Source organism: Pseudomonas sp. GW821-FHT04D07 (genome assembly GCF_059420225.1).
The window spans coordinates 4,587-97,057 of the sequence record NZ_JBWKTH010000016.1; the positions used below are offsets into that span (position 1 = coordinate 4,587).

The 92,471-nt window shown below is 62.2% G+C and carries 81 protein-coding genes and 3 tRNA genes; 44 read left to right on the top strand and 40 right to left on the bottom strand.

The window, feature by feature from the left end:
* Nucleotides 1–231: 231 nt before the first annotated feature.
* Both AC07T0_RS18735 and AC07T0_RS18740 read right to left on the bottom strand, forming a co-directional pair.
* Nucleotides 232–690 (bottom strand): REP-associated tyrosine transposase, encoded by a 459-nt coding sequence (locus AC07T0_RS18735; RefSeq protein ID WP_495002622.1) that lies wholly within the window; start codon nucleotides 688–690, stop codon nucleotides 232–234.
* A gap of 454 nt (nucleotides 691–1,144) precedes the next feature.
* On the bottom strand, nucleotides 1,145–2,044 hold the full coding sequence (locus AC07T0_RS18740; RefSeq protein WP_495002623.1) for a LysR family transcriptional regulator: 900 nt from the start codon (nucleotides 2,042–2,044) through the stop codon (nucleotides 1,145–1,147).
* Between the two features lie 103 nt (nucleotides 2,045–2,147).
* Here AC07T0_RS18740 and AC07T0_RS18745 point away from each other — a divergent pair, with 103 nt between their 5' ends.
* Nucleotides 2,148–3,578, top strand: coding sequence for an aldehyde dehydrogenase family protein (locus AC07T0_RS18745; protein WP_495002624.1), 1,431 nt, complete (start codon nucleotides 2,148–2,150; stop codon nucleotides 3,576–3,578).
* 61 nt (nucleotides 3,579–3,639) lie between these two features.
* Here AC07T0_RS18745 and AC07T0_RS18750 read toward each other — a convergent pair whose 3' ends face one another.
* Nucleotides 3,640–4,188, bottom strand: coding sequence for a cysteine hydrolase family protein (locus tag AC07T0_RS18750; protein WP_495002625.1), 549 nt, complete (start codon nucleotides 4,186–4,188; stop codon nucleotides 3,640–3,642).
* 120 nt (nucleotides 4,189–4,308) lie between these two features.
* Here AC07T0_RS18750 and AC07T0_RS18755 point away from each other — a divergent pair, with 120 nt between their 5' ends.
* From AC07T0_RS18755 to AC07T0_RS18775, 5 genes are all read left to right on the top strand, one after another.
* On the top strand, nucleotides 4,309–5,331 hold the full coding sequence (locus tag AC07T0_RS18755) for a GlxA family transcriptional regulator (protein ID WP_495002626.1): 1,023 nt from the start codon (nucleotides 4,309–4,311) through the stop codon (nucleotides 5,329–5,331).
* A gap of 63 nt (nucleotides 5,332–5,394) precedes the next feature.
* Nucleotides 5,395–6,339 (top strand): 2-hydroxyacid dehydrogenase, encoded by a 945-nt coding sequence (locus AC07T0_RS18760; RefSeq protein ID WP_495002627.1) that lies wholly within the window; start codon nucleotides 5,395–5,397, stop codon nucleotides 6,337–6,339.
* A 62-nt stretch (nucleotides 6,340–6,401) separates the two neighbouring features.
* On the top strand, nucleotides 6,402–6,797 hold the full coding sequence (locus AC07T0_RS18765; protein ID WP_495002628.1) for a hypothetical protein: 396 nt from the start codon (nucleotides 6,402–6,404) through the stop codon (nucleotides 6,795–6,797).
* Between the two features lie 129 nt (nucleotides 6,798–6,926).
* Nucleotides 6,927–8,252: an Nramp family divalent metal transporter gene (locus AC07T0_RS18770; protein WP_495002629.1), complete on the top strand. Its 1,326-nt coding sequence runs from the start codon at nucleotides 6,927–6,929 to the stop codon at nucleotides 8,250–8,252.
* A gap of 94 nt (nucleotides 8,253–8,346) precedes the next feature.
* Nucleotides 8,347–9,108, top strand: coding sequence for a class II aldolase and adducin N-terminal domain-containing protein (locus tag AC07T0_RS18775; protein WP_495002630.1), 762 nt, complete (start codon nucleotides 8,347–8,349; stop codon nucleotides 9,106–9,108).
* A 119-nt stretch (nucleotides 9,109–9,227) separates the two neighbouring features.
* On the opposite strand, the gene AC07T0_RS18780 is transcribed toward AC07T0_RS18775, so the two are convergent.
* The 3 genes from AC07T0_RS18780 to AC07T0_RS18790 all read right to left on the bottom strand — a co-directional run bounded on the left by AC07T0_RS18780 (nucleotide 9,228) and on the right by AC07T0_RS18790 (nucleotide 13,347).
* Nucleotides 9,228–10,274, bottom strand: a complete 1,047-nt coding sequence (locus AC07T0_RS18780; RefSeq protein ID WP_495002631.1) for a GlxA family transcriptional regulator — start codon at nucleotides 10,272–10,274, stop codon at nucleotides 9,228–9,230.
* Between the two features lie 180 nt (nucleotides 10,275–10,454).
* Nucleotides 10,455–12,116 (bottom strand): choline dehydrogenase, encoded by a 1,662-nt coding sequence (locus AC07T0_RS18785; RefSeq protein ID WP_495002632.1) that lies wholly within the window; start codon nucleotides 12,114–12,116, stop codon nucleotides 10,455–10,457.
* Between the two features lie 61 nt (nucleotides 12,117–12,177).
* Nucleotides 12,178–13,347: an aromatic ring-hydroxylating oxygenase subunit alpha gene (locus tag AC07T0_RS18790; RefSeq protein ID WP_495002633.1), complete on the bottom strand. Its 1,170-nt coding sequence runs from the start codon at nucleotides 13,345–13,347 to the stop codon at nucleotides 12,178–12,180.
* A 272-nt stretch (nucleotides 13,348–13,619) separates the two neighbouring features.
* Between AC07T0_RS18790 and AC07T0_RS18795 the strand changes: the two genes are divergently transcribed.
* The 3 genes from AC07T0_RS18795 to AC07T0_RS18805 all read left to right on the top strand — a co-directional run bounded on the left by AC07T0_RS18795 (nucleotide 13,620) and on the right by AC07T0_RS18805 (nucleotide 15,368).
* Nucleotides 13,620–13,970 (top strand): toxin, encoded by a 351-nt coding sequence (locus AC07T0_RS18795; RefSeq protein WP_495002634.1) that lies wholly within the window; start codon nucleotides 13,620–13,622, stop codon nucleotides 13,968–13,970.
* Nucleotides 13,960–14,274 (top strand): helix-turn-helix domain-containing protein, encoded by a 315-nt coding sequence (locus AC07T0_RS18800; protein WP_495002635.1) that lies wholly within the window; start codon nucleotides 13,960–13,962, stop codon nucleotides 14,272–14,274. Before AC07T0_RS18795 ends, AC07T0_RS18800 begins: the two co-directional genes overlap by 11 nt.
* Nucleotides 14,275–14,426: 152 nt before the next feature.
* Nucleotides 14,427–15,368, top strand: a complete 942-nt coding sequence (locus AC07T0_RS18805) for a cupin (RefSeq protein ID WP_495002636.1) — start codon at nucleotides 14,427–14,429, stop codon at nucleotides 15,366–15,368.
* 6 nt (nucleotides 15,369–15,374) lie between these two features.
* Here the strand turns inward: AC07T0_RS18805 and AC07T0_RS18810 are convergent, their stop codons facing one another.
* From AC07T0_RS18810 to ptrR, 7 genes are all read right to left on the bottom strand, one after another.
* The gene (locus tag AC07T0_RS18810) at nucleotides 15,375–16,295 is read right to left on the bottom strand and encodes a LysR family transcriptional regulator (RefSeq protein ID WP_495002637.1); all 921 of its coding nucleotides are present in this window, start codon (nucleotides 16,293–16,295) and stop codon (nucleotides 15,375–15,377) included.
* Nucleotides 16,296–16,486: 191 nt separating this feature from the next.
* Nucleotides 16,487–19,606, bottom strand: coding sequence for an efflux RND transporter permease subunit (locus tag AC07T0_RS18815; RefSeq protein WP_495002638.1), 3,120 nt, complete (start codon nucleotides 19,604–19,606; stop codon nucleotides 16,487–16,489).
* Complete coding sequence (locus AC07T0_RS18820) at nucleotides 19,603–20,835, bottom strand: efflux RND transporter periplasmic adaptor subunit (protein WP_495002639.1); 1,233 nt, start codon at nucleotides 20,833–20,835, stop codon at nucleotides 19,603–19,605. Before AC07T0_RS18820 ends, AC07T0_RS18815 begins: the two co-directional genes overlap by 4 nt.
* Nucleotides 20,832–22,097, bottom strand: coding sequence for a TolC family protein (locus tag AC07T0_RS18825; RefSeq protein ID WP_495002640.1), 1,266 nt, complete (start codon nucleotides 22,095–22,097; stop codon nucleotides 20,832–20,834). Before AC07T0_RS18825 ends, AC07T0_RS18820 begins: the two co-directional genes overlap by 4 nt.
* A 101-nt stretch (nucleotides 22,098–22,198) precedes the next feature.
* Nucleotides 22,199–22,540 (bottom strand): hypothetical protein, encoded by a 342-nt coding sequence (locus tag AC07T0_RS18830; protein ID WP_495002641.1) that lies wholly within the window; start codon nucleotides 22,538–22,540, stop codon nucleotides 22,199–22,201.
* 100 nt (nucleotides 22,541–22,640) lie between these two features.
* The gene (locus AC07T0_RS18835; protein WP_495002642.1) at nucleotides 22,641–23,063 is read right to left on the bottom strand and encodes a hypothetical protein; all 423 of its coding nucleotides are present in this window, start codon (nucleotides 23,061–23,063) and stop codon (nucleotides 22,641–22,643) included.
* A 118-nt stretch (nucleotides 23,064–23,181) separates the two neighbouring features.
* On the bottom strand, nucleotides 23,182–24,060 hold the full coding sequence (ptrR, locus tag AC07T0_RS18840; protein ID WP_495002643.1) for a putrescine utilization regulator PtrR: 879 nt from the start codon (nucleotides 24,058–24,060) through the stop codon (nucleotides 23,182–23,184).
* Between the two features lie 100 nt (nucleotides 24,061–24,160).
* Here ptrR and AC07T0_RS18845 point away from each other — a divergent pair, with 100 nt between their 5' ends.
* On the top strand, nucleotides 24,161–25,552 hold the full coding sequence (locus AC07T0_RS18845; protein WP_495002644.1) for an aldehyde dehydrogenase family protein: 1,392 nt from the start codon (nucleotides 24,161–24,163) through the stop codon (nucleotides 25,550–25,552).
* A gap of 104 nt (nucleotides 25,553–25,656) precedes the next feature.
* Here AC07T0_RS18845 and AC07T0_RS18850 read toward each other — a convergent pair.
* Nucleotides 25,657–25,732 (bottom strand) — tRNA-Asn (locus tag AC07T0_RS18850).
* A 248-nt stretch (nucleotides 25,733–25,980) separates the two neighbouring features.
* On the opposite strand from AC07T0_RS18850, the gene AC07T0_RS18855 reads away from it, so the two are divergent.
* From AC07T0_RS18855 to AC07T0_RS18870, 4 genes are read left to right on the top strand one after another with little or no spacing between them, the layout of a single operon-like run.
* Nucleotides 25,981–27,204 carry a SpoIIE family protein phosphatase gene (locus AC07T0_RS18855; RefSeq protein WP_495002733.1) on the top strand — a complete coding sequence of 408 codons (1,224 nt, stop codon included), beginning with the start codon at nucleotides 25,981–25,983 and terminating at the stop codon, nucleotides 27,202–27,204.
* A complete protein-coding gene (locus tag AC07T0_RS18860; protein ID WP_495002645.1) occupies nucleotides 27,197–27,766 on the top strand; it encodes a SiaB family protein kinase in 570 nt (189 codons plus the stop codon). Before AC07T0_RS18855 ends, AC07T0_RS18860 begins: the two co-directional genes overlap by 8 nt.
* A gap of 19 nt (nucleotides 27,767–27,785) precedes the next feature.
* On the top strand, nucleotides 27,786–28,175 hold the full coding sequence (locus tag AC07T0_RS18865; protein ID WP_495002646.1) for a DUF1987 domain-containing protein: 390 nt from the start codon (nucleotides 27,786–27,788) through the stop codon (nucleotides 28,173–28,175).
* A 22-nt stretch (nucleotides 28,176–28,197) separates the two neighbouring features.
* Nucleotides 28,198–29,013 (top strand): GGDEF domain-containing protein, encoded by an 816-nt coding sequence (locus tag AC07T0_RS18870; protein WP_495002647.1) that lies wholly within the window; start codon nucleotides 28,198–28,200, stop codon nucleotides 29,011–29,013.
* Here AC07T0_RS18870 and AC07T0_RS18875 read toward each other — a convergent pair whose 3' ends face one another.
* Complete coding sequence (locus tag AC07T0_RS18875) at nucleotides 29,014–30,342, bottom strand: OprD family porin (protein WP_495002648.1); 1,329 nt, start codon at nucleotides 30,340–30,342, stop codon at nucleotides 29,014–29,016.
* A gap of 468 nt (nucleotides 30,343–30,810) precedes the next feature.
* Entirely contained in the window at nucleotides 30,811–32,007 is a 1,197-nt protein-coding gene (locus tag AC07T0_RS18880) for an amino acid aminotransferase (protein ID WP_495002649.1), read from the bottom strand.
* Nucleotides 32,008–32,332: 325 nt separating this feature from the next.
* Between AC07T0_RS18880 and uvrB the strand changes: the two genes are divergently transcribed.
* Complete coding sequence (uvrB, locus tag AC07T0_RS18885; RefSeq protein ID WP_495002650.1) at nucleotides 32,333–34,348, top strand: excinuclease ABC subunit UvrB; 2,016 nt, start codon at nucleotides 32,333–32,335, stop codon at nucleotides 34,346–34,348.
* 122 nt (nucleotides 34,349–34,470) lie between these two features.
* Here the strand turns inward: uvrB and AC07T0_RS18890 are convergent, their stop codons facing one another.
* Complete coding sequence (locus AC07T0_RS18890; protein ID WP_495002651.1) at nucleotides 34,471–35,280, bottom strand: sulfite exporter TauE/SafE family protein; 810 nt, start codon at nucleotides 35,278–35,280, stop codon at nucleotides 34,471–34,473.
* Nucleotides 35,281–35,390: 110 nt separating this feature from the next.
* On the opposite strand from AC07T0_RS18890, the gene AC07T0_RS18895 reads away from it, so the two are divergent.
* The 3 genes from AC07T0_RS18895 to AC07T0_RS18905 are packed head-to-tail and all read left to right on the top strand — an operon-like array spanning nucleotide 35,391 to nucleotide 38,412.
* Nucleotides 35,391–36,167, top strand: coding sequence for an AraC family transcriptional regulator (locus AC07T0_RS18895; RefSeq protein ID WP_495002652.1), 777 nt, complete (start codon nucleotides 35,391–35,393; stop codon nucleotides 36,165–36,167).
* 26 nt (nucleotides 36,168–36,193) lie between these two features.
* Nucleotides 36,194–37,438 carry a cytosine deaminase gene (codA, locus tag AC07T0_RS18900; protein WP_495002653.1) on the top strand — a complete coding sequence of 415 codons (1,245 nt, stop codon included), beginning with the start codon at nucleotides 36,194–36,196 and terminating at the stop codon, nucleotides 37,436–37,438.
* Nucleotides 37,435–38,412 (top strand): hypothetical protein, encoded by a 978-nt coding sequence (locus tag AC07T0_RS18905; protein ID WP_495002654.1) that lies wholly within the window; start codon nucleotides 37,435–37,437, stop codon nucleotides 38,410–38,412. The genes codA and AC07T0_RS18905 overlap by 4 nt, the downstream gene beginning before the upstream one ends.
* Before the next feature lie 6 nt (nucleotides 38,413–38,418).
* Here AC07T0_RS18905 and AC07T0_RS18910 read toward each other — a convergent pair whose 3' ends face one another.
* The 4 genes from AC07T0_RS18910 to AC07T0_RS18925 form a co-directional block, all read right to left on the bottom strand.
* A complete protein-coding gene (locus AC07T0_RS18910; RefSeq protein WP_495002655.1) occupies nucleotides 38,419–39,009 on the bottom strand; it encodes a hypothetical protein in 591 nt (196 codons plus the stop codon).
* Between the two features lie 186 nt (nucleotides 39,010–39,195).
* Nucleotides 39,196–40,188 carry a diaminopimelate epimerase gene (locus AC07T0_RS18915; protein WP_495002656.1) on the bottom strand — a complete coding sequence of 331 codons (993 nt, stop codon included), beginning with the start codon at nucleotides 40,186–40,188 and terminating at the stop codon, nucleotides 39,196–39,198.
* A gap of 127 nt (nucleotides 40,189–40,315) precedes the next feature.
* Nucleotides 40,316–41,668 (bottom strand): glucarate dehydratase, encoded by a 1,353-nt coding sequence (gudD, locus tag AC07T0_RS18920; RefSeq protein ID WP_495002657.1) that lies wholly within the window; start codon nucleotides 41,666–41,668, stop codon nucleotides 40,316–40,318.
* Between the two features lie 28 nt (nucleotides 41,669–41,696).
* Nucleotides 41,697–43,052 (bottom strand): MFS transporter, encoded by a 1,356-nt coding sequence (locus AC07T0_RS18925; protein ID WP_495002658.1) that lies wholly within the window; start codon nucleotides 43,050–43,052, stop codon nucleotides 41,697–41,699.
* A gap of 352 nt (nucleotides 43,053–43,404) precedes the next feature.
* Here AC07T0_RS18925 and AC07T0_RS18930 point away from each other — a divergent pair, with 352 nt between their 5' ends.
* Nucleotides 43,405–44,121 carry a FadR/GntR family transcriptional regulator gene (locus AC07T0_RS18930; RefSeq protein ID WP_495002659.1) on the top strand — a complete coding sequence of 239 codons (717 nt, stop codon included), beginning with the start codon at nucleotides 43,405–43,407 and terminating at the stop codon, nucleotides 44,119–44,121.
* A gap of 126 nt (nucleotides 44,122–44,247) precedes the next feature.
* Here the strand turns inward: AC07T0_RS18930 and AC07T0_RS18935 are convergent, their stop codons facing one another.
* Nucleotides 44,248–44,787, bottom strand: a complete 540-nt coding sequence (locus AC07T0_RS18935; protein ID WP_495002660.1) for a cytochrome b — start codon at nucleotides 44,785–44,787, stop codon at nucleotides 44,248–44,250.
* Nucleotides 44,784–45,863, bottom strand: coding sequence for a catalase family peroxidase (locus tag AC07T0_RS18940; RefSeq protein ID WP_495002661.1), 1,080 nt, complete (start codon nucleotides 45,861–45,863; stop codon nucleotides 44,784–44,786). Before AC07T0_RS18940 ends, AC07T0_RS18935 begins: the two co-directional genes overlap by 4 nt.
* Nucleotides 45,864–46,049: 186 nt before the next feature.
* Between AC07T0_RS18940 and AC07T0_RS18945 the strand changes: the two genes are divergently transcribed.
* Both AC07T0_RS18945 and AC07T0_RS18950 read left to right on the top strand, forming a co-directional pair.
* A complete protein-coding gene (locus AC07T0_RS18945; RefSeq protein ID WP_495002662.1) occupies nucleotides 46,050–46,556 on the top strand; it encodes a sigma-70 family RNA polymerase sigma factor in 507 nt (168 codons plus the stop codon).
* Nucleotides 46,553–47,302 (top strand): anti-sigma factor family protein, encoded by a 750-nt coding sequence (locus AC07T0_RS18950; RefSeq protein ID WP_495002663.1) that lies wholly within the window; start codon nucleotides 46,553–46,555, stop codon nucleotides 47,300–47,302. The genes AC07T0_RS18945 and AC07T0_RS18950 overlap by 4 nt, the downstream gene beginning before the upstream one ends.
* Before the next feature lie 164 nt (nucleotides 47,303–47,466).
* Here AC07T0_RS18950 and AC07T0_RS18955 read toward each other — a convergent pair whose 3' ends face one another.
* Nucleotides 47,467–48,303, bottom strand: a complete 837-nt coding sequence (locus AC07T0_RS18955; protein ID WP_495002664.1) for an IclR family transcriptional regulator — start codon at nucleotides 48,301–48,303, stop codon at nucleotides 47,467–47,469.
* A 246-nt stretch (nucleotides 48,304–48,549) separates the two neighbouring features.
* Here AC07T0_RS18955 and AC07T0_RS18960 point away from each other — a divergent pair, with 246 nt between their 5' ends.
* The 9 genes from AC07T0_RS18960 (at nucleotide 48,550) to AC07T0_RS19000 (ending at nucleotide 58,242) form a co-directional block, all read left to right on the top strand.
* Nucleotides 48,550–49,578 (top strand): ABC transporter ATP-binding protein, encoded by a 1,029-nt coding sequence (locus tag AC07T0_RS18960; protein WP_495002665.1) that lies wholly within the window; start codon nucleotides 48,550–48,552, stop codon nucleotides 49,576–49,578.
* On the top strand, nucleotides 49,575–50,450 hold the full coding sequence (locus tag AC07T0_RS18965) for an ABC transporter permease (RefSeq protein ID WP_495002666.1): 876 nt from the start codon (nucleotides 49,575–49,577) through the stop codon (nucleotides 50,448–50,450). The genes AC07T0_RS18960 and AC07T0_RS18965 overlap by 4 nt, the downstream gene beginning before the upstream one ends.
* Nucleotides 50,451–51,245: an ABC transporter permease gene (locus AC07T0_RS18970; protein WP_248797520.1), complete on the top strand. Its 795-nt coding sequence runs from the start codon at nucleotides 50,451–50,453 to the stop codon at nucleotides 51,243–51,245.
* Between the two features lie 7 nt (nucleotides 51,246–51,252).
* Nucleotides 51,253–51,543, top strand: a complete 291-nt coding sequence (locus tag AC07T0_RS18975) for a (2Fe-2S)-binding protein (protein WP_495002667.1) — start codon at nucleotides 51,253–51,255, stop codon at nucleotides 51,541–51,543.
* Nucleotides 51,544–51,687: 144 nt separating this feature from the next.
* The gene (locus AC07T0_RS18980) at nucleotides 51,688–53,043 is read left to right on the top strand and encodes an FAD/NAD(P)-dependent oxidoreductase (RefSeq protein WP_495002668.1); all 1,356 of its coding nucleotides are present in this window, start codon (nucleotides 51,688–51,690) and stop codon (nucleotides 53,041–53,043) included.
* On the top strand, nucleotides 53,040–54,155 hold the full coding sequence (locus AC07T0_RS18985; protein ID WP_495002669.1) for an NAD(P)/FAD-dependent oxidoreductase: 1,116 nt from the start codon (nucleotides 53,040–53,042) through the stop codon (nucleotides 54,153–54,155). Before AC07T0_RS18980 ends, AC07T0_RS18985 begins: the two co-directional genes overlap by 4 nt.
* Nucleotides 54,156–54,188: 33 nt before the next feature.
* The gene (locus tag AC07T0_RS18990) at nucleotides 54,189–55,241 is read left to right on the top strand and encodes an ABC transporter substrate-binding protein (RefSeq protein WP_495002670.1); all 1,053 of its coding nucleotides are present in this window, start codon (nucleotides 54,189–54,191) and stop codon (nucleotides 55,239–55,241) included.
* A 445-nt stretch (nucleotides 55,242–55,686) separates the two neighbouring features.
* Nucleotides 55,687–56,832, top strand: coding sequence for a cell division protein ZapE (gene zapE / locus AC07T0_RS18995; protein ID WP_495002671.1), 1,146 nt, complete (start codon nucleotides 55,687–55,689; stop codon nucleotides 56,830–56,832).
* Between the two features lie 99 nt (nucleotides 56,833–56,931).
* The gene (locus AC07T0_RS19000) at nucleotides 56,932–58,242 is read left to right on the top strand and encodes a leucine-rich repeat-containing protein kinase family protein (protein WP_495002672.1); all 1,311 of its coding nucleotides are present in this window, start codon (nucleotides 56,932–56,934) and stop codon (nucleotides 58,240–58,242) included.
* Between the two features lie 132 nt (nucleotides 58,243–58,374).
* On the opposite strand, the gene AC07T0_RS19005 is transcribed toward AC07T0_RS19000, so the two are convergent.
* Nucleotides 58,375–59,079: a YebC/PmpR family DNA-binding transcriptional regulator gene (locus tag AC07T0_RS19005; RefSeq protein WP_495002673.1), complete on the bottom strand. Its 705-nt coding sequence runs from the start codon at nucleotides 59,077–59,079 to the stop codon at nucleotides 58,375–58,377.
* Between the two features lie 215 nt (nucleotides 59,080–59,294).
* Here AC07T0_RS19005 and AC07T0_RS19010 point away from each other — a divergent pair, with 215 nt between their 5' ends.
* On the top strand, nucleotides 59,295–61,130 hold the full coding sequence (locus AC07T0_RS19010) for a type VI secretion system Vgr family protein (RefSeq protein ID WP_495002674.1): 1,836 nt from the start codon (nucleotides 59,295–59,297) through the stop codon (nucleotides 61,128–61,130).
* Here AC07T0_RS19010 and AC07T0_RS19015 read toward each other — a convergent pair.
* Nucleotides 61,076–61,960, bottom strand: coding sequence for a LysR substrate-binding domain-containing protein (locus AC07T0_RS19015; protein WP_495002675.1), 885 nt, complete (start codon nucleotides 61,958–61,960; stop codon nucleotides 61,076–61,078). The genes AC07T0_RS19010 and AC07T0_RS19015 overlap by 55 nt on opposite strands.
* Before the next feature lie 113 nt (nucleotides 61,961–62,073).
* Here AC07T0_RS19015 and AC07T0_RS19020 point away from each other — a divergent pair, with 113 nt between their 5' ends.
* Both AC07T0_RS19020 and phnX read left to right on the top strand, forming a co-directional pair.
* Nucleotides 62,074–63,183, top strand: a complete 1,110-nt coding sequence (locus AC07T0_RS19020; protein WP_495002676.1) for a 2-aminoethylphosphonate--pyruvate transaminase — start codon at nucleotides 62,074–62,076, stop codon at nucleotides 63,181–63,183.
* A gap of 157 nt (nucleotides 63,184–63,340) precedes the next feature.
* Nucleotides 63,341–64,168 carry a phosphonoacetaldehyde hydrolase gene (phnX, locus tag AC07T0_RS19025; protein ID WP_495002677.1) on the top strand — a complete coding sequence of 276 codons (828 nt, stop codon included), beginning with the start codon at nucleotides 63,341–63,343 and terminating at the stop codon, nucleotides 64,166–64,168.
* 128 nt (nucleotides 64,169–64,296) lie between these two features.
* Here phnX and AC07T0_RS19030 read toward each other — a convergent pair whose 3' ends face one another.
* Complete coding sequence (locus AC07T0_RS19030) at nucleotides 64,297–65,400, bottom strand: DUF2855 family protein (protein ID WP_495002678.1); 1,104 nt, start codon at nucleotides 65,398–65,400, stop codon at nucleotides 64,297–64,299.
* Between the two features lie 53 nt (nucleotides 65,401–65,453).
* Between AC07T0_RS19030 and AC07T0_RS19035 the strand changes: the two genes are divergently transcribed.
* Entirely contained in the window at nucleotides 65,454–66,116 is a 663-nt protein-coding gene (locus tag AC07T0_RS19035) for a TetR/AcrR family transcriptional regulator (RefSeq protein ID WP_495002679.1), read from the top strand.
* On the opposite strand, the gene AC07T0_RS19040 is transcribed toward AC07T0_RS19035, so the two are convergent.
* Nucleotides 66,113–66,673 carry an NADPH-dependent FMN reductase gene (locus tag AC07T0_RS19040; protein ID WP_495002680.1) on the bottom strand — a complete coding sequence of 187 codons (561 nt, stop codon included), beginning with the start codon at nucleotides 66,671–66,673 and terminating at the stop codon, nucleotides 66,113–66,115. The two genes, AC07T0_RS19035 and AC07T0_RS19040, sit on opposite strands and share 4 nt — an antisense overlap.
* 217 nt (nucleotides 66,674–66,890) lie before the next feature.
* On the opposite strand from AC07T0_RS19040, the gene AC07T0_RS19045 reads away from it, so the two are divergent.
* Nucleotides 66,891–67,130 (top strand): hypothetical protein, encoded by a 240-nt coding sequence (locus AC07T0_RS19045; protein ID WP_495002681.1) that lies wholly within the window; start codon nucleotides 66,891–66,893, stop codon nucleotides 67,128–67,130.
* A gap of 100 nt (nucleotides 67,131–67,230) precedes the next feature.
* Complete coding sequence (locus AC07T0_RS19050) at nucleotides 67,231–68,121, top strand: LysR family transcriptional regulator (RefSeq protein WP_495002682.1); 891 nt, start codon at nucleotides 67,231–67,233, stop codon at nucleotides 68,119–68,121.
* Between the two features lie 13 nt (nucleotides 68,122–68,134).
* Here the strand turns inward: AC07T0_RS19050 and AC07T0_RS19055 are convergent, their stop codons facing one another.
* The 4 genes from AC07T0_RS19055 to AC07T0_RS19070 all read right to left on the bottom strand — a co-directional run bounded on the left by AC07T0_RS19055 (nucleotide 68,135) and on the right by AC07T0_RS19070 (nucleotide 70,924).
* Nucleotides 68,135–68,707: a GNAT family N-acetyltransferase gene (locus AC07T0_RS19055; protein ID WP_495002683.1), complete on the bottom strand. Its 573-nt coding sequence runs from the start codon at nucleotides 68,705–68,707 to the stop codon at nucleotides 68,135–68,137.
* Between the two features lie 163 nt (nucleotides 68,708–68,870).
* The gene (gene dnaQ, locus AC07T0_RS19060; RefSeq protein ID WP_495002684.1) at nucleotides 68,871–69,626 is read right to left on the bottom strand and encodes a DNA polymerase III subunit epsilon; all 756 of its coding nucleotides are present in this window, start codon (nucleotides 69,624–69,626) and stop codon (nucleotides 68,871–68,873) included.
* Nucleotides 69,619–70,071 (bottom strand): ribonuclease HI, encoded by a 453-nt coding sequence (gene rnhA / locus AC07T0_RS19065; RefSeq protein ID WP_495002685.1) that lies wholly within the window; start codon nucleotides 70,069–70,071, stop codon nucleotides 69,619–69,621. The genes dnaQ and rnhA overlap by 8 nt, the downstream gene beginning before the upstream one ends.
* 94 nt (nucleotides 70,072–70,165) lie before the next feature.
* Nucleotides 70,166–70,924 carry a class I SAM-dependent methyltransferase gene (locus AC07T0_RS19070; RefSeq protein ID WP_495002686.1) on the bottom strand — a complete coding sequence of 253 codons (759 nt, stop codon included), beginning with the start codon at nucleotides 70,922–70,924 and terminating at the stop codon, nucleotides 70,166–70,168.
* A gap of 74 nt (nucleotides 70,925–70,998) precedes the next feature.
* Here AC07T0_RS19070 and gloB point away from each other — a divergent pair, with 74 nt between their 5' ends.
* From gloB to AC07T0_RS19105, 7 genes are all read left to right on the top strand, one after another.
* The gene (gloB, locus tag AC07T0_RS19075) at nucleotides 70,999–71,778 is read left to right on the top strand and encodes a hydroxyacylglutathione hydrolase (RefSeq protein WP_495002687.1); all 780 of its coding nucleotides are present in this window, start codon (nucleotides 70,999–71,001) and stop codon (nucleotides 71,776–71,778) included.
* Between the two features lie 98 nt (nucleotides 71,779–71,876).
* On the top strand, nucleotides 71,877–73,283 hold the full coding sequence (locus tag AC07T0_RS19080; protein WP_495002688.1) for a transglycosylase SLT domain-containing protein: 1,407 nt from the start codon (nucleotides 71,877–71,879) through the stop codon (nucleotides 73,281–73,283).
* 211 nt (nucleotides 73,284–73,494) lie between these two features.
* Nucleotides 73,495–75,327 (top strand): extracellular solute-binding protein, encoded by a 1,833-nt coding sequence (locus AC07T0_RS19085; protein ID WP_495002689.1) that lies wholly within the window; start codon nucleotides 73,495–73,497, stop codon nucleotides 75,325–75,327.
* The gene (locus AC07T0_RS19090) at nucleotides 75,327–77,165 is read left to right on the top strand and encodes an extracellular solute-binding protein (protein ID WP_495002734.1); all 1,839 of its coding nucleotides are present in this window, start codon (nucleotides 75,327–75,329) and stop codon (nucleotides 77,163–77,165) included. Before AC07T0_RS19085 ends, AC07T0_RS19090 begins: the two co-directional genes overlap by 1 nt.
* 1 nt (nucleotide 77,166) lies before the next feature.
* A complete protein-coding gene (locus AC07T0_RS19095; RefSeq protein WP_495002690.1) occupies nucleotides 77,167–78,240 on the top strand; it encodes a microcin C ABC transporter permease YejB in 1,074 nt (357 codons plus the stop codon).
* 1 nt (nucleotide 78,241) lies between these two features.
* Nucleotides 78,242–79,261: an ABC transporter permease gene (locus AC07T0_RS19100; protein WP_495002691.1), complete on the top strand. Its 1,020-nt coding sequence runs from the start codon at nucleotides 78,242–78,244 to the stop codon at nucleotides 79,259–79,261.
* A gap of 1 nt (nucleotide 79,262) precedes the next feature.
* On the top strand, nucleotides 79,263–80,876 hold the full coding sequence (locus tag AC07T0_RS19105; RefSeq protein ID WP_495002692.1) for an ABC transporter ATP-binding protein: 1,614 nt from the start codon (nucleotides 79,263–79,265) through the stop codon (nucleotides 80,874–80,876).
* Nucleotides 80,877–80,961: 85 nt separating this feature from the next.
* Here the strand turns inward: AC07T0_RS19105 and AC07T0_RS19110 are convergent, their stop codons facing one another.
* The 6 genes from AC07T0_RS19110 to tig form a co-directional block, all read right to left on the bottom strand.
* Nucleotides 80,962–82,821 (bottom strand): SurA N-terminal domain-containing protein, encoded by a 1,860-nt coding sequence (locus AC07T0_RS19110; RefSeq protein ID WP_495002693.1) that lies wholly within the window; start codon nucleotides 82,819–82,821, stop codon nucleotides 80,962–80,964.
* A gap of 241 nt (nucleotides 82,822–83,062) precedes the next feature.
* Nucleotides 83,063–83,335: an HU family DNA-binding protein gene (locus AC07T0_RS19115; RefSeq protein WP_002552737.1), complete on the bottom strand. Its 273-nt coding sequence runs from the start codon at nucleotides 83,333–83,335 to the stop codon at nucleotides 83,063–83,065.
* A gap of 148 nt (nucleotides 83,336–83,483) precedes the next feature.
* Entirely contained in the window at nucleotides 83,484–85,880 is a 2,397-nt protein-coding gene (gene lon / locus AC07T0_RS19120) for an endopeptidase La (RefSeq protein ID WP_495002694.1), read from the bottom strand.
* Nucleotides 85,881–86,018: 138 nt separating this feature from the next.
* On the bottom strand, nucleotides 86,019–87,302 hold the full coding sequence (clpX, locus tag AC07T0_RS19125) for an ATP-dependent Clp protease ATP-binding subunit ClpX (RefSeq protein WP_121138383.1): 1,284 nt from the start codon (nucleotides 87,300–87,302) through the stop codon (nucleotides 86,019–86,021).
* 113 nt (nucleotides 87,303–87,415) lie between these two features.
* On the bottom strand, nucleotides 87,416–88,051 hold the full coding sequence (clpP, locus tag AC07T0_RS19130; protein WP_495002695.1) for an ATP-dependent Clp endopeptidase proteolytic subunit ClpP: 636 nt from the start codon (nucleotides 88,049–88,051) through the stop codon (nucleotides 87,416–87,418).
* A gap of 93 nt (nucleotides 88,052–88,144) precedes the next feature.
* A complete protein-coding gene (gene tig, locus AC07T0_RS19135; protein WP_495002696.1) occupies nucleotides 88,145–89,455 on the bottom strand; it encodes a trigger factor in 1,311 nt (436 codons plus the stop codon).
* A gap of 420 nt (nucleotides 89,456–89,875) precedes the next feature.
* Between tig and AC07T0_RS19140 the strand changes: the two genes are divergently transcribed.
* Complete coding sequence (locus tag AC07T0_RS19140) at nucleotides 89,876–91,810, top strand: acyltransferase family protein (RefSeq protein WP_495002697.1); 1,935 nt, start codon at nucleotides 89,876–89,878, stop codon at nucleotides 91,808–91,810.
* A gap of 285 nt (nucleotides 91,811–92,095) precedes the next feature.
* Here AC07T0_RS19140 and AC07T0_RS19145 read toward each other — a convergent pair.
* Nucleotides 92,096–92,171: transfer RNA gene (locus AC07T0_RS19145), tRNA-His, on the bottom strand.
* An 84-nt stretch (nucleotides 92,172–92,255) separates the two neighbouring features.
* A tRNA-Leu gene (locus tag AC07T0_RS19150) sits at nucleotides 92,256–92,340 on the bottom strand.
* Nucleotides 92,341–92,471 lie beyond the last annotated feature (131 nt).

The following is a 92,471-nucleotide window of genomic DNA, read 5'->3' on the forward strand; positions in this document are numbered from 1 at the left end:
GTGTGCACAACACAGAACCTGTGGAATTCAGCTCCCACATTGTCCCGAGCAACGCTGGAGTGATATGTACAACACAGAGTCCGCGGGAGCGAAACCGGATTTTGTGCACAACACAGAACCTGTGGAATTCAGCTCCCACATTGTCCCGAGCAACGCTGGAGTGATATGTACAACACAGAACCTGTGGGAGCGGAGCTTGCCCGCGAAGAGGCCAGAGCGGTCAACACATGTCTAAAGCCAGATGGCATCCCACAACGGGTAGTCACCCACCCGCGTCACCAGGCCGGCTCGCAGTGGATTGGCCACTATGTAACGCGCCACAGACTGCAAATCTTCTTCCCGACGTATCGCCCGATCATGGAAACTGCTTTGCCAGAGTGCGCCCGTGCGTTGCAACCTTCGATTGATAGCATTGGTTGCCCGGGACTTGGTCCTACGCACCAAATCGCCAAGGCAGGTCCCTTGAAGCTCGATGAGCCAATGGAAATGATCGGGCATCACCACCCAAGCCAGGGAGCGTGCCAACTGTTCTTCCTCTGCATATCTGAAACTACGGACCAGTAGGCGTCCAAGATTGAAGTCTCTGAAAATGGGTTCACGTTTTCGGACCACCGCAGTCAGTAAATAAATACCACCAGACTCCGAATAGCGGCCCTTACGTAAACGGCAGGAGTTGAAACGAGTAGTCATCCTTGACCCTCTTGAAGCTGGAAAAGCTTGAAAATACAGGAGCCGGGTCAGGGAGCGGGTGGATCAATGACACTGAATATTTCGCGTGAGTCCGTTAACTCGTGGGTGCCTGTCCTGGCCCCTTCGCGGGCAAGCTCCGCTCCCACAGGTCCTGCGCTGTCCACAAAAACTTGCCCTGCCCACACAGCCCCTGTGCTCTCCACAAAAACTTGCCCTGCCCACACAGCCCCTGTGTTCTCCACAAAAACTTGCCCTGCCCACACAGCCCCTGTGCTCTCCACAAAAACTTGCCCTGCCCACAGCCCCTGGCTCTCCACAAAAACTTGCCCTGCCCACACAGCCCCTGTGTTCTCCATAAAAACTCGCCCTGCACGGTGCTCACTTCTCCAGCCTTACTCGGTGCAAAGTGGGAGCGGAGCTTGCCCGCGAAGGGGCCGGAACAGGCACCCCATAACTACACAGGCTGACCACTGCGCTCCCTGATCAACTCGATCAAAGCCCGCAACCCCGCCGGCACATGCCGGCGCCCGGGGTAATACAGTGACAAGCCACCGTAAGGCGGTGTCCACTCCTCCAGCACCGGCACCAGGGTACCCGCCGCCAGGTCGGCGGCGGCACTCCACTGCGAGCCATACGCCAAGCCCAGCCCGGCCCGCGCCGCCTCCAGTACCAGGGTCGACTCGTCCAGGGTCAGCACACCCTGTACATCAACCTCGCAGGACTCGCCACGGCGCTCGAACTCCCAGTGATAGATCCGCCCGCTGGGCAAACGCAGGCGGATGCAACGATGGTTCAACAGATCAGCCGGCGTCCGCGGCACCGGATGCCGGGAAAAATACTCCGGGCTGCCCAGCACCAACAGGCGCAACGGCAAGCCCAGGGGAATCGCGATCATGTCCTGGGGCACGCTTTCGGTCAGGCGAATCCCCGCATCGAAACCCTCGACGACAATATCGATCAACTTGCCCTCAGTGACGATATCCACCTTCATGTCCGGATAACGCCGCATGTACTCCAGGAACAAAGGCATCGCCTGCTTCACCGCACCCACCGCGCTGTTGATGCGCAAAGTACCCGTCGGCACATCGCCATGGTTACCGGCCTGCTCCATCGCCTCGCGAATGCTCGACAGCGCTGGCGCAATGCTCTCGACAAACTGCGCTCCAGCCTCGGACAGCGCCACGCTGCGGGTGGTGCGATTGAACAGACGCGCACCAATACGCGCCTCCAGCGCCGACACCGCATGGCTCAGCGCGGAGGTCGAAACATCCAGTTCGGTCGCCGCCGCACGAAAACTGCGATGCCGGGCCACGGCCAGCACCGCTTCCAACTCTGTCAGACCTGATGTGCGCATTATCCCGGATCACTCATTAACCCATGCCGTTTCATCCGGCTTATCAGGCCAATCCTAGCCGCTTATCCTGACTCACACCACAGACACCCACCTCGGAGCAGCCATGCAACGCATCGACCATATCTATATCAATGGCGCCTTTGTCACCCCCCACGGCGAGGAGCTGTTCGACCTGTTCAACCCGGCAACCGGCCAGGTCATCGGCCAGGTGCGCCTGGCCGACGAACAGGATGCCCACGCCGCGATTGCCGCCGCCAAGGCCGCGTTCCCGGCGTTCTCCCGCACCACCAAGGCCGAACGTCTGGCCATGTTGCAGCGCATGCACGCGGCCATTGTCGCCCGGGAAGACCAGCTCAACGACGCCCTGATCGAGGAATACGGCGCCCCCGCCTCGCGCTCGCGCTGGATGGCCCAGCATGCCGCCAGCGTGCTACTGGAAGCAGCGAAGATCCTCGACAACTACGACTTCAAGCGCCGCGCCGGGACCGCCGAGGTGATCATGCAGCCGCTCGGCGTGGCCGGCCTGATCACTCCCTGGAACAACGACGCCGGATTTATCTGCGGCAAGCTCGCCGCCGCCCTGGCCGCCGGTTGTACCGCGGTGATCAAGCCCAGTGAAATGAGCGCGATCCAGACCCGTATCGTCACCGAGGCCCTGCACGCAGCCGACCTGCCGCCAGGACTGTTCAATATCGTCACCGGGCGCGGTGAAACCGTCGGCGCCACCCTCAGCAGTCATCCGGATATCGCGAAGATCTCCTTCACCGGCTCCACCCTGGTGGGCAAAAACATCCTGCGCAGCGCCGCCGAGACCCTCAAGCGCGTCACCCTGGAGCTGGGCGGTAAATCGCCAGTGGTGATCCTCGACGATGCCGATCTAAGCCAGGCCATTCCCCTGGCCTTGCAGGCCGGCTTTATGAACAGCGGCCAGGCGTGCATCGCCGGAACCCGGATACTGGTACCGGAGGAACGCCTGCATGAAGTCGAAGCCGCCGTGCTCCAGGCCATTGACGCGGTCAAGGCCGGTGATCCCCTTGATCCACAAACTACCGTCGGGCCGATGGTCAGCGAAAAACAATGGCAACGGGTGCAACGCTATATCCGTATCGGCATCGACGACGGCGCCCGCCTGCTGGTCGGTGGCGAAGGCCTGCCCCAAGGCGTGGACAAGGGCTGGTTCGTGCGTCCCACCGTATTCAGTGGCGTGACCAATGAAATGACCATCGCTCGCGAGGAAATCTTTGGGCCGGTGCTGTCGATCATCACCTACCGAGATCAGGAAGAAGCCATCCGTATCGCCAATGACACGCCCTACGGCCTGCAGGCCTATGTGATGTCCACCGATGTCGAACGGGCCCGCCAGGTCGCCGACCGCCTCGAGGCCGGACGCGTGCTGATCAACACCCTGGCCCACGAGCCGGCGGCGCCTTTCGGCGGTTTCAAGCAGTCGGGCATCGGCCGCGAATACGGAACCTTCGGGCTCGAGGCGTTCCTCGAGCCGAAATCAATTCTGGGAGGAACTCATACTCAATAACCGGCTCACCCTCCCCCAGCAGAACCATGCCTGCCGGGGGCTAGCGTCCGTCCGTGACGGCTTAGCGCGCCAGCCACTGCTCGGCGGAAACCACCGTGGCATAGCCGAACGCCAGGGCAGCCATGAACGCCCCGTGCACATGGGCCGCCGGCACCGTCAGGCCATTGAACTCCAGGTCCCGCGAAGCACAGGCATCATGAATCAGCGTGACCTGGTAGCCCTGGTCAGCCGCCGCGCGGGTGATGGCGTCGATGCACAGGTGACTCATGCTGCCAACCACCACCAATTCCTTGATCTCATTGCGCTCCAGCACCGCGCTCAGTTCGGTGTCGCGAAATGAATTGACGAAATGCTTGAGTATCACCGGCTCGTCGGCGCGGTTGAGGACTTTGGCGTGCAGCCGTGCCCCCTCGGAACCCGGGACAAAGAACGGCGCATCGGCGCTGGCAAACTCATGGCGGACATGCACCACCAGGTCGCCCGCCTCACGCGCGGCGGCCAGAATCGCGGCGGCCTTGTCAGCGGCGGCGTCGGCGCCGTTCAGGGTCCATTTTCCACCTGGAAAATAATCATTCTGGATATCCACCAGGATCAGCGCTTGTACGGACATATCATCTTCCTCGATTGAGTGGTGCAGCGTTCGGTTGCTTTGCTTTACCGGATCAAGTATCCAGTTCCCACGGGGTTCCGGGGATTGGCCGGACCGACACTTTCGAGGGGAAAACTGACAATGGACGCGCCCACGGCCGCCATCGACCACACCACCACAGCCGCAGGGCGCAACGACAGCGCCGTGGCGGAGATCGGCCTGCTGCTCTATCCCGGTGCGCAGACCGCCGCCATCCACGGCCTGACCGACCTGTTCAGCGTGGCCAATCGCATGGTCGCCGAACACGGTGATGCTTCTCGGCTACTGCGCGTCAGCCATTGGACCACCAGCGCCACGGGCGATTCGATCGAACGCAGCTACGACAGCCAGCCGGGCACGGACGGCCACCCGGTCGCCGTGGTCATCCCCCCGTCGCTGGGCGATACCCCCTCGCCCGCGTCCTTGCAGCTCAGTGCCCACTGGGTTCGCGAACAACATCGCCACGGAGCGATCATCGGCTCCGTGTGCATGGGCGCCTTCGTGCTGGCGCAGACCGGCCTGCTCGACCAGCGTCCCGCCACCACCCATTGGAGTTCGGCCAAGGCCTTTTCCGCGCGCTACCCGCAGATACGGCTCGACACCGACAAACCGATCATCGACGACGGCGACCTGATCACCACCGCCGGGCTGATGGCCTGGGCCGAGCTGGGCATGCGCCTGGTCGAACGGCAGCTGGGACCGGGCATCGCCACCCGTACCGCGCGCTACCTGCTGATCGAACACCGTGACAACAGCGAATGCGCCGGCAACTTTGCGCCGATCCTGGGACACGGCGATGCCGCGATCCTCAAGGTCCAGCACTGGCTGCAAAGCAGCGGCGCGCTGGAGGCGAGCGTGAATGCCATGGCCGACAAGGCCGGCCTGGAAGAACGAACCTTCCTGCGCCGCTTTCGCGCCGCCACCGGCCTGCGCCCGACGGAGTACTGCCAGCACCTGCGAGTCGGCAAGGCACGGGAAATGCTTGAATTCACCAACGGCACCGTCGACCATATCGCCTGGACCGTGGGTTACCAGGATCCCGGTGCGTTCCGTTCGACCTTCAAGAAAATCACCGGTTTTTCTCCCAGTGATTACCGCGGTCGCTACGGTGTCAGGGCGACCTGAGCTCAACCACCGGCAGGGCGATGTCTTGTCGGTCACTCTTATTGATACGGCCCGGAGAAACACATGAGCAACGTGCTGCTGGTACTCGTGGAAACCGTCGACGACTACCTGCCGATCATCCAGAAGCACGGCTTCGAACTGATCCTGGCGCCGACCCAAGCCCTGCGCGCGCAAGCCATTGCCATCCATGGCGAGCGCATCAACGCCGTGCTGACCCGCGGCCCGCTGGGGTTGTTCGCCGATGAAATGGCCGCCCTGCCCAGGCTCGAGATCATCTGCGTGATCGGTGCCGGCTATGAACAGGTCGACCTGCACGCCGCCGCGCAACGCGGCATTGTCGTGACCAATGGCGCTGGCGCCAATGCCTCGTCCGTGGCCGACCACGCCATGGCCCTGCTGCTGTCGCTGGTGCGCGATATTCCCCGCGCCGATGCCTCGGTGCGGCGCGGCGAGTGGCGCAAGCTGATGCGCCCGTCCCTGGGCGGTAAACGCCTGGGCATCCTCGGCATGGGCGCGGTGGGCCTGGCGATTGCCCAGCGCGCGGCCCTGGGCTTTGGCATGACCGTGAGTTATCACAACCGGCGCCAGCGCACAGATGTCGATTACCACTATTGCGCCACGACCACCGAACTGGCGCTGGTCTCGGACTATCTGATCGTCGCCACGCCGGGCGGTGCCGGCACCCATGCCCTGATCGACCGGCAGACCCTTGAAGCCCTCGGCCCGCAAGGCTTCCTGGTCAACATTGCGCGCGCCAGCGTGGTGGTGACCAACGACCTGGTGGACGCGCTCCAGCAAGGCCGCCTCGCCGGCGCGGCGCTGGACGTGTTCGATGACGAGCCGAATGTGCCGGATGTCCTCAAGGGCCTGGACAATGTGGTGCTGACACCCCACGTGGCCGGCCTGTCGCCGGAAGCCTCCGAAGCCACGGTGACGCTGGTGGCCGAAAACCTGCTGGCGTATTTTTCCGGTAAGCCGGTGCTCACGCCGGTGGCTCTTCCCCGCTGATAAGCCACGAACCCATCAGTTATGATCGCCCCCCTCTCCAATCCTTGATGGACACCTCCCGCATGGAACGCACCGCTCGCCTGCTGCCTTTTGCCTGCTTGCTGTTGAGCCTCTCGCCCTTGACCTTTGCCGCCGAGGCCGCGGTGGATTGCGCCGCCCTGGATGAAAAGGCCAATGCCGAAGCCGGCAGCTACCGTCCGCCCGTCGAAGGCAAGGTCATCGGCCAGGGGCGGGCCTATTTTCACAGCGCCCCCAACAGCGCCTGTATCACCAGGAAAGTCTTCGTCGTTCCCGGCGACGGCCTCACGGTGTATGCCAGCACCGAGGACGGCTGGGCCCAGGTCATGTACATCGCCAAGAGCGGTGATGACTTCAGCGGCTGGGTCGAGGAAAACCGCGTCGAACTGGGCCAGCACTACGGCGGTGACTCGGCGCCCGAAGGCACCCCGGAGCAATAAGTCCCTCCGTTCCCACAGGTTCTCTGGTGCATTTCAGATTGAATGTCCTTTTCAATCGCCTCGATAGCTTGGGCCCCGTGCGCCAAACGTCTAAGCTGGCACTTCCCGCCCGTTGTCCTGGAACGCCGTGTGAAATTCAGCCTGCCGAAAGTTGCCACCGCCCCCTTTTGCCCCTCTGAAGTAAACGGCACGATTGCCGTCGATCGCGGCGCGCCATTCTTCAAGCGGGCCCTGCGCTTTGCCGGTCCCGGCCTGCTGATTTCCATCGGCTATATGGACCCGGGCAACTGGGCCACGGCGATCGAGGCCGGCTCGCGTTACGGCTACAGCCTGTTATTCGTGGTGCTGTTGGCGAGCCTCGCCGGCATGGCGGTGCAGTGCCTTTGCTCGCGCCTGGGAATTGCCACCGGCCGCGACCTGGCGCAGCTCTGTCGCGAGCGCTACAGCCCGCGCTCGGCCATGCTCCAGTGGCTGCTGGCGGAAATCTCGATCATCGCCACCGACCTGGCCGAAGTCCTCGGTTGTGCCCTGGCCTTTCATCTGCTGCTGGGCTGCTCGCTGACCTTCGGCATTGTCCTGACGGCGTTCGACACCTTGCTGATCCTGGCCCTGCAGAATCGCGGTTTCCGGCGCCTGGAAGCCATCATGCTGGTGCTGGTGGCGACCATCGGCGTGTGTTTTTTCATTGAACTGGTGTTGATCAAACCTTACTGGCCAGACGTGTTCCAGGGCTTCAAGCCGTCTCTCTCGGCCATCGGCGAGGCCGCGCCGCTGTACCTGGCCATCGGCATTCTCGGGGCCACGGTGATGCCCCATAACCTCTATCTGCACACCTCGGTGGTACAGACCCGGCTGATCGGAACGGACCTGGCCAGCCGCCGGGACGCCGTGCAACTGGCGCGAATCGACACCCTCGGCTCGCTGGCCCTGGCCTTGCTGGTCAATGCGGCGATCCTGATCCTGGCCGCGGCGGCCTTTCATCAGAGTGGGCATACCGCGGTGGTGGAGATCCAGGACGCCTACCACCTGCTCGATCCGCTGGTGGGCGGCGCTTTCGCCAGTACTCTGTTCGGCATCGCGCTGCTGGCGTCCGGACAGAGTTCGACGTTTACCGGCACCATCGCCGGCCAGGTGATCATGGAAGGCTACCTGAACCTGAAGATTCCCTGCTGGCAGCGCCGACTGATCACTCGTGGCCTGGCGCTGATCCCAGCCTTTATCGGGGTTTGGATGATGGGCGAAGGCGCGGTGGGTAAATTGCTGGTGCTGAGCCAGGTGGTGCTGAGCCTGCAATTGCCCTTTGCGCTGTACCCGTTGATCCGCATGACCAGCGATGAGCGCTTGATGGGGCCTTTCGTCAATCGCTGGTACACCAAGGCATTGGCCTGGGGTTTGTTCGTGGTGATCAGCGGCGCCAATGCCTGGCTGATCGTGCAACTGTTCGGTGCTGGATGAAGCAATGACGTCAACCCGTGTCGCTTCCCGTCAAGCGGCCACGGCTGACCGCCCTAGACTCTTGAACATCATCCGTCGGGATCAGGAGTCCAGCATGAATAGCGCCACCGAACGCCGCGCCGCCGAGGCGTCATCCGCACCGGCGCGGTTGCGCCGGGAGCTGGCTTGCGCCTTTCGCTGGGCCGCACGGTTGGGGCTGCACGAGTCGATTGCCAACCACTTCAGCGTGGCGGTGTCGGCGGATGGCCGGGAGTTCCTGATCAACCCCTATGGCCGGCATTTCTCGCGGATCAAGGCCAGCGAACTGTTGCTGGTCAACGCCGACGATCCGTCGAGCCTGATGGGCCCGAACGCCCCGGATATCACCGCCTCGGCCTTGCACGGCGCGCTACACCGCAACCAGCCCCATGCCCGTTGCATCCTGCACACCCATTCGAAATATGCGACCGCGCTGGCGTGCCTGGCGGATTCAAGCCTGCCGCCTATCGAGCAGAATTCCATGCGCTTTTTCGAGCGCGTGGCAATCGATGAAGGGTTCGATGGCATGGGCCTGGGTGACGAGGCCGAGCGCGTCAGCAGACTGCTGGCGGACAAGCCGATCCTGTTGATGGGTAATCACGGCCTGTTGGTGGCCGCCCCCAGCGTGGCTCAGGCTTTCGATGATTTGTATTACTTCGAGCGGGCGTGCGAGGTGTATATCACCGCCTTGTCGACGGGACGGCCATTGCGTATCGCCAACGACGAAGTGGCGCGCAAGACCGCGCGGCAATGGCTGGACTATCCGGGGTTTGCCGAGAAGCATTTTGCGGCATTGCTGGAGATTCTCGAGGAGGAGGAGCCGGAGTTCGCCCACTAAACCGTGGGAGCCAGCTTGCTGGCGATGCGCACGCCGCGGTGTTGCAGGCAGACCGCGTTATCGTTCATCGTCAGCAAGCCGGCTCCTACACGGATCGGGGGCAACCGGGTGGATAGGTATTATTCCTCAAGCGGTTCTCGGCTCAGCGGCTGGCGCATCACCGGTGCACTGAATACCTGGCTGCGGTCCTCGCTTGGTGGACAACCGAAACGTGCCCGGTAGGTACGGGAGAAATGCTCCAGCGAACCGAACCCGGAACAGGCCGCGACCTGGGCCACGCTCAGGCGGGTCTGCTGCAACAGGTTATGGGCCCGCGCCAGACGCAGGCTCATATAGTACTTGAGCGGTGACAAGCCGGTGTGCTGCTTGAACTGGCGCTCCAGTTGGCGCTGGGACAAGCCGACCTTGGCCGCAATCGCCTCGCAGTCCAGCGGCTCCTCCAGCGCCTGCTCCATCAACTGCACCGCACGGCGCATCTTGGCGCTGGACAGCCGGGTACTCGCCAGGCCGTCCTCGAGCTGATTGTCCAGCGGTTGGCGCACGCGCCCCATCAGCAAGTGCATGGCAATCTCGCGGGCCAGGTCGCTGTCCACGCTCTGCCCCAACCAACTGATCATCATGTCCAGGGTCGAAGTGGCACCGGCACAGGTCAGGCGCTGACGCTCCAGGGTATAGAGCTGGGTCCGCGCCTTCACCCGCGGGTAACTTTCCTGGAAGCCCTGCCAGTTGTCCCAGTGCACCGCCGCCTCATAGCCGTCCAGCACGCCGGCGGCGGCCAGCAGTTCGGTGCCGGTTTCCACCCCTATCAACACCGCGCCGAACAGCGCCTGCTTGCGCAGCCAGCTCTTCAGCGACTGATTGCGGCTGTGCTTGTGCACATCGAAACTGGCGATCACCAGGCAAGCGTCAAAGCCCTGTTCGACGTCGGGACTACCGGCGACCATCGTGCTCAAACCGTTACTGGCGGGCACCGGCTGAGCGTCGAGGGACAGCAGGGTCCATTCGAACAGCGGACGCTGGGTCAGCCAGTTGGCAATCGCCAGCGGTTCGATGACCGCCGCCAGACCCAGGTGGGAGAACGACGGCAACAGCAATACGGCAACACGCAAGGGCACGGCATCGGCACGGCGCCAGTCGGCTGGCTGAGTACTGGTTTGCGGGTTCATCGCTAGCCTCTTTGGTGGGCTCTACGGTTGATTTTCAGTGCAGGGATCTCCCACGCCCCCTTGTGGGAGCTGGCTTGCCGGCGATGAGGCCCTTGAGTTGCGGTGCCCTCAATGACGCTATGGCCAGCAAGCCGGCTCCTACAAGGTTGCGTGGTGGTTTCACTATATCGGACCGCAGCCTCAACGCTGTTCAGTTTGCCAGTGCGGATGTATCCACACCGGCACCCGCGCAGTCGGCAAAGGCACCCGCCCACGAATCAAGTCGCTGGCCTTCTCCGCGATCATCACCGTCGGCGCATTGGTGTTGCCGCTGACGATCACCGGCATGATCGAGGCATCCACTACCCGCAAGCCTTCCACGCCATGGACCCGCAACTGTGGATCGACCACCGCCTCGGGATCGTCGCCCGGGCCCATTTTGCAGGTACCGCTGGCATGGTAGCCGGTTTCCGTGACGCCCCGGGCCCAGGCGTCAAGTTCCGCATCGCTTTGCGCCTGGGCACCGGGCACCAGCTCTTCCCCCGCGAACGCCGCCATCGCCGGTTGCCCGATGATTTCCCGCACCAACCGCGCCCCCGCACGCATATCGGCACGGTCCTGTTCGGTACTGAGGTAATTGAACAGGATCCGCGGCGGCCGGCGCGGATCACGGCTGGCAAGGGTGACCCGGCCCAGGCTGCTGGGGCGCATCAGGTCGATATGCACCTGGAACGCATGGGCCGGCACCAGGTCGACGCTGCCGGGCTTGACCGCCAGGGGCATGAAGGTCAGTTGCAGGTCCGGATGCTCGACCCCGGCCCGCGAGCGGATAAACGCCCCGGCCTCGAAGTGATTGCTGGCCGCCAGGCCATCGTGGCTGACAAACCAACGGGCACCGATCCACCATTTGCCCGGCGCGGTGGTCCAGGGGTAAAGCGACACCGGCTTCTTGCACAGGTACTGCACCACGGCGTCGGGATGATCGTTGAGACGCCTGCCGACACCCGGCAGATCATGCCGAACTGTCAGCCCGAGGTCGCGCAGCTCCGAAGCCGGGCCGATGCCGGACAACAGCAACAACTGCGGCGAGTTGATCGCCCCCGCTGTGAGCAGCACCTCACGTCGGGCCCGAGCCTGCCAGACATGGCCGTTCTGCTCGTACTCCAGGCCACAGGCGCGGTTGCCCTTGAACAGGATCCGCAGCGCCAGGGCACCGGTGGCCACCTGAACATTGCCGCGCAGCAGGGCCTCGCGCAGATAGCCTTTGGCGGTACTCCAGCGCTTGCCGCCACGGGTGGTACGGTCCACCGGGCCGAAGCCTTCCTGGCGATAGCCATTGAGGTCGTTGCTCGGCGCATAACCAGCCTCGACCCCAGCCTCGACGAACGCGGCACACAGCGGCGTGCCGATATCCCCCGGGGTGACGTGCAAATGCCCCTGGGCGCCGCGATAGGTATCCGGCCCCTCGGCATGGGCCTGGGCGCGGATAAAGTACGGCAGCACCTCCTGGTAACTCCAGCCGCCGCAGCCCTGCGCGGCCCACTGGTCGTAATCGCGGGCGTGACCACGGATATAGACCATGCCATTGATCGACGACGAGCCGCCCAGGGTGCGCCCGCGTGGTGTGCCGATCCGCCGCCCGTCGAGCCCGGGTTCGGGCTCGGACAGGTAGCTCCAGTTATAGCGGTTGCCACCGACGACAATGCCCACCGCCGACGGCATGTCGATGGTCCAGCTGTTGTCGGCGGGCCCGGCCTCCAGCAGCAGGATGCGCACCTGCGGGTCTTCACCGAGGCGATGGGCCAGGACACAACCGGCCGAGCCGGCACCGACAATCAGGTAATCGAATTCGTCTTCGGACATGACCGGGCGTACTCCGTCGCAAGGTTCAGGCGAGCAGCGGCGCTGCCCGCCCCGGGGCGTTTCAGCGTTCGTTGCGGCCGTGAATACCCTGGAACACCAGCCGATGAAAGTGATGCACCAGGTGCTCGCTTTCGTTGCTGCGCTGGGCGTCGATCATGTAGCGCCCCTGGTCGTAGCCCAGGGAGCGCAGGCCCTTCTGCACCGAGATATTCAGCGCGATGTCCTCGGGGCCCAGGTCCTCGTTCATCCACTTCATGCAGGCGCTGCTGACCTCGGCCGTGCTGGCGTTGGCGGAGTAGTAACCGAAACGCAGCAGCGAGCGCTCGGCATCCAGCGGAATCATCATGAACGAGCCGAGGAACTCGGAAAACGGGAAGGTGTAGAAGGTGTTGTTCGGCCACAGGCCGATATTGAAAAAGCACTCCTCGGGGTTCGGGTCGCTGCGCAGTTTCACCCCATAGGCCTCGGTGGCGGCAAGATTGGCCGGCGCGGCGTAGGTCCACCAGTTGTCGCGCCGGGTCAACTGGTAGCCCTTGAAGTCGATCAGTTTGGCCAGGTCGATATGGCACGGACCGGACAGCTTGAAGTGATAGCCCTCGATGGAGTTGTCCATGATCACTTTCCAGTTGGCCGGCACGATCACGTCCTGTTCCTCGATCAGTTGCATGCGCTCCAGGTCGGGGAAGACCCGACGCATCTCCTCGTCGACCCCGGGAAACAACTCGCGCAACGACGCTGCCTCGGGATCCAGGTTGAAGTAGATGAAACCACCCAGCGCCTCGGTCCGCACCTTGGGAATATTGAACTGCCGCACCTCGAAGTTCTTCATGCGCTCGCAACGCGGTGCGCTGCGCAGGCTGCCGTCCATCTCGTAGCACCAGGAGTGATAGGCACAACGCATCACCCCGCCGGTGGTGCCACGACGCTGTTCGAGCAAACGGTTGCCGCGGTGCTGGCAGACATTATGGAAAGCATGGATCTGCCCTTCCCGATTGCAGGCCACCACGATGCTCTGGTCGAACAGGTCGCAGACCACGTACTGCCCGGGCTGGGCGAACTCGTTCTGGTGCCCGGCAACGTGCCAGGCGCGCATGAAAATATTGTCGCGTTCGGCCTGGAACAGCCCCGCGTCGAAAAAATACCGCGACGGCAAGGTGAAGGCTTCTTCGGGATCCTGCTGATCCCAGCCTTCGACCCGGGATTGTTGTTTCTGGATATGAATAGGTTGCATGGAGGTACTCCTCGACCAGGTTTGCGCGCTAGGTTCGGCTGCCGGCGTTGGAACCTAATCTAGAGCAGCCTCCCAGGCCGGGATTGATGGAAAACGACTCGTTGCACAGGAAAAACATCAATGGCTATCGACAGCCACCTTCCGGCAAACCTCATCACAAAAAGCGGTGAACTTGCGGGAAAAGTCCCACAAAGCAGCTGTCAGGACTCAACTAGGGTGAAGAGCAGACACATATTCCCTCTTTAAATTTATACGTGAGTAGCGTACAAATAATGAATGCTTTGTTTATCGAACTACCGCCCTTCGAGCGTCATCGCAGAGCCTACCTGGGCGACGAGGCGTTTCACTGTTTTCAACTCGCCTTGTTGCGCAACCCTGAAGCCGGTGAGGTCATCCAGGGTACCGGTGGGCTACGCAAGGTCCGCTGCATGGACATGAAGCGGCAAAAAGGTAAACGGGGCGGCATCCGGGTGATCTATTACAAGTGGCCGCAAGGTTCCCAGTTCTGGCTGTTCACCCTGTACGACAAAGACCAGCAGGACGACTTGAGCTCGCCGCAGAAGGGAATCCTGAAGCGGCTCCTGAGCACAGAGATAGAGGCGAGAAACCATCATGAAGCGTGACATTTTTGCAGAACTGGTCGAGGGCTTCGACGCCCTGGCCGATGACCGCCGGGGCAAGGTCACCCTGCGCACCCACAAGGTTCAGTTGAACAAGCTGCAACCGATCAGCGCCGAGGAGCTGGTGGCGATCCGGACCCAGCTGAAGCTGTCACGGGCGGTGTTCGCCCTGTACCTGCGCACCAACACCCGGACCCTGGAAAACTGGGAACAGGGCCGGGCCCGGCCCAATGCCCAGGCCACCACGCTGATCCGGCTGGTGGAGAAGTACCCTGAAACCGTGGAGCGCCTGGCGTCCCTGGCCTGAGGCGACGGGTGAGCTTGCCGTGCGGCACCGTCCCGTCGCTCCACTGCCCTTTTGCGCATAACTGCTGTTCCCATTGAGGCCTTAATCCCCATCGACGGGCTTCGTATAGTGAGCGCTCTGCGCCCATAACCACAACGTCGAGAGGCCCGAGCATGAACCGTCAACAGCCAATGATCGCCAGCACCGAACTGTCCGCCTGTGAACAGGACGCCGAGTACTTCGAATACAGCAAGGCCGCCAACCCGATCAGCGCCGGATTGATCTCGCGCATCCCCTATCAGAGCTTTCCCGCCTCGCTCTACAACAGCGGACCCTCGCGGCTCGTACCGCTGGACCTGAGCCAGGCCCTGGGCTGCGAAGGTCCGGCCACCGGCCCTGGACTGTGCGCGAACTTCATCCGGCTGAATGCCGGTGACTCGCTGGCCCTGCACCCCAACGCCACCTCCCAAGTGCTTTATGTGATTGCAGGGCATGGCCGCCTGGTTCAGGGCGAGGCCCGGTTCGAGTGGGACAAAGGCTGCTTTATCGCCCTGCCCGGCCGCCAGGCGGTCGAACTGGCCGCCAGCGCGGACAGCCGCTTCTACTACGTGCATGACGAGCCGCTGCTGCGCTACCTTGGTGTCCGCAGCCAGGAAGACCGCTTCAGTGCCACCCTGTACCCGGCGCAAACCGCCAATGCCAAACTGCGCGAAGCCGCCGACGACCCACGCGCCCAGGACCGCAGTCGGATCAGCATCCTGCTGGGCAATCGGCACTTCCCCCAGACCCGTACCGTGACCCATGTGCTCTGGGCAATGTACGGCATTCTGCCGCCGGGCTCGGTACAGAAACCCCATCGTCACCAGTCGATCGCCCTGGACTTCATCATCGACTGTCCGCCCGGTTGCTACAGCCTGGTGGGCACCGAGGTCGACGAGCACGGCCAGATCCGCAACCCGACCCGGGTCGACTGGGCGCCCGGGCTGGCGTTCGTCACACCGCCGGGCTACTGGCACGCACACTACAACGAATCGGACCGCGAAGCCTTCCTGATTCCGATCCAGGATGCCGGCCTGCAGACCTACCTGCGTGCCCTCGACATTCGCTTCAGTTGAGCAGACTCAACGCTGCCAATAAGGCGGTGTGCCGATACGTTCAAGCATGAAGTCGATAAAACTGCGTACCTTCGAGGAGACGGTGCGTTTGGGTGGATAGACAAACCAGAGTGACGCGGCGATCTGCGTGGCCTGGGCCTGCCAGTCAGGCAGCCAGTGCAGCAGCTCGCCCTGCCTGAGCAGATCGGCCACCAGCCAGTCCGGCAACAACGCCATGCCCAATCCCTGCCGCACCGCCAGCAACTGCGCATCCAGGTCGTTGATCCGCAGCTGGCCCTTGATTGCAACGCGCTCGGCCTGGGCGCCGGGGGCCCGCAGCGCAATGAAAAATACCTCGTCAGGCAGGTTGCCATTGAGTATCGCGGAACACTCCGCCAGCTCCTGTGGCGAACGGGGTGGCGGATGTTGCCGGGCGTACTCGGGGCTGACACACAGCAGCGTGCGTTCGGCTGCCAGCTGGCGCGCCTTGAGCGACGAGTCCGGCAACACCCCGACCCGCAGCGCCAGGTCGACACCGGCACTGATCAGATTGACGTGACTGTCCTCCAGGGTCAGTTCCAGACGGATTTGCGGAAAACGTTCGGCAAAGTCGCCGAGCAGCGGCAATACATGGTGCCGGGCAAAGGCCGGTGGCAGGTTGAGCTTGAGCAGCCCGCGGGGTTGCTGGTTGAGAGCCGAGGTCGCGGCCCGGGCCTGATCCAGCTCGGCGAGCACCCGCAAGGCATGGTGCAGGAAGGTTTCGCCGCCCTCGGTCAGGCGCAGGGTGCGGGTGGAGCGATTGAACAGGGCGATGCCCAGGTCCTGCTCCAGGTCCTTGATATAACGCGAGACAGTCGAGGCCTTGATCGAGAGTTTCTCGGCCGCCCGGGAAAAATTATTGGCCTGGGCGGCCTCGACAAAGGCCGTGAGGGCGGCGAAATAATCCATGCGGGTATCCACTCGGGGGCGTGTAGGAGCAGAGCTTGCTCGCGAAGGCGCCCTTGAGCCAGCGAAAAGCTTCGCGGGCAAGCTCCGCTCCCACATTGTCCGAGTCAAGCACAGACCCTGCGTACGACCGCAGACCTGTGGGAGCGGAGCTTGTCGGATCGCCGCAAAGAACGATGACACGGTCTATCGTCCTAACGCCGACGTTTCATCAACCAATACGCCGCCGGCAACACCAGCATCGACAACAACGGCGCGGTGATCATGCCGCCGACCATCGGTGCGGCAATCCGCTTCATCACCTCCGACCCGGTGCCGCTGCCCCAGAGAATCGGCAGCAGGCCGGCAATGATCACCGCCACCGTCATCACCTTGGGCCGCACTCGCAACACCGCGCCCTCGCCGATCGCCTCGAGTAAATCGCCGTCCTCCTCTCGCCCGGCATCCTGGCGCGCCGTCCAGGCGTTCTTCAGATAGAGCAGCATGATCACGCCGAACTCCGCCGAGACCCCGGCCAGGGCGATAAAGCCCACCCCCGTGGCCACCGACAGGTTGAAGCCCAGCAGGTAGAGCAACCAGACACCTCCGGACAGCGCGAACGGCAAGGTCAGCATGATCAGGCCCGCTTCGCTGAAACGCCCGAAGGTCAGGTAGAGCAGCACGAAAATGATCAGCAAGGTGGCCGGTACCACCCACTTCAGGCGGGCATTGGCCCGCTCCAGGAACTCGTACTGCCCGGAATAGGAGACGGTCATCCCGGCCTTGAGCTTCACCTGTTGCGCCACTTGTTGCTGCAGGTCGCGGGCGGTCGAGGCCAGGTCACGGCCACGGACATCCACATAGACCCAACCGGACAGCCGACCGTTCTCGCTACGCAGCATCGGCGGCCCCGCGCTCACGCCGATATCCGCCACCGCCCCGAGGGTGATCTGCTGCCCGCTGGCGGTGAGCATCGGCAATTGCTGCAAGGCCTGCGGACTGTCGCGCCACTCCCGTGGATAACGCAGATTGATCGGGTAACGGGCCACACCCTCGACTGTCTCCCCCACCGTGCTGCCGCCCACGGCACCGGACACCACCGCTTGCACATCGGCAATGCTCAGCCCATAGCGAGCCGCCGCCAATCGATTGATCCGGATATCGAGGTAGCTGCCCCCGGTCAAGCGTTCCGCCAGGGCCGAGCTAACGCCTGGGACCTGCTTGGCAACGACTTCGACCTGATGGGCGACCTCATCGATATCCGCCAGAGACGTGCCGGCTACCTTGACCCCGATCGGGCTCTTGATACCCGTGGCAAGCATATCGATGCGGTTGCGGATTGGCGGCACCCAGAGGTTCGACAAGCCCGGCACCTTGACCGCCTGGTCCAGCGCCTCGATCAGTTTCTCCGGGGTCATACCGGCGCGCCATTGCTCACGGGGCTTGAACTTTATAGTGGTTTCGAACATCTCCAGGGGCGCCGGATCGGTGGCGCTTTCCGCCCGCCCGGACTTACCGAAAACATGCTCGACTTCCGGCACTGTACGGATCATCCGGTTGGTCTGCTGCAACAGCTCGCTGGCCTTGCTCGCCGGCAACCCCGGCAGCGCCGAAGGCATATACAGCAGATCGCCCTCATCCAGCGCCGGCATGAATTCCCCGCCCAGTTGGCTCAAGGGCCAGAGGCTGGAAAGGAAGATCAGCAGTGCCAGGGTCAGGGTCAGTTTCGGCCATTTCAGCACCGCCTCCAGCAGCGGACGATAGGCCGCGATCAGCCAGCGATTGAGCGGGTTCTCCTGCTCGCCGGGAATATGACCGCGAATCCAGTAGCCCATCAGCACCGGCACCAGGGTCACCGACAACCCCGCCGCCGCCGCCATCGAATAGGACTTGGTAAACGCCAGCGGACCGAACAGCCGCCCCTCCTGGGCCTCCAGGGTAAACACCGGGAGGAACGACAAAGTGATGATCAACAGACTGAAGAACAGCGCCGGCCCGACCTCCGCCGCCGCCTCGCCGATCACCCGCCAATGGGCTTCGCCTTGCAGCTTCTGGCCAGGATGACGCAGTTGCCAGGCCTCGATATGTTTATGCGCGTTCTCGATCATCACCACCGCCGCATCGACCATCGCGCCGATGGCAATGGCGATACCGCCCAGGGACATGATGTTGGCGTTGACCCCCTCGATGCGCATCACGATAAAAGCCATCAACACCCCCAGCGGCAGGGTGATGATCGCCACCAGCGAAGAGCGCCAGTGCCAGAGGAACAACAGGCACACCAGCGCCACCACGCCGAACTCTTCCAGCAGTTTGAAGCTCAGGTTGTGCACCGCCCGGTCGATCAGTTGCGAACGGTCGTAGGTGGTGACCAGCTCGACCCCGGGCGGCAGGCTGCCGCGCAAGCTGTCGAGGCGCGCTTTTACCGCCTGCAGGGTTTCGTCGGCGTTCTTGCCCGAGCGCAGGATCACCACGCCGCCGACGGCTTCACCTTCACCGTCCAACTCGGCAATGCCACGACGCATCTCGGGGCCGATCTGGATCGTCGCCACCTGCCCGAGCAACACCGGCACGCCTTGCGCCGAGGTTTTCAACGGGATATTGCGAAAGTCCTCCAGGCTCTTCAGATAGCCCGAAGCCCGCACCATGTATTCGCGCTCGGCCAGTTCCAGCACCGAACCGCCGGCCTCCTGGTTGGCGCTCTTCAGTGCCTCGTTCACCTGCCGCTGGGTGATGCCGTAGGCCACCATCTTCTGCGGATCGAGCAGGACCTGATACTCCTTGACCATGCCGCCGATGGTGGCGACTTCGGCGACATTGGGCACGGTCTTGAGCTCGTACTTGAGGAACCAGTCCTGGATTCCGCGCAACTGCGCCAGGTCATGCTGACCGCTGCGATCCACCAGGGCGTACTGATAGATCCAGCCCACGCCGGTGGCATCCGGACCCAGAGTGCTGGTGACGCCCTGGGGCAAGCGGCCCTGGGCCTGGTTGAGGTATTCCAAGACCCGCGAACGGGCCCAGTACAGGTCGGTGCCGTCCTCGAAAATCACATAGACAAAAGAGTCGCCGAAGAACGAGTAGCCGCGCACGGTCTTCGCCCCGGGGACCGACAGCAAGGTACTGGCCAGCGGATAGGTGATCTGGTTTTCAACGATCTGCGGCGCCTGCCCGGGAAAGCTGGTGCGCACGATCACCTGGGTGTCGGACAGGTCCGGCAGTGCATCGAGCGGTGTATTGCGTACCGACCAGATGCCCCAGGCAACGATAAACAGGGTCGCCAGCAGGATCAGGAACCGATTGCCGATGGACCAGTGGATCAGACGCTTGATCATTTCATCCCCTCCATCGAGTCCATCGGCTCATCGGTGGGGGCGATGCCTTGCAGGCTGGCTTCCGAGTCGAGCAGGAACTGCCCGGAGGTCACCACCTTCTGGCCTTCGCTCAAGCCATCAAGCACTTCGATACGCCCGTCCGACTCGCGCCCGATACGAATCTCTTTCGGTTGATAACGGCCCTCGACCTGCGCCAGCATCACCAGGGTGCGTTTGCCGGTACGGATCACCGCTTCGCTGGGCACCAGTAGGCTCGGGGTCGAATCGGGCTCGGCGAGGCGCACGCTGGCGAACATGCCCGGCCGCAGCTTGCCGTCCGGGTTGGGCAACTGGCTGCGCACCGTCAGGGTACGGTTCTGCGGATCGACACTGGGTAATACCGCCACCACCCTCCCCGCCAGCGTTTGTCCGGGATAAGCGGACAAGGCCACGGACACCGCGGCGCCCACCGCGACCGAGATGGCCTGCGCCTCGGGGATCGCGGTGTCGAGCCAGACGCTACCCAGGCCGTTGATCCGCGCCAGGCTCATCCCCGCGGACACACTCATTCCCGCGCGCACCTCCAGGCTTTGCAGTTCACCGGCCATCGGCGTGGACAGGGTCAATACCGGGCGAACCTTGCGGGTCTTAGCCACCTCGGCGATCACCGACTCGGGCATGCCGAGCAATTGCAGGCGCTGGCGCGAGGCCTGAATCAAGCGGCCGTCGCCGCTGGCAAGGACCGCGACAAATTCCAGTTGCGCGGCCGACCACTCGGGTATCAACAGATCCACCAGCGGCGCGCCGGCCGGCAGCACATCGCCGGGAGCACGGTCGTAGACGCGCTCTACAAAGCCCGCCGCACGGGCTTGCAGGTTGGCGATATCGCGCTGGTTGTAACCCAGCGAACCGACGGCATCGAGCCCACCGGGCAGGCGTTCACGCACCACCACGGCGGTGCGCATACCAAGGTTTTGGGCCAGTTGCGACGAGACGCTGACGGACGAGGTGTCCTCGGCGCCATCGACATACTTGGGCACCAGTTGCATGTCCATGAACGGCGACTTGCCCGGTGCATTGAAGTGCTGGGTCGGATACATTGGGTCGAACCAGTACAGGGCCGGGCGCTCTTGCTTCGCGCCATCGGCCGCAGCGGACATCGCGCTCCCACCGTGGCCAAGCCAGTAGCCCCCGGCAACACCGAGCCCCGCCAGCGCGAGGGTCAACAGGGAGTAAGTGCGCGTCTTCATTTGAGGCCCTCGACATAGGCGTAATACAGGCTGGCGGACAGTTGGCTGAATTGACTCTGTTGATTGACGCGGCGCAGCTGTGCCTCGATCAGATCACGACGGGCGCCGATCACTTCATTCAACGGGCTCTTACCAGCCCTGTACGACGCCAGCGAAAGCTCGGCGCGGCGCTCGGCCAGGGGAATTGCTGACTGTTGCGAACGTTCCAGAGCCTTATTCAAGCGCTCGAGTTCGGCCAGCCCGCTTTCCAGCTCGGCCTTGTGCTCACGCAACATGACTTCCTGTTCGGCCTCCCGCTGTTCGACCTCATGCTGCCGCGCATTGATCCGCGGCCCTTGGCGGGAACCGCTGAACAGCGGCAGATCGAAGGTGAATTGCAGCGACGCCATATCGCCGCCGAACTGCCGGTCACGGTGCCCGTAGACCAGCTCGACGCCCCAGTCGGGCTTCTTCTGCGCGATGGCATCGGCCAGCTCGGCATTGGCTTCGCTGACCCGGGCCGTGGCCGCTTGCAGATCCGGATGGCGCCCCAGGGTGTGCTGGGTATGCGGCAGGATCGGGCCCCAGCTCGGTGGTCCGTCGGCCAGCGGTTGATCGGCATCGGCGCCGATCCAGCGCCGCAGCTTGGCCCGGGCCATGGCGATGTTCTGTAGCAGTTCGTCACGTCGGTCGGCCAGCGCCAGCGCCTCCTGATCAGCCTGGAGCAGATCGCCCGCCTGCGCGGTGCCGGCGGCGATACGCGAGGGTGTGGTGCTGCGCAACAGCGCGACCTGATGATCCAGTTGATCGAAGCTTTTCACGCTGAGTTCGGCGTAATAGACGTTCAGCCAGGCCAACGCGGTTTGCCGCTTGACCTCCAGCAGCGAAGCCCGGCGCTCGGCTTCGGCGACGTCCACGCTCGCCAGCGCCAGTTGCTTGCGGGCCAGGCGCTTGTCGCGGTTGGGCACCTCCTGGCGCAGGCCGATCTGGCGCTCGGTCATCGAGTCGCCGTTGAACGAATAGCGCCCGGAACCCTGGATCGGCAGATCCTGGATCCCCAACATCAGCTTGGGATCGGGCAACGCATCGGCGGGACCGACCGAGGACTGCGCCGACTCGACCTGCGCCAGGCGCGCGAGGTTTTCGGGGGCGGTGTTTTCAGCCAGGTGCTGGGCCCGCTCGAAGCTCAGCGGCTCGGCCCTGACGGCCACCAGCGGGCTGGCGCCCAGGACAACAGCGATCACACCGGCCAAGACGCGGTGTGAAGGAAGGAAAGCGAACATGCTTTCGTCTCCAATGCAGGATCGACGCGCCCGCTGCAAATAGCGGTCGCGATGGCCCCTACGCCGTTTTGTGGGGGCGTGTGGGGATTCGGATCAAGGCATCAGACGTAACGCGGAGGGCGCCACAAATCGGCAGGCTCGGACTGGAGCACGGCGGGCGGTTGCAGGGTAAGCGGGAGCGGTGGAACCGGGCTGAAGGTTCCAATCGTCAGGACCTGGAGCAGTCCACCGATCTTGCACTCCTCACCGGACTTGCAGGGCGACTTGGAGGCGGCACCATGTTCCCTATCATTGCAGCAGGGCGCGCCGGTCATTTTCGATCCGGCGTGGTTCATCGACGGCATCGGACAAGGTTCAGCAAAAGACGCGGCCACGGCCACGCTGCCGAAGATCGGCAGCATCAGGCTGAGCACCAGGGTCAAGATCAGCTGAAACCTGAACATTGAGGACGCCAATGAAGGGGTTGCGGTAAAGGATAGGCTACTTAAACCGCGACAGGTTAAGTAGACATTAACGTTCGTGGCCGTGGTGCCTGCCCACGGGTTATTCCGAAACCGGCTGCAACACCCAACCACCCTCCTGTTCCACGATCAGGCCGCAGGCCAGCAGCAGCGGACGCAACCGAACGTGCAGCTCAGGCTTGACGAACTCATGCACGCGAGACTTGTCCAGCGCACCGGGCGTCTCCAGTTCACTCTTGAAGAACGACAACCAGGCTTTCTTCAGTGCCAGGAGTACCTCGCTGGGGGTGGTCCTGGCGAACTGGCGGTTGACCACCTTGCCCAGCTCGAAGCTGTGTTGGAAGGCATAACCGGTTTCGACGCCCGCCGCTTCCACGCAGCGCACGCATTGGCACGGTCCATCGGCAAATGCCTGGAGCAGGAAAGCATTGAAGTCCGTCACGGGCTTGAGGGAGAGTCGCTTGTCGACCTGAAACAAATCGTCCTGCTGTGCCATTTCCATCATCGTGCCCTTCCTTAACCATAACTGCCCGTGCCCCTTTGGAGCGACGGGTAAAAAGTCGCGAAGTTAATCCCTTGACTGCCTGATGTCAAAGCCGCGTCGGACCGGTTCCTCAGGCGCCTCAGCGCTCTTCGCGGACCACGCCCTGTTCCTCGAGCAGGCGCACGAACATGCTCAGGCTTTGCGACACTGTACCCCGGCGCCACACCAGCCAGGTTCGCAGATAGCGCATGGACTCGGCCAACGGCCAGACGCTCACGGTGCTGCAGCCGGGCATGCTCTCGAGCATGCTGCGGGGCATCAGCGCCAGGCCGGCCCCGGCACTCACACAGGCGAGCATGCCATGGTAGGACTCCATCTCATGGATCTTGCCGGGTACCGCGCCGTCCTTGCCAAACCAGCTCTCGAAGTGATGCCGATAGGAACAGTTGGCACGAAAAGCATAAATGCTCTCGCCATTGACCTCTTGCGCGCGCCGGATAGGCGCGTGCTGCAGCGGCGCGATCAGCACCATCTCTTCCTCGAACGCCGGTACCCCTTCCAGCGCCGGATGCAGCAGCGGCCCGTCGACAAAGGCAGCGGCCAGGCGCCCGGACAAGACCCCATCGATCATGGTCCCGGACGGGCCGGTGGAGAGATCCAGATCGACCTTGGCATAGCGCTGGTTATAGGCCGCCAGCAGTTGCGGAATACGCACCGCCGCCGTGCTCTCCAGCGAGCCCAAGGCAAAGGCGCCTTGCGGTTCTTCACCGGCCACGGTGGCCCGCGCCTCACCGACCAGGTCGAGAATACGCCGGGCATAGTCGAGAAAACTCCAGCCCGCCGGTGACAGCCGCAGACGACTCTTCTCGCGAATAAACAGATCCACCCCCAGATCCTGCTCCAACTGCTTGATCCGCGTGGTCAGGTTCGACGGCACCCGATGGATCTGCTGGGCGGCCGCACTGATGCTGCCGTGCTCGGCAACGGCTTTGAAAATCTCCAACTGGACCAGATCCATGTCATTCTCCAATCGTGAACGATATGCTCATTATTATTCAGTTTCCAGAAAACTAGCGCCACCGTAATCTGAGGCCATACCCACCCAGCAGGACGGTGTCATGTCTTCGATCTCCAGCCGCACCCATGCTCTTTCGATCAACCCCGCCAACGGCGAACAGATCGGCCACTACCCTTTCGAATCCGATTCGGCCCTGGATGCCGCCCTGTCCCGTGCCGCGACCGGGTTCTCGCTCTGGCGGCGTACCGCGCTGGAACAACGCTCGCAGTCGCTGGTCGCCCTGGCTCAGGCCCTGCGCGACAACGCCAGCGCAATGGCCGAGATGATCACCCGGGAGATGGGCAAGCCCGTGACCCAGGCCCGCGGCGAAATTGAGAAGTGTGCGCAACTCTGCCTGTGGTACGCCGAACACGGCCCCGCCATGCTCAGCGCCGAGCCGACCCAGGTGGAAGGCGGCAAGGCGCGCATCGAGTATCGCCCACTGGGTCCGATTCTCGCCGTGATGCCGTGGAACTTTCCGATCTGGCAAGTGCTGCGCGGCGCGGTGCCGACGCTGCTGGCCGGTAACACCTTCGTGCTCAAGCACGCGCCCAACGTCATGGGCAGCGCCTACCTGCTGCGGGACGCCTTCAAGCGCGCCGGCTTTGCCGAAGGTATCTTCGAAGTCATCAATGTCACCCCGGACGGCGTCTCCCGGGCCATTGCCGACCCGCGCATCGCCGCGGTCACCCTCACCGGCAGCGTACGCGCCGGCATGGCCATCGGCGCGCAGGCCGGCGCGGCCTTGAAGAAGTGCGTGTTGGAGCTGGGCGGTTCAGACCCCTTTATCGTGCTCAATGACGCCGACCTCGAGGAAGCGGTCAAGGCCGCCGTGATCGGCCGCTACCAGAACACCGGGCAAGTCTGCGCGGCCGCCAAGCGCCTGATTGTCGAGCAAGGTGTCGTAGAAGCCTTCACCGACAAGTTTGTCGAGGCCACCCGCCGCCTGGTCATCGGCGACCCGCTGGCCACCGGCACCTATATCGGTCCCATGGCCCGCTTCGATCTGCGTGACGAGCTGGATCAGCAGGTTCGGGACACCCTGGAGCAAGGCGCGACATTGTTGCTCGGCGGCAAAAAAGCCGAGGGGCCTGGCAACTTCTACGAACCCACGGTATTGGCGAATGTCACCGACCAGATGACCTCGTTCAAACAGGAACTGTTCGGCCCGGTGGCGTCCATCATCACCGCGCGGGATGCCGCCCATGCCCTGGCGCTGGCCAATGACAGCGAGTTCGGGCTCACGGCAACCGTTTACACGGCGGATCTGGAGCTGGCCGGCAAGTTCGCCGACGAACTGGAAACCGGCGGTGTGTTTATCAACGGCTATAGCGCCAGCGACCCACGGGTCAGCTTCGGTGGCGTGAAGAAAAGCGGTTTTGGTCGCGAACTGTCGCACTTCGGCGTACGCGAATTCTGCAATGCCCAGACCGTGTGGCTGGATCGCCGCTGAGGGATCGCCCGGCCCGGGAGCCTATAGCCCCCGGGGCCTGCCGGCGGCAGGACTGAAAAAAGCGCAAAAAAAAAGCCTGCATCGCTGCAGGCTTTTCTTCTATCTGGCTCCACAACCTGGACTCGAACCAGGGACCCAGTGATTAACAGTCACTTGCTCTACCAACTGAGCTATTGCGGAATGCCGCGTATGTTACTGATATAAAAAGAGAAGTCAACCCCTACCCTGGCGATGAGCGGCCAGCTGGATCTGCCGCGAGTTCATCCACCCGGTGATCTATGACCTGCCGTGCACGGCTGGCCAGCGCGCCATGGGCCCGGGCCGACGACCCGCAGGGAGACCGTCATATAAGCTTCATATTGCAGGGATAGCATTGTGCCTTCACCTCGCTCGGCGACCTCAGCATGCGCGCAGAAAACTTCCCCTTTATGCGTCCACAGCGGCCTAGAGATCATCGCTGCGCCGGTGACTTGTGCATTGAAGTGCCGGTGATTGATTCCGACAGCACCAATGCCCTGGTGATGGAAACCTTCACCTCGCACAAGGAGGTCGTGTGCCTGGCGGTGCTGGAAGACGAGCGCCCCATCGGCCTGATCAACCGCAATATCTTCCTGTCAATGATGAGCAAACCGTTTCACCGCGAACTGTACGACAAGAAAAGCTGCATTGCCTTCATGGACAAGGAACCGTTGATCGTCGATGCCGGGATGAGCATTGAAGAGTTGACGTTCAAGACGGTGGAGTTTGGCGAAAAGACCCTGGCGGACGGTTTTATCATCACCCGCAACGGCCAATTCGCCGGCCTGGGCAGTGGCCTGCAACTGATGGAAGTGGTCGCGGCCATGCAGGCCGAGAAAAATCGCCAGATCATGCAGAGCATCGAGTACGCGAGCGTTATCCAGCGCGCCATGCTGCGCGCCTCGCGGGACGCCCTGAAGTCGACCCTGGACGATGCCGTCCTGTTGTGGGAACCACGGGATGTGGTCGGGGGCGACTTCTACCATTTCTGCGCCTACCCCGATGGCTGGTTCGGAGCAATTGCCGACTGTACCGGTCACGGCGTTCCCGGCGCCTTCATGACCCTGATCGCCTCCTCCTCACTGACCCAGGCGCTGGTCCAGCTCGGGCCACGGGATCCCGGCGCGCTGTTATCGGCGGTGAATAAAAGCGTCAAGGAACTGCTGGGACAGGTCCAGGGCGTCGATGAAACCCCCGAGTCCGACGATGGCCTGGATGCGGCGTTTTTCTGGTTCGACAGCGCCAGCCAGACCCTGAGTTTTGCCGGCGCGCGCATGTCGCTCTACCTCTTGCCGCCGGATGCCCAACAGCTGGAAACCCTCGCCGGCCAGCGGGTCGGCGTTGGCTACGTGGACAGCGACATTGACTACCAATGGCCGATGAGCCACGTGACGATAGTACCGGCCAGCCTGGTGTTCATTGCCACCGACGGCTTGACCGACCAGATTGGCGGCCCGCGCAACATTGCCTTCGGCAAGAGCAAGGCCTTCGACACGATACTGGAACACCGCAATCAGCCAGCGACCGTCATCTGCGAAGCCTTGCAACGCACGCTGGCCAATTGGCAAGGAGAGCAAACCCGGCGTGACGACCTCACCCTCTTCTGCGCGCGTCTTGGAAACACTCATGATTAACTCGAATACCGCTCACCCCGATTGCCACTTCTTCGACCTGGCCCAGCAGCGCAATGTGATTTTCTATCACATGGGTTATTTCTCGCACACCATCATTACCGCCATGGCCGAGGTCGTCAGGCTGCAATTGGAAATCTCCGGGGTGAACGGGCCGACGCGACGCAAGCTGTTTTCCTCCTTCGTCGAACTGTCGCAAAACATCATCCACTATTCCTCCGACTCGTTGCCCACCGAGCCGTGCGAAGAGTCGTCGTTGCGCCAGGGCGCGGTGTGTATCAGCGCCGAGGGTGATCGTCACCTGATGCTCTGTGCCAACCCGATCGCCACCAGCGACGTCGACCGCCTGCGGGAAAAGCTCGAACCCCTGCGCAACATGTCGCTTGAAGAGATCAAGCAAGCTTACAAAGTGACCTTGCGCGCGGAAACCCCGGTGGACAGCAAGGGGGCCGGCCTGGGTTTCCTGACAATGGCGCGCGATGCCTGCGCCCCGTTGGAATTCGATTTCTACCCAAGAGCGGACGAGCCGGGAACCACGCTGTTCTGCCTTAAAGCCACTATCTAAGTAGAGTGACGCAATCGCCATGGATAATTTCTACATCGAAGCAACCGCCACATCACCGGAAGTCGACTTTCGTTTCGATCAGAATCTGCTGACGATAAAAGGCGAGTCCTACCCGGAAAATGCCGCCGCCTTCTATGCGCCTGTCCTCCAGCAACTGCGCACCTACCTCGCCACCCGCGAGGACACCATCATCACCACCCACATTGCGCTGGCTTACTTCAACAGCTCCAGCACCAAGATGCTGTTCAGCATTTTCGATGCGCTGGACAAGGCCGTTCAATCGGGTAACGAGATGCAGGTGAACTGGTACCACGACGAAGAAGATGAAACGATCTTCGAATTCGGTGAAGAGCTGAAGGCCGACTTTACCGCCATCATCTTCAACGACCACGCAACGACTCTCCAATGATTCTTGGAGAAGGATGATGAGCATGACCGCTTCAGTCACTTCCGCCGGTGCACAGGATGATGCAGCACACGACCTGTTCAGAAGCGAAACCGACGCCCTTGAACACGCCCGTTCGATTCTGGCCCTGACTGAAGCTGACGCCCCGGTGTACCAGCAAGCCCTCGGCGAGCTGACCGTGCACTTCGAGCGGCTCATGCGCGAGACGCGCCGGCTGATACGCCGCAGCGACCGTGCCGAGCGCGAAATGAATACGCTCAATTCCCAGTTGCAAACGTTGGCCCGCCAGCTCGAATACCGGGCCACCCACGATGCGCTGACCGATGTGCTGAACCGTGGCGCGGTGATTGACCTGACCGTGCAAGCGCTGCGCAAAACCGGGGCGGTGATGGTGGTGCTGGACATCGACCACTTCAAGCAGATCAACGACGAATTCGGCCATCCCGCGGGCGACGCGGTGATTCAAGGCATCGTCAACTGCTTGCGCCGGGCCGTGGGCAATGCGGGATTTATCGGCCGCGTGGGTGGGGAAGAATTTACCGTGCTGATTCCCGCCGGCACGCTGGAGGAAGGCCTCAGTCTTGCCGAGACCCTGCGTGATTGCATTGCCGCGCATGTCTTCGGGCAGCCGGTAAACCGGCAGATCACCGCGAGTTTCGGGGTCAGTGCCAGCCCCATGGGCACCAGTTTCGACACCGCCTATGGCTTGGCGGATGCCGCCTTGTACCAGGCCAAACGTTCGGGCAGGAATCGGGTGGAGGCCGCGCGGACAGAAGCTGACGTCTGTCCGCTGGAGTCAGCGGAAGAAGAGCGCCTGGGCCCTCCTCTTCCCACCCTGTGATCAGAAGATCGAGATAGGGTAATCGGCGATCAGGCGCAGCTCATTGTTGTCGCCTTCAGGCTGATCGGCATTGGCACGGTGGAACGACTGGCGCAGGCGCAGCGACAGATCCTTGGCCGGGCCGCCTTGTACCACGTACTTGGCTTCGAAATCGGTCTCGTGGTGGGTGCCATTGGCACCGTAGTGCAGCTGATTGTAGGCACTGTCCGCGGCCATCTTGGTGCCATTGATATCGTCACCGTAGATATAGCGGGTCATGAAGCTCAGGCCCGGCACCCCATAGGTCAACATGTTCAGATCATAACGCGCCTGCCAGGATTTCTCGCCCGGACCGTTGAAGTCCGAGTACTGCACGGAGTTGGCCAGCATGATCGAGTCGCCACCGTCGCCCGGGCCGTTGGTGCCGAAGCCGACATAGTCGAACGGCGTGTCGCCGTGGATCTTCTGGAACGCCAGGGTCACGGTGTGCGCGGTCAGGAAGGTGTAGGCCGTGGCGAAGGAGAACGCGGTGTTGTTGATTGGGCCAGCCTTGGCGGCGCCTTCGTCATTGGTCTTGTACAGGTTGAAGTCGAAGTTCAGCGACTGACCTGGCGAGATACCCAGCGTGTAGTTGCCATTGGTGTAGTACTGGCGCCAGACGTCTTCGAACTCGGAACCGTAGAGGGTGAAATTCAGGTTGTCGTTGACCTTGTACTTGCCGCCGAGGTAGTTGACGGCGCTGGCGGTCACGTTGGCGTAGGTGGCATACAGCGAATGATCGTTGCTGGTGGAGACTACCCCGGTACCGCTGGTGAAATGCCCGGCTTCCAGGTCCAGGTCCTTGATCTCGCTGCTCAACAGGTTGAAGCCGGTGGCGGTTTGCGGAATCAGGCGGGTACCGCCAGCGGCGAAGACCGGTGCAGTGGGCTGCATATCGCCATAGAGCAATTCGGTCTTGGAAATCCGCATCTTCACCGCGCCGCCGGCCTTGGCGTAATCGTCCTCGGGCTCGCCGTTGCGGCCCACCGGCAGGTTACCGGTACCGGCCGTGCCAGCGCCGCCATCGAGCTTGATCCCCCAGTAACCGAAGGCATCCACGCCGAAACCGACGGTGCCCTGGGTGAAACCGGAGCTGTAGTTGCCGAAGATGCCCTGGGTCCAGTCCTTCTTGTCTGCCGGGCCGTTTTTCACGTCACGGTCGAAATACTGGTTCTTCAGATGCAGGTTGAGGCTGCTGTCCTCGACGAAACCCTTGGTCTCGTCTTGATCCGTCACGGTGGTCGCCATGGCCGCCTGGGCCATGCCCAGCGAGACCGCCAGCGTCAGAAAGTTGAGTTTGGTCGACATCATTGTAATTCCCCTGGTTAATAATGTTTCAGCCTCTTGTTAGTGCGAACGACCGGTACACGCCGTCCTCCGCGCGAAGGGCTGGAAACGTAAAGCGGTAAAGGGCAGAAAGTGCCCGAAGGCAAGGACAATCTTCGTATCAGCGAAGGAGGTGGCGGGTGCAACATTGACGATTCCCGGGTGTGCCGATGGCACCCCACAGCCCTTTAAACAAGGCTTTCCAGGTTGTTCCTCATGGTTTTGCCCATCAGATCCAACGCGTTTTGAACCCTCAACCCATGGCCTCTTTTGTTATTGTGATTGCCACCTTCTGTATATAATTTTTTCCCCGCCGCCTTCATGAACACTGATTTAAGTAGCGGTGAAGATTTCTTCACCGAGTTTTAAGTTGCAGTTCATGTTTCTCCGGACGAAAAAAAGACCTGCATCGCTGCAGGCCTTTTTCAGGGGGCCAAGGCACTACCGGCGGAATCAGATCACCTGAACAATCGCCTTCACCACCGCTTCGATATTGCCCTGGTTCAACGACGCCACGCAGATACGACCGGTATCCAGGGCATAGATACCGAACTCGTTTTTCAGGCGGGCCACTTGCTCGACGGTCAGGCCGGAGTAGGAAAACATCCCACGCTGGCGACCGACGAAGCTGAAGTCACGCTTGGCACCGTGCTGGGCCAGCAGGTCGACCATCTGCATGCGCATGCCGCGAATGCGCAGGCGCATTTCGGCCAGTTCCGCTTCCCACTGAGCGCGCAGCTCAGGGCTGTTCAATACGCTCGCAACGATGGTTGCACCATGGGTCGGCGGGTTGGAGTAGTTGGTGCGGATCACCCGCTTGACCTGGGACAGGACGCGGGCGCTCTCTTCTTTCGATTCGCTGACGATCGACAGTGCACCGACACGCTCGCCATACAGCGAGAACGATTTGGAGAACGAGCTGGAGACGAAGAAGGTCAGGCCCGATTCGGCGAACAGACGCACGGCGGCGGCGTCTTCATCGATGCCATCGCCAAAGCCCTGGTACGCCATATCGAGGAACGGTACCAGGTCCTTGGACTTGACCAGGTTCAGCACGTCCTGCCAGTCGGCCGGGGTCAGGTCGACACCGGTCGGGTTGTGGCAGCAGGCGTGCAGCACGACAATGGACTTGGCTGGCAGCGCGTTGAGGTCTTCCAGCAGGCCGGCACGGTTCACACCGTTGCTTGCGGCATCGTAGTAGCGATAGTTCTGCACCGGGAAACCGGCGGCTTCGAACAGCGCGCGGTGATTTTCCCAGCTCGGGTCGCTGATGGCCACGGTGGCGTTCGGCAGCAGTTGCTTGAGGAAGTCGGCACCGATTTTCAGCGCACCGGTACCGCCCACTGCTTGGGTGGTGAGCACACGACCGGCGGCGATCAGCGGCGAATCCTGACCGAACAACAGGGTTTGCACGGCCTTGTCGTAGGCGGCAATACCGTCGATCGGCAAGTAGCCACGGGAGGCATGCTGAGCCGCGCGCTGGGTTTCGGCTTCGACAACGGCCCGCAACAGTGGAATTTTCCCACTTTCGTCACAGTAAACGCCGACCCCCAGATTGACCTTGTCGGTACGGGTATCGGCATTGAATGCTTCGTTGAGGCCCAGGATAGGATCGCGTGGTGCCATTTCGACAGCGGAGAACAGGCTCATTATTGCGGCGGCTCTGAATGGGGGGTGGAGGGGGTGACAACGCTCCGGCCGATTGCACTAGAGCGGTGCACAAACGGGGAGCTAGTATAGAGGCCATCACCGGTCAGGGCGACCAACTATTGTCGGAATGTGACAAGTTTTTTGATTTATTTACGGGACGCCCGTCCAATTGCAACAAGCCGTCCGCGTGACGTTTGCCTTGAAAGCTGTCATCCCGGGCACCATATCCAGCATTATCATGTTTTTTCCCTACGACATCGGTCGTAAGAGGTCTTTTCTCGTTTTCGCCGTGCCTGTCAGGCGGGAATGAACCCAGAGGTAGGTTATGTCCGAATTCCAGCTCGTCACCCGCTTCCAGCCCGCCGGCGACCAGCCCGAAGCCATCCGTCAGATGGTTGAGGGCATCGAAGCCGGCCTGGCGCACCAGACCCTGCTCGGGGTGACTGGCTCGGGCAAGACCTTCAGCATCGCCAACGTGATCGCCCAAGTGCAGCGCCCGACCCTGGTGCTGGCGCCGAACAAGACCCTGGCCGCGCAGTTGTACGGCGAGTTCAAGGCGTTTTTCCCGAACAACGCCGTGGAGTATTTCGTTTCCTACTACGACTACTACCAACCGGAAGCCTACGTGCCCTCCTCCGATACCTTTATCGAGAAGGATGCGTCGATCAACGACCATATCGAACAGATGCGCCTGTCGGCGACCAAAGCGCTGCTGGAGCGCAAGGACGCCATCATCGTCACCACGGTGTCCTGCATCTATGGCCTGGGCAGCCCGGAAACCTACTTGAAGATGGTCCTGCACGTGGACCGTGGCGACAAACTCGACCAGCGCGCCCTGCTGCGCCGCCTGGCCGACCTGCAGTACACCCGCAACGACATGGACTTCGCCCGCGCCACCTTCCGTGTGCGCGGCGACGTGATCGACGTCTACCCGGCCGAATCCGACCTGGAGGCGATCCGCATCGAGCTGTTCGACGACGAAGTGGAAAGCCTTTCGGCCTTCGACCCGCTGACCGGCGAAGTGATCCGCAAGCTGCCGCGCTTCACCTTCTACCCGAAAAGCCACTACGTGACGCCGCGGGAAACCCTGCTCGGCGCCATCGACGGGATCAAGGAGGAACTCAAGGAGCGCCTGGACTACCTGCGCGACAACAACAAGCTGGTGGAAGCCCAGCGCCTGGAGCAGCGTACCCGCTTCGACCTGGAAATGATCCTCGAACTGGGCTACTGCAACGGCATCGAAAACTACTCGCGCTACCTCTCCGGCCGCGCCTCCGGAGAGGCGCCGCCGACCCTCTACGACTACCTGCCGGCGGACTCACTGCTGGTGATCGACGAGTCCCACGTCAGCGTTCCGCAAGTCGGCGCCATGTACAAGGGCGACCGTTCGCGCAAGGAAACCCTGGTGGAATATGGCTTCCGCCTGCCCTCGGCGCTGGACAACCGGCCAATGCGCTTCGACGAATGGGAAGCGGTGAGCCCGCAGACCATTTTCGTCTCCGCCACCCCCGGCAACTACGAAGCCGAACACGCCGGCCGGGTCATCGAGCAGGTGGTTCGCCCCACCGGCCTGGTGGACCCGCAGGTGGAGATCCGTCCGGCGCTGACCCAGGTCGACGACCTGCTCTCGGAAATCAGCAAGCGCGTGGCCGTGGAAGAGCGCGTGCTGGTCACCACCCTGACCAAGCGCATGGCCGAAGACCTCACCGACTACCTTGCCGACCACGGCGTGCGGGTGCGTTACCTGCACTCGGACATCGACACCGTGGAGCGTGTGGAAATCATTCGTGACCTGCGTCTGGGCACCTTCGATGTGCTGGTGGGGATCAACCTGCTGCGCGAGGGCCTGGACATGCCCGAGGTGTCGCTGGTGGCGATCCTCGATGCGGACAAGGAAGGTTTCCTGCGCTCCGAGCGCTCGCTGATCCAGACCATCGGGCGGGCGGCGCGTAACCTCAACGGCCGGGCGATCCTCTATGCGGACCGCATCACCGGCTCCATGGAGCGGGCGATCGGCGAGACTGAGCGGCGGCGCGACAAGCAGATCGCCCACAACCTGGCCAACGGCATCACGCCCAAGGGCGTGTTCAAGGATGTCGCCGATATCATGGAAGGCGCCACCGTGCCCGGTTCGCGCAGCAAGAAACGCAAGGGCATGGCCAAGGCCGCCGAGGAAAACGCCCGCTACGAAAACGAACTGCGTTCGCCGAGCGAGATCAGCAAGCGTATCCGCCAGTTGGAAGAGAAGATGTACCAGTTGGCCCGCGACCTGGAGTTCGAGGCGGCGGCGCAGATGCGCGACGAGGTCACCAAGCTGCGCGAGCGTTTGTTGACCGTGTAGGAGCGAGCTTGCTCGCGATGATCTTCAACGATAATGCGGGGTACCTGATACCCCGTGGTGCCTGGGCTACCATCGCGGGCAAGCTCGCTCCTACAAGGGGGAGCGGTGCAATTGCGACGGGGTCAGTTCAGTAGCATCGCCAACAGCACCAGCGCCAGCAACCCGATGTAGATCCTGGCGTGCAGACGATCCGGCAGGCGCCCGATCAACGGTGTCGCCAGGCGCATCCCCACCAGCGATCCAAGGATCAATACCGCGAACGCCAGCAGATCTACATACCCGGCAAACCAGGGTCCAAGCCCCAGGGGCCGGAACCCGGCCAGTGCGACATAAGTCAGGGTCCCCACTACCGCCACCGGCACGCTCAATGGATTGGCCATGGCCGTCGCCAGGCTCATGCTCAGGCCGCTGCGCCGCAACAGCGGCACCGTCATGACGCTGCCACCGACACCGAGAAAGGTCGCCACGGCACCGATCAGCAGGCCACCGCCCACCGTGACGGAGGGCTTGAGCGGTTGCGCCGACAGCGTCGTGCCTGGCTGCATGAAACCGCGCCGCACCCAGCAATCGACAACAGTCACCGCCAGATAAGCAATAAACGCCCAACGCACCACCTCACTGCTGACCAGACTCGCCAGCACCGCCCCGAGCACCGAGCCAATCCCGATAAACCCCGCCAGCGGCCAGATATAGGCGCGCCGCAGATTGCCGGCACGCCGGTGCTTGCCCGTGGCGGTCAGGGCATTGACGATCATCACGCAGGTCGAGGTCGCCACGGCGATCTGCATCGCCACAGCGCTGATCGCCGGGTCCGGGCTGCCACTCAAGGTCCAGTACAACAACGGCACCACCATGAAACCACCACCAAAACCGAACAGCACGCTGGTCACCCCAGCCAGCCCGCCAAACACTGCCAACAGCCCATAAAGCATCACGTCGGGTCCTTTCAGGAAGAGAGAAGCCCAACCTTAAGCAGCTGACACTTGGCGTGCTTGCGCAAGTCCGTCAATACTGTTTGCGTTTCGGCCAGATCAGCACTGCCATGCGCAATACCTCCCTAGCGCTGTTCGATCACCTGCCCCAGGCCGTGATCGCCATCGGCACCGATTACCCCCACGGGTGCCTGCTGGCTCGCCACCAGCATCGCCGAGCGCAATTGCTCTATGGCGCCACGGGCGTGATGCATGTGCTCACCGATGGCGGCAACTGGATCGTCCCACCGCAGCGTGCGGTGTGGATTCCACCGGGTGTGCCCCATCAGGTGCTGATGCTCGGCGTCAGCACCCGCAGCCTGTACATCGAGCCCAGCGCCGTCAGCAACATGAGCCAGGCCTGCCAGGTGCTGGAAGTCTCGGCCCTGCTGCGGCAATTGCTGATCGCGGCGGTCGACATGCCGGTCGACTACGACGAGCAGGGCCACGATGGCGCGCTGATCACCCTGTTGCTGTATGAACTGGCCAGCGCCAATACCTTGCCGCTGCATATCCCGCTGCCCCAGGACCCGCGCCTGCTGCCGCTGTGCCAGGCCTTCGTCGAACAGCCGGATATCCGCCAGTCGCCCCAGGCCTGGGCGGATCGCCTGTACCTGAGCCTGCGCAGTTTCGGGCGCCTGTTCCAGGACCAGACCGCCCTGAGTTTCTCCCAATGGCGACAACGGGTCTGCGTGGTCCTGGCCCTGGCCCGGTTGAGCCAAGGCGAGTCGGTCACGCGGATTGCCCTGGACTTCGGCTACCAGAGCCCGGCAGCGTTTTCGACCATGTTCCGTCGCGTTCTCGGGCGATCTCCGAGCAGTTTCCTACAGACTTCGGATACCTTATGACGACACGTACGACAAGGACCCCGCCCATGCATATCCTCAACGCCAAGCTGCGTCACCGCGAAGGCCTGTATGACCTGCACCTGGAACATGCACGGATCGCGAGCATCACCCCGCAAACCGGCCCATTGACCGGCGGCCCGAACGACCTCGACGCCCAGGGCAACCTGATCGTCCCGCCTTTTGTCGAGCCGCATATCCACCTCGACGCCACCCTTACCGCCGGCGAGCCGCGCTGGAACATGAGTGGCACCCTGTTCGAAGGCATCGAGTGCTGGGGGGAGCGCAAGGCGACCATCACCCATGAAGACACCAAGACCCGCGCGAAAAAAACCATCCGCAGTCTCGCTGCCCATGGCATCCAGCATGTACGAACCCATGTCGACGTTACCGATCCAGAGCTGACCGCGCTCAAGGCCATGCTCGAGGTCCGCGAAGAAACCCGGCAGCTGATCGACCTGCAGATCGTCGCGTTTCCCCAGGAAGGCATCGAGTCCTATCGCAATGGCCGGGAACTGATGGTCGAGGCGATCAATCTCGGTGCCGATGTGGTGGGGGGTATTCCGCATTTCGAATACACCCGCGACCAGGGCGTGTCCTCGGTGAAATTCCTGATGGACCTGGCGGAAAAAACCGGCTGCCTGGTGGATGTGCATTGCGACGAAACCGACGATCCGCACTCGCGTTTCCTTGAAGTCCTGGCCGAAGAGGCCCGCAGTCGTGACATGGGTTCGCGGGTGACCGCCAGCCACACCACGGCCATGGGCTCCTACGACAACGCCTATTGCGCCAAGCTGTTCCGCTTGCTGAAGGCCTCGGGGATCAGCTTCGTATCCTGCCCCACCGAGAGCATTCACTTGCAGGGACGCTTCGATAACTTTCCGAAACGCCGGGGCGTGACCCGGGTGAACGAGTTGCTGGAAGCCGGGATGAATGTCTGTTTCGGCCAGGACTCGATCGTCGACCCGTGGTATCCGCTGGGCAACGGCAATATCCTGCGGGTGCTGGAAGCCGGGCTGCATATCTGCCATATGCTCGGTTATCGCACCTTGCAGAGCGCGCTGGACCTGGTCACCGACAACAGCGCCAAGGCCATGGCCCTGGGCGAACGCTACGGACTGGAAGTCGGGCGCCCGGCCAATCTGCTGATCCTCTCGGCGGACAGCGACTACGAGATGATCCGCAGCCAGGGCTTGCCGCTGTATTCGATCCGTGACGGCAAGGTCCTGGTGAAACGCGAGCCGGCGCAGTTGCAGTGGCAGGACCCGCGATGAAATTCGACAAGGCCTATTGCCTCAGCCTCGACGAAAAACTGACGATCTACGACGTCCGCGATCTGAATTTCGACGAGACGGTGGAGTTCGATTCAAGCCGGGAAAGCTTCCAGTGCCCGAACGATGCCTGCCGCGCCGCCTTCGACAGCAAAAACCGGCTGACCACCTACAACGCCAGCAACCCGCGCTTCAAACGGACCCCGCACTTCAAGAACATGCCCAGTACCCGGCACCTGGCGGACTGCCCTTACCTGAGTCCGGAAACCGCGGCGAGCGGGCTCGATGGGGAGCAGCCGTTGGACGAGATCGAAGGCGAACAGAACTTCCCCGTCGAACTGCTGCTGACCCGCCGGACTTACGCGCGCAAGGCGCCGACCGCCAGCGACAGCCGTGCGCCGCAGCCGACAGCGGACCCGGCGCCAGCGCCAGCGCCCAGCAGCATCCACGCCGCCGAGGAAGCCAAGGCGCCACCGAACCGCACCAGCGTGTTCGCTCATCCGGTGGAATGCTTCGTCTCCAACCACGCCAACAAGGACCTGCTCAAACGCATGCCCTTGACCATTGGCGAACTGAGCCTGAACTACAACGCCTTCTTCAAGAAAGTCGAATACTGCCAGGACCGCCCGGGCCTGATCTACTGGGGCCGGATCAAGGCAATCAAGGACTACAAGACCAGCTTCAGCGTGGTTTTCGACAAGCCGGTGTGGGCCGACAAGAAGCGCTATTCGATCAATGTCTACCTGAGCAAAAGCCTGATCGAGAACTACCGCCAGCGTACGGTGTTCCTGGAGGAGATCAACAGTGTCATCGATCAGGCTGAAGACCTGTATTGCTTCTTCTACGGCGTCACGCCGCAATTGAAGCAAGTGCCGAGCAAGAAACACCCCGACCAGACCTTCAGTGTGTTCAGTTGTGAAATCGACAATCTGGACCACTTCCTGATTCGCCAAGCACCAGGACTCGATGCCCCTTGAGCCGGCTCAGTCGGCCGCGCTGGAACGCGCGGTCGAGGCACCCGCCCACTGGTAGGTCTTATGCGCGGCACACCGGGTATCCCCGGCCACGGAGCGATCGAACACGAACTCGAACGTCACCGCCCCCTGATAATCCGTACGCACGATCCGGTTGACGTCGAGCAGATGCCAACTGCCATCCTGGCGCATGGCGTCCGGCGAGCGGTATTGGTCACTGGCCCGGACCACGCCCTGTTTATTCAAGGTATCCAGGTGAAAGTTCACATTGGCCTTGTTGCCGCCGCTCTGGCCGCTGCTGCGAACAATCCGGTAGCGCACCGCACTGACATCGAAATAAGCCGTGCTGCCGGCGGAGGCGAACACCACCCTGGCCTCAAGTTCACCTCGGAAGCGGCCCACCGAGCATGAAAAATAATCGGTGCGACTGCCCTCCAGCAGTTCCGCCGGACTCGACTCGACCGCGTCGGTACTGCTGGAGGGCGCCAATTTCTTATCGCTGATGGCCGGCTCAGGCACCACTTGAGCACAAGCCGAGCCGACGCTGAAAACCAGCCCGGCACACACCAGCGCACTGAATAAACCTTTAACTGCTCTCATCGTAAATTCCCTTTAAACGAGTCGGAAATTCGGCCCCGTTGTCACGGACCGATCAGGGCAAGGTGCTCGCCAGCCTTCAACCCTGCCAACCCATCAAGCCAAAACCGCCAAGGCCGGACAAGGGCAAAACAGGCCTGTGGAGAGGGTGTTTTTTCTGCTCATGGTGTCGGCAGCGAGCGCCGACCTTCAGGATTGACGCTGGGCCGCGCCAAACAGATGGACGCTCTGCAGCTCACCCTCCAGCCCCACCAGGCGAATCGGTGCCGTACCGCCCGGCATGCTGACCCGGACTTCGCCGGCCTCGACCCAACCGACCCGCCAGGCGGCACAGGCCACTGCGCTGGCGCTGGTGCCGGAAGACGCCGTCGGCCCTTCACCGCGTTCGAACACCCGGGCCTGCAAGTACCCCGGCGCCACCCGGGTCGCCCATTGCAGATTCAGCCCCGCCGCACAAGGCTCGCCAGTACCGACCGGTGGAGCGAAAGCAAGGCGCGTCAAGCCCGGCGCCAATGCCGGTTCGTCCATCTGCGCATTGCTCGGCAGCAACGCCACCTCGTCGACCAGGGTCACACAATGCGGATTGCCGATGCGCACGAACTGGCTGCGCTGCCAGGCCGCATTCAGGCTCGACAAGGCCGCGACATGGCTCAACGGACGGCCGTTCAATTCAGCCTCGCCGACACCCTGGGCCGCCACCGCCGCCGGACCGAACGCCGGTTTTCCCAGGTCCAGCCAGAAACCCGGCTGACCCTCGAGCTGCGCTGGCTCGACCGAGGTGACGAGCGGAGAGAGGCCGCCCGGCTGATCGTGATGGACCCTCAGCAGACAGCCGCCCTGGGCCGGCATCAAGCCTTGCTCGGTCAACGCCTGGGCGAAAATCGTCAAACCGTTGCCACTGCGCTCGGCCAGGGTGCCATCGGTATTGATGATCAACAGGTCGAATGGCGCTTCGCCCTGGAACGGCCCGACCAGCAAGCCGTCGGAGCGATGCTGTTTGCCACCTCGCGCCGGCGCCTGTGCTCCCCAACCACAGAGTGCCTCCACCGCCTCGGGCGCCCAGTCCTGGCGCCGCAACGCTGCCTGCGCGGCATTCGCCGGCACCTCCAGGCCCAGTCCGCGCACTTCGGCGGGACTCGCCACGGCATACATATTCCCGCGTGCGTCGTAAAACGTCGGCATACACCCTCTCAAGCCCAACACTCTATCCCAGGCATGTTGTTCACCTAAACCAACATTGACCGGCTGCTCCTACAGTAGACCGTGTTCGGCCTTTTCCTGAAGGTTTTTTCAGCGGATTGAACAGGTCTCAACGCACCAGGCACGGCCGCTTGTTGTTAAACGACCAGCCGGGAACCAGGAACTGCATCGCCACGGCATCGTCGCGGGCGCCGAGGCCCATGTTCTTGTAGCACTCATGGGCCTTGGCCAGCGCATCCATATCCAGCTCGATGCCCAACCCCGGCTTTTGCGGTACCTGGATAAAACCGTCGACAATCTGCAACGGGTCCTTGGTCAGGCCCTGGCCGTCCTGCCAGATCCAATGGGTGTCGATGGCGGTGATTTCACCCGGCGCGGCAGCGGCCACATGGGTGAACATCGCCAGGGAAATATCGAAGTGGTTGTTGGAATGCGAACCCCAGGTCAGGCCCCATTCATGGCACATCTGCGCAACCCGCACCGAACCCTGCATGGTCCAGAAATGCGGATCGGCCAAGGGAATGTCGACGGCGTGCAATTGAATCGCGTGGCCCATTTCCCGCCAATCGGTAGCGATCATATTGGTTGCCGTCGGCAGGCCGGTGGCCCGGCGGAACTCGGCCATGACTTCACGACCGGAGTAGCCATGCTCGGCACCGCAAGGGTCCTCGGCGTAGGCCAATACATGGTGCTGATCACGGCACAGGGCGATGGCCTCTTTCAGCGACCAGGCGCCGTTGGGATCGAGGGTGATCCGCGCCAGGGGAAAGCGCTCGGCCAGCGCCGTCACCGCCTCGATTTCCGCGGCGCCACTGAGCACGCCGCCCTTGAGCTTGAAGTCATTGAAGCCGTAACGCGCCTGGGCGGCTTCGGCCAGCTTGACGATGGCCTCGGGGGTCATTGCCTCTTCATGACGCAGGCGGAACCAGGCGTCATCGGCATCGGCTTCATGACGATAGGCCAGGTCGGTCTTGCCACGATCACCGATATAGAACAGATAACCCAGCACCTTCACCGCCTCGCGCTGCTGCCCCTCACCCAGCAGGGCCGCCACGGGCACCCCGAGGAACTGGCCGAGCAGGTCCAGCAACGCGGCTTCCAGTGCCGTCACCGCATGAATGGTGATCCGCAGATCAAAGGTCTGCTGGCCGCGACCGCCGGCATCGCGCTCGGCGAAAGTGCGGCGCACCGCGTTGAGCAGCTTTTGGTAGTTGCCGATGGACTGCCCCAGCAGCAACGAACCGGCATCTTCCAGGGTGGCGCGGATACGCTCGCCGCCGGGCACTTCACCAACGCCGGTGTGACCGCTGCTGTCAGTGATGATCACAATATTGCGGGTGAAAAACGGGCCATGGGCACCGCTCAGGTTCAGCAGCATGCTGTCGTGGCCGGCCACCGGAATGACCTGCAAGCGGGTGATGACAGGGGCCTGGCCGGCCGCGTGCAAAGTGTTTGTCGTCATGATTCGTACCTGTGTTCAACCGCAGTATTCAATGGGATTTGTTCAGAGCCGGGCGGACCGATCCTGGCAATGTGTGGGTCGATTTGGGCTGGGTGCGGGCAAAGAACACCAGGATCGCGGCGATCACCGAGGCCGCCGCCAGGCCGTACAAGCCGCCCTGGATCGAACCGGTGCGTTCCTCCAGCAAGCCGAAGGTGGCCGGGGCGACGAAGCCGCCGAGGTTGCCCGTGGAGTTGATCAGGGCGATCACCGCCGCCGCGATACGCGCATCCAGGTAGGCCTGGGGAATCGGCCAGAACAGCGACGACGCGGACTTGAAACCGATGGCCGCGAAGCACACCGCGACAAAGGCGAAGATCGGCCCGCCGGTGGTGGACATGAACATCCCCAACGCCGCGATCAGCAGTGCTGAGGCGACCCAGGCCTGCTGGTGTTTCCACTTGCCCGAGGCGGCCGCGAAGGTGTACATGGCGATGATCGAAATCAGCCAGGGAATCGAGTTGAAGAAACCCACCTGCAGGTCGCTGAGCGTACCCATCTTCTTGATGATGCTCGGTAGCCAGAAGGTGGCGGCATAGATGGTCAGCTGGATGCAGAAATACAGCACGCAGAACAACAGGATCTGGCGGTCCTTGAGCAAACTCCAGATCGACGGTTTGACCGGCATCGAGGCATCACGCAGCTGCTGTTCGTCTTCGATGACCTGTACCAGCAACTGTTGCTCGGCGACGCTCAACCACTTCGCATCCCTGGGCGTGGAGTCAAGCCAGAACCAGGTGAACCCGCAGAGCACCACCGACGCCAGGCCCTCAATGATGAACATCCACTGCCAGCCGTGCCAGCCGAAGCCTTCGATCTGCAACAGGGCCCCGGACAACGGGCCGGAAATCAGCGAGGCCACGGCCGAGCCGCTGAGGAAGATGGCAATTGCCTTGCCACGCTCAACCCCTGGCAGCCAGCGGGTGAAGTAGTAGATCACCCCGGGAAAGAAGCCGGCCTCGGCCACCCCCAGCAGGAAACGCAGGATATAGAAGTGGGTTTCGTTCTGGGCAAAAGCCATGGCCGTGGCCACCAGCCCCCAGGTGAACATGATGCGGGTCAGCCAGAGCCGTGCGCCGACCTTCTGCAAGAGGATGTTGGAGGGCACTTCGAACAGTGCATAACCGATAAAGAACAACCCGGCACCGAAACCGTAGGCCGCGGCGCCGATGCCCAGGTCATGTTCCAGATGCGTGCGCACAAAGCCGATGTTCACCCGGTCGATGTAGTTGACGATAAACATGATGACGAACAGCGGCAGCACATGCCGCTTGACCTTCGCTACGGCGACGGCCAGCAGGGAATCGCGCGCCGCTACTGCGGACGGATCTAGGGTGTTGTTCACGACAGGTCTCCCACGGGTTATTTTTGTGTGCGGGGTGCTGGATCAGCCGATCCAGTCGACAGTCATCATACAAGTAGAAAAATAACGCAACAAGTGCCACAGCCGCGTTTTATAGGCAGAAATCATCGACGGCGAACAAAAAACCTTCGTAGTAAATTTATATCTATTTGATTTATAAGTATTTTATTAAATTAAAAAAGTACCCAGTAGAAACACACAAAAAGGCTTGGGCACCGCCATTCTTTAGAAGGAGCGGCTTCTGACTTCAAGTTGTCATACATGATGACGGTCATCGCTACGCCACTTGTCAGACGAGTGTTAAGCTGTCCCCTCGCCCCTGCGTGACACGCCCATGAACACTGAAACCGCCCCCTCCGCGCCACGGCGCAAACGCAGCCCCAACCTGGCCCACGACCTGGTCGATCACCTGACCCAGCAGATTCGCCTGGGGCATTTGAAACCGGGCGACAAGCTGCCGTCGGAAAGCGCCATCGTCAGCGAGCACAAGGTCAGCCGCACGGTGGTGCGCGAAGCGATTTCCAAATTGCAGGCGGCGGGTTGGGTGGAAACCCACCATGGGGTCGGCAGCTTCGTTCTGGAGCGCCAGGAGCCCCACGGCTTGCGCCTGAATGTGGAAACCGCGCTGAGCGTGCGCGACCTGCTGGAACTGCGCCTGGGCCTGGAAACCCAGGCGGCGGCGCTGGCGGCGCGACGGCGCAGCGACGAGCATCTCAAGCAGATGCGCGCGGCTCTGGACGAATATCGAAGCCTGTTGGCCAACAACGACAGTTGCGTGGCGGCCGACCAGCGTTTTCATCTGCTGATCGCCGAAGCCACCGGCAATGCCTACTTTTCCGAGATCTTGCTGCACCTGGGCAGCTCGATGATTCCGCGTACCCGGGTGCCGGGTGCGGAGCGCGGTGATGCCGACCTGGCGCAACTGGGCCAGTTAGCCAGCCTGGAGCACGAGGCGATCCTCAACGCCATCCGCCGCCAGGACCCGGATGCGGCGCGGGCGGCGATGTGGACGCACCTGAGCAATAGCCGCGAGCGGTTTTCCCGCGAATAACACGCCGAGTTCTGTAGGAGCCAGCTTGCTGGCGATCAGCCGACAGGCTGGGATTTTGGCGGTGCCGCGAAGATCGCCATCGCCAGCAAGCTGGCTCCTACAGGTTTCGGTCGTGCCTGACAGCCTTCAATCTTTACCACGCACCATGCTTTGCAACACCCCATCCCGGCGAATCCAGCCATGGAACAACGCCGCCGCCAGGTGCATCAATACCGTCAGGAACAGCAGATACGCCAGGTACCCATGAGCCTTGCGCAACAAGGCAAAGGTCGTCGGATTGGCCGAGACGATCGCCGGCAACTGCAGCGAACGACTCAACATCACCGGATCCCCCGCGGCCGAAATCATCGCCCAACCCAGCAGCGGCAACGCCAACATCAAGGCATACAGCAGCACATGGGAGAGCTTAGCCGCCAGCACCTGCCAACCCGGCAAGTTATTCGGCAGCGGCGGCTGGCGGGTACTGAAACGCACCACCAGACGCACCACCACCAACAGCAGGATCGCCATCCCCAGCGGCTTGTGCAGGTGCAGCAACCACTCATGCCGCTCGGACACCGAGGCCACCATACCGGCACCGATAAACAGCATCGCCAGGATCATCAGCGCCATCAACCAATGCAGCAGGCGCGCCAAGGGCGCGAAGTGATTCGAAGAGGCGCTCATGGACGGGTCTCCTGTGACGAATGGGCAGCGGGCAAGGCGCCGACTTCGCTGGTGCGACGCAGATAGGAACTGGCATAAGCCGCCGAACGCGCCGCCAGCAGGGGGTCAGCCGAGGCCTCGAGGCCGCTCGGCAGGACCAGCGGGTCGTAATTGATATCACGGCAATCGCCATCGTCCTGGGGCTGGGTGCTTTCCAGCACCAGTGTACCGGCGTTGAGCACCTTGTGTTCGCCGGTCCATTGCCGGCTGGCATCGTCCGTCGGATCACCCGGGTTGGCCAGGGTCAGGCGCAGCTGCCATTTCAACGGCCCGGCCGCCAGGCGCTGGGCCAGGTCCTGGGCCAGGAAGTCGGCACCGTCCGGCGCCGTCGCCCCCGCGGCATCCTGGCTCAGCGGCACCAACCCCCAACGCACGGCCTGGCGCTGGCCGGCCGCGTCGATCAGGTAGAAGGCATTCAGGCCGTTGTAGCTTTCGGTGGCATAGCTGGCCGACGGCTTGGCGGTCTTGACCCATTGCAGGAACGGCGCGGTTTCCGGATGGCTGGCGAAGAACGCCGCCATGGCCGCCGGGTTCGGCTTGCCGGTGCTCGGGTCGGGGGAAGCCGCCTTGAGCTGCTGGAAGAACGCCTCGGGCGTACCCACCGGAAACACCGGCATGCTGTTCATCCCGGTACGCCATTGCTGGCCGTTGGCCTGGGTGAAACGCAAGCCGAGACTGCGAATCGGTACGCTGCTGTCCGGCGCATAGGGATTTCCGCTGGGCAAGGCGAAGCGTCCTTCCACCGGCACGCTGCCTTCGCGAAAGACCTGGGCGGTGGAATAGGCACGCGCGGCATCGCTGCTTTCAAAATACCCGGCCACGCACACGCCCTTGGCATGATTGCGCCTGAAACCGGCATGCAGGCCGTTGTTTTTCTCGAAGGTATTGACGATGCGCCCGGGCGTCAGACGCCCCGGATCGAGCCGACCGCTGACATAGGCAAAAGCCCCGACCAGGGCGGCGACCACGGCGGCAATGCCGGCCAGGCGCAAGACCTTGCTCGACCCACTGAGGGGCGGTGGTGTGTGATCTACCATGAAAAAACTCCAGGGCCTCAGGCGGCCACAGGGTGAAGGAGCTATAAGACGAAGGCCGGTCCGGTTTATTCCAGACGCTCCGATTTATTTTTTCGAATGTTTATTTTCCGACCGCTGGAATAACCTTCGAGGCCAGGCGTCTTGCTAGTCCAGGCGTAGTGACTGGTTAAGAGCCCGCAGGATTCCATGAACGATCTCGATGAGCAGTTACGTGAACTGATCCCCCGGATGCGGCGCTTCGCCGTGTCGCTGACACGCAATCCCAGCAGCGCCGACGACCTGGTCCAAGCCAGCCTGGAGCGGGCTCTGTCCAGTTGGGGCAACAAGCGTGCGGAAAGCGACCTGCGGGCCTGGCTGTTCTCGATCCTGTATCGCCAATTCATCGACGCCCACCGTCGCGGCAAACGCTATGCGCGGATGCTCGAGTTTTTTACCGGCCGCGACGACGCCCAGCCCTCGCTGGAACGCACGGTGGTGGCCCAGTCGACCCTGGAAGCCTTCGAGCGGCTGCCCACCGAACAACGGGCGTTGTTGCTCTGGGTCTCGGTGGAAGGTTTGAGTTATAAGGAAGTCGCCGAGATTCTCGACGTCCCCACCGGCACCGTGATGTCGCGTCTGTCCCGCGCCCGACAGGCCCTGCGCCAGCTCAGCGAAGGCGAAATCACCAGCCCCTCCCTGCGGATATTGAAATGATCACTATTCCCCCAAGCGAACGCGACCTGCACGCCTACGTCGATCATCAGCTCAGCGACGCCGACCGGCAGCTGCTGGAGACGTACCTGGCGACCCACCCGGAGCTGGCCGAGCAGGTCCGCGACTGGCAGCGTGATGCCCAGCACCTGCGAGCGGCCCTGGGCGGCGCCTTGCAGATACCGGCGAACCCGGCGCTGGACCCGAGCGTGATTCGCCGACGCCTGCGCGGTCAGTCCCGTCGCCACCTGGCCAGTGCCGCGATGTTGCTGATTGCCGTGAGCCTCGGCGGTGTCAGCGGCTGGCAGGCTCGGCAAATGACCCTCCCGCTGCCCGCGCCGATGGCCGATGCGGTGCAGGCCTATCGCATGTTCGCCACCCAGGACAGCCTGCCGGCGGACTTCAAGGTCGAGCAGAGTGGCGACCTGCAAGGCTGGCTCGACCGTTACTTTACCCAGGCCAACCGCCTGCCGAACTTGCAGGATGCCGGATTCAAGCCGGTCAGCGCGCGCTTGCTGAGCACCGAGCAGGGCGCGGCGGCGATGGTTTTGTATGAGAACCCGCAAGGGCAGCGGATCAGCTACTACGTACGGCCGCCGGGGCCGCAGAACCATCTGCTGGAACGCGGTGGGCGGCGTGATGGCGAGTTGCAGGCCGAGTACTGGTCCGGCAGCGGCTACAACTACGCGATGGTGACCCCAGCGGACAGTCCGGCGGCGCAGTTGCTGCGGCAGACCACGCGGTTCTAGGGGCTGAGGCTTTCGCTGTTCTTGAGGGCCTCTTCGCGGGCAAGCTCCGCTCCCACAGGATCTCCGTTGTACACGGATTTTGAGTACGACTCCGATATTGTGGGAGCGGAGCTTGCCCGCGAAGAGGCCCTTGAGTTCACCCAAGAACTACCAAGCAGAGCCCCCTACGGTGCAGCACCAAATATCTGCGACGGCCGCCGCAACAACGGATCAAACGGATTGATCCGCGGCCCGACCGCCGCGGCCTCGCGCTTGAGCAACTCCACCACCGTCGGCAAGCGATCCGGCCCCAGGCGGTCGCTGATGGTGGCAACACTCAACGCCGCCACCGCCCGCCCCTCGCGATCCAGAATCGGTACCGCGACCCCGGCCATGCCCTGCAACACCCCAGTGTTACGACCGGCATAGCCGAGCTTGCGTACATTCTCCACTTCCGAACGCAGCAGCACTTCGTCATACAGATGGAAATCCCGCAGCCGCGGCAGGTTGTAACGAATCACCGTTTCCCGCTCCTCTTCCGGCAGGAAGGCGAGGATCGCCAGGCTGCCCTGCCCCACGCCCAGGGCCACGCGGCCACCGATATCGCCGGTAAAGGTGCGGATCGGAAACGGCCCTTCGCTACGGTCCAGGCAGATCGCATCGAAACCGCTGCGAGCCAGGAGGAACAGCGAATCCCCCAATGACGCCGACAAGCGCAACAACGCCGGGCGCACCAGTTCGCGCAGATTGCCGGTCTGCCCGGCCCGGGCCGCGAGGGCAAAAAAATCCAGGCTCAGGCGATAGCGTTTGCTGCGCCCGTCCTGCTCGACCATGCCCTCGTCCACCAGGCTGCGCAGCAGCCGATGCGTGGTCGGCTGGGACAAACCGACCCGCTCGGCCAACTGGGTCACCCGTTCGCCGCCCTCCGGTGTCTCCCCCAGGCTGCGCAACACGGCAAACAGCCGCGACACCGCACTGACACCGACTTCATTTTTCTTGTCATTCCGCTCACTGGAATCCATTGATGCTTTTCTCATCTAGAAATTTATTCAATGAATGAAAATGAAAATAATCATTCCACCAGTGAAATTCACCCTTTCGCACATCCTAGGCTTCGTCCTACTCTGCGTCCACAAGGGGCGATTCGAACAACATCGGTAGCCGACACAAGTCGAGCACCACGTACCCCGGCAATACCCTTTCGTCTCTGCCCATGACAAAAAAAGTGCGCCCCGGCGTGCACAACAACACACAGGTGGAACGCAGTTATGGCTTTTCTACGACTTGAAGGCGTGTGCAAGCGGTATGGCGAGATCGATGCCGTGGTCGCCACGCATCTCTCGGTGGACAAGGGCGAGTTCGTCTCGCTGCTCGGCCCCTCCGGTTGCGGCAAGACCACGACCCTGCAAATGATCGCGGGTTTCGTCGAAGTCAGCGCCGGCGCGATTATTCTCGACAACCGCGATATCACCCACGCCAAGCCCAGCAGTCGCGGCCTCGGCGTGGTGTTCCAGAGCTACGCACTGTTTCCCCATATGAGTGTCGAGGACAACGTCGCTTTCGGCCTGCGCATGCGCAAGGTGCCGGCCGCCGAAGTGCGCAAACGGGTGGCGACAGTGCTGCAACTGGTGCGTCTGCACCAGCACGCCGAACGTTATCCACGCGAACTGTCCGGTGGTCAGCGCCAGCGGGTCGCCCTCGCCCGCGCCCTGGTGATCGAACCGCCGGTGCTGTTGCTCGACGAACCGCTGTCCAACCTCGACGCCAATCTGCGCGAAGAGATGCAGTTCGAGATTCGCCGTATTCAGCGCGAAGTCGGTATCACCACGCTGATGGTCACCCACGATCAGGCCGAAGCGCTGTCCATCAGCGACCGCGTGGTGGTGATGCAGGCCGGGCGCATCACCCAGATCGACGAGCCCTATAAGCTCTACGAACACCCGCGCACCCGGTTCATCTCCGGCTTCGTCGGCAAGGCCAACCTGCTGCCGGGGGACCGCGATGCCAGCGGTTGCCCGCAAGTCCGTCAACTGCCGGGCAACGGGGAATTGACCCTGAGCCTGCGCCCGGAAAAGATCGACCTGCTGGCCGCCGGCAGCGGTCGTTTGCCCGGCAAAATCCTCAGCCGCTTCTTTCTCGGTAGCCAGTGGCTGTACCGGATCGATACCGCTGTCGGCGAGCTCACGGTGGTGCGCCGCAATGACGGTGCGGCGCCACTGAACGAAGGCACGACAGTGGGCCTGGATTGGCCGGCCGAGCTGCTGCGGGTGCTGGAGCACAGCGAGGTGCCGGCATGAGCCTGCTCGCGCGGATGCGCCAGGGACGCCGCGGTTACCTGCTCTCGGCGCCGGCCCTGCTGCTCTACCTCGGCCTGCTGATCCTGCCGCTGGGCCTGACCGCGGTGCTGTCGTTCAACGTCTTCGATTACCAGACCGGGGTCAAAAGCGACGCCTACACCCTGGAACACTACGGCGTGCTGTTCAGCGATCCGTATTTCTATGAAATTTTCCTGCGGACTTTCTGGATCAGCGGCCTGACCACCCTGCTCTGCGTGCTGATCGGGGTGCCCGAAGCCTACATCCTCAGTCGCATGGGCACGCCCTGGCGCTCGATCTTCCTGATCCTGATTCTCACCCCGCTGTTGATTTCGGTGGTGGTCCGGGCTTTCGGCTGGAGCCTTCTGCTGGGTGCCGACGGCTTGGTCAACCAAAGCCTGCAAGCCTTTGGCCTGGCACCGATGAAGCTGCTCTACACGCCGTTCGCGGTAGTGGTCGCCCTGGTCCACGTGATGTTGCCGTTCATGATCATCCCGGTCTGGACCTCGTTGCAAAAACTCGACCCGGCCGCCGAACAGGCCGCACTGTCCCTCGGTGCCAGCCACGCCAAGGTGATGCACCTGGTGGTGTTGCCGCAGGTCATGCCCGGAGTGCTGTCCGGCACGCTGATCGTGTTCGGCCTGTCCGCCAGTTCCTTCGCGATTCCCGGCCTGCTCGGCGGACGCCGCCTGAAGATGGTCGCGACCCTGGTCTACGACCAGTACCTCTCGGAACTCAACTGGCCGATGGGCGCGGCGATTGCCGTGGTGCTGTTGCTGCTCAATCTGCTGATCATGCTGTCGTGGAATCGGATGATCGAACGTCGCTACAAAAAATCCCTGGGGGCCGCGTAAATGTCCAGAAACGGCCCGTTGGCCCTGCTGTTCCACAGCCTGATCGTGGTGTTCATGCTGGCGCCACTGGTGGTGGTGTGCCTGGTGGCCTTCACCCCGGAAAACACCCTGAGCCTGCCGACCACGGACTTCTCATTGCGCTGGTTCCGCGCGGTGTTCGAGCGCGCGGACTTTGTCCAGGCGTTCTACAACAGCCTGATCCTGGCGTTCAGCGCCGCCAGCCTGGCGACCCTGATCGCGGTTCCGGCGGCCCTGGCGATGACCCGTCATCAGTTTCCCGGGCGGGACTTTCTCAATGGCCTGTTTCTCTCGCCGATCATCATCCCGCACCTGGTGCTCGGGGTTGCGTTGTTGCGCCTGTTCGCCCTGATGGGGGTCAACGGCAGCTTCGCCTGGCTGATCGGCGCCCATGTGCTGGTGATCACCCCCTATGTGCTGCGGCTGGTATTGGCCGCCGCCATTGGCATGGACCGCAGCGCCGAACAGGCTGCCGAATCCCTCGGTGCCGGGCGCTTCACGCTGTTCCGCCAGATCACCCTGCCGATGATCCTGCCTGGCGTGGCCGGCGGTTGGCTGCTGGCGTTTATCAACAGCTTCGACGAAGTGACGCTGTCGATTTTCGTCACCTCCCCCGCGACCCAGACCCTGCCGGTGCGCATGTACGTGTACGCCACCGAATCCATCGACCCGATGATGGCGGCGGTCTCGGCCCTGGTGATTGCGCTGACCGCGCTGACGATGATTCTGCTCGACCGGGTCTATGGCCTGGACCGGGTACTGGTAGGCAAACAATGAGGCCGACATGGCACTGCTGAAACGACTGGCCGAAGGCGACCGCCCGGCCCTGGACTTTACCCTCGACGGCGAACCGGCCAGCGGTCTGCAGGGCGATACCCTGCTCACCGCGCTGCTGACCACCGGGGAATACCTGCGCCACAGCGACTTTGGCGGCGAGCCCCGTGCCGGGTTCTGCCTGATGGGCGCCTGTCAGGATTGCTGGGTCAGGCTGGCCGACGGGCGTCGGGTGCGCGCCTGCTCGACGATGCTCGAAGCCGGACAGCAGGTCCGTCGAGAAGGGAGAAACACGCCATGACGTACGCAAAATCCAACCCTGTAGGAGCGAGCTTGCTCGCGATGAACCCAAGGGCACCGCGACTATCCGGATACCCCGCGTTTTCGTTGACGCCCATCGCGAGCAAGCTCGCTCCTACAAGGGATTTGAGCCGGCGGGCTGCCCATGTCTGAGATAGTGATCGTCGGGGCCGGACCGGCCGGTATCCGGGCCGCGCAAACCCTGGTAGCCCATGGCCTGCGCCCCTGCCTGCTGGATGAAGCCGCGCACGGCGGCGGACAGATCTATCGACGCCAGCCGGAGAACTTCCGTCGTTCGCCGGTGAAGCTCTACGGTTTCGAAGCCCGCAAGGCCGTCGCGATCCACCAGACCCTGGAGCGTCTGCGCGAACAACTCGACTACCGGCCCGAGACCCTGGTGTGGAATGCCGAGGACTCTGCCCTCGACACACTGCAACAAGGTCGTGCCGGGCGCCTGGCCTACTCGAAGGTGATCGTCGCCACCGGCGCCACCGACCGGGTGCTGCCGATCCCCGGCTGGACCTTGCCCGGGGTCTACAGTCTCGGTGCCGCGCAGATTGCCCTGAAGTACCAGGGCTGTGCCATCGGCCAACGGGTGGTGTTCGCCGGCAGCGGACCGCTGCTGTATCTGGTGGCCTACCAATACGCCAAGGCCGGGGCGAAGGTAGTGGCGGTGCTCGACAGCGCGCCCTTCAGTGCCCAGTGCCGCGCCCTGCCCGGTTTGCTCAGGCAACCGCTGACCCTCGCCAAGGGCCTGTATTACCGCAGTTGGCTGATGGCCCACGGCATCCCGGTGCATCAGGACGCCCATCTGCAACAGGTCGACGGCGAACAGCGCGTGCAGTCGTTGCGCTGGCGCCAGGGCGGCTTCGTGCGCGCGCTCGACTGCGATGCGCTGGCCTTCGCCCACGGGTTGCGCAGCGAAACCCAATTGGCTGATCTACTGGGTTGCCGCTTCAACTGGAACCCCTTGAATCGCGCCTGGCTGCCGGAGCGCGACAGCACCGGCCGCAGCAGCATGGCGGGCGTGTATCTGGCCGGCGATGGCGCCGGAATCATGGGCGCCGATGCGGCGGAAATGGCTGGCGAGCGAGCTGCGCTGGCGCTGCTGGAAGACCTGGGACGCGCCGTTGATCCGCAGCGGACAGCGTTTCTGGAGACTCGCCTGCAGCGTATCGATGCGTTCCGCCAGGGGTTGGAACAGGCCTTCCCTTTTCCCCTGCGCTGGGCGCAAGAAGCCCCGGACAGGCTGATGTTGTGTCGCTGCGAGGAAGTCAGCGTCGGCGAGGTACGCGCGGTAGTCCGCGAAGGCCATTGGGAGATCAATCGGGTCAAGGCCCATTGCCGGGTCGGCATGGGCCGCTGCCAGGGCCGGATCTGTGGTGCGGCGACGGCGGAAATTATCGCCTGCGAAAGCGGCCTGGCCCTGGACAGCATTGGCCGTCTACGGGCCCAGGCGCCAATCAAGCCACTGCCCTTTGGCGTGGAGGTCGCGCCATGATCGAGGTCGACGTGGTGATTCTCGGCGGCGGCATTGTCGGTGCTTCGGCGGCCCTCGCCTTGAGCCGTCAAGGCCGTAGCGTGGCACTGCTGGAGCGGGACTTCTGCGGCTCGCATTCCAGCGGCGTGAACTACGGCGGTGTGCGCCGCCAGGGTCGGCCATTGTCGCAACTGCCGCTGTCCCAGCGTGCCCACGGGATCTGGTCCCGCCTGCCAGAACTGATCGGTATCGATGGCGAATACCAGCGCTCGGGGCATCTCAAGCTGGCCCGTAGCCTCGGCGACCTGGCCGCCCTGCAAGCCTATGCCGACAGCAGCCAGGGCTTCGGGCTCGACCTGCAAGTGCTTGACCGTGACCAGTTGCGCCAGCGTTTTCCGTGGGTCGGCCAGGTCGCCGAAGGCGCCTCCTTCTGCCCCGACGACGGCCACGCCAATCCCCGGCTGGTCTCTCCGGCGTTTGCCCGGGCTGCCCGCCAGCTCGGCGCGACGGTGCTGGAACAGAGCGAGGTGAGCCAGGTCGAGCACGACGGCCGAGGTTTTGTCCTGCGGACCCGGAAAGGCCTCGAGGTTCACGCGCCCTGGCTGCTCAATTGCGCTGGCGCCTGGGCTGGCAGCCTGGCCGCGCAGTTCGGTGAAGCAGTGCCGATGTATTCCGGCCATCCGGCGATGTTGGTGACCGAACCCTTGCCCCTGGTGATGGACGCCAGCACCGGTGTCGAGGGCGGTGGCATCTATGCCCGCCAGGTCGCCCGCGGCAACTGCGTGCTGGGCGGCGGCCAGGGCTTTGCCCTCGACCACGCCCGTGCCCGACCGGGACAGAGCGCCGTGCTGGAGATTCTCCGCCAGGCCGTCGAGCTCTATCCGTTTCTTGAAGGTGCCCAGGCGATTCGCACTTGGAGCGGCACCGAAGGCTACCTGCCCGACCGCCAGCCGGTGATCGGCCCGAGCAGCACCCAACCCGGTCTGCTGCACGCATTCGGCTTTGCCGGCGCGGGCTTCCAGATCGGCCCGGCGGTGGGTGAAGTCCTTGCCGAGCTGGTGTGCCAGGGCCAATCGTCGACGCCGATCGAAGCCTTTTCCATTACCCGTTTCCACGCCACCCCCGCTGTTTGAGCGGGCCGTCAGAACCCAGAGGAAGATCGCGCCATGAAAAATGCTCAACGCAATGCCCTGATCGGTTTGTCCTGCCTGCCTCTCATGACCCTGCTGGGCGCCGCGCCGGCCCTAGCCGAGCCCACGCTGTACCTGGGCATGAACGGCGGGACCATGGAGCGCTTGTACACCGACAAGGTGCTGCCGCCCTTCGAAAAGGCCAATCACGTCAAGGTGGTCATTGTGCCCGGCACTTCCGCCGACATTCTCGCCAAGGTCCAGGCGAGCAAGGACAACCCGCAGCTGCATGTGATCTTCCTCGATGACGGAATCATGTACCGGGCGATCTCCATGGGCCTGTGCAGCAAACTCGAAGACAGCCCGACCCTGGCACAGATCCCGGCCAAGGGCCGGATCAAGGAGCAGGCGGTGGCCGTCAGCCTGGGGGTCACCGGGCTGGCCTACAACACGCGGCTGTTCAAGGCAAAAGGCTGGGCCGCGCCGACCTCGTGGATGGACATGGCGGACAGCAAATACAAGGACAAACTGGTGTTCCAGTCGATGTCGTCCTCGACCTTCGGCCTGCATGGTTTCCTGATGTTCAACCGGCTTCAGGGCGGCAGCGAGACCAACGTCGAGCCGGGTTTCAAGGCCTGGCCGGGCAGCGTGGGGCGTAATGTGCTGGAGTACATCCCGAGTTCGGCCAAGCTTTCGGAGATGGTCCAGACCGACGAAGCGGCGCTGTTTCCGCTGACCCCGACCCAGGTCACTGCGCTCAAGCTCAAGGGTATCCCGGTGGAGTACGCACAACCCAAGGAAGGCGCGGTGGTGCTGAACGTCGCCGAGTGCGCGATTGCCAACAACACCGAGCCCGCGTTGGCGCAGAAACTCGCCGAGTTCCTCTTGACCCCCGAGGCCCAGGCGGCGGCACTGGAAGATGGCGACCAGATCCCGTCCAACCCCAACACCCCGACCACCGACAAGACCCGCGGCCAGGTCGAGGCCATGAAGCAATACCTGGACACAGCGGTGGCCATCGACTGGGATCAGGTCAACCTGCTGCGGCCTGAGTGGAACGCCCGCTGGAACCGCAGTATCGAGCGCTAGTAGCCAGCGTTATCCACTTGAAAGACACACTACCCCGTGGCGGGCCGGCTTGTCGGAACGCCGCACCGCCGCGCAGAGGGGCGAAGCGTCCCTAAACCCAGTGATCGCGGCGGATCAGGTAGAACGCGGTGGCTGATTGTTCCACTGGGTTCAGGCTCCTGTTCAAGCATGGGCCTGAGATCCGCCTGCGACAGGCAACAGGTTTACCAGCCCCGGAACATGGGACAATGCCAAAGCCATAGGTCATTTCAAGATCCAACTCCTTCTGAATAGAGGTTGCCTTGATTGAGACGTCACGGTAAAACTTGGAAAGTGGTTAAAGATTAATCAATATAGCGATATGCCTTGATCCTTTTTCCATAGCATTGTGCCTCCCGAGGCATGATGTTTGTCACACTATCACGACCCAGACGCTCTGGATTTTTACGCAAGGGGATCTTTTCCGTTGGCCGCTCCGCCCCCCCATCGCCCTGGCCTGAAATCCCGTTGGCCAGCCTTGCGCCGCTTCTTCGGCAAGGCTTTCGCTGGCAAGGCCAGTGTCATAGCGCCGGCCCACGACGTGCATGAGTATTTCCGACGCAAGGCCAACCACCAGGGTTACACCCTGAGCCTGAGTCAGCAGCGGGTCATCGAACGCATGGCGCAGCAGGCCAGCGCGCTGCTGCACAGCGCGCCCCAGGGCCGCCAACGCAGCCTGTACCTGCACGGAGCGGTCGGACGCGGCAAGAGCTGGTTGCTGGACGGCTTTTTCCAGGCCGTGCCGATTGCCGAGAAACAGCGAGTGCACTTCCACGACTTCTTTACCCACCTGCACCAGGGCATGTTCCGTCATCGGGAAACACCGGATGCCTTGGGCCGGACCCTCGACGAACTGCTCCAGGATTGCCGGCTGCTATGCTTCGACGAATTCCATGTCCATGACATCGGCGATGCCATGCTCATCAGTCGGTTGTTCAAGGCCCTGTTCCAGCGCGGCGTGCTGTTGTTGGTCACCTCCAATTACCCACCCGAGGGCCTGCTGCCCAATCCGCTCTACCACGCCCGCTTCAAGCCGGTGATCGACCTGATCAACGCCCGCATGGAGGTCATGGAGGTCGGCGGCCCGCATGACTACCGCAGCCAGCCACGCGGCCATACCCAACAGCAATTCACCCAGGGCCAGTACGTCTGGCCGGGCAGCCCGGCACAACGCCAGGCCCTGCGGTTGCCGCAACGCCAGGCTCCGGCCTTTGGCCTACGGGTGGGTGCCCGGCAACTTAACGTGCGCCTGTGTGCCGAGCGCACCGTGCGTTTCGAGTTCGCCGACCTGTGCGACCAACCCACGGCCGTGATGGATTACCTGGAGCTGTGCCGACGCTTCGACACCTGGATCATTGATGAACTGCCCAATCTGGAGGACTGCTCGATCGCGGCCCAGCAGCGTTTCATCAACCTGATCGACGTGCTGTACGACCAGGACAAGCGCCTGCTGTTGATCGGCGAGCGGTCGCTGCGTGACAGCCTCGGCGGCAACGCCATCGACCTGGCGCGGACCCGCAGTCGGCTGGGACAGTTGCTCGAAGTCGGGCCTGAGGCCGTCAGCCAAGACTGACACCCGCCCCGCACTGGCTCATCACAACACCATCACTGAACAACATTGCTATCATGGCGGTCTTTTTTCGATGATCGCGACGAGTACTCACGCCTGCTTATGGATACCCTTGCCCAACTGCGCGCCGGCCAACTGACCGGTATCAAGCGACTCGACCTGTCCTGCGGGCTGAGCGAGTTCCCCCGGGAAATTTTCCAGCTGGCCGACTCCCTGGAAATCCTCAATCTGAGCGGCAACGCGCTGAGCAGTTTGCCGGACGACCTGCACCGGCTGCCGCATCTGCGTATCCTGTTCTGCTCGGACAATCTGTTCACCGAGTTGCCGGTTTGCCTGGGCCAGTGCGCCAAGCTGAGCATGGTCGCCTTCAAGGCCAACCGCATCGAGCAGGTGCCGGCCGCCGGCCTGCCGCCTCTTTTGCGCTGGCTGATCCTGACCGACAACCGTATCACCGAACTGCCGGAAGAACTGGGCCGCCGGCCCTTGTTGCAGAAGCTCATGCTGGCCGGCAATCGCCTGCGCACCCTGCCCGCCAGCCTGGCGGACTGCCATAGGCTGGAACTGATCCGCATCGCCGCCAACCAGTTGGACGAGTTGCCGCAGTGGCTGTTGACCCTGCCGAGCCTGGCCTGGATCGCCTACGCCGGTAACCCGAAGCTTGATCACACCGGCGAAGTGCTGGTCGGCGACAGCACGCCGAGCATCGACTGGAACCAGTTGCAGCTTGAACAGCGCCTGGGCGAAGGCGCCTCGGGGGTGATCAGCCAGGCACGCTGGAGCCGTCCGGCAGCGCCAGCCTTATCGGTGGCGGTCAAACTGTACAAAGGCAGCATGACCAGCGACGGTTCGCCGCAGAATGAAATGAATGCCTGCATCGCAGCGGGCCTGCATCCGAGCCTGATCAAGGTCGAAGGGCGCATCGCCGGCCATCCCGATGGCCAGGCCGGCCTGGTGATGGAGCTGATCGATCGGCAATTCGCCAATCTCGCGGCGTTGCCGAGCCTCGATTCGTGCAGCCGTGATGTGTACCCGAGCGAGACCCGCTTCAGTGCCGGTCAAGCCTTGCGCATGGCACGCGGGATCGCCTCGGTGGGTGCGCATCTGCATCGCCTGGGGCTGTGCCATGGCGACCTGTACGCACACAATATTCTCTACAACGAAGCCGGGGACTGTCTGCTCGGGGATTTTGGCGCCGCGTCGTTCCATGCGCCGACCGACAGCCTGGAGACCCGCGCCCTGCAACGTATCGAGGTGCGCGCGTTCGGGATTTTCCTGGGGGAGTTGCTGGAGCGGATCGACGGGGCGATGGATCAGCCTGCGCTTGAGTCGCTGCAGGCCTTGCAGTTGCGCTGCGTCCAGCCGGATGTGCTGGCCCGGCCGGGATTCGAGGCGATCTGCGCAACACTGGCATAAAACGATCAGGTGGCGAGCCCTAATGCCATTGTAGGAGCGAGCTTGCTCGCGATGGACGTCAACGATAACGCCGGGCACCTGATACCCCTCGGTGTCCTGACCACCATCGCGAGCAAGCTCGCTCCTACAGGATCAGCCCGCCAGGCCGACAAACATGTCCTGCACGTCGTCATGGTTGTCCAGGCCTTCGAGGAAGGCTTCGACTTCGGCCATCTGCTCGTCGCTCAGGCCGCTGACCGGATTCTTCGCCTGGTAACCCAACTTGGCCGACAACACGGTGAAGCCTTGCTCCGGCAGGGCTTTCTGCACCGCGTCGAGGTCGGTCGGCTCGGTGAGGAACAGGGTCGCGCCCTCCTCGCCCGGTTCGAAATCCTGGGCGCCGGCTTCGATAGCGGCCATTTCCGGATCCGCCTCCGGGCTGTCCGGGGCCGCTTCGATCAGGCCGACATGGTTGAAGTCCCAGGACACCGAACCCGACGCGCCCAATTGGCCCTTGCGGAACGCCACGCGGATTTCCGCCACGGTACGGTTGATGTTGTCGGTGACACACTCAACGATCAACGGCACCTGGTGCGGGGCGAAGCCTTCGTAGGTCACGCGGTGATACTGCACGGTTTCGCCCAACTGGCCCGAGCCTTTCTTGATGGCGCGTTCCAGGGTCTCACGGGGCATCGAGGCCTTTTTCGCCTGCTCGACCACCAGACGCAGGTGTGCGTTGGTGGCGATGTCCGCACCGTTACGGGCGGCAATGGTGATTTCCTTGACCAGCTTGCCAAAGATCTTGCCCTTGGCGTTGGCCGCCGCTTCTTTGTGTTTAACCTTCCACTGTGCGCCCATTACTCACTCTCTCGATCAGAGGCGTCGTGACATTTATTGGCCGACGCTTTGCCGCCCAGTTTATACGGCCACAACCCGCCAATCGACCAAAACCTGACGAAGATTACGACTCTACCCTGATGATCGTAGGCAATTTCCCAAACATCGTTTTGCGGTGTCCAGGTGCCATCGGCTTTTCGTACCCTCTGCCGCAAAATCCGTGGAGAAGCGACGAAATGCCTCAGGACAAGGAACGACAGATCTCACTGACCATCGGCCTGCTCCCTGACCCCTTGCCGGTCATCCGTTTCAAGGGCCGTGAGGCCTTGAACGAGCCCTTTCGTTTCGAGATGGAATTGCTCGGCGACACCGCCCTGGACCTGGAGCCCCTGCTGCATCGTCCGGCCCGGCTGAGCCTGGGCCGCGGACAGGCCAGTTGGCATGGGGTCATTGAGCAAATCAGCAGCCGCTACCTGGAGCCCCGGCTCTGTCATTACCAGGTGGTGTTGGTACCGCGCCTGCAAGCCCTGGCGCGTTACCCGCGACGGCGGGCATTCTGCGACCTGAGTGTTCCGGCGATTCTCCTGCGGCTGCTGCAGGCCCACGACCTGGAGGCCGCCGATTACCGCTTCGAGCTCGAGCACGGCCGGTACCCGCGCCGAACCCTGTGCCTGCAGCAGGATGAAAACGACCTGCAGTTGCTGAACCGGCTCTGCGAGGAAGAGGGTATCCACTATCACTTCGAACAGGCGCCGCAACGGCATGTCCTGGTGTTCGCCGAAGACCCCCAGAGTTTTCCCGAACGGTCCGGCGTGGTGCCCTGTCACGACAGTGCCTCGGGACTCGGGCAGCCCTTTATCAGCCAACTCTACGAACGTCACCAGATGTTCGCCAGCCATGACAGCCGACTGCCCGGACATCCCCCCGCCTGGCCACCACAGATACCCGGCGACAGCGCCGCCAACCAGGCACACGCCTATGGCCTGCACACCGCCAGCCCCACGCCGCGCCAGCGACACGAACAGCAACGCAGCCAGCGTATCCTTGAGCGGCTGCGTTGCGAACAACGCCAGATCCAGGGCTATAGCAACCTGGACAGCCTGCGCAGCGGCGAAGTCCGACGGATCGGCGGCCATCCACGGCAAGCGCTCAACGATCAATGGCTGATCACCGAAGTTCAGCATCGGGGCGAACAGTGCCTGGACCAAGGCCCCATCGACGCGTTCAGTGTCGAGGACGACGACGGCCTGCATGATGGGTGTTTCAGCGCCCACGGCTACAGCAACCACTTCCGGGCCATCCCCTGGGCAACGCCATTTCGCCCCTCCTTGCGGCACAAACGCGCGGCCGCGCAGGGTTATCAGATCGGCACCGTGCTGGGGGCACATGCAGGCACCGCCCGCCCGGATGCCCTGGGACGCCTGCGGGTGCAGTTGTCGAACAGCGTCCAGCCCGAGGACCGCGCGCCAGGCTGCTGGGTAGCGCCGGGGGCCGCGCAAGGTCAGGCCCTGCGGGTCGGTAGCCAGGTGCTGATCGATTTTGTCGAGAACGAGCCCGACCAGCCGGTGATCTGTGGTTTCCTCTCTGACCGGGACCGCTACGCTGCCGTCGACCCGCCGCTGCTGGCCGATCTGCCACTCGGCGGTGCCGCGCCGTGGGAACAGCAGGACAGCGTCAATGCGACGGACGAGGACCCCGGGGAGTTCTATCTGTATGAACACCCCGATAAACCGCCAGCAGCCGCCACACGCTGCCTGTGCGAAAACATCTGGTACATCGTGCGAATGCCCCGCCCCGGACTCAAGGAACTGGCGCGCCTGAGCCGCGATGACATCCTCCTGGAAGGCCGCAGTGACAGCCGCGGCGCGGCCCTGCTGGGCCCCGCCGGCAGACGGCGACTGGCCCTGGAACTGGCCGCCACGCCGGAACAGCTCTGGCTGCTTTACCCCGGACAATGCGTGGCCCTGCATGAGTACATCCAGCAGCATTGGAGCCTGCACCAGCGCCAGGCCTTTTTTCAGGCCGGGCTGAACAACGCAACAGTTTCCGGCGCCAGCCCGAGAAACGCCTGAATCAGCCGCAGCTCCTTGCGCCGCTCCAGGCAGCCGATCTGGTGCCGGTTGCTCAAGCCGTCACCCCTGATCGGCAGCGCCCGCACCCGGAGGTCATGACTGACCTCCAGCGATGAGACGATACCCACGCCCAACTCCGCGGCCACCGCTTCGGTCACCGCCTCGCGGCTGTCCAGTTCCAGCAGTACCCGCGGATTCACAGCGGCCTGGGTACAGGCCTGGTCGAAGGTGCGTCGGGTGATCGAACTCGGCTCGCGCAGCACCATGATCACCTGGTCCAATTGCTCCAGGGCAATACCCTGTGGCTCGGCCAGCCATGGATGCCCCTGCGGCACCAGCGCACAGATCCGCGACTCGCTCAGGGATTGCAGGTACAGGCCCTTACGCGGCTCGACCTCGGTCAGCACCGCCACATCGGCATGCTCGGACAACAGCGCCGCCAGGGTTTCCTGGGCATTGCCCAGTCTCAGGTTGACGGTGATTCCCGGATAGCGCGCCCGTAGCCGGGCGAGCATAGGCATGACCCTATGCGGTCCGTCCGCGGCGATTTCCAGGCGCCCGGTCAACAATTGCCGATTGGCTTCGAGCATGACCTGGGCCTCCTCGGCCAGGCCGAACATGGCCCGGGTAATCGCCGCCAGCCGGGTGCCCTCGGCGGTCAGTTCCACACGCCGCGCGGTGCGCCTGAGCAAGGTGATCTGGTAGTGCTCTTCCAGGGCCTTGATATGCCCGGTCACGGCCGGCTGGCTGATGAACAGCCGGGCCGCGGCCCGGGTAAAGCTGCCCTCGCGGGCCACGGCATCGAATGCGCGCAGTTGGAACAGGTTCATTGCTATCGGCCTCACTGATAGCTCGCATAACAACAAACAATTTGATTGATGACAAGCCAAACGGCAATTTATGCCCTGTATCCCGTCAACGATCCCTGCCGCGAGAAACCCGCATGCGTACTGCCGATCCCGTCCTGCTCACCCCAGGTCCACTGACCACTTCGGCCCGCACTCGCCAGGCGATGAGCCAGGACTGGGGCTCCTGGGATGAAGGGTTCAACCAACTGACGGCCCGTCTGTGCGAACAACTGCTGGCGATCGTCAATGCTGCCGACAGCCATCACTGCGTCCCCTTGCAAGGCAGCGGCACCTTCGCCGTGGAGGCGGCCATCGGCACTCTGGTGCCCCGGGATGGCAAAGTACTGGTGCTGATCAACGGCGCCTACGGCCAGCGCCTGGCGAAGATCTGCGAAGTCCTGGGCCGTTCGTTCAGCACCTTCGAAACCGCCGAGGACCAGCCCACCGCCGCCGCTGATGTCGAGCGCTTGCTGCTTGCCGAGCCAACCCTCAGCCATGTCGCGCTGATCCACTGCGAAACCAGCACCGGCATCCTCAATCCACTGGCGGACATCGCCGAGGTAGTCGCGCGTCACGGCAAGCGCCTGATCATCGACGCCATGAGTTCGTTCGGCGCCTTGCCCATCGACGCCCGCCAGGTGCCGTTCGATGCGTTGATCGGCGCTTCCGGCAAATGCCTGGAAGGCGCGCCCGGAATGGGCTTCGTCTTGGCCCGCAAGCAAGCACTGGCCACCGCCGCCGGCAACTCGCCTTCACTGGCGTTGGATCTGCACGATCAGCACGCCTATATGGCCAGGACCGGCCAATGGCGTTTCACCCCACCGACCCATGTGGTCGCGGCGCTGCACGAGGCGCTGTTGCAGTACAACGAGGAAGGCGGCCGGCCCGCCCGCCTCGGGCGTTATGCCGACAACTGCCAGGTGTTGCTGGAGGAAATGGCCCGGCTCGGCTTGCGCAGCTTCCTGCCGGCGTCGATCCAGGCGCCGATCATCGTCACCTTCCATGCCCCGAAAGATCCGCGTTACCAGTTCAAGGCGTTCTACGAACGGGTCAAGGCCAAGGGTTTCATTCTTTATCCGGGCAAGCTGACCCGGGTCGAGACCTTCCGCGTGGGCTGTATCGGCCAGGTCGGGCGCAGTGAGATGCGGGCAGCAGTGGCGGCTATCGCAGAGGTCCTGCGGGAAATGGAAGTGCTGGATATCTAGAACCCAAGACTGAACACGCCCCCTGTAGGAGCCGGCTTGCTGGCGATAGCGTTTTTCCAGGCAACGACGATGGCGACGACCAGATCGCATCACCAGCGAGCCGGTTCCTACAGGTCTGTATTCCAATTTTCTATTATTGTATTCAAGGCTGACCGACATGAACTACCGCAATCCCACCCAACTGCAAGCCGCCATCCTCGACTGGGCCGGCACCGTCGTCGATTTCGGTTCATTCGCCCCGACCCAGATCTTCGTCGAGGCCTTTGCCGAATTCGACGTGTCGGTGTCCATCGAGGAAGCCCGCGGCCCCATGGGCATGGGCAAATGGGACCATATCCGCACGCTATGCGACCAACCGGCGATCAGCGAGCGCTACCGCGAGGTGTTCGGCCGCGCCCCGAGCGATGACGACGTCACGGCCATCTACGAGCGCTTCATGCCCCTGCAGATCGAGAAAATCGCCGAACACTCGGCGCTGGTTCCCGGAGCCCTGGAGACCATCGCCACACTGCGCCGGCAGGGACTGAAGATCGGTTCGTGCTCGGGTTATCCGGCCCGGGTCATGGAGAAGGTCGTGGCCCTGGCGGCCAGCAACGGCTATGTCGCCGACCATGTGGTAGCCACCGACGAAGTACCGAACGGTCGCCCCTGGCCAGCCCAGGCCCTGGCCAACGTGATCGCGCTGGGCATCGACGACGTTGCCGCCTGCGTCAAGGTCGACGATACCGTCCCGGGGATCCTCGAAGGTCGCCGGGCCGGTATGTGGACCGTCGCCCTGGTGTGTTCGGGCAATGCGCTGGGGCTGACCTACGAGCAATACCGCGGCCTCGACCGGGCGAGCCTGGACACTGAGCGCCAGCGTATTCACATGGTGTTCGCCGGCTCCCGGCCGCACTACCTGATCGACACCCTCAACGATCTGCCGCAAGTGATCGTTGATATCAACCAGCGCCTGACGAAAGGTGAAATGCCGCAAGGCAACTGATGTGGGAGCGGAGCTTGTGTGGGAGCGGAGCTTGCCCGCGAAGGCGCCCTCAAGGACGCCAAAAGCTTCGCGGGCAAGCTCCGCTCCCACAGGCTATGTGTTCACCGCAGCGCACCAGCACCGGGATTTCAGAGCTTGATAATATTGCCCTGGGCCGGCGGCACCTGCCCGTGATAGAGCCGTGAGATCAGTTGCTGGGCGGCGGCGTAGCCTTCATCCACGACAACCTCCAGCAACGGCGTCGGCCCTGCGCTCACCGTCTGGTAGAAACGCTGCAGCCCCTCGCCGATATATCGGCTTACCTGTTCCGGCCCCCATTCGGCGTTACGCTTGCGGATCTGGATCGGCGCAAAGAAGAACACTGGCTGCGGCCCTTCGATCGCCGTGAGTTGCGCCTCACCCGTGGTTTGCGCGGAACCGGCGAAGCAGCTGTAGAGCAACTGTCGGCCCAGGCGCTGATGCACCCGATCACGCAGCGCCAGGTCACCGGAAAAATCCACATAGAGCGTCGGCTGATCGGCTTCCAAGCGGTCCAGTTGATCGTAGGCCAGGGTCTGTTCATAACAGCCCAGGCCGGCGACAAACTCGCGGTTGGAGGCGGACGTCAGGGCGACACGGGTCAGTTCGGGCCGGCCCTCCAGGCACACCGCCGTGCCAAAGGCGGTCTTGCTCGACGCGCTGGAAAACACCAGGCGCGTGGCGCCGAAGAACTGGTTGTCCTGGAGGAAGTCGGCGAGCATCGCCGAGGTCAGGAACAACGGCTTGAGCAGTATCTGCAGGTCCTCGGTGTCTGGGCTGTAGTAAGGGTCCCAACTGCAGCGCGTATACTGGTTATAGGCCGAGGTCAGGTCCCTGCGGTGCTCTGCGCCGTCATAAAAACCCCGCTCGGTCACTCGCTCCGGCTTCATCCAAAGATGGCTGGCAATCGGAAAGTAACCGTAGAACCGCTCCCCCACCGCCACCCCGTCGACATTCGACACCAGTACATCGGCAAAGCCCCATACCGGTATCTGGCCCCACTCCGACTGCCCGGTAGGAAAAAATCCCCAGTAGTTCATCGAGTCGCCATAGGCGGCGTAGGTGATGTTGTTGGTGGTCAGGGCACAGCGTTCGATCTTGAGGAGCGCCTCTCCAGGACCGGCCACCAGGGCCCGTTCCTGTACTTCGATGCGGCTCTGGTCGAGACCGTTCTTGCGGGTGATCAGTCGTGTTACCGTGCTGGCACTTGGCATAATCAGACTCCTATCTGCAACGATTGCGGGTGCAACCAGCTTAATGGCAGACCATGAAGAACGGGTTCGGAAACGCCGGCAAGCCGGCTGCACACAGCCTCAAGCCCCGCGCCAAGCCGCTCAAGCGGCCCAGCCAGGCACGGGCGATATTCACTGTCGAGGCCATTTACGAGGCCTTTGTTCGGATTTGGCAGCGCAGCGGCTGGTCCGCCCTGACCACCCGTGCGGTGGCCCTGGAAGCCGGTGTCGCCATCGGTACCCTGTACGACTATTTCCCGAGCAAGGCCGCGCTGTTGTCCGGTTATGTGCGTCATAGCATCGAACGTTTGCTGCGCCAACTCGATGACCAGGTGATCCAGGCCGAGGGCCTGGGCTGGCAGGCGCGCGTCGAGCGGCTGGTGCAGCTCAGCGGGCATCCGGCAAGTCCGAATCAACCGTTGTTCGACTACCCGCTGCTGATGCTCGAACACCAGATCGCCGAGCCCAAGCACCACCAACGGGTGTTCCAGGAGCTGTCGCAGAAATGGCGGGAAGCCTTCGACGCCTGCACCGACCTGGCTTCCCACCCCTCGCAGGAAGCGATCGATGCCTGGCTGGTGCTGATCTGGGGTGGACGGCGGTATTGCATCACCGCGCAATTATCGGCGGCACAGATCGATGCCTGGTTGAAGGAAACCCAGGGGCTGATCCGTCAGCGCCTGGAAAATCCGCTCTAGGCCTTCTTGTAGCACTCAACCCATTGTCCATAGGCATTGATAAAACCTTGCAGGAAGGGTTTTATCGACTCCGACGGCTGGCCGGCCTCGTCGAACGCACTGCCCGCACCGCTCAGATAAGCTTCCGGCTGTTGCATGCAGGGCACGTCGAGGAACACCAGGGATTGGCGCAGATGGTGATTGGCGCCAAAACCACCAATGGCTCCCGGCGAGGCGCTGATCACCGCGCCCGGCTTGCCGCTCCAGGCACTTTTGCCATAGGGCCGGGAACCGACGTCGATGGCATTTTTCAGGACTCCAGGCACCGAGCGGTTGTATTCCGGGGTGACAAACAGCACCGCGTCGGCGGCCCGGACCTGTGCGCGAAAAACCTGGTAGGCCGCCGGCGGCGCGTCGGTATCGACGTCCTCACTGTAAAGCGGCAGATCGCCGATCTCGACGATCACCAGCTTCAGGTTCGCCGGTGCCAACCCGGCCAGGGCCAGCGCAACCTTGCGATTGATGGATTGTTTTCTCAAGCTGCCGACCAGGACAGCGACCGTGTAGACGTTGCTCATAAGAACTCCCGACTAACTGGCAAAGGAACAGTAGTTATAGATGATCAGGTGCCACTGTTCCGACGATTTTTGCCCCGTCAGTCCACTGCTTTCCCCCTCTTCGGCCCAGAGCCTGTAGAGTAGAGCGACTATTTTTTCCCCAGCGCAAAACTTCCCCCGCCAAACCACGGTCTACTGAGCCGCAAATCGGGTGTTCATTTCCAGAGGTTCTAAACAGATGGCCGCAGTACTCGTTGGACAATTTCATGCCAGAGATGCGGAAGGTCGCGTCTATTCCGTGCATGAGTTCCAGGAATCCACGCCTTCGACCGAAGGCCTGGCCGGCACGGAGCCTGTCACCACCTACAAACTGGCCATTGGCGATCGCATTAACAAAATCGACGACAACTCCTTCCAACTGGTTCAATCCGGGGTCACGCTCATCCGCGAACCCGAGCCCTCGACCGCTGCTTCCTGATCGGGGACAACAGGCGCAGGCAGCCACCTGAAGTCATGTGAGCAGACTTGAGTTAGGATCAGTCCACTGACCCCCTCCCGGCTGGACACGGACTTCAAGCATGCGTTTACGCCATATCGAAGTAATCCAGGCCCTCCTGCAGACCGGCAACCTCGGCGCCGCCGCCGAGTTGCTGCAACTGCCAACGGCCACCGTCAGCGCGACCCTGCAAGACGCCGAGCAACAACTGGGCTTCCTGCTGTTCGCCAGCGTGCGCGGACGGATGCAGGCAACCCGGGAAACCCGTGAGCTGCAACCCCTGCTGCACCGCCTGTATGCGGAAATAGAACCGCTGCGGCGCCTGGCCGGCAGCCTGCGCCAGCATCAGGACCCCGCATTGCGAGTGGTCTGCACACCGACCCTGGCCCAGCAACTGCTGCCCCAGAGCCTGGCGGCCTTGCGCCGACGCTTTCGCGAAACCCCCTGCACCCTCGCCAGCCAGCACACCCGCGAGATCGTCCGCGGCCTGTTGCTTCGGGAAGTTGAGCTGGGCCTGAGCCTGCACAACCCCGACCATCCACAGATCCAAGCCCAGCCCCTGGCCGAAGGCAAACTGCAATTGCTGGCGCCCCATGGCTGGCTGCAACCCAAGCAGAAGTACATCGCCCTGCAGGAATTGGCTGGGCAATCCATGGTCGGCCTGGAGGAACAGGACACCCTGAGCCTGATGCTCGACGGCAAGCTGCAAGCCTTGCGGCCGGCGCCGCAGGTACAGACCCGGGTGCAGACCTACCAGATGATGCGCAGCATGGTCGAAGCCGGTGAGGGTCTGGCGATTGTCGATCCGTTCACGGCCGTCGGGGCCAGGGCCGGCGGGCTGGATGTCTGCCCGTTGTCACCGGCCATCGGCGTCACGCTCTATGCCCTGACCTTGAAAGACCGCGAGCCGAGCGCCGCCTTGAAGGCCCTGCTGGAAATCATCGGCGAAAAAGCCACGGCGATGCTGCTCTAGAGCCGGCCGCCGCTCACGGTTGCCCGGCAAACAACAGATACCAGAAGACCGCCACCTCCGCGGTCTGCGCATCGATTCCGCGATAACGCAAATGATCGATCCCGCCCAGCACATAGCCGCAACGTTCGTACAGGCGACAGGCGCCCAGGTTGTTGTTCTGGGTTTCCAGCATGATCCCCGGCAGGTTCTTCTTGTGGCTCCAGAAACGCACCACATCCAGCAGCGCCCGGGCCACCCCATGGCGTCGTGCCGAGGCATCGACCGCCAGTTCGTCGACATGGGCAAAACCGTTCCAGTTGGTACTGACCACCACATGGCCCACCGCGCGGCCGTCCAGATAGGCCATGAAGATTTCGCTGTCCACCGCCGCTCGATAACTGGCGAACTCCTCGGGGTCGATGCCATAGCACTTGCGATAGGGCGCCACCGGGACCAGCGGCCATTGATCGACCCGCTTGCCGATTTCGGCCAGGCCATGGGCCTTGACCTGAAAGCTGAAATCGCTGCCCCAGATGTACTCGGAGAAACCAGCGTCAGCTACACGGACCGATACTTCGGGATACTTCTGGTTCGTGACTAAATGCATTGGGCCAACCATCCTCAAGCCTTGATGTCACGGTGCACGATCAGGAAGGGAAACCTCGACTTCCTGTCCGGGGACATCCGGTCCCCGGAAGGTGAAGCTCGCTGCACCGGCTCCTTCAGCTTAGAAGGACAATCGCCGCTGCACAAAAGATCATCCGCAGGCCTCAGTGGCGCTGCGCGTCGGCCTCGGCCAGTTGGGTCCAGAGCGCCGGCGCACCGGCGGATTTGGCGATGGCCTCAAGGCGCGCGAGGTGTTCGGCCAGGTCGCTGTCACTGGCGCGAATGATCCGCGCTGGCTGGCGATCGGCCGGCAGGCGGCGGATTTCGCTGGCCTGGTTGCCCGAACCTTCACCGGAACCGTTGCCATCGGTGGCGTTGCCGGCCAGGGACAGGCTGGTCTGACCACCGGTCATGGTCAGGTAGACGTCGGCGAGAATCTCCGAGTCGAGCAAGGCGCCGTGCAGTTCGCGGCCGGAGTTGTCGACGCCATAGCGCTTGCACAGGGCATCGAGGCTGTTGCGCTGCCCCGGATGCCGTTCCCGGGCCATCATCAGGGTGTCGAGGATGCTGCAGTGGCGGGTGATGTCGGCCCGGTCCTGCTGGCCCATCAAGGCGAATTCGTTGTTGATGAAGCCCACGTCGAACGCCGCGTTGTGGATGATCAGCTGGGCGCCCTTGATGAATTCGAAGAACTCATCGGCGACCTCGGCGAAACGCGGCTTGCCCACCAGGAATTCGTTGGTGATGCCGTGTACGCCGATGGCGCCTTCATCACTTTCACGGTCCGGCTGCAGGTAAACGTGGAAATGTCGACCGGTAAGGCGGCGCCCCATCAGCTCGACGCAACCGATCTCGATGATCCGGTGGCCGTCGGTGACCGGCATGCCGGTGGTTTCGGTATCGAGTACCACACTACGCATGCTTGATCCCCCGCACTTCGTCCACGCCACGGTTGGCCAGTTGGTCGGCCCGCTCGTTGCCGTGATGGCCGATATGCCCGCGCACCCACTTCCACTTCACCGTGTGACGACTGACCTGCTCGTCGAGCAGTTGCCACAGGTCGGCGTTTTTCACCGGCTCCTTGGCCGCGGTCTTCCAACCGCGTTTCTTCCAGTTGACCATCCACTCGGTGATGCCTTTCATCACGTACTGCGAGTCGGTAACCAGCAAGACTTCGCAGGGACGCTTGAGTTCTTCGAGGCCACGAATCGCCCCCATCAGCTCCATGCGATTGTTGGTGGTGTTGGCCGCGCCGCCCCAGAGTTCCTTCTCGACGCCCTTGCAGACCAGCAAGGCGCCCCAGCCGCCCGGGCCGGGATTGCCCTTGCAGGCACCGTCGGTGAAGAGTTCAACAGTATCGCTCATTACAACCTTTCCATCGAAAATGACCCCATGGCACGCCGGTAACTGACCGACGCATCCCGGGCCGAGCACGCTCGACCCTCAAGGAAGAAAATAGTTACTGTTCGCTTTGCCGCCGGTTGACCTTGGCCATCGGCAGCGGTACCAGCTTGCCGACCGGTTCGCGACGCACCTGGCGCACGGGCCGCAGGCCAACCACGATCTTGCGCGCGACCAATAGATAGAAGCCGCCGCCCGCCAGCTGCCATCCGCCGGCGACCCGCTCCCAGCCCGCCAGCCGCGCTTGCCAGGCCGCCGACGCCAGCGGCGGACGATAGCACCCGAAGCGGCGTTTCTCCAGCGCAAAGCCCAGCAGGTTGAGCCAGTCGGCGACCCGCGAGGGTGAAATGCAACGGGCCTTGCGCAGCGCGTCGTGGGCGAACACCCGGCGCAGCCCCCAGGTGCTCCAGGGATTGATGCCGATGATCAGCAGGTGCCCACCGGGGCGCACGGCGGCGGCGGCCTCGCGCAGCAGGCCATGGGGTGACAGACAGAAATCCAGGCCGTGCTGCAGCACCACCACGTCGGCGGCATGCTCGCTCAGCGGCCAGGCTTGCTCCTCGCAGACGATTTCCACCCCCGGCAGCGGCGCGCCAAGGCGCACGTTGCGGCGCACCTGCTCGGCCAGCGGCGGGGGCTCGGCCGACGGGCCGTAATGCACCAGGTAGCCGCCAAAATAACGTCCCAGCTCGTCCTCGAGCATGCGCCGCTCCTCGTCGAGCAGCAGTTGCCCCAGGGGGCCGGACAGCCAGTCGCGGGCCGCGCTGATCAGAGCCAGCCAGTCAGGATCAGCCTGAGCGAACGCTTTATCGGTCATTGCCTTCTCCAACTCGCCACAAGTGCTTCACAAGCACTAAGATGCGCCATTGTTTTGCGCTTGGGAATTGCACCATGATACAGATCGACGCGCTGCCCGCCTTCACCGACAACTACATCTGGTTGTTACAGGATACCACCCGACGCCGCTGCGCCGTGGTCGACCCGGGCGATGCCGCGCCGGTGCTGGCCTGGCTGGAACAGCATCCGGGCTGGCAGCTCGCGGACATCCTGGTCACCCATCACCACCACGATCATGTCGGCGGTGTCGAACGCCTGAAGCAGGCCAGCGGTGCCCGTGTACTGGGTCCGGCCAGTGAAAACATCCCGGCCCGCGACCTGGCTCTGCACGACAACGACAGCGTCACGGTACTCGGCCTCGAGTTCCAGGTGTTCGCCGTACCCGGCCATACCCTGGGACATATCGCCTTCTACCACGGGGATGCCGCGCGCCCGCTGCTGTTCTGCGGCGACACGCTGTTCGCCGCCGGTTGCGGCCGCCTGTTCGAGGGTACGCCGGAACAGATGCACCACTCCTTGAGCCGACTGGCCGCACTGCCGGCCGATACCTCCGTCTACTGCACCCACGAATACACCCTGAGCAACCTGCGTTTCGCCCAGGCGGTCGAGCCGCGTAACCCGGACATTGCCGAACGCCTGGCGCAGGTCAGCCACTGGCGGTCCGAGGGACGCATCAGCTTGCCGTCGAGCCTGGCCCTGGAGTTGAAGACCAACCCGTTCCTGCGGGTCGGTGAAACATCTGTTAAAGAAAAAGCAGACGAACGGAACGGCCTCGATAACACCTCGCCGAGTGAGGTTTTTGCGGCCCTGCGCCGTTGGAAAGACAGCTTCTGAGAGTGGTGCGGCCAAGGTTAAAAATCTGAATGGTTGACCGCACCCTGAGCGCTTTCTAGAATCGCCCGACATTTTCGCCCGGAACTCACTTCCAGCCAATGTCGTCATCCAACCGAAAACCCATCAATTCAGACGCATTGACGCGATTGGCTCAAGCTATCGCCGTGGCTGTGTCCGCCACCCTGGCGGGCTGCTCAGGCTTTCATCACCCCTCGGACAGCAACAACGAACCGACCCCGAACCTCAGTGCCCGGATCAAGCAGAAACCGATCTGGCTCAGCGAAAAGTCCAAGCCCACCCCGCCCCAGGACGTCTGGGAGCGCATGCGCCAGGGCTTCCAGTTGCAGGACGGCCTGGGGGTGAACCCGCGTATCGAACAACAGCGCCTGTGGTTCGCCAGTAACCCCGCGTTCCTGGAGAACGCCAGCTCGCGCGGCAGCCTCTACATTCATTACATCGTCGAGCGCCTGGAAGAACGCAACATGCCGCTGGAGCTGGCGTTGCTGCCGGTGATCGAAAGCGCCTACAACCCGATGGCCTATTCACGAGCCGATGCCGTCGGCCTGTGGCAGTTCATTCCGTCCACCGGACGCTCTTTCAACCTGCGCCAGGACCGTTTCTACGACGGGCGCAAGGACATCACCGCGTCCACCTTGGCGGCCATGAGCTACCTGACCCGCCTGCACGACATGTTCAACGGCGACTGGCTACTGGCCCTGGCGGCCTACAATGCCGGCGAAGGCACGGTCAGCCGGGCCATCGAGCGCAATGAAAAGCTCGGCCTACCCACTGACTACTGGAACCTGCCGCTGCCCCAGGAAACCCGCGACTACGTGCCCAAGCTGCTGGCCCTGTCCCAGGTGGTCATGGCCCCCGAAGCGTACGGCGTGAACCTGAACCCGATTGCCAACGAACCCTATTTCGCCACCGTCGAAGTCAACCAACCGATGGACCTGAGTCGGGTCGCGGCTCTGGCCGAGATCGACGAAGACGAGATGATCCAACTCAACCCGGCGTTCAAGCAGAAGGCCACGATGGACGGCCCGCAGCACCTGCTGGTACCCAGTTCCAAGGCACAGCTGCTGACCGCCAGCCTGTCGCGGATGAAACCCGAAGAGCTGATCGGCCTGCGACCGAAGAAACCGGTGTTCGAATCCCTTGCCGGCAACCCACCGGCACGCCTGACCCGCCGCTACAAGGTCAGGACTGGCGACAACCTGATCTCGATTGCCAAGGCCAACCGGGTCGACGTCAAGGACCTGCAGCACTGGAACAAGCTCTCGGGGCACCATCTCAAGGTCGGCCAGACCCTGGTCATGCAGGACAATACCCGGGCCACGGCAAGCAAGAAGGCCGCCACCACCTACAAGGTGCAGAAAGGCGATTCGCTGTATATCGTCGCCAAGCGCTTCAACGTCGAGATGCAGCACCTCAAGCGTCTCAACCCGCGCACCGGCCAGGCCCTCAAGCCCGGGCAGATCATCACGGTTTCCGCACCACGCTGATAATCGACAACCTCAAAAACACCGCGTCCCCGGTAGGAGCCGGCTTGCTGGCGACGGCGGCCAGACAGTCACTACAAGACTGGCGGGCCTCATCGCCGGCAAGCCGGCGCCTACCGGGGGCCGAGCGTACTCAGCAACGCCTTTTTCCTCCCGATACAAGCTGTTAAGGTACTGGCCCTATAGCCCAAGCCGCCTGGATCGGATCTCTGCCTTGACGCATCCCCTCCTCCTGCTGTTCTTCAGCCTGGCCTTGAGCTCTCCCGCAAGCGCGACGATCAGCGAAAGCCATGGTTATGCGCAGTTCGGCACGCTCAAGTACCCCGCCAGGTTCACCCACTTCGACTGGGTCAACCCCGACGCGCCCAAAGGCGGCACCTTGCGGGTGATGGCGTTCGGCACCTTCGACACCCTCAACCCCTACACCTTCAAGGGTACCAGCCCGGTCACCACGGCCAATTTCCTGCAGTACGGTGTCAATGAGCTCAACGCCACCCTGATGGCTGGCACCGGTCAGTACGCGCCCTCGGGAGATGAACCAAACGCCAGCTACGGCCTGATCGCCCAGTCGCTGGAGTACAGCGAAGACCGCAGCTGGGTGGTGTTCAACCTGCGGCCCGAGGCGCGCTTCCACGACGGCACACCGATTACCGCCTACGACGTGGCCTTTTCCTACCGCCTGCTGCTCAAGGAAGGTCATCCGCAATACCGCACCAGTCTGCAGGAAGTCTCACGGGTCGATGTGCTCACGCCCCAGCGGATCCGCTTCGTCTTCAAGCGCTCGGGCAATCCGCTGCTGATCCTGCGCCTGGGTGAACTGCCGGTGCTGGCGCAACACTATTGGCAAGGTCGCGACTTCACCGCCACCACCTTCGACCCGCCGCTGGGCAGTGGCCCCTATCGCATCAGCAAGGTGCAACCGGGCCGTCAGTTGGTCTTTGAGCGGGTCAGGAACTGGTGGGGCGAAAACCTGCCGGTCAATCGCGGCAAATACAATTTCGACCGCGTCGAAGTGGAGTTCTATCGCGACAGCGACGTTGCTTTTGAAGCGTTCAAGGCCGGTGAGTTCGATATCTATATCGAACACCAGGCCAAGAACTGGGCCAATGGCTACAGTTTCCCCGCCGTTGATCGGGGTGAGGTGATCAAGGCCCAGATCGCCCACCAGATCCCGACCCAGACCCAGGGCCTGTTCATGAACAGCCGCCGCGCCAGCTTTGCCCAAGACGGAGTGCGCGAAGCCATGGGCTTGATGTTCGACTTCGAATGGACCAACCGCACCCTGTTCGGCGGGGCCTACCAGCGGGCCATGAGTTTCTATCCCAACAGCGCGTTTGCCGCCACGGGGGTTCCGGCCGGCCAGGAATGGTTACTGCTCGCGCCCTACCGCGAACAACTGCCCGCCCGGCTGTTCAGCGAGCCGTTCAGCCTGCCGCGCACCGATGGCCGCGGCATTCCCCGCGAGACCCTGCGCCGCGCCCTCGCCCTGCTCGGCGAAGCCGGCTGGAAACTCGATGGCCAGCGCCTGCTGAACAAGAACGGCCGACCGCTGCGCTTTGAAATACTGCTGGTCAATCCGAGCCTGGAACGGGTCCTCCAGCCCTACGTCGAAAACCTCGCGAGCATAGGTGTAGACGCCCGCTTGCGAACAGTGGATCGTGCCCAGTACAAACAACGTCTCGACCAGTTCGATTTCGACATGATCCTGATGACCCTGGACCAGACCCTCAGCCCGGGACTCGAGCAGTGGCAGTACTTTCATTCCAGCCAGGCCGGCGTCAAGGGCAGCAAGAATTACACGGGAGTCGCCAGCCCGGTGGTCGACCACCTGCTCGAAGCCTTGCTGGCGGCCCGCACCCGGGACGAGCAACTGGCTGCCGGTCGCGCCCTCGACCGGGTCCTGCTGTGGCAGCACATCATGATTCCCAACTGGTACCTTGCCTATCATCGCCTGGCCTACCGCAACCGGTTCGCCTTTGTCACTACGCCGCCGTACACCCTGGGCCTGAGCGCCTGGTGGATGAAAGCTTCGGAGAAAGCCCAATGATGTTTTCGCGTGTCCTGTTCCTGCCCGTCAGCGGCCTGCTGTTCAGCGCCCTGGCCGGCCTCACGGTCGCCGCCCCACAACATGCCCTGACGCTCTATAACGAACCGCCGAAATACCCAGCCGATTTCCAGCACGTCGACTTCGTCAACCCCGACGCGCCCAAGGGTGGCACTTTCCGCCAGTCGGCCATGGGCGGTTTCGACAGCCTCAACCCCTTTATCACCAAGGGCGTGCCGGCCGACGGTCTCGACCTGATCTACGACACGCTGATGCGCCATGGCCTGGACGAACCCTTCAGCGAATACGGCCTGGTGGCGGAAAAAATCGAAAGAGCCCCGGATAACAGCTGGGTGCGCTTTTACCTGCGCCCCACGGCACGCTTCCACGATGGCCAGCCCATGCGCGCCGAAGACGTGGTGTTCAGCTTCCAGACCCTGATGAAGGACGGCGCACCGCTGTACCGGACCTACTACGCCGACGTCGACGAAGCCGTCGCCGAAGATCCGTTGCGAGTACTGTTCAAGTTCAAGCGCACCACCAACCGTGAACTGCCGCTGATTCTCGGCCAGTTGCCGGTGCTGCCCAAGCACTGGTGGGCCAATCGCGACTTCAACAAGGGCAACCTGGAATTCCCTCTCGGCAGCGGGCCGTACCAGTTGGCCGAGGTCAAGGCCGGCCGCTCGGTACGTTACGAGCGGGTCAAGGACTACTGGGCCAAAGACCTGCCGATCAACCGTGGCTTCTACAACTTCGATGCCATGGTCATGGACTACTACCGTGACGGCACCGTGGCCCTGGAAGCCCTCAAGGCCGGGCAGTTCGACTACTGGTTGGAGAATAGCGCGAAGAACTGGGCCAACGCCTACAACACCCCGGCCGTCGCCCAGGGCCGACTGATCAAGGAGCAGATCCCCAATCGCAATCCGACCGGCATGCAGGGCTTTATCTACAACCTGCGCAAACCCATGTTCCAGGATATCCGCGTGCGCGAGGCGCTGAGCCTGCTGTTCGATTTCGAATGGACCAACAAGCAGTTGTTCAACGGCGCCTATCAGCGTACCCGCAGCTATTTCGAAAACTCGGAAATGGCCGCCACCGGCCTGCCGGATGCCGCCCAGCTGGCGATCCTCGAGCCACTGCGCGGCAGGATTCCCGAGCAGGTCTTCAACCAGGCCTTCGAACCCTCGGTGTGCGACGCCAGCGGCATGATTCGCCCGCAACAACGCCGCGCCTACCAACTCCTGCAAGAGGCCGGCTGGCGTATCGTCGACGACAAGATGGTCGACGCCCAGGGCAAACCGGTGAGTATCGAGTTCCTGCTGGCCCAAAGCGATTTCGAACGGGTGCTGCTGCCGTTCAAGCGCAACCTCGCGGACCTCGGCATCGACCTGGTGATTCGCCGGGTCGATGTCTCCCAGTACATCAACCGCCTGCGCTCGCGAGACTTTGACATGGTCGTCGGCAGCTTCCCGCAGTCCAGCTCGCCGGGTAACGAGCAGCGGGAATTCTGGAAGTCGTCCAGTGCCGACAAACCCGGCAGCCGCAACCTCATGGGCCTCAAGGACCCGGCGGTGGATGAGCTGGTGGAAGCGCTGATCGACTCCGACTCCCGGCAGAACCTGGTGGAACACGCGCGCGCCCTGGATCGGGTGCTGCAATGGGGCTACTACGTGATTCCCAACTGGCACATCAAGACCTGGCGCGTGGCCTACTGGGACCATATCGGCCACCCGCGGGTTTCACCGGCCTACGATGTCGGTGTCTACACCTGGTGGATCAAGCCGGATGCCAAGCCGGCGGTATCGGCGCAAACCGACAGCACGAGCGCGGAGCAATAAGATGCTGGCCTATATTTTTCGCCGACTGCTACTGATCATCCCGACCCTGTTCGGCATCCTGCTGATCAACTTCGTGATCATCCAGGCTGCCCCCGGCGGCCCGGTGGAACAGATGATCGCCAAGATCGAGGGGTTCGAAGGCGCCACCAGTCGGATCGCCGGCGGCGGCTCGGAGGTTTCGGTGGCCGGCTCCAGCTATCGCGGCGCCCAGGGCCTGGACCCGGCCCTGATCAAGGAAATCGAGCACATGTACGGCTTCGACAAGTCGGCACCGGAACGCTTGTGGATCATGATCAAGAACTACGCGACCCTGGACTTCGGCAACAGCTTCTTTCGCGATGCCAAGGTCGTCGACCTGATCAAGGAAAAGATGCCGGTGTCGATTTCCCTCGGGCTCTGGAGCACCCTGATCATGTACCTGGTGTCCATCCCCCTGGGTATCGCCAAGGCCACCCGCCACGGTAGTCATTTCGATGTCTGGACCAGTTCGGCGATCATTGTCGGCTACGCGATTCCAGCGTTCCTGTTCGCGATCCTGCTGATCGTGGTGTTCGCCGGCGGCAGCTACCTGAACTGGTTCCCCTTGCGCGGCCTGACCTCGAACAACTTCGAGCAGTTGAGCCTCGGCGGCAAGGTCCTCGACTACTTCTGGCACCTGGCGCTGCCGGTCACCGCCCTGGTCATCGGCAACTTCGCCACCATGACCCTGCTGACCAAGAACAGCTTCCTCGATGAAATCAACAAGCAGTACGTGGTCACCGCCAAGGCCAAGGGCCTGACCCAGCGCCGCGTGCTCTATGGCCACGTGTTCCGTAACGCCATGCTGCTGGTCATCGCCGGCTTTCCCTCGGCCTTCATCGGCATCTTCTTCACCGGCGCCCTGCTGGTGGAAGTGATCTTCTCCCTCGACGGCCTGGGCCTGATGAGCTTCGAAGCGGCGATCAACCGCGATTACCCGATCGTCTTCGGCACCCTGTTCATCTTCACCCTGCTGGGGCTGGTGGTGAAACTGATCGGCGACATTACCTACACCCTGGTCGATCCGCGGATCGACTTCGAACATCGGGAGCATTGAGATGCAGTTATCCCCCCTCAATCGCCGACGTTTCCTACGCTTCAAGGCCAACAAGCGCGGCTGGTGGTCGCTCTGGCTGTTCCTGCTGCTGTTCGTCCTGAGCCTCGGCGCCGAGCTGATCGCCAACGACAAGCCGCTGCTGGTGCACTACGACGGCGGCTGGTATTTCCCGGCCCTCAAGCGCTATCCGGAAACCACCTTCGGCGGCGAGTTTCCACTGGAAGCCAACTACAAGAGCCCGTACATCCGCGAACTGCTCAAGGCCAAGGATGCCTGGACCCTGTGGGCGCCGATTCCGTTCAGCTATCAAAGCATCAACTACGACTTGCGCGTCCCGGCGCCGGCCCCGCCCTCAGCGGACAACCTGCTGGGCACCGACGACCAGGGCCGTGACGTGCTCGCGCGGGTGATCTACGGTTTCCGCATCTCGGTCCTGTTTGCCCTGACCCTGACCGTGCTCAGCTCAGTCATCGGCGTTATCGCCGGCGCCTTGCAGGGCTTCTACGGCGGCTGGGTCGACCTGGCCGGCCAGCGCTTCCTGGAGATCTGGTCCGGGTTGCCGGTGCTCTACCTGCTGATCATTCTCGCCAGCTTCGTCCAGCCGAACTTCTGGTGGCTGCTGGGGATCATGCTGCTGTTTTCCTGGATGAGCCTGGTGGACGTGGTACGCGCCGAGTTCCTCCGTGGACGCAACCTGGAATATGTCCGCGCGGCCCGGGCCCTGGGCATGCAGAACGGCGCGATCATGTTCCGCCATATCCTGCCCAACGCCATGGTCTCGACCATGACCTTCATGCCGTTCATCCTCACCGGCGCCATCGGCACCCTGACCGCCCTGGACTTCCTCGGCTTTGGCCTACCGGCCGGCTCGCCGTCCCTGGGCGAACTGGTGGCCCAGGGCAAATCCAATCTGCAGGCGCCCTGGCTGGGCATGAGCGCGTTCGCCGTGCTGGCCTTGATGCTCAGCCTGCTGGTGTTTATCGGTGAATCCGCTCGCGATGCCTTCGACCCGAGGAAGTAAGATGAATCAGGACAATCTGATCGAAGTGCGCGACCTCTCGGTGGAGTTCGTGGTTGGCGAGCAGCGCCAGCGGGTAGTGGAAAACATCAGCTTCGATATCCGTCGCGGCGAAACCCTGGCCCTGGTCGGCGAAAGCGGCTCGGGCAAGTCGGTCACCGCGCATTCGATCCTGCGCCTGCTGCCCTACCCCCTGGCCCATCACCCCAGCGGTACGATCCAGTATTCCGGGCGGGACCTGCTGACCCTGAAAGAGAAGACCATCCGCCATATCCGTGGCAACCGCATCGCGATGATCTTCCAGGAGCCGATGACCTCGCTGAACCCGCTGCACTCCATCGAGAAGCAGATCAACGAAGTGCTCGGCATCCACAAGGGCCTGACCGGCAAGGTGGCCACCCAACGCACCCTGGAGCTGCTGGAGCTGGTTGGCATCCCTGAGCCACACAAGCGCCTCAAAGCCCTCCCACACGAGCTCTCAGGCGGCCAGCGCCAGCGTGTGATGATCGCCATGGCCCTGGCCAACGAACCGGAACTGCTGATCGCCGACGAACCGACCACCGCCCTCGACGTGACGGTGCAACTGAAAATCCTCGAATTGCTCAAGGAGTTGCAAGCGCGCCTGGGCATGGCCCTGCTGCTGATCAGCCATGACCTCAACCTGGTGCGTCGGATCGCCCACCGTGTATGCGTCATGCAGCGCGGTCGGATCGTCGAGCAGGCCGACTGCGAAGCCTTGTTCCAGGCCCCGCAACATCCCTACACCTGTGAGCTGCTCAGCGCCGAACCACGTGGCGAGCCGGCCCTGACCCAGGTCGGTGAGCCGCTGCTGGAGGTGGACAACCTCAAGGTCTGGTTCCCCATCAAGAAAGGCCTGCTGCGCGGCACCGTGGACCATGTGAAGGCCGTGGACGGTATCCACTTCAGCCTGCCCCGGGGCCAGACCCTGGGTATCGTCGGCGAAAGCGGCTCGGGCAAATCCACCCTCGGCCTGGCGATCCTGCGATTGATCGGCAGCCAGGGCGATATCCGTTTCGAAGGCCAATCCTTGAGTTGCCTGTCGCAGAAACAGGTGCGGCCGTTGCGCCGGGAAATGCAGGTGGTGTTCCAGGATCCGTTCGGCAGCCTCAGCCCGCGCATGTGCGTCAGCCAGATTGTCGGTGAAGGCTTGCGCATCCATAAGATCGGCAACGAGCAGGAACAGGAAGCGGCGATCATCGCTGCCTTGAAAGAGGTGGGCCTGGACCCGGAGACCCGCAACCGCTACCCCCACGAGTTCTCCGGCGGGCAACGCCAGCGTATTGCCATTGCCCGGGCGCTGGTGCTCAAGCCGGCGCTGATCCTGCTGGATGAGCCGACCTCGGCCCTCGACCGCACGGTGCAGCGCCAGGTTGTCGAACTGCTGCGTTCGTTGCAGATCAAGTACAACCTGACCTACCTGTTCATCAGCCATGACCTGGCGGTGGTCAAGGCGCTGAGTCACCAACTGATGGTGGTCAAGCATGGCAAGGCCGTCGAACAAGGCGACGCGAAGGACATCTTTGCCGCGCCGCAACATCCTTATACAAAACAGTTGCTGGAGGCGGCATTCCTGGTGCCTGGGACGAGTCCGCTGTAGGCACAATCCTGCTGATTGGGGATAAAAAAAGACCGCTCGATGAGCGGTCTTTTTTATACAACGGGCGTTAGCTGAATCAATCGCCTCAGAAGCGCTTGATGTCCGCCTGGCCTTCCAGCTGCTTGCGGTACGCCGCGAAGTCCTGCTGGCCGGCACGGGAGGCGAGGAAGCGACGGTAGGACGCCTTCTCTTCTTCGCTTGGCGCCGCGCCTTCGTTCACGCCATTCAAGCGCACGAGCACCAGGCTACCATCGGCCAGGGTCACGGTGCTGAAGGTTGGCTTGTCCTTGCCTTCAGGCTTGGGCATACGGAACAGCGCTTGCAGCACCGCCGGATCGACCCCTTCCTGGCCACGGGTAACGGCTTCCTGGGTTTTCCAGGCCTGGCCGGCCGGCAGCGCCTTGCCGTCACGCAGGCTGGCGATCAATTCGTCAGCCTTGACCTTGGCCGCCGCCGTGGCGTGCTCCTTGGTCAATTGCTTGCGAATCGCGGCATCCACGCTGGCCAGTGGCAGTTGCTCAGGCTTGCGGTGTTCCTTGGCACGCAACACGACGATGGTCTCCGGGTCCAGCTCGATGGCGGTGCTGTTGGCACCCTCATTCAGCACTTCCGGACTGAACGCCGCCGTAACCACGGCACGGTTGGCTGCCACACCCTCACCACCTTCACGGCCGAACGGCGCGGAAGTGTGCACCTTCAGGTTCAGGTCCTGGGCCGGTTGGGCCAGGTCGGAGGCTTCGAACGAGGCATCTTCGAGCTGCTTGGTCGCTTCGACGAAACGCTGCTCCACTTGCTGGGTTTTCAGCTCACGGGTCAGTTTGTCCTTCAGGCTCGCGAAGGTCGGCACCTGCGGTGCCTCGACGCCCAGCAACTTGATCAGGTGATAACCGAACTCACTGCGCACCGGTCCCGACACCTGGTCCTTGGTCAAGGCATACAGCGCCTTTTCAAAGGCCGGGTCATAGACGCCCGGGCCGGCGAAACCAAGGTCGCCGCCATGGCTGGCCGAACCCGGGTCCTGGGAGAACTCCTTGGCCAGGGCATCGAAATGCTCGCCCTTGGCCAGGCGCTGCTGGATCTCTTCGATCTTCGCCTTGGCCTGGGCGTCGTTCACCTTGTCATTCACTTCGATCAGAATGTGCGCGCCCCGACGCTGCTCGGCGAGGTTCGCGGTTTCCTTCTGATACAGCGCCTGCAGGTCTTCGTCCTTGACGCTGACCTGGTCGAAGAACGAGGACTTCTTCAGCTCCAGGTAATCGACGACCACCTGGTCCGGCGTCATGAACTCCTTGGCATGCTTGTCGTAGTAGGCCTTGACCTCGTCATCGGTCAGCTTGACCGCCGACAGGTCGACCGGGACGTTCAGCGAGGCGAAATCACGGGTCTGCTTTTCCAGACGGGCAAACGCCAACACCTGGGCATCGGTGACGAAACCGCTGCCCGCCAGACCGGCACGGATCTGGCCGATCAGCATTTCCTGGGCCAGCATCTGGCGGAATTGCAGGCGACCGTAACCCAGCTGACGAATCACCTGGTCGAAACGATCGGAACTGAACTTGCCGTCGACCTGGAATTCAGGCGTTTGCAGGATGACCTGGTCCAGAGCGCCCTCGGAGAAAGCGAACTTCGACTTCTCGGCCCCCTGAAGCAGCAGCTTGCGGTCGATCAGCCCCTTGAGGGCGGATTCGCGGAGCATTTTCTCATCCAACAACGAGGCATCGAAATCCTTGCCCAGCTGCTGCATGAGTTGGCGACGTTGCATGTCGACCGCCTGGCTCAGCTCGGTCTGGGTGATCTCGTCACCGTTGACCTTGGCCGCGTCCTGGCTGGTGGAGGTGGCCCTGAAAATGGCATCGAAACCGGTCAGCGCCATCAATGCGACGATGACCCCGATGATGGTCTTGGCAATCCAGCCTTGTGAATTGTCCCTGATATTTTGCAGCATGCGTCCCCCAGAAACGGTTGAACTTCAATGTGGGCAACCGTGGAGCGTGGGTAGAATCCGGATAGAAGAAAGGCGCATCCGAGGATGCGCCTTCTCGTAACTGGCAGAGCGGATGAGGGCTCGAATACGCGTCCCTCGGCGTGTCAGGCTGGCCCTGAAAGGACCGTGGCCGACCGCTTCACCGCTCCGCGGCCAGATCAGGCAAGAACCCGACCCGGATAGGCAAAGGCTTGAACGAATGTCAGTTGACAGCTTCTTTCAGTGCTTTGCCGGCTTTGAAACCTGGCTTTTTGGCTGCAGCGATTTCCAGCGTCTTACCGGTCTGAGGGTTGCGACCGATGCGAGCAGGACGATCGGTCACGGAGAAGGTGCCGAAACCTACCAGTACAACGGAGTCGCCAGCCTTCAGAGCGCCAGTGACGGATTCGATGACTGCATCCAGCGCACGGCCAGCAGCAGCTTTCGGGATATCAGCGGATGCAGCGATAGCATCAATCAGTTCCGACTTGTTCACTCTAAGTCCCCTTATATCTATTGAGTATATTTCTAAGTTTTTGGGTGAAAGCTAAACCTGTGCTGAATGGCCTACAGACACTTAAGAGCCGCTTTATAACAAGGGCTCTAAAAAGCTGTCAAGGAAGCCACCCAGGCTTGATCCGAACTTAATGCGTGCTGATTCTTTCCTTAGAATCGGAGTCGCGCTTCTCATCTTTCGCGACGATCTCCGGAACCACATCTGGCAAGGGCTCCGGCGCGTATTGCAGCGCAATTTGCAGGACCTCGTCAATCCATTTAACCGGTTTAATCTGAAGATCTTGCTTGATATTGTCAGGAATTTCCTTCAGATCGCGCACATTCTCTTCAGGAATGATGACGGTCTTGATCCCACCGCGATGTGCCGCCAGCAATTTTTCCTTCAAACCGCCAATGGCCAGCACCTGACCACGCAAGGTAATTTCACCGGTCATGGCCACGTCGGCACGCACAGGAATACCAGTCAAGGCTGACACCAAGGCTGTACACATTCCTACGCCAGCGCTAGGGCCGTCTTTCGGCGTCGCCCCTTCCGGCATATGGATATGGGTGTCGCGCTTCTCATGGAAGTCCAGGGGGATGCCCAGGCTCTTGGCGCGGCTGCGCACCACGGTCAGTGCGGCGGTGATGGACTCAACCATGACATCGCCCAGGGAACCGGTCTTGATCAACTGCCCCTTGCCCGGCACCACGGCGGCTTCGATGGTCAACAACTCGCCACCGACCTGGGTCCAGGCCAGGCCCGTGACCTGACCGATCTGATCCTGTTGCTCGGCCAGGCCGTAACGGAATTTGCGCACCCCGAGGAAATGCTCCAGCAGCTCGGCCGTGACCCTGACCGAGAAGCGTTTTTCCATCGCATGTTCTTTCACCGCCTTGCGGCAGACCTTGGCGATTTGCCGCTCCAACCCACGCACACCGGCTTCGCGGGTGTAGTAGCGGATGATATCGCGAATCGCTTCGACCTCGAATTCCAGTTCGCCCTTTTTCAGGCCATTGGCCTGGATCTGCTTGGGCGACAGGTACTTGGTGGCGATGTTGATCTTCTCGTCCTCGGTGTAACCCGGCAGGCGGATCACTTCCATCCGGTCCAGCAGCGCTGGCGGGATGTTCATCGAGTTGGAGGTACAGAGGAACATGACATCGGACAGGTCGTAGTCAACTTCCAGGTAGTGGTCGTTGAAATTGTGGTTCTGTTCCGGGTCCAGCACCTCCAGCAACGCCGAAGCCGGATCGCCACGCATGTCGCTGCCCATCTTGTCGATTTCATCAAGCAGGAACAGCGGGTTGCGCACGCCAACCTTTGTCATCTTTTGTATCAATCTTCCTGGCATCGAACCGATGTAAGTCCGCCGATGACCACGAATTTCCGCTTCGTCACGCACGCCACCGAGGGCCATGCGTACGAATTTTCGGTTTGTCGCGTGAGCAATCGACTCAGCCAGGGAGGTTTTACCCACGCCAGGAGGTCCGACCAGGCACAGTACAGGGCCGCGAATTTTCTTCACGCGCTTCTGTACGGCGAGGTATTCGAGGATCCGTTCCTTGACTTCGTCCAGACCATAATGGTCCGCATCGAGAATGTCTTCGGCCCGCGCCAGGTCCAGGCGCACTTTGCTCTGGGCCTTCCACGGCACCTGCACCAGCCAGTCGAGATAGGAGCGCACCACGGTCGCCTCGGCGGACATCGGCGACATCTGCTTGAGCTTGTTCAGCTCGGCCAGCGCCTTGGTCAGGGCATCTTTCGGCAGACCAGCGGCGTCAATGCGCTTTTTCAGCTCCTCGACTTCGTTATGGCCTTCATCGCTGTCGCCCAATTCCTTCTGAATGGCTTTCATTTGCTCATTCAGGTAGTACTCGCGCTGGCTGCGCTCCATCTGCTTCTTGACGCGACCCCGAATGCGTTTCTCGACCTGCAACAGGTCGATTTCAGCGTCGAGCAAGGCCAGCACATGTTCGACACGAGCCGACAGGTCGACAATTTCGAGAATTTCCTGCTTCTGCTCGATCTTCAGGGCCATATGCGCGGCCATGGTGTCGACCAGGCGGCTCGGCTCATCGATGCTGTTCAACGACGACAGCACTTCAGCCGGGACTTTCTTGCCCAACTGCACGTATTGCTCGAACTGTGCCAGCAGGCTACGGACAAAAACTTCGGACTCACGGTCCGGTGCATCGGCCTCTTCGATCAGCGCCACTTCGGCGCGACAGTAACCGTCGACCTCGCTGAAACGCTCGACGGTGCCGCGCTGCTCACCCTCGACCAGCACCTTGACGGTGCCGTCAGGCAATTTCAGCAATTGCAATACGGTAGCGACTGTACCTACGCGATACAGCGCATCTTCGCCCGGGTCATCATCGGCAGGATTACGTTGGGCCAACAGCAGGATCTGCTTGTCGCCCGTCATCGCGGCCTCGAGGGCTTCGATAGATTTCTCGCGCCCCACAAACAGCGGGATAACCATGTGCGGATACACCACGACATCACGCAATGGCAGGAGAGGCAATTCTATGGTTGTCTTCATGATTTCGCCTCTACGGCGGCCGTACGGCCGGAAACAGGTGGATAAGCTTGAAACCAAGATGGGGGCTTGTTCGGAAAAAAACAAGCGCCAAAAGAAAAGGGGCCCGAAGGCCCCTTGTCAGGTCACAGTCTGCCGCACTCAGGCGTCAGGCGCGGCCTTGGCCTGCGGCTCGCTGTTCTCGTAGATGTACAGCGGCTTGGATTTACCCTCGATCACGCTTTCATCGATCACCACTTTGCTCACCTCGGACTGCGAGGGGATTTCATACATGGTGTCGAGTAGGACGCCTTCGAGGATCGAACGAAGGCCGCGGGCACCGGTTTTACGCTCCAGAGCACGCTTGGCGACGGATTTCAGTGCATCGGCACGGAACTCCAGGTCAACCCCTTCCATTTCGAACAGTTTGGCATACTGCTTGGTCAAGGCGTTCTTCGGCTCGGTGAGAATCTGCATCAACGCAGCCTCATCCAGCTCGTCCAGCGTCGCCAGGACCGGCAGGCGACCGACGAATTCCGGGATCAGACCGAACTTGACCAGATCGTCAGGCTCGACTTCACGCAGGGACTCACCGACCTTCTTACCTTCTTCCTTGCTACGCACTTCAGCGCTGAAACCGATGCCGCCACGGGTGGAACGGCTCTGAATAACCTTTTCCAAACCGGAGAACGCACCACCACAGATAAACAGGATATTGCGGGTGTCTACCTGCAGGAATTCCTGCTGCGGGTGCTTGCGACCGCCCTGGGGCGGAACGGAGGCCACCGTGCCTTCGATCAACTTCAGCAAGGCCTGTTGCACGCCTTCACCGGAAACGTCCCGGGTAATCGAAGGGTTATCGGACTTGCGGGAAATCTTGTCGATTTCGTCGATGTAGACAATGCCCATCTGAGCCTTTTCCACATCGTAATCGCACTTCTGCAACAGCTTCTGAATAATGTTTTCCACGTCCTCACCTACATAACCCGCCTCGGTGAGGGTGGTTGCATCGGCGATGGTGAACGGCACATTCAGCAGACGGGCCAGTGTTTCAGCCAGCAAGGTCTTGCCCGAACCGGTCGGGCCGATCAGCAGGATGTTGCTTTTGCCGAGCTCGACGTCGTCACTTTTCTTGTCACGTTGGTTCAGACGCTTGTAGTGGTTGTAGACCGCTACCGCCAGAACCTTTTTCGCACGTTCCTGACCAATCACATACTGATCAAGGATGCCGCTGATTTCTTTAGGCGAAGGCAATTTATGCGCGCTGCTTTCGGCCTGTGCTTCCTGCACCTCCTCACGGATGATGTCGTTGCACAGGTCGACGCACTCGTCGCAGATAAAGACCGAGGGGCCGGCAATCAATTTGCGTACTTCATGCTGGCTTTTGCCACAGAAGGAGCAATAAAGCAGCTTGCCGTTGTCCTCGCCGTTGCGGGTGTCAGTCATTCGTTCGATCCAAATCCGATAGGCTTGCAACACAAGATGAAGGCTATTGCGGGCTTTTTCAAGCCCGCTGGTGATCGGAGCAGCCGACCCACCTTATTTTGAGCTGCTTAATGTTAAGCGGGGCGCTTGTCGATCACTTCGTCGATCAACCCGTAGTCACGCGCGGCGTCTGCACTCATGAAATTATCACGGTTGGTATCGCGCTCGATTTCTTCAAGGGTGCGCCCACTGTGCTTGGCCATCAGCGTGTTGAGACGCTCACGAATGAAGAGGATTTCCTTGGCATGGATTTCGATATCCGACGCCTGGCCCTGGAAACCACCCAGTGGCTGGTGAATCATCACACGCGAGTTCGGCAGGCAGAAACGCTTGCCCTGGGCACCGGCGGTCAGCAGGAACGCGCCCATGCTGCACGCCTGACCAATACAGGTGGTCGACACGTTTGGCTTGATGAACTGCATGGTGTCGTAAATCGACATGCCCGCCGTCACCGAACCGCCCGGGGAGTTGATGTAGAGATGGATGTCCTTGTCCGGGTTTTCCGCTTCAAGGAACAGCAGCTGCGCACAGATCAGGTTGGCCATGTAGTCCTCTACCGGGCCCACCAGAAAAATCACCCGCTCCTTGAGAAGGCGCGAGTAGATGTCATAGGCGCGTTCGCCACGAGCGGACTGCTCGACAACCATCGGGACCAAGCCGCCTGCGGCCTGGATATCAGAGTTCTGCTGAATATAGGAATTACGGAACATGCTCTGCAGTCACTCCCAAATAGTCATGTCTTGAATACGCATAAGCCAGCGCGAGGCTGGCTTATGGTGTGTATTTTCCAACGAGTCAGAAAATCAGTCGGCTTGTGGAGCTTCCACCGGCTTGACTGCTTCTTCGTAGGAGACCGATTTATCGGTCACATTCGCCTTCTGCAGAACAGTATCCACAACTTGTTCTTCCAGCACAACCGAACGGACTTCGTTCAGTTGCTGGTCGTTCTTGTAGTACCACGACACAACCTGCTCTGGCTCCTGGTAGGCCGAAGCCATTTCCTGGATCAGCTCACGTACGCGGGTTTCATCAGGCTTGAGCTCGAACTGCTTGACCACTTCAGCCACGATCAGACCCAGCACGACACGGCGCTTGGCTTGTTCTTCGAACAGCTCGGCCGGCAGTTGGTCAGGCTTGATGTTGCCGCCGAACTGTTGAACGGCTTGCACCCGCAGACGATCCACTTCGTTGGACAGCAGGGCCTTCGGCACTTCGATCGGGTTGGCGGCCAGCAGACCGTCCATGACCTGGTTCTTGACCTTGGATTTGATCGCCTGACGCAGTTCACGCTCCATGTTCTTGCGAACTTCGGTGCGGAAACCATCCAGACCGCTTTCCTTGATACCGAACTGGGCGAAGAAGACTTCGTTCAGCTCAGGCAGGGTCGGTGCAGACACGCTGTTGACGGTAACGGTGAACTCAGCGGCTTTGCCAGCCAGGTCCAGGTTCTGGTAGTCAGCTGGGAAAGTCAGGTTCAGAACGCGTTCTTCACCGGCTTTAGCGCCTACCAGACCATCTTCGAAGCCCGGGATCATGCGGTTGGAGCCCAGCACCAGCTGGGTGCCCTTGGCGGAACCGCCAGCGAAGGCTTCACCGTCGACCTTGCCGACGAAATCGATATTCAGCTGATCTTCGTTCTGGGCAGCACGATCGGCCACTTCGAAACGGGTGTTCTGCTTGCGCAGGATTTCCAGCATGTTGTCCAGATCCGAGTCCGCCACGTCAGCGCTCAGGCGCTCGACAGCAATGGAGTCGAAACCGGCAACAGTGAACTCAGGGAACACTTCGAACGTCGCAACGTATTCCAGGTCCTTGCCCTTCTCCAGCACTTTCGGCTCGACAGAAGGCTGACCGGCCGGGTTCAGCTTCTGCTCAACCACGGCTTCATAGAAGGAGGACTGGATCACATCGCCCACCGCTTCCTGACGGGCATCCGCCTCGTAACGCTGGCGAATCACGCTCATTGGCACCTTGCCAGGGCGGAAGCCTGCAATCTTGGCCTTTTGGGCAGTCTGCTGCAGACGCTTGTTGACCTGGGTCTCGATGCGCTCAGCTGGCACGGTGATGCTCATGCGGCGCTCAAGAGCCGATGTATTTTCAACAGAAACTTGCATGGATATTCCTCGTTGCACAGACATTAGCCGGCCGTTTCCGACCTCAGAAGCAAGGGCAAGCATTCTAGTGGGTCGGACTCAAGAAGTCACCCTACTGAAAACGGGTAAAAACAGCCGGCCATCATCGGACATGAGCCACCCTTGAGCCAGGCGCCCCGGACAGGCGGTCACTCAATCGTCTTTCTATTATATAGAAGGCGCGCAGGAATACGTCACGGTGGCAGCGCGCATAAGCCCCCGCCCGTATCGGGCAACCCACTGAACACCTCCAGATCCAGGTTCGTCGGGCCTTGCGGGGCAGCGTCGGCCTGGATTATCACAACCCCTCCACAGACCGGCAATCCAGCTATTGCGCCAACCGGTTAACGGTTACGCTACGGCGCTTTATAAACAGGCGATGCGCCGGAGCGACCAGTACCGATGACATCACTCAAACTTGAGCAGCCGCTGGGGAAAGCAGCCAGTCATTCGCAGATTGCGTATCGCCAGGACATCGATGGCCTTCGCGCCATCGCCGTCATCGCCGTCGTGATTACCCATGCCTTCCCCACCCTGCTTGGCGGCGGATTTATTGGCGTCGATATTTTCTTTGTTATTTCCGGCTTCCTGATTTCATCCATCCTTTTCAAGAACCTGCAGAGCGACACCTTTAGCCTCGGACACTTCTATGCCAGGCGAATAATACGAATATTCCCCGCACTCATTGCCGTACTGATGTTCTGCCTGGCGTTCGGCTGGCTGGCACTGCTCGCAGACGAATACACCTTGCTGGGAAAGCATACGCTGGCAGGCGCTGCCTTTATCTCGAACCTGATGTTCTGGAGCGAGACAAGTTACTTCGATGTCGCGGCAGAAGCCAAACCACTCCTGCACTTATGGAGCCTCGGCATTGAAGAGCAGTTCTATCTGGCATGGCCATTGATTCTGCTGTTGCTCTGGCGAACCCGCGCCAACCCGGGCTTGGCCATTGCCGCCCTCGCCACCCTGTCATTTGCCCTGAATATCCACCAGGCAACCCACAACCCCACGGCCGATTTTTACTCGCCGCTCAGCCGTCTCTGGGAGTTACTGGTCGGTGCGCTGCTTGCGTGCGCGGCTGGCAAATGGAAACCCGCCATCGGCATCAGCAACACCCTATCTCTCGCCGGAACCCTGCTGATTGTCAGCGGCCTTGCCACTATTACCCGCTCCAGCGTGTTCCCCGGAAGCCTTGCACTGCTACCCGTCATTGGCGCGACACTGCTCATTGCCGCAGGCCCCCAGGGACTGATCAACCGCACAATCCTGTCCAGCAGGCTGCTGGTCGGTATCGGACTTATCAGCTATCCGCTTTACCTGTGGCACTGGCCCCTGCTGTCGTTCGACCGAATCATCGAGAGCGCCACTCCATCTCTGGAGACCAGAATCGCCCTGGTCATCCTCGCGCTTGCGCTGGCCTGGGCGACCTACCGATTCATTGAAAGCCCCATCCGTCTTGGCCGCTTCAAGAACCCGGCGGCAGTAGGACTCCTCGCCGCGACGATGATCCTCGTCGCGATCACGGCACTGACCATCCAGGCCAATAATGGATTCCCGTCCAGGGCAGGCGCCAACCCGGTGAGCATCTACCCGGACGATCTCGGCCGCGACCCCTATATTGCCTACCTGAACAAACACTTCTCCCGGTGCTCGGACGAAAAGCTCAAAAGTTTCTCGGCCTATGATCCCGGCGCCAACGGCTACCGCTGCTTTCAGTCGAAACCGTCCAGCCCGGTCGATATGCTGCTGATTGGCGATAGTCACGCAGAGCACTTGCTGCCCGGACTGTCAGAACAGTTCAAGGACTTGAACGTAGCCTCTTTCATTCATGTCGACCTCCCCGTTATTGACAGTGAAAAATTCAAAGACGCCTTTGAGATCGCCCTCGCCGACAAAAACATCAAGACGGTGATCATTTCCGCTGCCTGGGAAGGAAAAATAGTACCTACGCTTGATAACTTGCCGACCCGCCTGAAAAACACCTTTGACGCCTTCAAGCATTCAGGAAAGAAACTCTACGTATTGGATGACATACCGTCATTCCTGTTCGACTCCGCGAAATGCAAGTACGGAAGACGTTTCAGTGGCAGCGGCCAGACCTGCTCATCGGCGCTTGCCGAGCATCTCAACCGGCGAAAATACTACTACGACATGCTCCAATCAGCGGTTACGGCGAGCGGTTATCCAACACTCATTCAAACCTACAAATATTTCTGCACCGAAAAATCCTGCAGCATGACCCAGGACGGTTCGCTGCTCTATCGCGACAGCAACCATCTCACGATATCTGGATCGGAATACCTGGCACGTAGGCTTCTACAGGACAAGACGCTTTGACCCGGCAAGTTCGACCGCGCCACCTGACAACCCTCTCCAGCCGATAAAAAGCGGGCGGAGGAAGGAGCACTGGAAGGCAGCAGCCAAGTAAATTCCGATCGAGGCAGACACCCTCACGAACAAGCTGGAAATTGGCGCAAGACAACGAAGAATGGCGAAACTCGAGGCAATAAAAAAACCGCTCAAGGCGGCCTCTTTACTCGGTTTTGCAAAAGTCAGCGGACCTTGGCGAAACCTGACAAAAAAAAAACGCCAGATGATTAATCTGGCGTCTTTATTCGAATATGGGGTGGACGATGGGGATCGAACCCACGACAACAGGAGTCACAATCCTGTGCTCTACCAACTGAGCTACGCCCACCATATTGCCTGTTCAAAAAAATCGATCAGATCGACCTCTTTGCTCAGTCCCACCAACGCCAATCGGCCCTGATGAAACTTTATTTGGTGCGGATGAAGAGACTCGAACTCTTACGCCTCGCGGCGCTGGAACCTAAATCCAGTGTGTCTACCAATTCCACCACATCCGCGCATGAAACTTTTAAAGCAAAGGCGCCAGACTGTTCATCTGGCGCCTTTTCGAAATATGGGGTGGACGATGGGGATCGAACCCACGACAACAGGAGTCACAATCCTGTGCTCTACCAACTGAGCTACGCCC

Bases quoted from the DNA above. Each gene is read 5' to 3' on its own strand.
- AC07T0_RS19050 (WP_495002682.1), top strand. From the start codon at position 67,231: ATGCGTTTACGCCATATCGAAGTAATCCAGGCCCTCCTGCAGACCGGC.
- phnX (WP_495002677.1), top strand. From the start codon at position 63,341: ATGAACTACCGCAATCCCACCCAACTGCAAGCCGCCATCCTCGACTGG.
- AC07T0_RS18825 (WP_495002640.1), bottom strand. From the start codon at position 22,097: ATGTTCGCTTTCCTTCCTTCACACCGCGTCTTGGCCGGTGTGATCGCT.
- AC07T0_RS18860 (WP_495002645.1), top strand. From the start codon at position 27,197: ATGATTAACTCGAATACCGCTCACCCCGATTGCCACTTCTTCGACCTG.
- AC07T0_RS19055 (WP_495002683.1), bottom strand. From the start codon at position 68,707: ATGCATTTAGTCACGAACCAGAAGTATCCCGAAGTATCGGTCCGTGTA.
- AC07T0_RS18800 (WP_495002635.1), top strand. From the start codon at position 13,960: ATGAAGCGTGACATTTTTGCAGAACTGGTCGAGGGCTTCGACGCCCTG.
- AC07T0_RS19040 (WP_495002680.1), bottom strand. From the start codon at position 66,673: ATGAGCAACGTCTACACGGTCGCTGTCCTGGTCGGCAGCTTGAGAAAA.
- AC07T0_RS18745 (WP_495002624.1), top strand. From the start codon at position 2,148: ATGCAACGCATCGACCATATCTATATCAATGGCGCCTTTGTCACCCCC.
- AC07T0_RS18755 (WP_495002626.1), top strand. From the start codon at position 4,309: ATGGACGCGCCCACGGCCGCCATCGACCACACCACCACAGCCGCAGGG.
- AC07T0_RS18830 (WP_495002641.1), bottom strand. From the start codon at position 22,540: ATGTTCAGGTTTCAGCTGATCTTGACCCTGGTGCTCAGCCTGATGCTG.
- AC07T0_RS18750 (WP_495002625.1), bottom strand. From the start codon at position 4,188: ATGTCCGTACAAGCGCTGATCCTGGTGGATATCCAGAATGATTATTTT.
- codA (WP_495002653.1), top strand. From the start codon at position 36,194: ATGCATATCCTCAACGCCAAGCTGCGTCACCGCGAAGGCCTGTATGAC.
- AC07T0_RS18955 (WP_495002664.1), bottom strand. From the start codon at position 48,303: ATGGATTCCAGTGAGCGGAATGACAAGAAAAATGAAGTCGGTGTCAGT.
- AC07T0_RS18780 (WP_495002631.1), bottom strand. From the start codon at position 10,274: ATGAACCCGCAAACCAGTACTCAGCCAGCCGACTGGCGCCGTGCCGAT.
- AC07T0_RS18805 (WP_495002636.1), top strand. From the start codon at position 14,427: ATGAACCGTCAACAGCCAATGATCGCCAGCACCGAACTGTCCGCCTGT.
- AC07T0_RS18820 (WP_495002639.1), bottom strand. From the start codon at position 20,835: ATGAAGACGCGCACTTACTCCCTGTTGACCCTCGCGCTGGCGGGGCTC.
- AC07T0_RS18870 (WP_495002647.1), top strand. From the start codon at position 28,198: ATGACCGCTTCAGTCACTTCCGCCGGTGCACAGGATGATGCAGCACAC.
- AC07T0_RS19080 (WP_495002688.1), top strand. From the start codon at position 71,877: ATGTCGTCATCCAACCGAAAACCCATCAATTCAGACGCATTGACGCGA.
- AC07T0_RS18970 (WP_248797520.1), top strand. From the start codon at position 50,451: ATGTCCAGAAACGGCCCGTTGGCCCTGCTGTTCCACAGCCTGATCGTG.
- AC07T0_RS18875 (WP_495002648.1), bottom strand. From the start codon at position 30,342: ATGATGTCGACCAAACTCAACTTTCTGACGCTGGCGGTCTCGCTGGGC.
- AC07T0_RS19095 (WP_495002690.1), top strand. From the start codon at position 77,167: ATGCTGGCCTATATTTTTCGCCGACTGCTACTGATCATCCCGACCCTG.
- AC07T0_RS18855 (WP_495002733.1), top strand. From the start codon at position 25,981: ATGCGTCCACAGCGGCCTAGAGATCATCGCTGCGCCGGTGACTTGTGC.
- AC07T0_RS18795 (WP_495002634.1), top strand. From the start codon at position 13,620: ATGAATGCTTTGTTTATCGAACTACCGCCCTTCGAGCGTCATCGCAGA.
- AC07T0_RS19005 (WP_495002673.1), bottom strand. From the start codon at position 59,079: ATGGGCGCACAGTGGAAGGTTAAACACAAAGAAGCGGCGGCCAACGCC.
- AC07T0_RS19105 (WP_495002692.1), top strand. From the start codon at position 79,263: ATGAATCAGGACAATCTGATCGAAGTGCGCGACCTCTCGGTGGAGTTC.
- clpX (WP_121138383.1), bottom strand. From the start codon at position 87,302: ATGACTGACACCCGCAACGGCGAGGACAACGGCAAGCTGCTTTATTGC.
- dnaQ (WP_495002684.1), bottom strand. From the start codon at position 69,626: ATGCGTAGTGTGGTACTCGATACCGAAACCACCGGCATGCCGGTCACC.
- lon (WP_495002694.1), bottom strand. From the start codon at position 85,880: ATGAAGACAACCATAGAATTGCCTCTCCTGCCATTGCGTGATGTCGTG.
- AC07T0_RS19110 (WP_495002693.1), bottom strand. From the start codon at position 82,821: ATGCTGCAAAATATCAGGGACAATTCACAAGGCTGGATTGCCAAGACC.
- tig (WP_495002696.1), bottom strand. From the start codon at position 89,455: ATGCAAGTTTCTGTTGAAAATACATCGGCTCTTGAGCGCCGCATGAGC.
- AC07T0_RS19035 (WP_495002679.1), top strand. From the start codon at position 65,454: ATGAAGAACGGGTTCGGAAACGCCGGCAAGCCGGCTGCACACAGCCTC.
- AC07T0_RS18935 (WP_495002660.1), bottom strand. From the start codon at position 44,787: ATGAGCGCCTCTTCGAATCACTTCGCGCCCTTGGCGCGCCTGCTGCAT.
- AC07T0_RS19090 (WP_495002734.1), top strand. From the start codon at position 75,327: ATGTTTTCGCGTGTCCTGTTCCTGCCCGTCAGCGGCCTGCTGTTCAGC.
- uvrB (WP_495002650.1), top strand. From the start codon at position 32,333: ATGTCCGAATTCCAGCTCGTCACCCGCTTCCAGCCCGCCGGCGACCAG.
- AC07T0_RS18975 (WP_495002667.1), top strand. From the start codon at position 51,253: ATGGCACTGCTGAAACGACTGGCCGAAGGCGACCGCCCGGCCCTGGAC.
- AC07T0_RS18895 (WP_495002652.1), top strand. From the start codon at position 35,391: ATGCGCAATACCTCCCTAGCGCTGTTCGATCACCTGCCCCAGGCCGTG.
- AC07T0_RS19100 (WP_495002691.1), top strand. From the start codon at position 78,242: ATGCAGTTATCCCCCCTCAATCGCCGACGTTTCCTACGCTTCAAGGCC.
- AC07T0_RS18945 (WP_495002662.1), top strand. From the start codon at position 46,050: ATGAACGATCTCGATGAGCAGTTACGTGAACTGATCCCCCGGATGCGG.
- AC07T0_RS18790 (WP_495002633.1), bottom strand. From the start codon at position 13,347: ATGCAACCTATTCATATCCAGAAACAACAATCCCGGGTCGAAGGCTGG.
- AC07T0_RS19020 (WP_495002676.1), top strand. From the start codon at position 62,074: ATGCGTACTGCCGATCCCGTCCTGCTCACCCCAGGTCCACTGACCACT.
- gudD (WP_495002657.1), bottom strand. From the start codon at position 41,668: ATGACGACAAACACTTTGCACGCGGCCGGCCAGGCCCCTGTCATCACC.
- AC07T0_RS19140 (WP_495002697.1), top strand. From the start codon at position 89,876: ATGACATCACTCAAACTTGAGCAGCCGCTGGGGAAAGCAGCCAGTCAT.
- AC07T0_RS18990 (WP_495002670.1), top strand. From the start codon at position 54,189: ATGAAAAATGCTCAACGCAATGCCCTGATCGGTTTGTCCTGCCTGCCT.
- AC07T0_RS19000 (WP_495002672.1), top strand. From the start codon at position 56,932: ATGGATACCCTTGCCCAACTGCGCGCCGGCCAACTGACCGGTATCAAG.
- AC07T0_RS18980 (WP_495002668.1), top strand. From the start codon at position 51,688: ATGTCTGAGATAGTGATCGTCGGGGCCGGACCGGCCGGTATCCGGGCC.
- AC07T0_RS18930 (WP_495002659.1), top strand. From the start codon at position 43,405: ATGAACACTGAAACCGCCCCCTCCGCGCCACGGCGCAAACGCAGCCCC.
- AC07T0_RS18835 (WP_495002642.1), bottom strand. From the start codon at position 23,063: ATGATGGAAATGGCACAGCAGGACGATTTGTTTCAGGTCGACAAGCGA.
- AC07T0_RS18810 (WP_495002637.1), bottom strand. From the start codon at position 16,295: ATGGATTATTTCGCCGCCCTCACGGCCTTTGTCGAGGCCGCCCAGGCC.
- AC07T0_RS18815 (WP_495002638.1), bottom strand. From the start codon at position 19,606: ATGATCAAGCGTCTGATCCACTGGTCCATCGGCAATCGGTTCCTGATC.
- AC07T0_RS18760 (WP_495002627.1), top strand. From the start codon at position 5,395: ATGAGCAACGTGCTGCTGGTACTCGTGGAAACCGTCGACGACTACCTG.
- AC07T0_RS19070 (WP_495002686.1), bottom strand. From the start codon at position 70,924: ATGACCGATAAAGCGTTCGCTCAGGCTGATCCTGACTGGCTGGCTCTG.
- AC07T0_RS18865 (WP_495002646.1), top strand. From the start codon at position 27,786: ATGGATAATTTCTACATCGAAGCAACCGCCACATCACCGGAAGTCGAC.
- ptrR (WP_495002643.1), bottom strand. From the start codon at position 24,060: ATGGATCTGGTCCAGTTGGAGATTTTCAAAGCCGTTGCCGAGCACGGC.
- AC07T0_RS19015 (WP_495002675.1), bottom strand. From the start codon at position 61,960: ATGAACCTGTTCCAACTGCGCGCATTCGATGCCGTGGCCCGCGAGGGC.
- clpP (WP_495002695.1), bottom strand. From the start codon at position 88,051: ATGTTCCGTAATTCCTATATTCAGCAGAACTCTGATATCCAGGCCGCA.
- AC07T0_RS18965 (WP_495002666.1), top strand. From the start codon at position 49,575: ATGAGCCTGCTCGCGCGGATGCGCCAGGGACGCCGCGGTTACCTGCTC.
- AC07T0_RS18880 (WP_495002649.1), bottom strand. From the start codon at position 32,007: ATGAGCCTGTTCTCCGCTGTCGAAATGGCACCACGCGATCCTATCCTG.
- AC07T0_RS18740 (WP_495002623.1), bottom strand. From the start codon at position 2,044: ATGCGCACATCAGGTCTGACAGAGTTGGAAGCGGTGCTGGCCGTGGCC.
- AC07T0_RS18775 (WP_495002630.1), top strand. From the start codon at position 8,347: ATGAATAGCGCCACCGAACGCCGCGCCGCCGAGGCGTCATCCGCACCG.
- AC07T0_RS18915 (WP_495002656.1), bottom strand. From the start codon at position 40,188: ATGCCGACGTTTTACGACGCACGCGGGAATATGTATGCCGTGGCGAGT.
- AC07T0_RS19010 (WP_495002674.1), top strand. From the start codon at position 59,295: ATGCCTCAGGACAAGGAACGACAGATCTCACTGACCATCGGCCTGCTC.
- AC07T0_RS18985 (WP_495002669.1), top strand. From the start codon at position 53,040: ATGATCGAGGTCGACGTGGTGATTCTCGGCGGCGGCATTGTCGGTGCT.
- AC07T0_RS18950 (WP_495002663.1), top strand. From the start codon at position 46,553: ATGATCACTATTCCCCCAAGCGAACGCGACCTGCACGCCTACGTCGAT.
- AC07T0_RS19045 (WP_495002681.1), top strand. From the start codon at position 66,891: ATGGCCGCAGTACTCGTTGGACAATTTCATGCCAGAGATGCGGAAGGT.
- AC07T0_RS18845 (WP_495002644.1), top strand. From the start codon at position 24,161: ATGTCTTCGATCTCCAGCCGCACCCATGCTCTTTCGATCAACCCCGCC.
- AC07T0_RS19030 (WP_495002678.1), bottom strand. From the start codon at position 65,400: ATGCCAAGTGCCAGCACGGTAACACGACTGATCACCCGCAAGAACGGT.
- AC07T0_RS18765 (WP_495002628.1), top strand. From the start codon at position 6,402: ATGGAACGCACCGCTCGCCTGCTGCCTTTTGCCTGCTTGCTGTTGAGC.
- rnhA (WP_495002685.1), bottom strand. From the start codon at position 70,071: ATGAGCGATACTGTTGAACTCTTCACCGACGGTGCCTGCAAGGGCAAT.
- AC07T0_RS18960 (WP_495002665.1), top strand. From the start codon at position 48,550: ATGGCTTTTCTACGACTTGAAGGCGTGTGCAAGCGGTATGGCGAGATC.
- AC07T0_RS18785 (WP_495002632.1), bottom strand. From the start codon at position 12,116: ATGTCCGAAGACGAATTCGATTACCTGATTGTCGGTGCCGGCTCGGCC.
- AC07T0_RS18940 (WP_495002661.1), bottom strand. From the start codon at position 45,863: ATGGTAGATCACACACCACCGCCCCTCAGTGGGTCGAGCAAGGTCTTG.
- AC07T0_RS18910 (WP_495002655.1), bottom strand. From the start codon at position 39,009: ATGAGAGCAGTTAAAGGTTTATTCAGTGCGCTGGTGTGTGCCGGGCTG.
- AC07T0_RS18735 (WP_495002622.1), bottom strand. From the start codon at position 690: ATGACTACTCGTTTCAACTCCTGCCGTTTACGTAAGGGCCGCTATTCG.
- gloB (WP_495002687.1), top strand. From the start codon at position 70,999: ATGATACAGATCGACGCGCTGCCCGCCTTCACCGACAACTACATCTGG.
- AC07T0_RS18905 (WP_495002654.1), top strand. From the start codon at position 37,435: ATGAAATTCGACAAGGCCTATTGCCTCAGCCTCGACGAAAAACTGACG.
- AC07T0_RS18890 (WP_495002651.1), bottom strand. From the start codon at position 35,280: ATGCTTTATGGGCTGTTGGCAGTGTTTGGCGGGCTGGCTGGGGTGACC.